Source organism: Neoroseomonas eburnea (assembly GCF_018129005.1).
Taxonomy (GTDB): Bacteria; Pseudomonadota; Alphaproteobacteria; order Acetobacterales; family Acetobacteraceae; genus Neoroseomonas; species Neoroseomonas eburnea.
The window spans coordinates 1-111,240 of sequence record NZ_JAAEDL010000009.1; the positions used below are offsets into that span (position 1 = coordinate 1).

The 111,240-nt window shown below is 71.5% G+C and carries 103 protein-coding genes; 51 read left to right on the top strand and 52 right to left on the bottom strand.

What is annotated here, in order from left to right:
* Positions 1 to 480: toll/interleukin-1 receptor domain-containing protein (locus tag GXW74_RS10745; RefSeq protein WP_211846505.1), on the bottom strand; the 480-nt coding region annotated here is incomplete at its 3' end.
* 121 nt (positions 481 to 601) lie between these two features.
* On the opposite strand from GXW74_RS10745, the gene GXW74_RS10750 reads away from it, so the two are divergent.
* The 3 genes from GXW74_RS10750 to GXW74_RS10760 are packed head-to-tail and all read left to right on the top strand — an operon-like array spanning position 602 to position 3,781.
* Entirely contained in the window at positions 602 to 2,329 is a 1,728-nt protein-coding gene (locus tag GXW74_RS10750; RefSeq protein WP_211846506.1) for a tetratricopeptide repeat-containing protein, read from the top strand.
* Positions 2,326 to 3,045 carry a Crp/Fnr family transcriptional regulator gene (locus GXW74_RS10755; RefSeq protein WP_211846507.1) on the top strand — a complete coding sequence of 240 codons (720 nt, stop codon included), beginning with the start codon at positions 2,326 to 2,328 and terminating at the stop codon, positions 3,043 to 3,045. Before GXW74_RS10750 ends, GXW74_RS10755 begins: the two co-directional genes overlap by 4 nt.
* 49 nt (positions 3,046 to 3,094) lie before the next feature.
* A complete protein-coding gene (locus GXW74_RS10760; protein WP_211846508.1) occupies positions 3,095 to 3,781 on the top strand; it encodes a M35 family metallopeptidase in 687 nt (228 codons plus the stop codon).
* Between the two features lie 113 nt (positions 3,782 to 3,894).
* Here the strand turns inward: GXW74_RS10760 and GXW74_RS10765 are convergent, their stop codons facing one another.
* The 4 genes from GXW74_RS10765 to GXW74_RS10780 all read right to left on the bottom strand — a co-directional run bounded on the left by GXW74_RS10765 (position 3,895) and on the right by GXW74_RS10780 (position 7,508).
* Positions 3,895 to 5,064 carry an MFS transporter gene (locus tag GXW74_RS10765; RefSeq protein ID WP_211846509.1) on the bottom strand — a complete coding sequence of 390 codons (1,170 nt, stop codon included), beginning with the start codon at positions 5,062 to 5,064 and terminating at the stop codon, positions 3,895 to 3,897.
* A gap of 53 nt (positions 5,065 to 5,117) precedes the next feature.
* A complete protein-coding gene (locus GXW74_RS10770; RefSeq protein ID WP_338148202.1) occupies positions 5,118 to 6,179 on the bottom strand; it encodes a hydroxyacid dehydrogenase in 1,062 nt (353 codons plus the stop codon).
* A gap of 203 nt (positions 6,180 to 6,382) precedes the next feature.
* Positions 6,383 to 6,700 carry a c-type cytochrome gene (locus tag GXW74_RS10775; protein WP_211846510.1) on the bottom strand — a complete coding sequence of 106 codons (318 nt, stop codon included), beginning with the start codon at positions 6,698 to 6,700 and terminating at the stop codon, positions 6,383 to 6,385.
* A gap of 64 nt (positions 6,701 to 6,764) precedes the next feature.
* A complete protein-coding gene (locus tag GXW74_RS10780) occupies positions 6,765 to 7,508 on the bottom strand; it encodes an SDR family NAD(P)-dependent oxidoreductase (protein WP_211846511.1) in 744 nt (247 codons plus the stop codon).
* A gap of 94 nt (positions 7,509 to 7,602) precedes the next feature.
* Between GXW74_RS10780 and GXW74_RS10785 the strand changes: the two genes are divergently transcribed.
* The 5 genes from GXW74_RS10785 to GXW74_RS10805 are packed head-to-tail and all read left to right on the top strand — an operon-like array spanning position 7,603 to position 12,543.
* Positions 7,603 to 8,370 carry an SDR family NAD(P)-dependent oxidoreductase gene (locus tag GXW74_RS10785; RefSeq protein WP_338148203.1) on the top strand — a complete coding sequence of 256 codons (768 nt, stop codon included), beginning with the start codon at positions 7,603 to 7,605 and terminating at the stop codon, positions 8,368 to 8,370.
* 11 nt (positions 8,371 to 8,381) lie between these two features.
* A complete protein-coding gene (locus GXW74_RS10790) occupies positions 8,382 to 9,611 on the top strand; it encodes an acyl-CoA dehydrogenase family protein (protein ID WP_211846513.1) in 1,230 nt (409 codons plus the stop codon).
* Complete coding sequence (locus tag GXW74_RS10795; RefSeq protein WP_211846514.1) at positions 9,604 to 10,590, top strand: phosphotransferase family protein; 987 nt, start codon at positions 9,604 to 9,606, stop codon at positions 10,588 to 10,590. Before GXW74_RS10790 ends, GXW74_RS10795 begins: the two co-directional genes overlap by 8 nt.
* Positions 10,580 to 10,927 (top strand): DUF6285 domain-containing protein, encoded by a 348-nt coding sequence (locus GXW74_RS10800; protein ID WP_211846515.1) that lies wholly within the window; start codon positions 10,580 to 10,582, stop codon positions 10,925 to 10,927. Before GXW74_RS10795 ends, GXW74_RS10800 begins: the two co-directional genes overlap by 11 nt.
* A 5-nt stretch (positions 10,928 to 10,932) precedes the next feature.
* On the top strand, positions 10,933 to 12,543 hold the full coding sequence (locus GXW74_RS10805; RefSeq protein ID WP_211846516.1) for a long-chain-fatty-acid--CoA ligase: 1,611 nt from the start codon (positions 10,933 to 10,935) through the stop codon (positions 12,541 to 12,543).
* A gap of 4 nt (positions 12,544 to 12,547) precedes the next feature.
* On the opposite strand, the gene GXW74_RS10810 is transcribed toward GXW74_RS10805, so the two are convergent.
* Both GXW74_RS10810 and GXW74_RS10815 read right to left on the bottom strand, forming a co-directional pair.
* Positions 12,548 to 13,279 carry a lysozyme inhibitor LprI family protein gene (locus GXW74_RS10810; protein WP_211846517.1) on the bottom strand — a complete coding sequence of 244 codons (732 nt, stop codon included), beginning with the start codon at positions 13,277 to 13,279 and terminating at the stop codon, positions 12,548 to 12,550.
* A gap of 46 nt (positions 13,280 to 13,325) precedes the next feature.
* A complete protein-coding gene (locus GXW74_RS10815) occupies positions 13,326 to 14,303 on the bottom strand; it encodes a Bug family tripartite tricarboxylate transporter substrate binding protein (RefSeq protein WP_211846518.1) in 978 nt (325 codons plus the stop codon).
* 117 nt (positions 14,304 to 14,420) lie between these two features.
* Here GXW74_RS10815 and GXW74_RS10820 point away from each other — a divergent pair, with 117 nt between their 5' ends.
* The 4 genes from GXW74_RS10820 (at position 14,421) to GXW74_RS10835 (ending at position 18,646) form a co-directional block, all read left to right on the top strand.
* Complete coding sequence (locus GXW74_RS10820) at positions 14,421 to 15,629, top strand: CaiB/BaiF CoA transferase family protein (RefSeq protein ID WP_211846519.1); 1,209 nt, start codon at positions 14,421 to 14,423, stop codon at positions 15,627 to 15,629.
* A 70-nt stretch (positions 15,630 to 15,699) separates the two neighbouring features.
* Positions 15,700 to 16,839, top strand: coding sequence for an acyl-CoA dehydrogenase family protein (locus GXW74_RS10825; protein ID WP_211846520.1), 1,140 nt, complete (start codon positions 15,700 to 15,702; stop codon positions 16,837 to 16,839).
* Positions 16,839 to 17,846: an acyl-CoA dehydrogenase gene (locus GXW74_RS10830; RefSeq protein WP_211846521.1), complete on the top strand. Its 1,008-nt coding sequence runs from the start codon at positions 16,839 to 16,841 to the stop codon at positions 17,844 to 17,846. The genes GXW74_RS10825 and GXW74_RS10830 overlap by 1 nt, the downstream gene beginning before the upstream one ends.
* Entirely contained in the window at positions 17,843 to 18,646 is an 804-nt protein-coding gene (locus GXW74_RS10835; protein ID WP_211846522.1) for a crotonase/enoyl-CoA hydratase family protein, read from the top strand. Before GXW74_RS10830 ends, GXW74_RS10835 begins: the two co-directional genes overlap by 4 nt.
* A 335-nt stretch (positions 18,647 to 18,981) precedes the next feature.
* On the opposite strand, the gene GXW74_RS10840 is transcribed toward GXW74_RS10835, so the two are convergent.
* Both GXW74_RS10840 and GXW74_RS10845 read right to left on the bottom strand, forming a co-directional pair.
* Entirely contained in the window at positions 18,982 to 19,842 is an 861-nt protein-coding gene (locus GXW74_RS10840) for an isocitrate lyase/PEP mutase family protein (protein ID WP_211846523.1), read from the bottom strand.
* A 219-nt stretch (positions 19,843 to 20,061) separates the two neighbouring features.
* Positions 20,062 to 21,177 carry a PQQ-dependent sugar dehydrogenase gene (locus tag GXW74_RS10845; protein ID WP_246523205.1) on the bottom strand — a complete coding sequence of 372 codons (1,116 nt, stop codon included), beginning with the start codon at positions 21,175 to 21,177 and terminating at the stop codon, positions 20,062 to 20,064.
* Positions 21,178 to 21,275: 98 nt separating this feature from the next.
* Here GXW74_RS10845 and GXW74_RS10850 point away from each other — a divergent pair, with 98 nt between their 5' ends.
* The 4 genes from GXW74_RS10850 (at position 21,276) to GXW74_RS10865 (ending at position 28,600) form a co-directional block, all read left to right on the top strand.
* A complete protein-coding gene (locus GXW74_RS10850) occupies positions 21,276 to 22,109 on the top strand; it encodes an SDR family NAD(P)-dependent oxidoreductase (protein WP_211846524.1) in 834 nt (277 codons plus the stop codon).
* A 161-nt stretch (positions 22,110 to 22,270) separates the two neighbouring features.
* Positions 22,271 to 26,605, top strand: a complete 4,335-nt coding sequence (locus tag GXW74_RS10855; RefSeq protein ID WP_211846525.1) for a choice-of-anchor I family protein — start codon at positions 22,271 to 22,273, stop codon at positions 26,603 to 26,605.
* Between the two features lie 133 nt (positions 26,606 to 26,738).
* Positions 26,739 to 27,200: an MmcB family DNA repair protein gene (locus GXW74_RS10860; protein WP_211846526.1), complete on the top strand. Its 462-nt coding sequence runs from the start codon at positions 26,739 to 26,741 to the stop codon at positions 27,198 to 27,200.
* Between the two features lie 227 nt (positions 27,201 to 27,427).
* Complete coding sequence (locus GXW74_RS10865; RefSeq protein ID WP_211846527.1) at positions 27,428 to 28,600, top strand: SAM-dependent methyltransferase; 1,173 nt, start codon at positions 27,428 to 27,430, stop codon at positions 28,598 to 28,600.
* A gap of 42 nt (positions 28,601 to 28,642) precedes the next feature.
* On the opposite strand, the gene rfaE1 is transcribed toward GXW74_RS10865, so the two are convergent.
* The 4 genes from rfaE1 to thrC all read right to left on the bottom strand — a co-directional run bounded on the left by rfaE1 (position 28,643) and on the right by thrC (position 34,584).
* Positions 28,643 to 30,103, bottom strand: coding sequence for a D-glycero-beta-D-manno-heptose-7-phosphate kinase (rfaE1, locus tag GXW74_RS10870; protein ID WP_211846528.1), 1,461 nt, complete (start codon positions 30,101 to 30,103; stop codon positions 28,643 to 28,645).
* 318 nt (positions 30,104 to 30,421) lie between these two features.
* Positions 30,422 to 31,747, bottom strand: a complete 1,326-nt coding sequence (locus GXW74_RS10875; RefSeq protein WP_211846529.1) for a TldD/PmbA family protein — start codon at positions 31,745 to 31,747, stop codon at positions 30,422 to 30,424.
* A gap of 154 nt (positions 31,748 to 31,901) precedes the next feature.
* Complete coding sequence (locus GXW74_RS10880; protein ID WP_211846530.1) at positions 31,902 to 33,167, bottom strand: M16 family metallopeptidase; 1,266 nt, start codon at positions 33,165 to 33,167, stop codon at positions 31,902 to 31,904.
* A 19-nt stretch (positions 33,168 to 33,186) separates the two neighbouring features.
* Positions 33,187 to 34,584: a threonine synthase gene (gene thrC / locus GXW74_RS10885; protein ID WP_211846531.1), complete on the bottom strand. Its 1,398-nt coding sequence runs from the start codon at positions 34,582 to 34,584 to the stop codon at positions 33,187 to 33,189.
* A gap of 130 nt (positions 34,585 to 34,714) precedes the next feature.
* Here thrC and GXW74_RS10890 point away from each other — a divergent pair, with 130 nt between their 5' ends.
* The gene (locus tag GXW74_RS10890; RefSeq protein WP_211846532.1) at positions 34,715 to 35,590 is read left to right on the top strand and encodes a WcbI family polysaccharide biosynthesis putative acetyltransferase; all 876 of its coding nucleotides are present in this window, start codon (positions 34,715 to 34,717) and stop codon (positions 35,588 to 35,590) included.
* An 18-nt stretch (positions 35,591 to 35,608) separates the two neighbouring features.
* On the opposite strand, the gene GXW74_RS10895 is transcribed toward GXW74_RS10890, so the two are convergent.
* From GXW74_RS10895 to GXW74_RS10935, 10 genes are all read right to left on the bottom strand, one after another.
* Complete coding sequence (locus tag GXW74_RS10895; protein ID WP_211846533.1) at positions 35,609 to 37,093, bottom strand: carboxypeptidase M32; 1,485 nt, start codon at positions 37,091 to 37,093, stop codon at positions 35,609 to 35,611.
* 7 nt (positions 37,094 to 37,100) lie between these two features.
* Positions 37,101 to 37,781: an SURF1 family protein gene (locus GXW74_RS10900; protein ID WP_211846534.1), complete on the bottom strand. Its 681-nt coding sequence runs from the start codon at positions 37,779 to 37,781 to the stop codon at positions 37,101 to 37,103.
* A 105-nt stretch (positions 37,782 to 37,886) separates the two neighbouring features.
* Complete coding sequence (locus GXW74_RS10905) at positions 37,887 to 38,237, bottom strand: DUF983 domain-containing protein (RefSeq protein ID WP_338148204.1); 351 nt, start codon at positions 38,235 to 38,237, stop codon at positions 37,887 to 37,889.
* A 305-nt stretch (positions 38,238 to 38,542) separates the two neighbouring features.
* Positions 38,543 to 39,394 carry a cytochrome c oxidase subunit 3 gene (locus tag GXW74_RS10910; RefSeq protein WP_211846535.1) on the bottom strand — a complete coding sequence of 284 codons (852 nt, stop codon included), beginning with the start codon at positions 39,392 to 39,394 and terminating at the stop codon, positions 38,543 to 38,545.
* Positions 39,395 to 39,540: 146 nt separating this feature from the next.
* A complete protein-coding gene (locus tag GXW74_RS10915) occupies positions 39,541 to 40,158 on the bottom strand; it encodes a cytochrome c oxidase assembly protein (protein ID WP_211846536.1) in 618 nt (205 codons plus the stop codon).
* Between the two features lie 196 nt (positions 40,159 to 40,354).
* A complete protein-coding gene (locus tag GXW74_RS28375; protein ID WP_272877266.1) occupies positions 40,355 to 40,483 on the bottom strand; it encodes a hypothetical protein in 129 nt (42 codons plus the stop codon).
* Positions 40,480 to 41,439 (bottom strand): heme o synthase, encoded by a 960-nt coding sequence (locus GXW74_RS10920; RefSeq protein WP_211846537.1) that lies wholly within the window; start codon positions 41,437 to 41,439, stop codon positions 40,480 to 40,482. Before GXW74_RS10920 ends, GXW74_RS28375 begins: the two co-directional genes overlap by 4 nt.
* 24 nt (positions 41,440 to 41,463) lie before the next feature.
* On the bottom strand, positions 41,464 to 43,059 hold the full coding sequence (ctaD, locus tag GXW74_RS10925; protein ID WP_211846538.1) for a cytochrome c oxidase subunit I: 1,596 nt from the start codon (positions 43,057 to 43,059) through the stop codon (positions 41,464 to 41,466).
* A gap of 23 nt (positions 43,060 to 43,082) precedes the next feature.
* The gene (gene coxB, locus GXW74_RS10930) at positions 43,083 to 43,976 is read right to left on the bottom strand and encodes a cytochrome c oxidase subunit II (protein WP_211846539.1); all 894 of its coding nucleotides are present in this window, start codon (positions 43,974 to 43,976) and stop codon (positions 43,083 to 43,085) included.
* A 393-nt stretch (positions 43,977 to 44,369) separates the two neighbouring features.
* Complete coding sequence (locus GXW74_RS10935) at positions 44,370 to 44,693, bottom strand: ArsR/SmtB family transcription factor (RefSeq protein WP_338148205.1); 324 nt, start codon at positions 44,691 to 44,693, stop codon at positions 44,370 to 44,372.
* A gap of 136 nt (positions 44,694 to 44,829) precedes the next feature.
* Between GXW74_RS10935 and GXW74_RS10940 the strand changes: the two genes are divergently transcribed.
* The 4 genes from GXW74_RS10940 (at position 44,830) to GXW74_RS10955 (ending at position 48,935) form a co-directional block, all read left to right on the top strand.
* The gene (locus GXW74_RS10940) at positions 44,830 to 45,798 is read left to right on the top strand and encodes a metal ABC transporter solute-binding protein, Zn/Mn family (RefSeq protein ID WP_211846541.1); all 969 of its coding nucleotides are present in this window, start codon (positions 44,830 to 44,832) and stop codon (positions 45,796 to 45,798) included.
* Complete coding sequence (locus tag GXW74_RS10945) at positions 45,795 to 46,553, top strand: metal ABC transporter ATP-binding protein (protein WP_211846542.1); 759 nt, start codon at positions 45,795 to 45,797, stop codon at positions 46,551 to 46,553. Before GXW74_RS10940 ends, GXW74_RS10945 begins: the two co-directional genes overlap by 4 nt.
* Before the next feature lie 145 nt (positions 46,554 to 46,698).
* Entirely contained in the window at positions 46,699 to 48,003 is a 1,305-nt protein-coding gene (locus GXW74_RS28630; protein ID WP_211846543.1) for a metal ABC transporter permease, read from the top strand.
* On the top strand, positions 48,000 to 48,935 hold the full coding sequence (locus GXW74_RS10955; protein ID WP_211846544.1) for a metal ABC transporter permease: 936 nt from the start codon (positions 48,000 to 48,002) through the stop codon (positions 48,933 to 48,935). The genes GXW74_RS28630 and GXW74_RS10955 overlap by 4 nt, the downstream gene beginning before the upstream one ends.
* 314 nt (positions 48,936 to 49,249) lie before the next feature.
* Here the strand turns inward: GXW74_RS10955 and GXW74_RS10960 are convergent, their stop codons facing one another.
* The gene (locus GXW74_RS10960; protein WP_211846545.1) at positions 49,250 to 50,449 is read right to left on the bottom strand and encodes a hypothetical protein; all 1,200 of its coding nucleotides are present in this window, start codon (positions 50,447 to 50,449) and stop codon (positions 49,250 to 49,252) included.
* A 259-nt stretch (positions 50,450 to 50,708) separates the two neighbouring features.
* On the opposite strand from GXW74_RS10960, the gene GXW74_RS10965 reads away from it, so the two are divergent.
* Positions 50,709 to 51,008 carry a hypothetical protein gene (locus GXW74_RS10965; protein WP_211846546.1) on the top strand — a complete coding sequence of 100 codons (300 nt, stop codon included), beginning with the start codon at positions 50,709 to 50,711 and terminating at the stop codon, positions 51,006 to 51,008.
* Between the two features lie 119 nt (positions 51,009 to 51,127).
* Here the strand turns inward: GXW74_RS10965 and GXW74_RS10970 are convergent, their stop codons facing one another.
* Positions 51,128 to 51,727, bottom strand: a complete 600-nt coding sequence (locus GXW74_RS10970; protein ID WP_211846547.1) for a M91 family zinc metallopeptidase — start codon at positions 51,725 to 51,727, stop codon at positions 51,128 to 51,130.
* 182 nt (positions 51,728 to 51,909) lie between these two features.
* Here GXW74_RS10970 and GXW74_RS10975 point away from each other — a divergent pair, with 182 nt between their 5' ends.
* From GXW74_RS10975 to GXW74_RS10990, 4 genes are all read left to right on the top strand, one after another.
* Positions 51,910 to 52,158 carry a DUF6111 family protein gene (locus GXW74_RS10975; protein ID WP_211846548.1) on the top strand — a complete coding sequence of 83 codons (249 nt, stop codon included), beginning with the start codon at positions 51,910 to 51,912 and terminating at the stop codon, positions 52,156 to 52,158.
* Entirely contained in the window at positions 52,155 to 53,426 is a 1,272-nt protein-coding gene (locus GXW74_RS10980) for a CCA tRNA nucleotidyltransferase (RefSeq protein ID WP_211846549.1), read from the top strand. Before GXW74_RS10975 ends, GXW74_RS10980 begins: the two co-directional genes overlap by 4 nt.
* Before the next feature lie 138 nt (positions 53,427 to 53,564).
* On the top strand, positions 53,565 to 55,322 hold the full coding sequence (locus GXW74_RS10985; protein WP_211846550.1) for an ABC transporter ATP-binding protein: 1,758 nt from the start codon (positions 53,565 to 53,567) through the stop codon (positions 55,320 to 55,322).
* A 366-nt stretch (positions 55,323 to 55,688) separates the two neighbouring features.
* Positions 55,689 to 55,907, top strand: a complete 219-nt coding sequence (locus GXW74_RS10990) for a DUF4170 domain-containing protein (RefSeq protein ID WP_211846551.1) — start codon at positions 55,689 to 55,691, stop codon at positions 55,905 to 55,907.
* Positions 55,908 to 55,967: 60 nt separating this feature from the next.
* Here the strand turns inward: GXW74_RS10990 and rpsO are convergent, their stop codons facing one another.
* Positions 55,968 to 56,237 carry a 30S ribosomal protein S15 gene (gene rpsO, locus GXW74_RS10995; RefSeq protein WP_211846552.1) on the bottom strand — a complete coding sequence of 90 codons (270 nt, stop codon included), beginning with the start codon at positions 56,235 to 56,237 and terminating at the stop codon, positions 55,968 to 55,970.
* A 100-nt stretch (positions 56,238 to 56,337) separates the two neighbouring features.
* Positions 56,338 to 57,288, bottom strand: coding sequence for a tRNA pseudouridine(55) synthase TruB (truB, locus tag GXW74_RS11000; RefSeq protein WP_211846553.1), 951 nt, complete (start codon positions 57,286 to 57,288; stop codon positions 56,338 to 56,340).
* A 64-nt stretch (positions 57,289 to 57,352) separates the two neighbouring features.
* Between truB and GXW74_RS11005 the strand changes: the two genes are divergently transcribed.
* Positions 57,353 to 57,589 (top strand): hypothetical protein, encoded by a 237-nt coding sequence (locus GXW74_RS11005; RefSeq protein ID WP_211846554.1) that lies wholly within the window; start codon positions 57,353 to 57,355, stop codon positions 57,587 to 57,589.
* On the opposite strand, the gene GXW74_RS11010 is transcribed toward GXW74_RS11005, so the two are convergent.
* The 6 genes from GXW74_RS11010 to rimP form a co-directional block, all read right to left on the bottom strand.
* Positions 57,590 to 57,979, bottom strand: coding sequence for an acyl-CoA thioesterase (locus GXW74_RS11010; RefSeq protein WP_211846555.1), 390 nt, complete (start codon positions 57,977 to 57,979; stop codon positions 57,590 to 57,592).
* On the bottom strand, positions 57,976 to 58,386 hold the full coding sequence (gene rbfA, locus GXW74_RS11015; protein ID WP_211846556.1) for a 30S ribosome-binding factor RbfA: 411 nt from the start codon (positions 58,384 to 58,386) through the stop codon (positions 57,976 to 57,978). The genes GXW74_RS11010 and rbfA overlap by 4 nt, the downstream gene beginning before the upstream one ends.
* 206 nt (positions 58,387 to 58,592) lie before the next feature.
* Entirely contained in the window at positions 58,593 to 61,313 is a 2,721-nt protein-coding gene (gene infB / locus GXW74_RS11020) for a translation initiation factor IF-2 (protein ID WP_211846557.1), read from the bottom strand.
* A 61-nt stretch (positions 61,314 to 61,374) separates the two neighbouring features.
* Positions 61,375 to 61,998, bottom strand: a complete 624-nt coding sequence (locus GXW74_RS11025) for an RNA-binding protein (RefSeq protein WP_211846558.1) — start codon at positions 61,996 to 61,998, stop codon at positions 61,375 to 61,377.
* Positions 61,982 to 63,535, bottom strand: coding sequence for a transcription termination factor NusA (gene nusA / locus GXW74_RS11030; protein WP_211846559.1), 1,554 nt, complete (start codon positions 63,533 to 63,535; stop codon positions 61,982 to 61,984). Before nusA ends, GXW74_RS11025 begins: the two co-directional genes overlap by 17 nt.
* A gap of 11 nt (positions 63,536 to 63,546) precedes the next feature.
* A complete protein-coding gene (rimP, locus tag GXW74_RS11035; protein WP_211846560.1) occupies positions 63,547 to 64,074 on the bottom strand; it encodes a ribosome maturation factor RimP in 528 nt (175 codons plus the stop codon).
* Positions 64,075 to 64,227: 153 nt separating this feature from the next.
* Here rimP and GXW74_RS11040 point away from each other — a divergent pair, with 153 nt between their 5' ends.
* Complete coding sequence (locus tag GXW74_RS11040) at positions 64,228 to 64,821, top strand: YceI family protein (RefSeq protein WP_211846561.1); 594 nt, start codon at positions 64,228 to 64,230, stop codon at positions 64,819 to 64,821.
* On the top strand, positions 64,802 to 65,350 hold the full coding sequence (locus GXW74_RS11045) for a cytochrome b (RefSeq protein ID WP_211846562.1): 549 nt from the start codon (positions 64,802 to 64,804) through the stop codon (positions 65,348 to 65,350). Before GXW74_RS11040 ends, GXW74_RS11045 begins: the two co-directional genes overlap by 20 nt.
* 249 nt (positions 65,351 to 65,599) lie before the next feature.
* On the opposite strand, the gene GXW74_RS11050 is transcribed toward GXW74_RS11045, so the two are convergent.
* From GXW74_RS11050 to dnaK, 7 genes are all read right to left on the bottom strand, one after another.
* The gene (locus tag GXW74_RS11050) at positions 65,600 to 66,358 is read right to left on the bottom strand and encodes an SDR family NAD(P)-dependent oxidoreductase (RefSeq protein ID WP_211846563.1); all 759 of its coding nucleotides are present in this window, start codon (positions 66,356 to 66,358) and stop codon (positions 65,600 to 65,602) included.
* Positions 66,349 to 67,083, bottom strand: coding sequence for a tRNA (guanine(46)-N(7))-methyltransferase TrmB (trmB, locus tag GXW74_RS11055; RefSeq protein ID WP_338148206.1), 735 nt, complete (start codon positions 67,081 to 67,083; stop codon positions 66,349 to 66,351). Before trmB ends, GXW74_RS11050 begins: the two co-directional genes overlap by 10 nt.
* A gap of 125 nt (positions 67,084 to 67,208) precedes the next feature.
* Positions 67,209 to 68,396, bottom strand: coding sequence for a methionine adenosyltransferase (gene metK / locus GXW74_RS11060; protein ID WP_211846565.1), 1,188 nt, complete (start codon positions 68,394 to 68,396; stop codon positions 67,209 to 67,211).
* A gap of 372 nt (positions 68,397 to 68,768) precedes the next feature.
* A complete protein-coding gene (locus GXW74_RS11065) occupies positions 68,769 to 69,404 on the bottom strand; it encodes a hypothetical protein (protein WP_211846566.1) in 636 nt (211 codons plus the stop codon).
* Between the two features lie 133 nt (positions 69,405 to 69,537).
* Complete coding sequence (gene dapB / locus GXW74_RS11070) at positions 69,538 to 70,326, bottom strand: 4-hydroxy-tetrahydrodipicolinate reductase (protein WP_211846567.1); 789 nt, start codon at positions 70,324 to 70,326, stop codon at positions 69,538 to 69,540.
* A 581-nt stretch (positions 70,327 to 70,907) separates the two neighbouring features.
* Positions 70,908 to 72,059 carry a molecular chaperone DnaJ gene (gene dnaJ / locus GXW74_RS11075; protein ID WP_211846568.1) on the bottom strand — a complete coding sequence of 384 codons (1,152 nt, stop codon included), beginning with the start codon at positions 72,057 to 72,059 and terminating at the stop codon, positions 70,908 to 70,910.
* Positions 72,060 to 72,312: 253 nt separating this feature from the next.
* A complete protein-coding gene (gene dnaK, locus GXW74_RS11080; protein WP_211846569.1) occupies positions 72,313 to 74,232 on the bottom strand; it encodes a molecular chaperone DnaK in 1,920 nt (639 codons plus the stop codon).
* A 317-nt stretch (positions 74,233 to 74,549) separates the two neighbouring features.
* Between dnaK and GXW74_RS11085 the strand changes: the two genes are divergently transcribed.
* The gene (locus tag GXW74_RS11085) at positions 74,550 to 75,935 is read left to right on the top strand and encodes a flavin monoamine oxidase family protein (RefSeq protein WP_211846570.1); all 1,386 of its coding nucleotides are present in this window, start codon (positions 74,550 to 74,552) and stop codon (positions 75,933 to 75,935) included.
* A gap of 504 nt (positions 75,936 to 76,439) precedes the next feature.
* Here GXW74_RS11085 and GXW74_RS11090 read toward each other — a convergent pair.
* Positions 76,440 to 77,333: a PfkB family carbohydrate kinase gene (locus GXW74_RS11090; protein ID WP_211846571.1), complete on the bottom strand. Its 894-nt coding sequence runs from the start codon at positions 77,331 to 77,333 to the stop codon at positions 76,440 to 76,442.
* Between the two features lie 98 nt (positions 77,334 to 77,431).
* On the opposite strand from GXW74_RS11090, the gene GXW74_RS11095 reads away from it, so the two are divergent.
* On the top strand, positions 77,432 to 78,187 hold the full coding sequence (locus GXW74_RS11095) for an RluA family pseudouridine synthase (RefSeq protein WP_211846572.1): 756 nt from the start codon (positions 77,432 to 77,434) through the stop codon (positions 78,185 to 78,187).
* A 438-nt stretch (positions 78,188 to 78,625) separates the two neighbouring features.
* Here GXW74_RS11095 and GXW74_RS11100 read toward each other — a convergent pair whose 3' ends face one another.
* Both GXW74_RS11100 and GXW74_RS11105 read right to left on the bottom strand, forming a co-directional pair.
* Positions 78,626 to 79,195, bottom strand: coding sequence for a nucleotide exchange factor GrpE (locus GXW74_RS11100; protein ID WP_408903866.1), 570 nt, complete (start codon positions 79,193 to 79,195; stop codon positions 78,626 to 78,628).
* A 94-nt stretch (positions 79,196 to 79,289) separates the two neighbouring features.
* On the bottom strand, positions 79,290 to 80,039 hold the full coding sequence (locus GXW74_RS11105) for an aspartate/glutamate racemase family protein (RefSeq protein WP_211846574.1): 750 nt from the start codon (positions 80,037 to 80,039) through the stop codon (positions 79,290 to 79,292).
* Positions 80,040 to 80,216: 177 nt separating this feature from the next.
* Between GXW74_RS11105 and GXW74_RS11110 the strand changes: the two genes are divergently transcribed.
* Together GXW74_RS11110 and GXW74_RS11115 are read left to right on the top strand one after the other, a co-directional pair.
* The gene (locus GXW74_RS11110; protein WP_211846575.1) at positions 80,217 to 81,170 is read left to right on the top strand and encodes an ABC transporter permease; all 954 of its coding nucleotides are present in this window, start codon (positions 80,217 to 80,219) and stop codon (positions 81,168 to 81,170) included.
* 13 nt (positions 81,171 to 81,183) lie between these two features.
* A complete protein-coding gene (locus GXW74_RS11115; RefSeq protein WP_211846576.1) occupies positions 81,184 to 82,095 on the top strand; it encodes an ABC transporter permease in 912 nt (303 codons plus the stop codon).
* A gap of 78 nt (positions 82,096 to 82,173) precedes the next feature.
* On the opposite strand, the gene GXW74_RS11120 is transcribed toward GXW74_RS11115, so the two are convergent.
* Positions 82,174 to 83,055 (bottom strand): diacylglycerol/lipid kinase family protein, encoded by an 882-nt coding sequence (locus GXW74_RS11120; protein ID WP_211846577.1) that lies wholly within the window; start codon positions 83,053 to 83,055, stop codon positions 82,174 to 82,176.
* Between the two features lie 203 nt (positions 83,056 to 83,258).
* Here GXW74_RS11120 and GXW74_RS11125 point away from each other — a divergent pair, with 203 nt between their 5' ends.
* Both GXW74_RS11125 and GXW74_RS11130 read left to right on the top strand, forming a co-directional pair.
* Positions 83,259 to 84,068, top strand: a complete 810-nt coding sequence (locus GXW74_RS11125; protein WP_211846578.1) for a UDP-2,3-diacylglucosamine diphosphatase — start codon at positions 83,259 to 83,261, stop codon at positions 84,066 to 84,068.
* Positions 84,069 to 84,073: 5 nt separating this feature from the next.
* Entirely contained in the window at positions 84,074 to 85,132 is a 1,059-nt protein-coding gene (locus tag GXW74_RS11130) for a glycosyltransferase family 4 protein (RefSeq protein WP_211846579.1), read from the top strand.
* 144 nt (positions 85,133 to 85,276) lie between these two features.
* Here the strand turns inward: GXW74_RS11130 and trxA are convergent, their stop codons facing one another.
* From trxA to GXW74_RS11145, 3 genes are all read right to left on the bottom strand, one after another.
* Positions 85,277 to 85,609 carry a thioredoxin TrxA gene (gene trxA / locus GXW74_RS11135; protein WP_211846580.1) on the bottom strand — a complete coding sequence of 111 codons (333 nt, stop codon included), beginning with the start codon at positions 85,607 to 85,609 and terminating at the stop codon, positions 85,277 to 85,279.
* Positions 85,610 to 85,687: 78 nt separating this feature from the next.
* Positions 85,688 to 88,840, bottom strand: a complete 3,153-nt coding sequence (locus GXW74_RS11140) for an efflux RND transporter permease subunit (protein ID WP_211846581.1) — start codon at positions 88,838 to 88,840, stop codon at positions 85,688 to 85,690.
* Between the two features lie 6 nt (positions 88,841 to 88,846).
* Positions 88,847 to 90,025, bottom strand: coding sequence for an efflux RND transporter periplasmic adaptor subunit (locus GXW74_RS11145; protein ID WP_211846582.1), 1,179 nt, complete (start codon positions 90,023 to 90,025; stop codon positions 88,847 to 88,849).
* Between the two features lie 172 nt (positions 90,026 to 90,197).
* Here GXW74_RS11145 and GXW74_RS11150 point away from each other — a divergent pair, with 172 nt between their 5' ends.
* The 13 genes from GXW74_RS11150 (at position 90,198) to GXW74_RS11210 (ending at position 102,918) form a co-directional block, all read left to right on the top strand.
* A complete protein-coding gene (locus GXW74_RS11150; protein ID WP_211846583.1) occupies positions 90,198 to 90,875 on the top strand; it encodes a lysophospholipid acyltransferase family protein in 678 nt (225 codons plus the stop codon).
* 154 nt (positions 90,876 to 91,029) lie between these two features.
* The gene (locus GXW74_RS11155) at positions 91,030 to 92,403 is read left to right on the top strand and encodes a 3-deoxy-D-manno-octulosonic acid transferase (protein WP_211846584.1); all 1,374 of its coding nucleotides are present in this window, start codon (positions 91,030 to 91,032) and stop codon (positions 92,401 to 92,403) included.
* Positions 92,403 to 93,389 (top strand): tetraacyldisaccharide 4'-kinase, encoded by a 987-nt coding sequence (gene lpxK / locus GXW74_RS11160; protein WP_211846585.1) that lies wholly within the window; start codon positions 92,403 to 92,405, stop codon positions 93,387 to 93,389. The genes GXW74_RS11155 and lpxK overlap by 1 nt, the downstream gene beginning before the upstream one ends.
* 174 nt (positions 93,390 to 93,563) lie before the next feature.
* Positions 93,564 to 94,220, top strand: a complete 657-nt coding sequence (locus GXW74_RS11165; protein ID WP_338148207.1) for an EI24 domain-containing protein — start codon at positions 93,564 to 93,566, stop codon at positions 94,218 to 94,220.
* 106 nt (positions 94,221 to 94,326) lie between these two features.
* Positions 94,327 to 94,983, top strand: a complete 657-nt coding sequence (locus GXW74_RS11170) for a bactofilin family protein (RefSeq protein ID WP_211846586.1) — start codon at positions 94,327 to 94,329, stop codon at positions 94,981 to 94,983.
* A gap of 59 nt (positions 94,984 to 95,042) precedes the next feature.
* Positions 95,043 to 95,543 (top strand): hypothetical protein, encoded by a 501-nt coding sequence (locus GXW74_RS11175; RefSeq protein WP_211846587.1) that lies wholly within the window; start codon positions 95,043 to 95,045, stop codon positions 95,541 to 95,543.
* Positions 95,544 to 95,631: 88 nt separating this feature from the next.
* Positions 95,632 to 96,546, top strand: coding sequence for an AEC family transporter (locus GXW74_RS11180; RefSeq protein ID WP_211846588.1), 915 nt, complete (start codon positions 95,632 to 95,634; stop codon positions 96,544 to 96,546).
* 177 nt (positions 96,547 to 96,723) lie between these two features.
* The gene (locus GXW74_RS11185; protein ID WP_246523206.1) at positions 96,724 to 97,728 is read left to right on the top strand and encodes an adenosine kinase; all 1,005 of its coding nucleotides are present in this window, start codon (positions 96,724 to 96,726) and stop codon (positions 97,726 to 97,728) included.
* Positions 97,729 to 98,240: 512 nt separating this feature from the next.
* Positions 98,241 to 98,639: a hypothetical protein gene (locus tag GXW74_RS11190; RefSeq protein ID WP_211846590.1), complete on the top strand. Its 399-nt coding sequence runs from the start codon at positions 98,241 to 98,243 to the stop codon at positions 98,637 to 98,639.
* A gap of 274 nt (positions 98,640 to 98,913) precedes the next feature.
* Complete coding sequence (gene typA / locus GXW74_RS11195; protein WP_211846591.1) at positions 98,914 to 100,752, top strand: translational GTPase TypA; 1,839 nt, start codon at positions 98,914 to 98,916, stop codon at positions 100,750 to 100,752.
* A 424-nt stretch (positions 100,753 to 101,176) separates the two neighbouring features.
* Positions 101,177 to 101,566, top strand: coding sequence for a type II RES/Xre toxin-antitoxin system antitoxin (gene parS / locus GXW74_RS11200; protein WP_211846592.1), 390 nt, complete (start codon positions 101,177 to 101,179; stop codon positions 101,564 to 101,566).
* 11 nt (positions 101,567 to 101,577) lie between these two features.
* On the top strand, positions 101,578 to 101,994 hold the full coding sequence (locus GXW74_RS11205) for an RES family NAD+ phosphorylase (protein ID WP_272877274.1): 417 nt from the start codon (positions 101,578 to 101,580) through the stop codon (positions 101,992 to 101,994).
* Between the two features lie 72 nt (positions 101,995 to 102,066).
* Positions 102,067 to 102,918 (top strand): IS5 family transposase, encoded by an 852-nt coding sequence (locus GXW74_RS11210; protein ID WP_211846593.1) that lies wholly within the window; start codon positions 102,067 to 102,069, stop codon positions 102,916 to 102,918.
* 42 nt (positions 102,919 to 102,960) lie between these two features.
* Here GXW74_RS11210 and GXW74_RS11215 read toward each other — a convergent pair whose 3' ends face one another.
* The gene (locus tag GXW74_RS11215) at positions 102,961 to 104,460 is read right to left on the bottom strand and encodes a flavin-containing monooxygenase (RefSeq protein WP_211846594.1); all 1,500 of its coding nucleotides are present in this window, start codon (positions 104,458 to 104,460) and stop codon (positions 102,961 to 102,963) included.
* A gap of 109 nt (positions 104,461 to 104,569) precedes the next feature.
* On the opposite strand from GXW74_RS11215, the gene GXW74_RS11220 reads away from it, so the two are divergent.
* The gene (locus GXW74_RS11220) at positions 104,570 to 105,763 is read left to right on the top strand and encodes an MFS transporter (protein WP_211846595.1); all 1,194 of its coding nucleotides are present in this window, start codon (positions 104,570 to 104,572) and stop codon (positions 105,761 to 105,763) included.
* 348 nt (positions 105,764 to 106,111) lie between these two features.
* On the opposite strand, the gene GXW74_RS11225 is transcribed toward GXW74_RS11220, so the two are convergent.
* The gene (locus GXW74_RS11225; RefSeq protein WP_408903867.1) at positions 106,112 to 106,306 is read right to left on the bottom strand and encodes a succinate dehydrogenase assembly factor 4; all 195 of its coding nucleotides are present in this window, start codon (positions 106,304 to 106,306) and stop codon (positions 106,112 to 106,114) included.
* Here GXW74_RS11225 and htpX point away from each other — a divergent pair.
* Both htpX and GXW74_RS11235 read left to right on the top strand, forming a co-directional pair.
* A complete protein-coding gene (htpX, locus tag GXW74_RS11230) occupies positions 106,305 to 107,234 on the top strand; it encodes a zinc metalloprotease HtpX (protein WP_211846596.1) in 930 nt (309 codons plus the stop codon). The two genes, GXW74_RS11225 and htpX, sit on opposite strands and share 2 nt — an antisense overlap.
* A gap of 323 nt (positions 107,235 to 107,557) precedes the next feature.
* Entirely contained in the window at positions 107,558 to 108,100 is a 543-nt protein-coding gene (locus GXW74_RS11235) for a transposase (protein WP_211846597.1), read from the top strand.
* A 275-nt stretch (positions 108,101 to 108,375) separates the two neighbouring features.
* On the opposite strand, the gene GXW74_RS11240 is transcribed toward GXW74_RS11235, so the two are convergent.
* The 3 genes from GXW74_RS11240 to GXW74_RS11250 form a co-directional block, all read right to left on the bottom strand.
* A complete protein-coding gene (locus GXW74_RS11240) occupies positions 108,376 to 108,735 on the bottom strand; it encodes a hypothetical protein (RefSeq protein WP_211846598.1) in 360 nt (119 codons plus the stop codon).
* Positions 108,736 to 108,745: 10 nt separating this feature from the next.
* Positions 108,746 to 110,677: an acetate--CoA ligase gene (gene acs / locus GXW74_RS11245; protein WP_211846599.1), complete on the bottom strand. Its 1,932-nt coding sequence runs from the start codon at positions 110,675 to 110,677 to the stop codon at positions 108,746 to 108,748.
* A gap of 138 nt (positions 110,678 to 110,815) precedes the next feature.
* Positions 110,816 to 111,214, bottom strand: a complete 399-nt coding sequence (locus tag GXW74_RS11250) for a hypothetical protein (protein WP_211846600.1) — start codon at positions 111,212 to 111,214, stop codon at positions 110,816 to 110,818.
* Positions 111,215 to 111,240: the final 26 nt, after the last annotated feature.

Genomic DNA, 111,240 nt, shown 5'->3' on the forward strand with positions numbered 1-111,240 from the left:
CACCCGCCCGGCCGAGGCCGCCCGCGCCGCCGCCACCAGGGCTGCCGCCTGCGCGCGCGGCAGCTCGATGGTCGCGTCGGCCGCCAGCGCCAGCCGCACGCCGGCCGCCAGCGCGTCCGCGTGCTGCTCGATCGGCGGAGGGAAGACGTTCAGCCAGTGGGAACCCGCGAGATGCAGCCGCAGCGCGCCGCCCGGCTGGCAGTCCTCGATCCGCACCGGGACCAGCGCGAGGGACTGGGACACGGCGGTGACGACCTCGTTCCTGACATGGACGGAACCCGCCGTGTTGCGCGACAGGATCAGGACCATGGCGTGGGCGCGGCCGATCGCGGTCAGGATCGCCTCGCCCCAATCGGCGCCGGCGGGCACGTTGCGCGGCGCCATCCAGCAGCGGATGCCGCGCGCCTCCAGCGCCACGCACACGGCATCGGCCGCGGCGCGGTCGGCAGACGCGTAGCTCAGGAAGACATCGTGCGGCATCGGCGGCGTCCGGGGTGATCGTTTCTGGCACAGCGCGCGCCGCGACGCCATTGCATCACCGCCACGTTGCCCGCCCTTCGCCGGACACCTAGACTTGTATCTTTCCCGTGGCCGAGGGCCGATGTCCGAACCGCTCGCGGAGGTCCTGGCACTGGAGGCCGAGGGCCTTCTCTTTTCCGCCCATGACCGCGCCATGTCGGCGCTGGCCGAACGGCCCGACGACGTCGCGCTGCGCTACCGCGCCACGCTGACCATCGCGCGGGCCGGGGCCACGGGCATGGCGCTCGACCTCTTCCACCGCCTCCGCCTCGATGCCGAATCGGACCCGGAGGTCGCGGCCCTCGGCGCCCGCCTGATCAAGGACCGCGCCTTCGAGCAGCCGGCCGCCGTGCGCGGCCCCCTGCTGGCCGAAGCGGCGCGGCGTTACGACGTGCTCTGGCGCCGCGGCGGCGCCGGCTGGCACGGGGTGAACGCGGCCGCGCTCGGCCTGCTGGGCGGCGACCGCCAGACCGCCGCCGCGATCGCCGAGCAGGTGCTGCAAGGCCACCGCGACGCCGGCGACTACTGGTCCGCCGCCACCGAGGCCGAGGCCCTGCTGCTCGCCGGCCGCACCATGGAGGCCCGGCGCGCGCTCGAGGAGGCGGAGGCGCGCGCCGGCAACGACCTGTCCGCGCGCGCCACCACGAGGCGGCAGATGCGGCGGGAAGCGGCGGCGCTCGGCCTGGCGCCGGGCTTCGTCGACGCGCTGCGCGTCCCCGCCGTGCTGCACTACACCGGCCACATGCCGAAGCCAGGGCAGGACGACGCCGCGACCGAGGCCGGGCTCGCCGCCGCGCTCGATGCGGTCATCGCCGCGGAACATGTCGGCGCCGCCTTCGGTGGCCTTGCCGCCGGGCTCGACATCCTGGCCGTCGAGGCGCTGCTGCGCGCCGGCATCGTGCCGACCGCCGTGCTGCCCTGCGACCCCGTCACCTACGAGACCGATTCCGTCGCCCCCGCCGGCGAGCGCTGGGTGCCGCGCTTCCGCGCCCTGCTGCCGCGGGTGCGCATCATCCAGCTCGACGAACGGCCCTATGCCGGGGACGACCTGCATCTCGCCATGGCCGCGCGCCGGGCCATGGGCCTCGCACGGCTGCATGCCCGCCATCGCGACGGGCTCGCGGTGCAGGTCACCGCCTGGGACGGCCAGGCGTCGCGCGGCGCCGCCGGGACGGGGGCGGACGTGCAGTCCTGGACGGCCGCGGGCGGCCGGTCGATCCACCTCGGCTGGCCGTGGCCGCGCAACGGATCGGCCAACGGCAATGGCCCGCCGGAGGTGCAGCGCCGCCCCATGGCCGTGCTGTTCGGCGACCTGCCGCGCTTCAGCGCACTCGACGATGCCGGCCTCGCGCGCTTCTACGAAGGACCGCTGATCGCCATGGGCGCGGCCCTCGACCGCCACCCGTCGGTTTACCGCAATGCCTGGGGCGATGCGGTGCAGGTCGCCTTCGAGCAGGTCACCACCGCCGCCGCCTGCGCCTTCGACATGCGCGCCGCGCTGGAATCGCAGACCCCGCCGATCCACCCGCGCTTCGCGATCGATTTCGGTCCGCTGCTGCCGGTCTACGACGCCGTGCAGCGGGCGGGAAAATTCTCCGGCCGGGCCATGACGCGCGCCGCGCGCATCGAGCCGGTCACGCCGCCCGGCCGCATCTTCGCCACCGAGGCCTTCGCCTGCGAGGTGGCGCTGCTGCCGCGCGGCGCGGGCCTCGCCTGCGACTATGCCGGCCGCATTCCGACGGCGAAGGGCTTCGGGTCACTGCCGCTCTACGCGCTGCGGCGCGCGGGCGCCGAGGAGGAGATGGCATGAGCGACACGCGCCTCGCCGAGGATCTCGGGCGCATCGCCCTGTTTCGCGACCTGTCGCCGGCGGGCCTTGCCCGCCTAGCCGAGGGCGCACGCAGGGTCGCACCCGCGGACGGCGCGCCGCTCTTCACCCAGGGCGACCCGCCGGACGCCGTCTATGCGGTGATCGAAGGCCGTGGCCGCGTGCGCGTCGGCGCGCCCGATTCCGCCGCCAAGCGCCTGATGGTCGAGGTCTTCCGCACCGGCGACGTCTTCGGCGAGATCGGCGTGCTCGACGGCGCCGCCCGCAGCGCGGACGCGGTGGTGATCGGGGAAGTGAAGCTCGTGCGCATCCCCGCCGCCGCCTTCCTGGAGGCCGCGCAGACCGAGCCCAGCCTCGGCCTTGCGCTGGCGCGGCTGCTCTCCGGCCGGCTGCGCCGCACCTTCGGCCTGCTGCAGGATGCGACCTTCGCGCCGCTCGAAGTACGCTTGGCGCGCCAGGTGCTCTACCTGCTCAAGGCCGACAGCGTGAAGACCGAGAAGGGCGTGCGGCTCGCCGCCCGGTTCCGCCAGGGGGATCTCGCGGACCTGCTGGGCGCGACCACGCGCAGCATCATCTCGATCCTGAACGCCTGGCGCGCGGCCAACCTCGTCGCCTACGACACCGAGAAGGCGTACCTGTTCGTGCTCGACGAAGCGGGGCTCGGCGCCGTGGCCGCCGGCCCGCGGGACGGCGGGTGAAGCGATTCATGGCGCACCGGCCGGCGATCGGCTGCTCTGCGGAATGACGATGCGCCGCAAGCCCACCGCCCCGCCGACGCCGCGCTGGCCGATCACGGCCGCGCTGCTGCTGCTGCTCGCGGCCCCCGCCCTGGCCGACCTGCCCACCGACAAGCCGCCGCCGCTCGAACGCAACGAGCGCGTGCTGCAGGTGGAACTGCCCACCAGCAAGCCGCCCCCGCTCGAACGCGGCCCGGCCGATATTCCCGGCCCCCTCTGCACGGTCGAGCACCGGCCGGTGCTCGACGAGGCCCTCGCGGAAGCGCGCCTCCGCATCGCCGAGGCCGTCCGCCTGGTGCGCGAGGAGCCGGAGCACCCGCATATCCGCCGCTGGTTCGGCGACGCGCCGCGCAAGGGCATCCGCATCACGCTGGAACTGACGGCGCAGCGGCTGGCGAGCACCGAGGGGCTCGATATCCGCTGCAACGACCCTGCCTCCTGCCCGGGTGGACGCTTCGCCTATGCGCGCGAACGGGACCTGGTGCTGGGCGTCTGCCCGCCCTTCTTCCGGGCACGGATGGACGGCACCGATTCGCGCTGGGGAATCCTGATCCACGAGGCGACGCACATCGCGGCCAATACGCGCGACCACGTCTACCGGCCGAACGGGGCACTGGCGCTCGCGAAGGAGGACGGGATGCGGGCGGCGGAGAACGCGGACAATTTCGAGTACTTCGTGGAGACGCTGCCGCGGTGAAGGCCGGGGGAGGGTGAACCTCCCCCGAACCCCCTCCCTTCTTTGGGACCCGGGAACTGACTGCGGCGGTCAGTTCCCAAGGAATCAAGGAAGGAGGGGGGATCGGGGGGAGTTCACTCCCCCCGACCTTTCATCCGCAGCAGAAACAGCGCCGCCACCGCCATCATCCCCAGCCCCGCCGTCAGCCACAGCGCCTGCGCCCCATGGGCATCGACCAGCAGCCCGAAGCCGAAGGGCGCGAGTGCCTGCGCCGCCCGCGCCGGGGCGGTGATCAGGCCCTGCCGCCGCCCGTAGCCGACCGGCCCGAACAGCGCGAGCGGCAGCGTGCCGCGCGTGATGGTGAGCATCCCGTTGCCCGCCCCGTGGATCAGCACGAAGACCGCCGCCATGGGCGCACCGCCCGCAAGCAGCACGGCGACGGCGACAGGATGCGCCGCCGCCGCGATGCGGGCGGAGACCAGCGGGCTGATCCGGCGCAGGAAGCCGAATTCCAGAATGCGCGCGCCGACCTGGGCGGGACCGAGCAGCGCGCCGGCCGCCACCGCCGCCGCCGCCGTCGCCCCCGTCGCCTGGAGCACGCCCGGCAGATGCGCCCCGAGTGCCGAGGCGCTGAACCCCGCCGTGGCGAGCACGAAGGCCAGCAGCGCCATGTCGGCGAGGCGGGGCGCCGGCCCGTTTCCGTTCGCGGCCGACGCGGCGGCCTTCGCCGGCGGCGGCACGCGCGGGATCAGCAGCCGGTTGAGCGGCAGGCCGAGCAGGAGCTGCAGCGCCGCCCAGCCGAAGCAGGCGCCGCGCCAGCCCCATTCGGCCTCCATCAGCGCCGTCATCGGCCAGCCCACCGTGCTGGCGAAGCCGGCGATCAGGGTGATGCCGGTGATGCTGTTGCGCGCCTCCTTGCCGTAGAGCGCGGCGAGGGCCGCGAAGGCGGCGTCGTAGAGGCCCATCGCCATGGCCACGCCCATCACCGCCCAGGCCAGGCCGAAGACCAGCGGCCCGGGCGCCAGCCCCATCAGCGCCAGCCCGGCGGCGAAGACCAGGTTGGAGACGGCGAGCACGTCCCGCCCGCCGCGCGTGTCGATCGCCCGGCCCGCCGCCGGCCCGAGCACCGCCGTCAGCAGCAGCGCCGACGAGAAGATGCCGAAGACCATGGCGCGGGAGATGCCGAACTCCGCCGCGATCGGCGCGGCGAGGATGGCCGGCAGGTAGTAGGAGGATCCCCAGGAGAGGGTCTGCGTCGTGCCCAGCACGGCAACGGTCAGGGCGCGGCTCGGAGTGGCGGTCATCGCCGCCATCCTCCCGCCGTCGCGCCCGGCCGCCAAGCCGGATCAGCGCGAGGTTAGTCCGTGATGGGGCGCCCGAGCGCGGCCTGATACCGTTCCGCCACACGCGCCTTGACCGCCGGGTTGATGATGCGCGGCGGGAAGCGGCCGGCGGCGAAGGCGGAGAAGGCCTCGGCCGCAATGCGGGTGATCATCGCGCGGCTTTCATGCGTGACGCCGGCCGTGTGCTGCGTGCAGATCACCGCCGGGTGCGACAGCAGCGGGTGGTCGGCCGGCGGCGGCTCCTGCTCCCACACGTCGAGGCCGGCGCCGGCGATGTGCCCGGAGTTCAGCGCGGCGAGCAGCGCGCCCTCGTCGTGGATCGAGCCGCGCGCGGTGGTGACGAGCACCGAGCCGGGCTTCATCACCGCGAAGGCGTCGGCCGCCATCATGGCGCGGCTTTCCGGCGTCAGCGGGCAGTGCAGGGAGACGACGTCGCATTCGGCGAGCATCTTCCGCAAGTCGTCCACCTTCTCCGCGCCGCGGTCGGCGACCGTCGCGGCATCCACATAGGGATCGTAGGCCAGCACGCGGCAATGGAAGGCGGCGTTGAGGATGCCGGCCGTGCGGGTGCCGACATTGCCGATGCCGACGAGGCCGACCGTCTTGCCGTAGAGGTTGCGGCCCATGAACTCCTCGCGCCGCTGCGCCCGGCCCTCGCGCATGGCCGCGTGGCATTCCGGGAAGCGCTTGAGCAGCGCGAGCATCATGCCGACGGCGTGTTCCGCCACCGCTTCCGCATTGCCGCCGGCCTGGTTGACCAGCAGCACACCGGCGCGGGTGCAGGCGGCGGGATCGATGGTGTCGTACCCCGCGCCCTGGGAGGCCGCCATCAGCAGATTCGGCAGCCGCGCCAGCAACGTGTCGTTGACATGGAAGGGCTTCGGCAGCTCATCCCGCGACGCCTTCACGTAGTAGCCCTGGCAGGTGGAGAGCAGCTTCAGCGCCGCCTCCTCGCCCTCGTCGAGCGTCATGCGCACCACCTCGAGCCGCGGATCCTGCGCCGCGGTATCGAGGAAGGACTGGTGCGGCACCCGGATCAGGTAGGCGATGCGGAAGCGGTCAGCGGCAGCGGACACCTGGCGTTTTCCCCCAATGATCTGCGCTTTGCGTAGCGCGGACCGCGGGATCCCGCCAGACCGGGTGCTCAGAGCCCGTCCGGAAACGCACCTCGCGGCGCGTTTCCGGGTCCGGCAGCGGCCCGGGCCCCACCCATGTCAGTATGCTGGAATGGGTGGCCGGGTGGGGGTGCGGGCCGGTGCCGGACTTTCCAAACGGTCTCTCAGCGCTTCAGGGAGATCAGGTAGGCGACCACGTCGTCCAGTTCCTCCCGCGTCAGCCGGTAGTCCGGCATGCTCGGGTGGGGAGTCTGGAGAAAGGCGCGCAGCGACATGGAGGTGGTGGAGGTCATCCGCGCGATGGAGCGGAAGGTCGGCGCCGCATCCGTGGAGGGTCCCGGCCCGCCCGGCGCGACCTGGTGGCAGTTCGCGCACCAGGTGGCAGCAAGGCGCAGGCCGGCGCGCGCGTCGCCGGGCTCGGGCTGGGCGGCGGCCGGCATCGCCGCCACCGCGAGAAGCACGGCAAGCGTCAGGGCGCGCATGGGGATCTCCGTCGTGGGGCAATGAATCCTGCCGCGCGGCGGCGGCGCGGTCCAGCCCGCTCCTTCAGGCGAGGTAGACGCCGCCATTGATGTGGTAGACCTGCCCGGTGATCCACTCGGCGGCGTCCGAGGCGAGATAGGCCATCAACCCCGCGATCTCCTCCGGCCGCCCCATCCGCCCGAGCGGCATGGCCTTCGCCATCTCGGCCAGTTCCGCCTCCGTGTTGCCGTGGCGCGGCTGTGCCGTGTCGGTCAGGCCCGGGGCGATCGCGTTCACGCGGATGCCATGCGGCGCCAGCGCCAGCGCCATCGACCGGGTGATGCCGATGACGCCCGTCTTGGTGGCGGAATAGTGCACGCCGAGCACGGCGCCGCGCACCGAGGAGGAGGAGAGGTTCAGGATCACCCCCTTCGTGCCGGTCGCGACCATGTGGCGCGCCGCCGCCTGGGCGCAGAAGGCGCTGCCCTTCAGGTTCACGTCCAGCACGCGGTCCCATTCCGCTTCGGTCATGTCGAGGAAGGGCACGCGCGGAAAGATGCCGGCATTGTTGACCAGCACGTCGAGCCGGCCGAGCCCTTCGATCGCAGCCTGCACCAGCGCGGCGCAGGACGCCGCGGTGCCGACATCGCCCTGGACCATCACGGCGCGGCGGCCGGCGGCGCGGATGTCGGCGGCGACCGCCTCGGCCGCGGCGAGGTCGTCCAGCCAGTTCACCGCCACGTCGTAGCCGGCGACGGCGAAGGCCCGCGCCGCGGCGGCGCCGATGCCCTGCTGCGCGCCCGTCACCAGCGCCGTCCTTGCCGTCATCGGGTGTCTCCTGCGGTGCCGGGCAGCATCGCGGGGCTTGCCGGCGGGCGCAACGGGTGGCACCCCTCGGGGCAAGCAAGGGAAGGAGACGGGCGTGGACATCGCCGGGCTGTTTTCGCTGCAAGGGCGGCGGGCCTTCGTGACCGGGGCCTCGGGCGTGCTCGGTTCGCATTTCGCCCGGGTGCTGCACGGGGCGGGGGCGCGGGTGGCGCTCGCGGCCCGGCGCATGGAGGCCGTCACGGCGCTGGCGGCGAAGCTCGGCGAAGGTGCGGCGGCGGTGCCGCTGGACGTGACCGACCCCGCCACCATCCCCGCCGCCTTCGACGCCGCCGAAGCCGCCCTCGGCGGGCCGTGCGACATCATCGTCAACAATGCCGGCATCGCGGTGACCAGGCCGCTGCTGCAGCAGGGCATCGAGGACTGGGACGGCGTCATGGCCGTGAACCTGCGCGGCTGCTTCCTGGTCGGCCAGGAAGCGGCGAAGCGCCTGGCCGCGGCGAAGCTGCCGGGGTCGATCATCAACATCGCCTCGGTGCTGGGGAAGCGCGTGATCCCGGGCGTCGCGGGCTATACGGCCGCCAAGGCCGGGCTGCTGCACCTGACGCGGCAGATGGCGGTTGAGCTCGCACGGCATTCGATCCGCGTGAACGCGCTGGCGCCGGGCTACCTCGCCACCGACCTCAATCGCGAGTTCTTCGCCTCCGAACCCGGCCAGGCGATGATCCGGCGCGTGCCGCAGCGCCGGCTGGGCAACCCGGACGACCTCACCGGTCCGCTTCTGCTGCTCGCCTCCGCCGCGGGTGCCCACATGACGGGGGCGACGCTGACGGTGGATGGCGGCCACTCGGTCAACCCGCTCTAGGATCCCGCCCCATGGATTTCGTGCTCCCCCCCGAGATCGAGGACGTCCGCGTCAGGGTGCGACGCTTCGTCGACGAGCGGCTGATCCCGCTGGAATCCGACCGCGCCAACTACGACGAGCACGACAACATCGCGCCGCACGTCCTGACGGACATGCGCCGGCAGGCGAAGGCCGAAGGTCTCTGGGCCTTGCAGATGCCGAAGCGCCTGGGCGGGATGGAACTGCCGCGCATCGGCATGGCCGCCTGCTACGAGGAGATGAACCGATCCATCTTCGGCCCCGTCGTGTTCAACAGCGCCGCACCCGACGACGGCAACATGATGATCCTCGACAAGGTGTTGCCGGAAGCGATGAAGGAACGCTGGCTGCGGCCCATCGTGGACGGCGCCGTGCAGTCGGCCTTCGCGATGACCGAGCCGGACGGCTGCGGCTCCGACCCCAACCTGACCTACACGAAGGCCGAGCGCGTCGGCAACGACCGCTGGCGCATCACCGGCCGCAAGCACTTCATCACCGGCGCGGGCAACGCCAAGGTCTTCATCATCATCGCGCGCACCTCCGACGATGACCGCAAGGGCCTGTCCGCCTTCCTGTTCGATGCCGACACGCCGGGCTGGAAGATCCTCCGCCGCATCCCGATCATGGGGCCTGAGGAGCATGGCGGGCATTGCGAGCTGGAGTTCGACGGGCTGGAAGTGCCGGATTCCCAGCGGCTGCTCGGCGTCGGCGACGGGCTGAAGCTGACGCAGATGCGCCTCGGCGTGGCGCGGCTGACGCATTGCATGCGCTGGCTCGGCCTGGCGCGGCGTTCGCTCGAGATCGCCATGGCGCGCATCAAGCAGCGCGAATCATTCGGGGCGAAGCTGATCGACCGCGAAAGCGTGCAGGGCCTGGTGGGCCAGGCGGCGATGGAGATCGAGATCGGCCGCCTGCTGACCATGAAGGCCGCCTGGGCGCTCGACCAGGGCTCCTTCGCGCGCAAGGAGGTGTCGATGGCCAAGATCGTCGTCGCCGACGCGCTGCAGAAATCCGTGGACACGGCGCTGCAGCTTCTCGGCGCACGCGGCTATTCGAAGGACACCGTGATCGAGTGGATCTACCGCTACGCCCGCCAGGCGCGGCTGGTCGACGGTGCCTCCGAAGTGCACCGCATGGTGCTGGCGAATGTGCTGCGCACCGAAGGCGACGGCTTCTTCGCCTGGGGCCAGCCAGATGTCGCGGGCAAGGCCCGGCATGGATGACGCCCGCCGCGCCCGGCTGACGGAATGGCTGCGCGCCGCCTCCGGCGATGCGGCGCTGGCGATCGGGGGGATGACGCTGCTTTCGGGCGGCGCCATCCAGCAGAACTGGGCGCTCGATGTCTCCGGCGAGCGGTCCTGGGTGCTGCGGACGGACAATGCGGCGACGCTCGCCGTCTCGCATGGCCGCGCGCAGGAATACGCGCTGCTGCGCGCCGCGCACGCGGCCGGCGTGACGGTGCCGGAGCCGCTGTTCCTGTGCGAGGATCCTTCGATCGTCGGCGCGCCCTTCTTCGTCATGCGGCGCGTGGCCGGCACCGCCGCGGCGCATCGCGTGGTGAAGGGCGAAACCTTCGGCGGCGGGCGGGAAGCCTGCGTGCGCGCCCTCGGGCGGGAACTCGCGCGCATCCACACCATCCGGCCGCCGCGCGAGGATCTGCGGTTCCTCGGCGAACCGCCCGCCGACCCCTGCCTCGCCTTCGTGGCCGACCAGCGTTCAGCGCTCGACCGCCAGCGCCATGCGCGGCCCGTGCTGGAATGGGGCCTGCGGCATCTCGAGCGCACCGCGCCCCCGCCGGTCCCCGCCGTGCTGGTCCACAACGACTTCCGCACCGGCAACATCATGCTGGACGAGCGCGGCGTGACCGCGGTGCTCGACTGGGAATTCGCCCTGTGGTCGGACCCGCATGCCGATCTCGGCTGGCTCTGCGCGAAGTGCTGGCGCTTCGGCAATGACGCGCAGGAGGCCGGCGGCATCGGCCCGCGCGCGGCGCTGTATGAAGGCCATGGCGGCGTCGACGATGCGCGCGTGCGCTGGTGGGAACTCGCCGCCCATATCCGCTGGGCCTCGATCGCGGTGGACCAGGCGGAACGGCACATCTCCGGCGTCGAGCGCAACCTGGAACTGGCGCTGACCGGCCACATCGTGCCCGGGCTGGAATGGGAGATCCTGCGCATGGTGGAAGCCCGCAATGCTGCGTGAACCGCCGGAAGGCCCCGACCTGCTCGCGACCGCGCGGGCGGTGCTGCTGGACGAGCTGCTGCCGGCGCTCCCCGCGGAGAAGGCCTTCGCGGCGCGCATGGTCGCGAACGCCATCGCGATCGCCTCGCGCGAGGCCGCGCAGGATTCCGCCTGGGAAGCCGAAGCGGTCGCGCGCATGGCCGCGCTCGCCGGCGACCCGCGCGCCTTCGCCGCCGCCATTCGCGCCGGCCGCTTCGACCCCGGCGCGGCCGGCCATGCCGAGGCCGCAGCGCTGCTGGACGACATCACGCGCGCGCGCTGCGCCGTCAGCGCGCCGCGCGCCCTCGGCAAGGGATGAACCGGATGGAAGACGACCTGCCGAAATCGGCGGCCAACCACGTCCCGCTCTCGCCGGTCTCCTTCCTCCCCCGGGCTGCGCGCATCTGGCCGGACCGCACCGCGATCATCCACGGCGCGCGGCGCCTGACCTATGCGCAGTATCTCGAGCGCTGCCGGCGGCTTGCCTCCGCGCTGCGCCGGGCGGGCGTCGCGCCGGGCGATGTCGTCGCCGCCCTGCTGCCGAACATCCCGGAGATGCTGGAAGCGCACATGGCGGTGCCGATGGCGCATGCCGTGCTGTGCCCGATCAACACGCGGCTGGATGCGCCGACGGTGCGCTTCATCCTCGGCCATTCCGGCGCGAAGGTGCTGCTGCTGGACCGGGAATTCGCCGCATTGGCCGCGGCGGCGCTGGACGGCGCCGAGAAACCGCCGCACGTCGTCATCGTGGACGATCCGGAAGGCCCCGGCGGCGCCGCGATCGACGCCACCCCCTACGAGGAGTTCATCGCCAGCGGCGACGCAGGCTTCCCGGTGGCGCCGCCGCCCGATGAATGGCAGGCGATCTCGCTCTCCTACACCTCCGGCACCACGGGCGATCCCAAGGGCGTGGTGGTGCATCACCGCGGCGCCTACCTGAATGCCTGCGGCAATGCGCTGGCCTTCGCGCTGACGCCACGCAGCGTCTATCTCTGGACGCTGCCGATGTTCCACTGCAATGGCTGGACCTACACTTGGGCGGTCACACTGCAGGGCGGCACGCATGTCTGCCTGCGCCGCGTCGAACCGGTGCGCATCTTCGCGCTGATCGCGGAACACGGTGTCACGCATCTCTGCGCCGCGCCCGTCGTGCTGACGATGCTGATCCACGCGCCGGCGGACCAGCGCCGAGCCTTTCCGCACCGGGTCGGCATCGCCACCGGCGGGGCCGCGCCGCCCTCCCCTGTCATCGCCGCGATGGAGGGACTCGGCTTCGACGTCACCCATCTCTATGGCCTGACGGAATGCTACGGCCCGTCGCTGCTGTGCGCCTGGCAGCCGGAACTGGCGAACCTCGCCTTGCCGGAGAAGGCCGCCTTCATGGCGCGCCAGGGCGTGCCGCTGCCCACGCTGGAAGACGCGACGGTGCTCGACCAGGCGACCGGCGCGCGCGTGCCGGCGGACGGCGCGACGCTCGGGGAAATCGCCCTGCGCGGCAACACGGTGATGAAGGGCTACCTGCGCAATCCGCGTGCGAATGCGGCCGCCTTCGTCGATGGCTGGTTCCGCACCGGGGACCTCGGTGTGCTGCACCCCGACGGCTACATCGAGGTGAAGGACCGCGCCAAGGACATCGTCATCTCCGGCGGCGAGAACATCAGCAGCCTGGAGGTGGAAGAAGCGCTCTACCGCCACCCGGATGTGATGGAAGCCGCCGTCGTCGCCCACCCCGACCCGACATGGGGCGAGGTGCCGCACGCCTTCGTCACGCTGAAGCCCGGCGCTCGCGTGACGGAAGCGGACATCATCGCGCATTGCCGCGCGAACCTCGCGCATTTCAAGGCGCCGCGGCACGTCACCTTCGGCGAGCTGCCCAAGACCGCCACCGGCAAGATCCAGAAGTTCGAGCTGCGCCGAGCCCTGCGGGAGGACTGACCGCTCAGCCTCCGCGCGTCGTCGCGGAGGCGACCGCGAGGCGGCGCCGCAGCGCCGTCCGCATGTCCTCCATCGTCTCCTGCAGGCAGTCCACCGGGATGCGGCCGAGGGCGCGCGCGCAGGCCTCGCGCTGCGTGACGTAGCGCGCGAGCGCTGCCTCGATCTCCGCCAGCACCGCCGGCTGCGCCGCGAAGCGCGCCCGCGCCGTCTGCGCTTCCTGCACCACCGCGGCGTCGAGTTCCCGCATCCCCTGCACGGTGCAGATGCGCTGCGCCGCCCATCCGGCGGGCGATGCGCAATCCGCCGCGCGCAGCACGGTCTGCGGCGGTGTCGGCGCCGCCGCCGGCTTGGCCGTCGGCACGGCGGAGGAACTCGCCGAGGACCCGCCCCCCGGCGCCGCCTGGGCCATCGCCTCCAGGTCCCGCGCCCGTGCCCGCATCGTCCGTCGCAGGCAGGACACGGCCTCGCGCTCCACCGGCCCCTGGCAGGCGCGCCGCTCGCCGAGCCAGGCGCGCTGTTCGGCCTGGAGCCGCGCGCGGTCCTGTTCCGGGGCGCGCTCGTTCACCGCGCGCCAGGCCGCGGCGATCTGGCGGTCCAGCGCGGCGAGATCGCCGAAGGCGCAGATGTTGCGTTCGTCCCAGGCGCGGGCGCGGGCGCAGTCGAAGGAAGGCCCGGTCTGCGCCAGGGCGGGCAGCGGCAGGGCGAGCAGGGCGGTCAGGAGCGCGCGGCGGATCATGGCGCGCACCGCAGCACGGCTTGGCCCGCCGCGTCCACCACGCAGGTCACTCGATCGAAACGCCCGCCGCCTGCACCACAGCGCGCCACTTCGTCACCTCCCCGGACAGGAAGCGCAGGGTCTGCTCCGGCCCGCTGTCGGCCACCGGCTCGATGCCGATCGACAGCAGCTCGGCCTGGAACTCGCCGTCCGCCATGACGCGCCGCGTGGCGTCCGAGAGCACCGCCAGCACCTCCCGCGGCGTTCCGGCCGGGGCGGCGAGGATGTTGAAGGTGCTGGCCTCCGCCCCGGCAATGCCCTGTTCGGCGAGCGTCGGGATGTCGCGGTCCACGGCGCTGCGCGCCGGATGCATCACGGCGGTGATGCGGATGCGCCCGTCCCTGTGCAGCCCGTGCAGCGTGCCGAAGGTATCCACCTGGAAGGCCGTGGTGCCGGCGACAAGGTCCTGGATCGCCGGCCCGCTGCCGCGATAGGGGATGTGCTCGGCCCGCAGGTCCCCCGCACGCGCCAGGAACAGCGCGCCCGCCAGGTGGTTCGACGTCCCGACGCCCGAGGAGCCGTAGGACAGCCGGCCGGGCTGCTCCCGCAGCTTCGCCACCAGCTCCGCGGTCGTGCGCGCCCCCGTCTGCGGTCCCACGCCGAGCACGAAGGGCACCACGCCCAGCAGCGCGATCTGCTCGAAGTCCTTCACCGGGTCGTAGAGCGGCCGCCGGTACACCAGCGGGCTGGTCACCGCCGAGGACGAGGCATGGAAGATCAGCGAATACCCGTCCGGCCGCGACCGCGCGACATCCTGCGCCCCGATCATCCCGCCGGCGCCGGCCTTGTTCTCGATCACCACCGTCTGGCCAAGCGCGCGCTGCAGCCGGTCCACGAAGCGCCGCGCGAAGACATCGGTCGGCCCGCCCGGCGCGAAGGGCACCACCACGCGCACGGCCCGTGCCGGGAACCGTTCCTGCCCCCACACGACCGGCGCTGCCAGCAGCATGCCGGCCCCGCCACCCAGGAAAACCCTGCGGTCCATGACGTTCCCTCCCTGTCGTTGCCGCCATCCTGCCGTGCGACCCCGCCTTGCGCCAGCCGGGCTTTTCGCGTCGCCCGTCCTGGGCCACCCTGCACGGCGAAATCCACAGGAGGAAACATGGCCGGGGCACTCGATGGCCTGCGCGTGGTGGACCTGACGCGGGTGGTGGCAGGCCCGCTCTGCGCGCAGATGCTCGGCGACCTCGGCGCCGACGTCGCCAAGGTGGAACGCCGCGGCGACGGCGACGACCTGCGCGCCCTCGGCCCGCCCTTCGTCAAGGACAGCGAGGACAGCACCTATTTCGTCTCGCTGAATCGCAACAAGCGCTCCGTCTCGGTGAATTTCGCCAAGCCCGAGGGCGCGGCGATCCTCAAGCGCATGGCTGCGAAGGCCGACGTGCTGATCGAGAATTTCCGCGCCGGCACGCTGGCCCGCTACGGCCTCGGCTACGAGGATCTGCGCGCCGTCAACCCGCGGCTGATCTACTGCTCGATCACCGGATTCGGCCAGTCCGGCCCCTATGCCGGCCGCTCCGGCTACGACTTCGTCGCCCAGGCGATGGCGGGGCTGATGGAAGTCACCGGCGAGGCCGACGACATCCCCGGCGGCGGCCCGCAGCGCGTCGGCGTGCCGGTCGCCGACATGTTCACCGGCTTCGCCGCGACCGTCGCCATCCTCGCCGCCCTTCGCCACCGCGACGCGACGGGCGAAGGCCAGTGCATCGACGTCAACCTGTTCGAGACCATGTCGTCGCTGATGCAGGCGCCGATGTCGTCCTGGCTGAACGCCGGAAGGCTGTTTCCGCGCAGCGGCAACGACAGCCCGGTCGCCGTGCCCTACGGGGTCTTCGAGGGCTCGGACGCGAAATTCGTCATCGGCGTGCTGAACGACCGCGAATTCGTCCGCCTGGCCGAAGCCCTCGGCCATCCCGAATGGTCGGACGACCCGCGCTTCAAGCGCGCGCGAGACCGCTCGGAACATCGCGCCGCGCTGCTCGACCGCATGCGCACGTTGCTGAAGACGCGGCCACGCGCCGAATGGCTCGCGAAGCTGGAGGTGGCGAAGATCACCTCCGGGCCGATCAACACCGCGGCGGATGTCGAAGCCGACCCGCATATCAGGGCACGCGGGTTGATCGTCGAGATCCCGCACCACAAGGGCGGCACCGTGCGCGTGCCGGGCTCCCCGCTGCATCTTTCAGCAACGCCGGTCGAGTACCGGCACGGCATCCCGGCACCGGGGGGCGATACCGACGACGTGCTTGCGGATTTCGCGGGGATGACAGCGGAGGAGATCGGCACCGCCAGGGCGAAGGGGATCGTCTGATGAACACGCGCGACAAGGTCGGGGGGAGGGAACTCCCCCCGAATCCCCCCTCCTTCTTCGGAGACCGGCCATGACAGGATTGCGCTTCGACCTTCGCGACCCGCCACCCGGGGCAACGGCACTGCGCGGGGAGGTGCGTGCCTTCATCGCGGAACATGGGCACCGCTGGACGCCGGAAGTGCGTGCCAGGTCCTGGATGGGCTTCGATCGCGACTTCACCCGCGCGGTCGGCGCCCGCGGCTGGATCGGGATGTGCTGGCCCAAGCGATACGGCGGCGGGGAACGCAGCTTCCTCGACCGCAACATCGTGCTGGAGGAAATGCTCGCCGCCGGCGCGCCGGTCGGCGCGCACTGGATCGGCGACCGGCAATCCGGGCCGCTGATCCTGCGTCTCGGCACGGAAGCGCAGCGGGCAAAGTTCCTGCCGAAGATCGTGACGGGCGAATACGCCTTCTGCATCGGGCTGTCCGAACCCGATTCCGGCTCCGACCTCGCCTCCCTGCGCACGCGCGCCGACAAGGTCGATGGCGGCTGGAAGCTCAGCGGCCGCAAGATCTGGACCACCTTCGGCCATCTCTGCGATTGGATGATCGCGCTGGTGCGGACCTCGCCCGCGCCTGAAGGGGGATCCAGGCACCAGGGCCTGTCGCAGGTGCTGGTCGATCTGCGCGCCCCGGGCGTGACCATCCGCCCGATCCGCGACCTGGTGGGCGAGCAGGGCTTCAACGAGATCACCTTCGACGACGTGATGCTGCCGGACGACGCGCTGGTCGGAAAGGAAGGTGCCGGCTGGGCGCAGTCGACCAGTGAGCTCGCCTTCGAGCGCAGCGGGCCGGATCGCTACCTGTCCTCGCATCCGCTGCTGGAGGCCTCGCTCGGCGCAATGAAGGACGACGCCACGGCGGCACCGGCGCTCGGCAGGCAGGTGGCGCGGCTCTGGACGCTGCGTGCCATGTCCACGGCCGTCGCCGGCATGCTGCAGGACGGCACCGACCCGGTGCGCCAGGCAGCATTGGTGAAGGACCTCGGCAATGATTTCGAACAGGCGCTGCCGCACCGGATGCGAGAGCTGATGGACGTCGAGGCCATGCCGCAGGAGATGCGACGCATGCACGACTACCTGACGCAGATCACGCCGACCTTCTCCCTGCGTGGCGGCACGCGGGAGATCATGCGCGGCATCATCGCCCGCGAACTGGGGCTCCGCTGATGGATACCGGGATCGCCGCGGAACTCGCGGAACAGGTTTCGCGCGCGCTGGCCGACGCAACCGGTGTGGAAACGCTGCGCGCGCTGGAATCCGGCGCCTTCCCGGAAGGCGCCTGGACGGCGCTGGACGGACTCGGCCTCGCCACCGCGCTGGTGCCGGAAGACCAGGGCGGCGCCGGCCTCGGCTTCCAGGACGCGATGCCGCTGCTGGAAGCCCTCGGCCGCGCAGGCGCACCCGTGCCGCTGGCCGAAGGCATCGCCGCCGCCGCGCTGCTCTCCGCCGCCGGCATCACGCCGCCGGACGGCACGCTGACCTTTGCCTCCGCCGGCGCGCCGGTCCCCTGGGGCCGCCACGCCGCACATATGGTTCTGGTCGATGGCGCCCGTGTGGCCCTCTACCCCGCCGCTTCGCTGCGCTGGGCGGAAGGCACCAACATCGGGCGCGAGCCTCGCGACACCGCGACCGTCACCGGCACACCGCTCGCCGAGGGCACGCTGCCGAACGGCTGGGGCGCAGAAGCGGCGCTGCTGCTGACGGCGCTGCTGCGCTCGGCGCAGATCGCAGGCGCCATGTCGGCGGCACTGGCGCTGGCCGTGGAGCACGCCAACACGCGCAAGCAGTTCGGCCGCCCGATCGGACGCTTCCAGGCCGTGCAGCAGCAGCTCGCGGTCTTCGCCGCGGAAACGTCGGCGGCCTCGGTCGCCGCCGCCGCCGCCGCGCGCGCCGCCGACCGCCGCGGCCTGGCCGGCGCCGCCTTCGAGATCGGCTGCGCCAAGGTCACGGCAGGGGAGGCCGCGGCCAAGGGCGCCGCCATCGCCCACCAGGTGCTCGCCGCCATGGGCATCACCGAGGAGCATGCGCTCCATCACCTCACGCGCCGCCTGTGGTCCTGGCGCGACGAGGGCGGTTCCGAACGCCTCTGGTCCGCGCGCATCGGCGCGACCGCCCAGGCCGGCGGCCACCTCTGGACCTTCCTGACATCCCGCGACGAGGACACCACCGCATGACCGGCTTCCTGAACATCTCGCGCGACGGCCATGTCGTCACCCTCACGCTGAACCGGCCGGACAAGCGCAATGCCATCTCCTCCGCCGAGGAATGCGCCGAGGTCGCCGACACCTGCCGCGCCCTGAACCGCGACGACGCCGTGCGCGTGGTGATCGTGACCGGCGCCGGCTCCGCCTTCTGCGCCGGCGGCGACCTCAAGGGCATGCGCGACAAGACCGGCATCACCGGCGGCAACAGCGGCGCCGAGATCCGCGAATCCTACCGGCGTGGCATCCAGATGATCCCGCTCGCCCTCTACGAGATGGACGTGCCGACCATCGCGGCGATCAACGGGCCGGCGATCGGCGCGGGGCTCGACCTCGCCTGCATGTGCGACATCCGCATCGCCTCCGAGAGCGCGCGCTTCGCCGAATCCTTCGTGAAGGTCGGCATCGTGCCGGGCGACGGCGGCGCCTACCTGCTGCCGAAGGTCGTCGGCATGTCGAAGGCGCTGGAGATGTCGCTCACCGGCGATGCCATCAACCCGGCCGAGGCGCTGGCCTGCGGCCTCGTCTCCAGGGTGGTGGCGCCGGACGACCTGCTGCCGGCGGCCCGCGACATGGCGGCACGCATCGCGGTCAATCCGCCCCAGGCGGTGCGCCTGACCAAGCGCCTGCTGCGCGAGAGCCAGCACATGCGGCTGTCCACGCTGCTCGAGATGTCGGCGGCCTACCAGGCGCTGGCGCACGGGACGCGCGATCATCGCGAAGCGGTGGACTCGATGCTGGAGAAGCGCGCGCCGCAGTTCGAGGGACGCTGACGCGGCTGGAGAGGCGCCGCGCCATGCGCGCGAGCATGGGGCGATGAGGGAAGCGGAGAGGGGCGTCGCCCCTCTCCGGACCTCTCCCCACCAAAGGCCGAAGGGCCTTTGGAAACCGTCACCTGGTGTCGGGCACAGCAGGAATTCCGCGGCGACGCAGGATGCGCCGCGCCCTTCTTGTTGCCGGCGGGGCAATCATGCCCGGTCCCCGGTATCGGCCGGTCCAGGGTGCACTGCACCCTGGCGGGGTGAGGTCTGGAGAGGGGCAGAGCCCCTCTCCAATCAACAGCGCAAATGTTCGCGCGTATGGGGCGCCGCCCCTCCGGTTCCCCTCTTCAGCCGAACGCCTTATCCAGCCGTTGGAAGCGCGGCAGTTCCACGAGTTCGCTGAATTCCGCATACCCCATCATGGCCCCTGCCGCCGCGGCGGGCGTGCCGTCCCGCTTGAGCACCGCGAGCGCATCGGCCATCGCCTTCGCCGCGGTGAACAGCGCGGTGACGGCGTAGAGCACGACCGAGAATCCCATCTGCTCCAGTGCCTGCGCCGTCAGTGCGGTGGTCTCGTTGCCGTCCACGATGCTGACCACCTTCGGGCCGGGCACGTGGCGCGCCACGTGCTCGACCTCGGCGATGCGCTTGATGCCGTCGACGAACACCAGGTCCACCCCGGCGTCGCGGTAGATCAGCGCGCGGCGCACCGCTTCCTCCGGGCCCATCGCCGGCATCGCATCGGTGCGGCCGATCACCAGCGGGCCGTCCGGCGCGCGTGACGCGTTCGCGCAGCGCAGCCGGCGCGCCGCCTCCTCCGCCGGGATCAGCCGGATGCCGGCGAGCTGCCCGCAGCGCTTCGGCGCCACCTGGTCCTCCAGATGCACGGCGGCGACGCCGGCCTGCGCGTATTCCTCCATCGTGCGGGCGATGTTCGCCGGCCCGCCATAGCCGGTGTCGGCATCGGCGATGATCGGGATGGAGACGGCGCGCGCCATGTCGCGCGCATGCGTCGTCATCTCGGTCTGGGTCAGCAGGCCGATGTCCGGCCGCCCGAGCCGCGAGGCCGTGGCGCCGAAACCCGTCATGTAGATCGCCTCGAAACCTGCCCGTTCGATCAGCCGCGCGGCCAGCGTGTCGGGCGCACCTGGCGCGGAGAGGATGCCGCCCGCGGCGAGGCGGGCGCGAAGGCGATCGGCGGCAGTCATGGCGGGCGTTTCCGTGATGTCCGGCGTTGCCGCCAGCATGGCGCGCCCCCGTCGCCGCGCCAATGCGCCCGCGGCTCAGAGACCGTTTGGAAAGTCCGGCACCGGCCCGCACCCCCACCCGGCCACCCATTCCAGGATACTGACGTGGGTGGCCGGGTGGGGGTGCGGGCCGGTGCCGGACATGGAAAAGCGCCGCACGGCGCTCTTCCAAACAGACTCTCACGCCGGGTCGAGCCGCAGGATCCGCCCTTCCTCCCCGAAGGTCAGCAGGTAGATCAGCCCGTCCGGCCCCACCACGACCTGGCGCAGGGCGACCCTGTCCCAGAGCAGCCGCTCCTCCCCCGTCACCCGGTCACCGTCGACGGTCAGCCGCACCAGCCCCGGCGTCGCCTGCGCCGCGACGAAAAGGCTGCCGCGCCAGCCCGGAAACGCCGCGCCGTCATAGAAGGCGATGCCGGAAGGGCTGACCGAGGGCACCCAGACATGGATCGGGTCCTCGATCCCGGGCGCCGATGTTTCACGGGAAATGCGCGGCCCCCAGTATTCCCGCCCGTGGCTGACCACCGGCCAGCCGTAGTTCGCGCCGCGGCGGACGACATTGATCTCGTCCCCGCCGCGCGGCCCGAACTCAGCTTCCCACAGGCTGCCGGTCCAGGGGTTCACGGCGAGGCCCTGCGGGTGGCGATGGCCATAGGACCAGATCTCGGGCCGCGCGCCGGCGCGGCCGACGAAGGGGTTGTCCGCCGGCACCTGGCCCTCGCGCGTCAGGCGGATCACCTTGCCGGCCAGGTCGTCGAGTCGCTGGGCGCGGGCGCGCTCGTTCCGCTCCCCGGTCGAGAGGTAGAGATGCCCGTCCCGCCCGAAGGCGATGCGGCAGCCGAAATGCAGCCGGCCGCTCGCCTGCGCCGGCGTCGCGTCGAGCAACCGGCGCAGGCCTGTGAGTCCGTCATTGGCCGGCGACAGCCGCGCGGCGACGAGCCGCGTCAGCGCGCCGCCCTGCACCGCCGCCGCCTGGCAGAGAAAGACCTCCCGCGTGCGGGAAAAATCCGGCGCCAGCGCGATGTCGAGCAGCCCGCCCTGGCCGCCCTGCTCCACCTGCGGCACGCCGCCGAGCGGCACGGAGAGTCGGCCATCCGGCGTCACCCGCCGCAGCCTTCCCGGCCGCTCCGTCACCAGCATCGACCCGTCGGGCAGGAAGACGGCGCCCCAGGGGTGCTCCAGCCCGGAGGCGAAGACCGAGACGCGGAAGGTCGCGCGTTCGGAGGCGATGGGGCCCTCCTGCGCCGCGGCCGGCGCGGCGAGGAGCATCAGGGCGAGAAGGGCGCGGCGCATCATGCGGCCGAGGTGGCCCCGCCCCGCGCGCCGCGCAAGCACCCTGCCCTTTGCGGCACCGCGCGGCGGGTGCAGGCTCGGCGTACAGGAGGAAGCCAACCATGCAGGACAACACCCGCTTCGACGGGCGCGTCGCCATCGTCACCGGCGCCGGATCGCGCGACCCGGGCACCGGCACCACCACCATCGGCAATGGAAGGGCGATCTCCGTGCTGCTCGCCCGCCGCGGCGCGCGCGTGCTGCTGCTCGATGTCGAGCGCGGCTGGCTGCACGGCACCGAGGAGATGATCCGCGCCGAGGGCGGCACCTGCGCCGGCGCCGTCTGCGACGTGTCGAAGCCGGCCGATTGCGCGCGCGCGGTGGCGGAGGCGGTGCGCCTCTGGGGCCGCGTCGATGTGCTGGTGAACAATGTCGGCATCAGTGGCCCGCCCGGCGACGCCACCGCAGTGGATGAGGTCGCCTGGGACCACGCCATGCAGGTCAACGTGAAGTCGGTGATGCTGATGGCGAAGTACGCGGTGCCGGAGATGCGGCGCCAGGGGGCCGGCGCGATCGTGAACCTCTCCTCCGTCGCCGGGTTGCAGGGCGGGCATCCGGGACTTGCCTACGCCACCACCAAGGGCGCCATCGTGCAGATGACGCGCGCCATGGCCGCGCATCACGGCGGCGACCTGATCCGCGTGAACGCGGTGGCGCCGGGCTACGTCTACACGCCGATGGTCGCCTCCCGCGGCATGCCGGAGGAGCTGCGCCAGCAGCGCGCGACGGCGGGCCTGCTGAAGGTCGAGGGCAGCGCCTGGGATGTGGCGGAGGCCGCCTGCTTCCTTGCTTCCCCCGCCGCGCGCTGGATCACCGGGGTGACGCTGCCGGTCGATGCCGGGCGGTCCGCCGGCAATGTCGGCGCCACCCCGAAGCCGAGCGGACTGGCGCGCTGAAGGGGGCTTGTCCCGCGCGCGGGCGGGCCGGATCGGCCGCGCCCGCAAGCGGGTGAACCGAATTTCAACAATTCATTAACACGCCTGTCACCGGCACATGCGAGCGGACCTTCGGATCTCCCTTCTATCGGGCTCGTGACGTTTCACAGCCGGAGCTCCCCATGTCAGGCACCCAACTCAGCGCCACCGCCACGTCCACCGTGGCCCATACGGGGGCGAACGGTTCCGCCGCGCTGAACGCGGAAGTCGCGGCCTTCGATGCGGCGACCGGCCTCCTCTTCGTGGTGGCGCCGGACGGCCTCGACGTGATCGATCCGGCAACCGGCGCCATCCTCACGAGCCTCGACACCGGGGCCTTCGGCAACATCAACAGCGTCGCCGCGCATGACGGCGTCATCGCCCTGGCCCTCGAAGCCGTGCCGAAGACCGAGCCGGGCACGGTGCTGGTCTTCGACGTGGCGCGCAGCGGCGACGAGGTGACGCTGACCGAGCGTGGCTATGGCGCGATCACGGTCGGCGCGCAGCCCGACCAGATCACCTTCTCCCCGGACGGCACGAAGCTGCTGACGGCCAACGAGGGCGAGCCGAATTCCTACGGCCAGGTTGACAGCGTCGATCCCGTGGGGTCGGTCAGCATCATCGACGTCGCCACCGGCAGCGTCGCCACGGCCGACTTCACGGCCTTCAACGCGGCCAGGGACGCACTCATCGCCGACGGCGTGCGCATTTTCGGACCCGATGCGACGGTCGCGCAGGACCTCGAGCCCGAATACATCACGATCGACCCGAACGATCCCGGCACGGCCTATGTGACGCTGCAGGAGGCCAACGCGATCGGCGTGCTCGACATCGAGACGGCGACCTTCACCGGCATCCTGCCGCTCGGCTTCAAGGACCATTCGCTGCCCGGCAACGAGATCTCGCTGAACGACCAGGACAATGTCTTCGCCCCGGTCAGCGCGCCGGTCTTCGGCATGTACCTGCCGGATGCGATCAAGGCGGTGGACATCGGCGGCACCACCTACCTGATCACCGCGAACGAGGGCGATGCCCGCGCCGACTGGCCCGGCTTCAACGAGGAGGCGCGCGTCTCCTCCCTGACGCTCGACCCGGTTGCCTTCCCCGATGCCGAGGTGAACGCCGCGCTCGGCCGGCTCACCGTCACCACCACCATGGGCGACACCGACAGCGACGGCGACTACGACCAGCTCTACGCCTTCGGCGGGCGTTCCTTCAGCGTCTGGACCACGGACGGCACGCTGGTCTTCGACAGCGGCAACATGCTGGACGAGATCATCGCCACGGAGTTCCCGGCCAACTACGACGAGAACCGCGACGACAACAAGGGCGTCGAGCCGGAAGGCCTGACCATCGGCCAGATCGACGGCGAAACCTACCTCTTCGTCGGGCTGGAGCGCGCCAACGGCGTCGCCTCCTTCCGCATCGACGGGGCGGACGAGTTCACCTTCACCGGCTTCATCACCACCCCGGACGACGAGGCGCCGGAGGTGATCACCTTCATCCCCGCCGAGGAGTCGCCGGACGGGACCCCGCTGCTGGTCGTGCCGAACGAGGGCAGCGCCACCACCTCCCTCTACGAGCTCTCCGGGACCTTCACCCTCCAGCTCCTGCACTTCTCCGACGGCGAGGCCGGGCTGCTCGCCTCCGACACGGCGCCGAACCTCGCCGCGCTGGTCGACGCCTTCGACGACGACTACGCCAATACGCTGATCCTCTCGGGCGGCGACAACTACATCCCGGGGCCCTTCCTGGCGGCGGGCACGGATGCCTCGGTCGCCGCGACGCACAGCCGCGGCAACAATCCCGGCGCGGCGGATATCGAGATCCACAACCGGATCGGCGTCGAGGCCTCCACCGTCGGCAACCATGAATTCGACCTCGGCACCAATGCCTTCGCCGATGCCGTGGCCGACGCGGCCTTCCCCTACCTGACCTCGAACCTGGACTTCTCCGGCGACGGTGCGCTGTCGGGCCGTTACACCGACACCACGGCGACGGCGGGCCTCGAGAACGCCGCCGGCCTCGCCGGCCGCATCGTGCCCTCCGCCGTGGTGGAAAAGGGCGATGAGCTGATCGGCCTGGTCGGCGTCACGACGCAGATCCTCGAGGCGATCTCCTCGACGGGCGGCGTCGAGGTCGAAGGCTTCGCCGGCGACGGCAGCGAGACCAACGACATGGCGCTGCTCGCGGCCCAGCTCCAGCCGGTCATCGACGACCTGATCGCGCAGGGCGTCAACAAGATTGTGCTGATGGCGCACCTGCAGCAGATCGACTTCGAGCAACAGCTCGCGCCGCTGCTGTCGGGCGTGGACATCATCCTCGCCGCCGGCTCCAACACCCGCCTCGGCGATGCCGACGACGAGGCGGTGGAGTTCCCCGGCCACGCGGCGGACTTCGCCGACACCTACCCGATCCTCACCAACGGCGCGGACGGCGGCACCACGCTGATCGTCAACACCGACAACGAGTACACCTATCTCGGCCGCCTGGTCGTCGAGTTCGACGCCGAAGGCCGCATCATCACCGACAGCCTCGACCCGGCGATCAACGGCGCCTACGCCGCGACGACGGAGAACGTGGCCGAAGCCTGGGGCGTGACCGAGGCGGAACTCGACACCACCGCCTTCGCCGAAGGCACCAAGGGCGACCAGGTCGCCGAGATCACCGAGGCCGTGCAGGCGGTGATCAGCGCAAAGGATGGCGAAATCTGGGGCTACACCGACGTCTATCTCGAAGGTGAGCGCAACCAGGTCCGCAACCAGGAGACCAACCTCGGCAACATCACCGCCGATGCCAACCTGCTGGCGGCGCAGGATGCCCTCGGCGGCGGGCTGCTGGTCGGCTCGCTGAAGAACGGCGGCGGCATCCGCAGCCAGATCGGCGCCATCGACGTGGTGACCGGGGACAAGGAGCCGCCGCTCGCCAACCCGGATGCCGGCAAGGCGGAAGGCGGCGTCTCGACCCTCGACATCGAGAACGCGCTGCGCTTCGACAACAAGCTGATGGTGTTCGACACCACGGCGGCCGGGCTCAAGGCCATCCTGGAGCACGGCGTCGCCTCGCTGGGCAACCAGGGGCGCTATCCGCAGATCGGCGGCCTCAGTGTCTCCTACGACCCGGATGCGCCGGCGGGCTCGCGCGTCGTCAACCTCGCGGTGATCGACGCGGACGGCAATGTCATCGCCCGCCTGATCGAGAATGGCGAGGTCAGCGCCGATGCGCCGGACAGCATCTCCGTCGTGACCCTGAACTTCATCGCCAATGGCGGCGACGGCTACCCGGTGAAGGCGAACGGCGAGAACTTCCGCTACCTGCTCGCCGACGGCACGCTCGGGCCGGCGCTCGACGAGAGCGTGGACTTCGTCTCCGTCACCCCGGCCGACGCGCTGGGCGAACAGCAGGCGATGAAGGAGTACATGGCGGCGAAGCATGCCACGCCGGAGACCGCCTACGACGAGGCGGACACCTCGGCGACGGGCGACGAGCGACTGCAGGACCTCAACGTCCGGGCCACGGACACGGTGTTCGAAGGCATCACCCTGGCCGGCACGGGTGTGCTCGACGGCACGGCGGGCGACGATGCGCTGACCGGCGGCCACGGTGCCGATACCCTGCTCGGCGGCCTCGGCGACGACAGCCTCACGGGTCGCACCGGTGCCGACAGCATCGATGCGGGCGGCGGCGCCGACAGCATCGACGCGGGGAGCAATCACGACGTGGTGCTGGCCGGCGGCGGCAACGACACGGTGGATGGCGGCTACCAGCACGATCTCCTGGACGGCGGCGACGGCGACGATGTCCTGCTCACGGGCCACGGCAACGACACCGCCCTCGGCGGCGCCGGCCACGACCTGCTGATCGGCGATGCCGGCGAGGACAGCCTGCTCGGCGGCGAGGGCAACGACACGCTCGACGGCGGCTTCTATCGCGACATCCTGGACGGCGGCGAGGGCGACGACATTCTCGACGGCGGCATCGGCGACGACACGCTGATCGGCGGGGAGGGCAACGACACGCTCGACGGCGGCGTATTCCACGATACGCTCGACGGCGGCAGCGGCGACGACCTGCTGATGGGCGGCCTCGGCAACGATATCCTGGACGGCGGCGCAGGCAACGACTCCATGCTCGGCGGAATCGGCCACGACATCCTGCTCGGGGGCGAGGGCAACGACACCATCCTCGGCGAGATGGGCGGCGACATCATCACGGGCGGTGCCGGCGACGACGTGCTGACCGGCGGCATGGGGTTCGACATCTTCGTCTTCGGATCCGGCACCGGCGACGACGTCATCACCGACTTCCATCCGGCGGACAGGATCGCGCTGGAAGACGGCGTCGGCGTGCTCGGCTACCGCACCGACCATGTCGGCGGGACGGCGAAGGTGGACTTCGTCATCGACCTCGACGATGGCGGGTCGATCACCCTGCTCGACTTCTGGACCAATCACCCGGAAGTCATGTTCGTGGTGTGACGCGAGCGGGGCGGGGGTGGGCCGCGTGCCCTCCCCCCGTTCCGCCTGCGGCGATCCGGGCAGGCCGCCGCCTCCGAGGTGGGGGCAAGCCGCGCCCCTTGCCTCATCTCGAACGAAGCGCGAACATCGCCGCATGGACGCGCCCGCCCGCACCCTCGCCGTCACCCGCGCCGCTGCCCGCTTCTGCGCGCTGCGCGGCTGGGCGCCGGTCGAGCAGGTGCCGCTGCCGGATGGCCGCCGCGCCGACATCCTCGCCCTGCAGCCGAGCGGCGACTTCGTCATCCTCGAAGTGAAGTCCTGCGCGCGGGATTTCCTCTCGGACGCCAAATGGCCCGACTACCGCGCCTGGTGCGACCGGCTCTATTTCGCCGTGGACCTCGACTTCCCCCAGGAACTGCTGCCGCAGGACACCGGCCTGGTGATCGCGGAGGACCGCGACGCCGCCCTGCTGCGGGACGCGCCGGACCATCGGCTCGCGCCGGCGCGCCGGCGGGCGCTGCTGCATCGCTATGCGATGCTCGCCGGCGGCCGCCTCGCCGCGCTGGCGGATCCGGCCGGTGCCGCCGAACTGCGTGCGGCGCTTCGGCTGGAATAGGGCAGGCGCCGATCGCGCGGAATCAGTCGACCGGGCGAGGCTGCACGCGAATCCGGACGGCAGCAGCCATGCCGTGAGCCGCTGCGAACGGAAGCGACTCCGACGGCGTCGCTTGACCTCTGCACGGCGCGCCACGAATCGTGCGACCGGCTCGATGGGCGAGCATCTCCACGCAGACGGTCGGTGCCGGGCGCCTGCGACATATTCCGGTCGGCGGGGCTGGGGGCATGGGACGTCTTCCTTGGTGGTTCTCGCCGGCAGGCCGGCGACAGCGGCGGGAGGCCGCCCGCCGCAGGGAGGCGCAGGACCTTCTCGACCTTCTCGCCGGCGATGCCGAATTCGCGCCGCGCCTCCACGCGCTGGTGGTCGAGGCGATCGGCCATCGCCTCGCCTCGCCCAACGACGCGGAGGGCCGGCCGCATCTCGACCCGCTCTCGCTCGCCCTGCGCGAGCTGCCGAACACCGTCCTGAACGTGAAGACGCTCGCCGCGGACCTGGCGCGCCGGCAGGCCGAGCGCCTGCCGGCCGTGCCGCCGCCTGCGGCGCCGCGCCGCATCCGCCTGACCAGCCGCGTCTGCCGCCAGGCGGACATGGAACAGCCCTGGATGGCGCATTGGCGGGAGGCGCTGGGCGCACGGCTCTCCTATCACCGCAAGGCCTGGGAATACGGCTTCATCCTGCAGGCGCTGTGGGAAGCCGGCATGCTGGCGCCCGGGAAACGCGGCGTCGGCTTCGCGGTCGGGCAGGAGCCCCTGCCCTCGTTCCTCGCCGCGCGCGGCGTGGAAGTGCTGGCGACCGACCTCGATTCCGCCGATGGCCGCGCCGCCGCCTGGGCCGCCACGCGGCAGAACGCCGCGCGGCTCGACGACCTGCACCACGCGCGCCTGGTCGACCGCGAGACCTTCCTCGCCCGCTGCAGCTTCCGCCCGGTGGACATGAACCACGTGCCGGCGGACCTTGCCGGCGGCTTCGACTTCGTCTGGTCCTCCTGCTCCTTCGAGCATCTCGGCTCGATCGAGCAGGGGCTCGCCTTCGTCGAGGCGACGATGGCGTGCCTGAAGCCCGGCGGCATCGCGGTGCACACGACCGAGTACCGCTTCTCGGAGGACGGGCCGAAGCTCGACAACTGGCCCTGCGTGGCCTTCTCCTGGCAGGACATGAAGATGCTCGCCGGGCGGCTCGCCGTGCGCGGCCACCGCATGCTGCCGATCGAGGAAGCCGCGGGGCGGCTGCCGCTCGACGGCTACATCGATACGCCGCCCTATGCGCCGATGTCGGGCAAGGGGCTGGCCCTGCCGGCGCCGCCGCATCTGCGTGTCAGCGTGGAAGGGATACCGGCGACCTCGCTCGGGATCATCGTGCAGGCTGGGCCGGCCGGGCCTTCGGTTGCCTCGCCATGAAGGCCGTTGCTGCGCGCGCGGCCGCCACGCCAATGCTGCGCATCAGCCCCTGATCCGCGCCACCGTCGCCGTGGTGGAATTGCCCGGCAGGAGTTCGGCCAGCTTCACCTGGCCGCCGTAGTCGAGCACGATGTTGCCGCCGACCACCTGCTCCACCGTGTAGTCCGCGCCCTTCACCAGCACCTCGGGGCGCAGCGCGCGGATCAGCTCGATCGGCGTGTCCTCGTCGAACAGCGTCACGCAATCGACCGTGGCGAGCGAGGCCAGCACCGCCGCGCGCGCGGCCTCCGACTGGATCGGCCGCGCGGCGCCCTTCAGGCGCTTCACGGAGGCATCCGTGTTCAGCCCCACCACCAGCCGGTCGCACCAGGATCGCGCCTGCTCCAGCAGATGGACATGGCCGGGATGCAGCAGGTCGAAGCAGCCATTGGTGAAGCCGATGCGCCAGCCACGGCGGCGCCAGCGTTCCACCTGCTCGATCGCGGCCGAACGCGACATCACCTTTCGCAGGGCGCCGCGCTCGGGCGTCAGCGCCTCGAGCAGTTCCTCCTCGCGCGCCACCGCGGTGCCGACCTTGCCGACCACGATGCCGGCGGCGATGTTCGCCAGGCGCGCCGCGACCGGCAGCCCCAGCCCGGCCGCCAGCCCCGCCGAGAGCGCCGCCACCACCGTATCCCCGGCGCCGGAGACGTCGTGGACCTCCTCGGCCTCGGCCGGGAAGTGATGGACGCGGTCGCCGTCGAGCAGCGTCATGCCGTCCTCGCTGCGCGTCACCAGCACGGCACCGAAGCCATGCGCCGCCTTGAGAGCGCGCATGGCAGCGAGGATCCCCTCCTCGCTGTCCACCTTCATGCCGGTGGCTTCGGCGAGCTCGGCCCGGTTGGGCGTGACGATGTCAGCGCCGGCGTAGCGGGCATAGTCCCGGCCCTTGGGGTCCACCACCACCGGGCGGCCGGCGGCATGCGCGGATTCGATCAGCCGCTTCGCCGTATCGCCGTCGAGCACGCCCTTGCCGTAGTCGGACAGCACCAGCACGGTCGTCGCGGCCACCGCATCGCCGGCGATCTTCACCATGCGGTCGGCAAGGCGCGGATGGATGCCCTGCACCACCTCCTGGTCCGCGCGCAGCATGTGCTGGCCGTTGGCGATGAAGCGGGTCTTGGTGGTTGTGTGCCGGCCGCCCTGCACCAGCAGCCAGGGTTCGACGCCAGGCTGGCCGCCGATCAGGCCGGTCAGGTCGCTGCCCGCCTGGTCGTCGCCGACCACGGAGACGAAGGCGACCGCAGCGCCGAGCGCCGTGAGGTTGCGTACCACGTTGCCGGCGCCGCCGGGCATGGCGACCTCGCGCTCCACCGCCAGCACGGGCACGGGGGCCTCCGGACTGATGCGGCGGACCACGCCATAGACGTAGCGGTCGAGCATGGCGTCGCCCACCACCAGTACCGAGGCGCGGCGCAAGGCACGCACGGCGGCGACGAGGTCGGCGACGGGGAGTTCCGGCATCGGCCGGTCTGCGTCGGAGGCGGGGCCTTCCATGGGCAAGCCCTAACCCAGGCCCGTGTTGCGACGCAAGGTAACGAAAGAGTCTTTGTGTGCCCTCAGACGCCGGGCGGCGGCCCTCCGGCCGCCTTGGCTTCGCGCGGGCATGGCGTACCGGCGGCGGCGATCGGTCGCGCGCGGTCGCGCATGCGCGCTCCCGGCCCGACGCCAAGGGCCTCGGGCCGCGGGGTCTGGCCGCAACTCGCCCGCCAGGCGGCGGCCCTCCGGCCGCCTTGGCTTCGCGCGGGCATGGCGTACCGGCGGCGGCCCGGCGACCGGAGCCTAAGCGCCGGCCAGGGTCAGCCCGTCCACCCGGACCGTCGGACTGTCCGTGCCCCGGCGGAAGACGAGGTCGTCAGCCGGCGCCATGTTCAGGAACATCTCCCTGAGGTTGCCGGCGATGGTCACCTCGCTGACCGGTTCGGCCAATTGGCCGTTGCGGATCATGAAGCCGGCGGCCCCGCGGCTGTAGTCGCCGGTCAGGCCGTTCACACCCATCCCGATCAGGTCCGTGACGTAGAGGCCTTCCGCGATGTCGGCCATCAGCGCCGCCGGGGTCAGCCCGCCAGGTTCCAGCCAGAGGTTGGTCGGCGCCGGCCCCGGCGGGCCGCCGGCCCCGCGGCTGGCATGGCCTGTGGACGCAAGGCCGAGCTGCCGTGCCGACCGCCAGTCGAGCAGCCAGGTGGTGAGCACCCCGTCGGCGACGATCGCACGCCCTTCCCCGGGCATGCCCTCCCCGTCGAACGGCCGCGACCGCAGGCCGCGCCGGCGCAGCGGGTCGTCGCGCACGGTCAGCCCGGCGGCCAGCACCTGCTGCCCCATCCGGTCCTTCAGGAACGACGTCCCGCGCGCCACCGCCGCGCCGTTGATCGCGCCCGCCAGATGGCCGAGCAGGCTGCCCGCCACGCGCGGATCGAACACCACCGGAAGGCGTGTGGTCTTCGGCCGCGTCGGGTTCAGCCGGCGCACCGCCTGCTCTCCCGCCCGCCGGCCGATCGCGACGGGGTCATCCAGATCCGCGAGATGGACGGTCGAGGACCAGTCGTAGTCCCGCTCCATCGCCGTGCCGCTGCCGGCGAGCGCGGTGGCGGAAATGGCATGCGAGGTCCGGGCGTAGCCCCCGGCAAAGCCGTTGGAGGCCGCGAGGGCGATATCGTAGCGCCCCCAGCTCGCATCCGCCCCGTCGCTGTTGGTCACGCCGGGGACAGCGAGTGCCGCCTCCTCCGCCGCCGCCGCGCGGGCGAGCAGGTCCTGCGCGGAGGGTTCGACGGCATCCGTCAGATCGAGGTCGCGCGGCGGGGTCGCCACGGCCGTCGGCAGGCCGCCAAAGGGATCCTCCGGCACCACGCGGGCCATCGCCACGGCGCGCTCCGCCAGCGCCGCGAAGCCCTTCGGATCAGGATCGGTGGAGGAGACGATCGCCTGGCGCTGGCCGAGGAAGACACGCAGACCGAGATCGCACCCCTCGGAGCGTTCCAGCTGCTCGATCTGACCGAGGCGGCGACGGACGGAGAGCGAGGCGGACGCCACCAGCAAGGCGTCGGCAGCATCGGCGCCGGCACGCTTCGCGGCGGCGATCAGGTCCTGAAGGGCGGCGAGACGGTCCATCTGAAAAATCCCCCGGGCGGGCAGAAGGCCGGGGGGAAGGGAACTTCCCCCCGGACCCCCCAACCTTCTTTGGCACCTGGAGACTGACCTCCGAGATCAGTTCCCAAAGGACAAAGAAGGGAGGGGGATCGGGGGAGGTTCTCCTCCCCCGACCTTACGCCGCCAGCTTCTCCATGATCGCATCCACCGACGGCACGTGTTCCGCCGGCCCCATCGCCGCCAGCGTCGGCCGTGCGCGAAAGGCCATCGCGGCCGCCTGCTGCACCTGTTCGACGGTGACGGCCGCGATCTTCGCCTTGGTCTCCTCGACCGGGATCACCCGGCCGAAGACCTGGAGCTGCCGCGCGAGCTGTTCGCAGCGGCTGCCGGTGGACTCCAGCGACATCAGCAGCGAGGCCCGAAGCTGCGCCTTGGCGCGCGCGAGTTCTTCTTCCGTCACGTCGCGCTGCACGGCGCGCAGCGCCTCGATCGTCACGGGCATCAGCTCGGCCGCTTCCTTCTCGCCGGTGCCGGCGTAGATCTGGAACAGCCCGCCGTCCCGGAAGGGCGAGGCGAAGGAGTAGATGGAATAGACCAGCCCGCGCTTCTCGCGGATCTCCTGGAACAGCCGCGACGACATGCCGCCGCCGAGCAGGGTGGACAGAAGCTGCGTCGGATAGTGCATCGGGTCGCCATGCTTCACCGAGGGGAAGCCGAGCACGATGTGCACCTGGTCGAGGTCGCGCGCCTCGCGGAACTCGCCGCCGGCATAGCGCGCGGCTTCCGCCGTCGCGGTGGAGGTCGCCGGCAGGTCGGCGAAATGGGTGCGCACCAGGTCGAGCAGCGCCTCGTGCTCCAGCGCGCCAGCGGCGGCGACGACCATCGCCTCCGGCCCGTAATGCGTGCGCATGTAGCCGATCAGCGCCTCGCGGCTCATCGCCTTGATGGTGTCCTCGGTGCCGAGCACCGGGCGGCCCATCGCCTGGGCGGGGAAGGCGGTCTCCTGGAAGTGGTCGAAGACGATGTCGTCCGGCGTGTCGTTGGCCTGGCCGATTTCCTGCAGGATCACGCCGCGCTCGCGCTCGATCTCGTCCGGCGCGAAGGTGGAGTGGGTCAGGATGTCGCCGATGATGTCGACGGCGAGGCCCGTGTCCTCCTTCAGCACCTTGGCGTAGAAGGCGGTCTGCTCGCGCGCTGTGTAGGCGTTGAGATGCCCGCCGACATTCTCGATCTCGCGGGAGATGGCGGCGGCATCGCGCCGCGCCGTGCCCTTGAAGGCCATGTGCTCGAGGAAGTGGGAGACGCCGTTGACCTCCGGCGCCTCATGCCGCGTGCCGACGCCGACATAGGCGCCGACCGAGACGGTCTCGACGCGCGGCATGGTCTCGGAGACGACGGTGAGCCCGTTCTGCAGGCGCGTGACGCGGACGGCATCGTTCATGGTGCGGGGGGTGTTTCCTTCAGGCGGCGTTGCGGAGGGCATGGGCGCGGACCGCCGCCTCGATGGCGGCGAGGTCGTTCGGCAGGACGCCGAAGCGCTCCTCCCGCTCATATAGGTCGGAAAGCCGCGCCGGCAGGGGGGGGCGGATGCCGGTCGCGCGTTCCACGGCATCGGGGAACTTCGCCGGATGCGCGGTGGCGGCGACGACGACCGGGACAGCCGGGTCGGCCGGCGCCAGGGCGCGTGCCGCGGCGGTGCCGACCGCGGTGTGCGGGTCCGCGAGGTAGCCCGCCGCCGACCATTGATGCCGGATCTCCGCCAGCGTGCCGGCATCGTCCAGGGTGAAGCCGCGAAAGATCTCGGTCGCGCGGCGCCAGGCGGCGTCGGGCACCGGCATGCGGCCCTCGGTGCGGAAGCGCGTCATGGTCTCGGCCGTCGCAGTGCCGTCGCGGCCGAGCAGCTCGAAGAGCAGCCGCTCGAAATTGGACGAGACCTGGATATCCATCGACGGCGAGAGCGAAGGTTCGACCGGCTTCGCGCTCATGTCGTTGCTGGCGAGGAAGCGCGCCAGGATGTCGTTGCGGTTGGACCCGATGATCAGGTTGCTGATGGGCAGCCCCATGCGCCGCGCCGCCCAGGCCGCCAGGACATTGCCGAAATTGCCCGTCGGCACGCTGAAGGCCACTTCGCGATCCGGCGCGCCGAGAGCCAGGGCGGCCGCGACGTAGTAGGGGATCTGCGCCGCGATGCGCGCCCAGTTGATGGAATTGACGGCGGACAGCCGCATCTCGGCGCGGAAGGGGGCGTCGTTGAACATCGCCTTCACCAGGTCCTGGCAGGCGTCGAAATCGCCCTGCACCGCGATGTTCTTCACGTTCGGCGCCAGCACCGTGGTCATCTGCCGGCGCTGCACCTCGGAGGTGCGATTCTCGGGGTGCAGGATGACGATGTCGACCGCGCGACGGTCGCGGCAGGCCTCGATGGCGGCGGAGCCGGTGTCTCCGGAGGTCGCGCCCACGATAGTCACCCGTTCGCCGCGCTTCTCCAGCACGTGGTCGAACATCCGCCCGAGCAGTTGCAGCGCCATGTCCTTGAAGGCGAGCGTCGGCCCGTGGAAGAGCTCGAGGGCGAAGGTCCGGTGGTCGAGCTGTACAAGCGGCACCACGGCCGGATGACCGAAGCCGGCATAGGCCTCGGCGCAGATCGTTTCCAAAGGCAGGCCGGTGGCGCCGAACAGGCCGATGATTCGTGCCGCCAGCGCCGGATAGGGCAGGCCCCGCAGCGCCCGCCATTGCGCGGCTGTGAGCACCGGCCATTCCTCCGGCACGAAGAGCCCGCCATCCTCGGCGAGCCCCGCCAGCAGGACGGCTTCGAAGTCGCGCGGGGCGGCCTGCCCGCGGGTGGAGACGTAGCGCATGGGGCGGAGTGATACAGACCCGGCCGGCACGGGGCGAGAGGGCATCCGCCGGATTGCGCCTCCGGGCCGTCTTTCCTAGGGTCCCTCGGCGTCCGGGCCCGAACAGGCAGGCCCCGCAGGAACCCGACCGATGCACGTCGCCCTGCTGGGCAATTGCCAGGTGCCGCTGCTCGCCGAGGCACTGCGGCGGGCCAGCCCACGGCTCAGGGTGGAAGCGATACGGGAGATCCACCTGCTCGGCCCGGCCGACGAAGCGGGGGCCCTGGCACGGCTCGCCGAGGCGGAAGTGATCCTGTGCCAGCGGGTCACCCACCAGTTCACCGATGCCCGCGGCATCCCCGGCCTCAGCACCACCGCCCTCGCGAGGCGCTTCCCAGGGCGGGTGATCACCTTCCCGAATGTCTATTTCGGCGGCTACACGCCGGATGTCCGCCACCTGCTGACAGACGGTCTCCAGCCGATCGGCGGGCCGCTCGGGGACTACCATGTCGGCCAGGTGCTGGAGGCGTACCGCCGCGGCGAGCCGGCCGCCGCCGCATCGGCACGGCTGGATGGCGAGGAACTCCTCGCCGCCGCCCCCGACCCCTTCGCCACGGCGCTCGACCAGATCCGCGCGAGGGAGAAGGACACCGACATCGTCATCAGCGACGTCATCGGGCGCGTCATGAGGAATGGCCGCCACTTCCACACGCCGAACCACCCGTCGAACCTGCTGCTGCTCTGGCTGGCGATGCGCCTCGCCCAGGCGGCCAGGCTCGAATTCGACCCGGCCGCGGCCGGGCCGCTGCCCATGGCGCTGGACCAGATCGACCTGCCGGCCTATCCGGCGATCCTCCGCCGCTATGGCATGGCGCCGGAAACGGAGCGCGCCTATCGCGGCGTCAGCGTCATCCAGGCGGCGGCGGGCAGGGTGCGCTACGGCGGCGCGCAGACCTACACCCCGGCCGGGCTCACCGAGGCGTTCTACCGCGTCTACGACGCGCTCGATGCTCTCCCGCCGGGCTGACGGGCGTCGGCACGCCCGTCAGGCGAGGTACCTCGCCCGCAGGTGATCGATGAAGTCCTGCGGGTCAAGCGGCTTGCCGGTCGCCGCGCGCAGCAGGTCCTGGAAGCCGAGCAGCGAGCCCTTGCCGTGGACATTCCTCCGCAGCCAGGCGAGCAGCGGCGCCATGTCCCCCTCCGCCAGCGCGGCATCGAGACCGGGCTCGGCAGCGCGCGCCGCCTTCATGAGCTGCGCCGCCGCCATGGCGCCGAGGGTATAGGAGGGGAAGTAGCCGAAGGCGCCGTCGTGCCAATGGATGTCCTGCAGGCAGCCCCTGGCGTCGTCCGGCGGGGTGATGCCGAGCATGCGGTGCAGCGCCTCGTTCCAGGCGCCGGGCAGGTCGGCGACCTCGAGGTCGCCGGCGATCATCGCGCGCTCCAGCCGGAAGCGCAGGATGACATGGGCGGGGTAGGTGATCTCGTCGGCGTCGACGCGGATGAAGCCGCGTTCGACGTGCCGCCACAGGCCGGCGAGGTTTTCCGCGGCATAGGGCGCCGCCGGCCCGCCGAAAACGCTGCGCAGCTCCCGCCCGAGGAAGCCGAGGAAGGCATCGGACCGGCAGGCCTGCATCTCGACGATCAGCGACTGCGATTCATGCACCGCCATGCCGGCGGCGTCGCCCACCGGCTGGCGCGCGAAGGCTTCCGGCAGGCCGCGCTCGTAGAGGGCGTGGCCGGTCTCGTGCAGCACGCCGAGCAGCGCCTTGGAGGCATCCTTCTCGTCGTAGAAGGTGGTCAGCCGCACGTCGGCCGGCGTGCCGCCGCAGAAGGGATGCAGCGATTCATCGAGGCGCGCATGCTCGTAGTCGAGGCCGACCCGCTCGGAGAGACGCCGGCAGAGCGCACGCTGCAGTTCGGTCGGGAAGGGCCCCGGCAGCGGCACCGGGGCGGGCTTCGCGGCCTGGATCGCTTCGGCACGCGGCAGGGCCTCGGCGAGAAAGGCTTCGTAGGCGGCGAAGACCGGCTCGACATCGGCGGCGGTGATGCCGCGCTGGTAGCCGTCCATCAGCGCGTCATAGGGGCCCATGGACAGCGCCGCGGCGAGCGCCTGCGCCGTCTCCCGCTGCAGGCGCACCACCTCGGTCAGGGCCGGGCGGACGAGCGCGAAATCGGCGCGCGCCTTCGCCTCCCGCCAGAGCTTCTCGCAGGCGGAATTGGCCCGCGCGGTCGCCTCGACGAGGTCCGTCGGCAGGGCGGTGCCGCGGGCATGGGCGTGCTCCATCAGCGCGAGGTTCGCCTCTTCCCACTCGCCTTCGGCGCGGGCGATCTCGAGATCCTCCTCGACCACCGGGGCGATCAGCAGCTCATGCGCCAGGCCGGCGAGGGCGGCGAGCTGCTCCCCGCGCGATTCGCCGCCGCCGGGCGGCATCATGGTCGAGGCGTCCCAGTGCAGCATGGCGGCCGCCTCCCCTAGCGCGGCGATGCGCGCGAAGCGGGCCTTCAGGCGGTCATAGGCGGCGTTGTGCATGTCGCTTTCAATCCTTCAGCCGCCGCCGCGCCCAGACGAGGAAGACCCCGACGAGGGCGGCCGCGAGGCCGTACCAGGTGATGGCATAGCCCAGGTGATTGTTCCTGGGACGGGGCAGGAGGCGGTCCGGCTCGGGCAGGCCCCGCGGCTCGCCGAGGGCCACCAGGCCGAAGGGCGCGACCTCCGGCAGGCCGAGCGCGGCGCCGATCGCGGCCGGGTCGAAGCTGTGGAAGTGCCGGCCCGGCACGTCGTCCCGCGCGGCGAACATGCCCGCGGTCTCGCCCGGCCTCACCCAGCCGGTGACGCGGAGCGGGCCCTCGGGCCGGTCGATCGGGGCGCTGCGCTGCAGGGGCACCCAGCCGCGATCGACCAGGACCGGCGGCGCGCCGTCCCGCAGCAGGGGGACGAGAAGCCGAGCGCCGAGGGTGGTGCCGCGCACCTCGAGGCCGAGCAGGGCTTCGCGGGTATGGTCGAAGCGGCCGGCGGCCTCGACCTTGGCGAAGGCGTCGGGGGCGGCGGGAAGCGGGGCGGCAGGGCCGGCCTCGGCCGCGGCGATGCGGTCGAGGATGCCGGTCTTCCAGGCGAGGCGTCCGACCTGCCAGGTGCCGAGGCCGAGCAGCACCGCCAGGACGGGCACTGCGACCAGGATCGGCAGGAGCAGCCGGCGCAGGCCGTGGGGGGACGCCATGGAGGGTGGCTATACGGGGTCGCGCAGGGGCCCGGAAGAGCCCGGGGCGGAAGGCGCGGCCGGGGTGGGGAACAGGTGCCGCACGGGACGCCCGGGGCCCCTCCGTCAGGCCGAGTCGCGCCGGTGGCGCCATTGCAGCGCGACCAGCGCCGCCTTCGCCACCCGCATGGTCAGGACCGAAAGGGGCAGGACCAGCGCCGGCCACAGTACCGCGTGGACCCAGAGCGGCGGCTCGAACCGGACATCGACCCAGAGGGCGAGGCCGACCGTGACGGCACCGATGAAAAAGATACCCGCGACCGCCGGCCCGTCCCCCGCATCATGCGCCCGCAGGTCGAGGCCGCAGGACTCGCAGCTTTCGCGAATGTCGAGCACGCCGCGGAACAGCTTGCCCTTGCCGCAGCGCGGACAACGGCCGAGCAGCGCCACGGTTGCGAAGGAAGCCCCTTCAGTCACCAGCACCCTCCACGGAAGCCCCGGAAAAAACACGCGGCCGGGCCCTAGAGCAGAGCCCGATCCGGTGGAATCACCCGATCGGACAAAGATGCTCGCGAAAACAAAAGGCTGGAGCGGTTGCCGTGAGCCAAGGCGAACGGAAACCGCTCTTAGGCCAGGCCGGGAGCGCGACTGCGCCACCTCGGCGGACTGTCCCCCACCCGCCAGGGCCAGACATGAAAAAGCGCCGCACGGCGCTTTTCCGAACGGGCTCCAAGGTCGGGGCGGCCGGATGGCCGCCGCCCGGCGCCCGCGGGGGCATCAGATCAGTGCTGCGCGATCTCGCCCGCGCCCCACCAGTAGATGCAGACGAAGAGGAACAGCCACACCACGTCCACGAAGTGCCAGTACCAGGCCGCGGCCTCGAAGCCGAAATGCTTCTCCGGCGTGAAGTGGCCCTTCATCGCGCGCAGCAGGCAGACCGCGAGGAAGGTGGTGCCGACGATCACGTGGAAACCGTGGAAGCCGGTGGCGAGGAAGAACACCGAGGGATAGACGCCGCCGTCCCGGAAGGGGAAGGGCGCCATCGAGTATTCCCAGGCCTGCAGCGAGGTGAAGAGGACGCCGAGCAGCACCGTCAGCGCCAGACCCTGGACCAGCGCCTTGCGGTCGTTGTTGATCAGCGCCGCATGCGCCCAGGTCACCGTGCAGCCCGAGAGCAGCAGGATCATGGTGTTGAGGAAAGGCAGGCCCCACGGGTCGAAGGTATGGATGCCGCGCGGCGGCCAGACCGCCGGCGCCGCCGCGCCGGAGACATGGTCCGGATACAGCGCGAAGTGGAAATAGGCCCAGAAGAAGGCGACGAAGAACATCACCTCGGAGGCGATGAACAGCGTCATGCCGTAACGCAGGCCGATGCGCACGATCGGCGAATGCAGGCCCGGCGTGCTGCTTTCCTTCACCACGTCCCGCCACCAGAAGAACATGGTGGAGAGCACGCCGAGCAGGCCGAGCCAGAACACCCACTGGCTGCCGTTGTGGGCCCAGAGAACGATGCCGAGCACCAGCGCGCCGCCGCTGAAGGAACCCATCAACGGCCAGGGCGAGGGATCCACCAGATGGTACGGGTGCTTGTAGGGCGATGCGCCGTTGCCGTGCGCTTCAGTGGTGGTGGCCATCGTAATTCCTGGACCTGAGGGCGCGCGCGGAAAGGCCGGCTGGGCCGCCCGCATCTCGGCGCATCAATCCCGAAATCGCCTGCCGGATCAAGTCCGGCGGGGCGAAGAATGCCGCTCGGACCGCGGCCGCAACCAGCTTCGCGGCGTCAGTTGGCCCGCGGTGCCGCGACACGCCCGACATGCGGCCCGGCGCTGGCCAGGGCGCCCGCGCGCTGCGCGTCCTCCAGCGTGCGATAGAAGGTGTAGGAGAGCGTGATGGTGGTGACCTCGCGCGTGTTCGGGTCCTCGGCGATGCGCGGGTCGACCCAGAAGGTGACCGGCATGTCCGCGCGCTGGCCCGGAGCGAGCGTCTGCTCGTCGAAGCAGAAGCAGGCCACCTTGTGGAAGTAGCGGCCCACCTTCTCCGGCGTGACGTTGTAGACCGAGATGCCGGTGACCGGCGTCTCCGCCCGGTTGTCCGCGCTGTAGAAGGCGAGACCTTCCTCGCCGAGCCGGATGGTCATGGCGGGCTGCTCGGCGCGGAAGTTCCAGGGCAGGCTGCGGTCGGTCTGGGCGGCGAAGCGGACGGTGATGGTGCGGTCCGTCGCGCCCGGCGCCAGCTCGCCGCGCTGCACCGTGCCGTTGTAGCCGGTGACGCGGCAGAAGAGGTCATAGAGCGGCACCGCGGCGAAGGAGACGCCGACCATGCCGGCGGCCACCGCGGCAATGCCATAGCCCATGCGCCTGTTGCGGCGGCGCATCGCCTCCGCGCGTGTCGTGTCCATGGGCGTCATCTGCCCCTGGTGGCGCGAGGGCGCAAGGGCATCCGCCGGCATAAGGGGTTGAGAGAGGCGCTGCCCCGCTCAAACTCCCCGCGCCAGAGGCTTAAGGCCTTCGGAAACCGGTACCTTGGGTCTCCGCGGGTCCAGGGGACCGCAGTCCCCTGGTGGGGGAGTTCGAGGGGGCAAAGCCCCCTCGATCCTAGCCTCGCAGCACCCGCGCCATGCCGATGAAATACACCAGCACGACCAGCGCGATCAGCGCCAGCAGCAGCGCGATGTTGCGCCCCCGCCGCCGCTTCTCGAAGACCGCGCGTTCTTCCGGCGTCATGGCGAGAAGACCAGGCGATCCACCGCGACCGCCGCGAAGATCGTGAACAGATAGGTCAGCGAGAAGCGGAAGCACGCCTTGGCCGGCGCATCCCCGGTCAGGCTGCGGCCGGCCTCGTCCTGCCGATCGCGCAGCACGGCGACCGCATGGCGCAGGAACAGTGCCCCCAGCAGCGCGGCGACCGCGGCGTAGGCGGGGCCGGAGAAGCCCGCCAGCCACGGCACGAGGCCGAGCGGCGCGAGCAGCACGGTGTAGATCACGATCTGCCGCCGCGTCTCCTTCGCCCCGGCCGAGACGGGCAGCATCGGCACGCCGGCGCGCGCGTAGTCGTCATGCGCCCAGAGCGCGAGCGCCCAGAAATGCGGCGGCGTCCAGAAGAAGATGATGGCGAACAGCAGGATCGGCACCAGCGTGACGTCGCCGGTGACGGCCGCCCAGCCGATCACCGGCGGGAAGGCGCCGGCCGCGCCGCCGATGACGATGTTCTGCGGCGTCCGCCGCTTCAGCCACATGGTGTAGACGAAGACGTAGAAGGCGATGGACAGGGCCAGGATCGTCGCCGCGGCGACATTCGTCGCCAGCCACATCACGGTGACGGAAGCGACCGAGAGCCACACACCGAAGGCGAGCGCCGCCCCCGGCGCGATGCGTCCGGCCGGGATCGGCCGCCTTGATGTCCGCCGCATCACCGCGTCGATGTCGCGGTCGTACCACATGTTGATGGCACCCGCGGCGCCGGAGGCGACCGCGATGCACAGGATGGCCGTCGCCGCCAGCACCGGGTGCATGGACAGCGCGCCGGGCGCCACCAGCATCCCGATCAGGCCGGTGAAGACCACGAGTGTCATCACCCGCGGCTTCAGCAGCGCGATCCAGTCCCGCACTTCCGACATGTCGTAGGAAGCAGGAAGGGGGGCAGCGCCCCCCTGTCCCCTTTCCATGGCGCTGTCGCTCATGGTCACTCCATCGGGCCACGCGCCTCAGCGCACGCGCGGCAGCTCATCGAAGGTGTGGAACGGCGGCGGGGAGGAGACCTGCCACTCGAGCGTCGTTGCGCCGGCACCCCAGGGGTTGTTCGCCACCTTCTCGGTCGAACGGAAGGTCAGCCACACCACGTAGAGGAACAGCAGCAGCGACGCGGCCGAGATGTAGGACCCCACCGAGGCGATGAAGTTCCACGCGGTCAGCGCCTCCGGATAATCCGGGTAACGGCGCGGCATGCCCTGGTTGCCCGAGAAGTGCATCGGGAAGAAGGTCAGGTTCACACCGATGAAGGTCATCCAGAAGTGCACCTTGCCCCAGAATTCGGGGTACTGCTTGCCGCTCATCTTGCCGATCCAGTAGTAGAAGCCGGCATAGATGGTGAACACCGCACCCAGGCTGAGCACGTAGTGGAAGTGCGCAACCACGTAGTAGGTGTTGTGCAGGATCTGCGTCAGCGGCGCATTGGCCAGCACCACGCCGGTCACGCCGCCCACGGTGAACAGGAAGATGAAGCCGATGGCGAAGAGCATCGGCGTCTTCAGCTCGATGGAGCCGCCCCACATGGTGGCAATCCAGGAGAAGATCTTGATGCCGGTCGGCACGGCGATGACCATCGTCGCGGCCATGAAGTAGGCGCGGGTGTCCACGTCGATGCCCGACTGGAACATGTGGTGCGCCCACACGATGAAGCCGACGAAGCCGATCGCGACCATGGCGTAGGCCATGCCGAGGTAGCCGAACACCGGCTTGCGGCTGAAGGTCGAGATCACGTGGCTGATGATGCCGAAGCCCGGCAGGATCATGATGTAGACTTCGGGGTGGCCGAAGAACCAGAACAGGTGCTGGAACAGCACCGGGTCGCCGCCGCCTTCCGGCTTGAAGAAGGCCGTGCCGAAGTTGCGGTCGGTGATCAGCATGGTGATCGCGCCCGCCAGCACCGGCACCGCGAGCAGCAGCAGGAAGGCGGTGACCAGCATCGACCACACGAACAGCGGCATCTTGTGCAGGGTCATGCCCGGCGCGCGCATGTTCAGGATGGTGGTGATGAAGTTCGCCGCACCCATGATGGAGGAGGCACCCGCCAGGTGCAGCGAGAACAGCGCGAGATCCATCGCCATGGACGGATGGAACTGGTTGCTCGACAGCGGCGGGTAGATCGTCCAGCCCGCGCCCGGCCCCTCACCGATGAAGGCGGAGGCGCCCAGCAGCAGGAAGGCCGGCACCAGAAGCCAGAAGCTGATGTTGTTCATGCGCGGGAAGGCCATGTCCGGCGCGCCGATCATCAGCGGCACGAACCAGTTGCCGAACCCGCCGATCAGCGCCGGCATGACCACGAAGAACACCATGATCAGGCCATGCGCCGACACCAGGGCGTTCCACACCTGCCCGTCGGCGAAGATCTGCATCCCCGGCTGCTGCAGCTCCATGCGCATCAGCACCGAGATGCCGACGCCGATCAGCGCCGCGAAGACGGAGAAGATGATGTAGAGCGTCCCGATGTCCTTGTGGTTCGTCGAGAACAGCCAGCGGGCGACGAAGCCCGGCTTGTGGTCGTGATGATCGTCGTGATGCGCGTCGGTTGCGGTCGCCATCGTCTGTCCCTTTCGGCCGCGTCTTACTGGCGCGCCTGAGCGATCTGAAGGGTGCCCTGGGCGGCGGCCACGATCGGCGCCGCCGGCTCCTCGGCCCGGGCGAAGCGCGTGCGCGCCTCGGCCACCCACTTGTCGAAGTCCTCGCGGCTCACCGCGCGCACCGCGATCGGCATGAACCAATGGTTGGTCCCGCAGATCTGGTTGCACTGGCCGTAGAACACGCCCTCGCGGTCGGCCCGCATCCAGGTCTCGAGCGTGCGACCCGGGATGCTGTAGCGCTGGATGCCGAGGGCGGGCACGAAGAAGGAATGGATCACGTCGTAGCCCGTGGTCAGCACGCGGACATTGGCGCCCACCGGGATCACCAGCTCATTGTCCACCGCGAGGCGGTACAGGTTGCGGCGTTCCGGCGGAAGCTGGTCCTCGGCGACCGGGTAGCTGTCGAAGCTGAAGTTGCCGTGGTCCGGATAGGTGTAGTTCCAGTACCACTGGCGGCCCTGCACGCTGATCGTGATGTCCGCGTTCGGCGTGCGGTCCTGGTAGTAGATCAGCCGGAAGGACGGGATCGCGATGACCACCAGGATCAGCACCGGCACCACCGTCCAGGCCACTTCCAGCAGCGTGTGGTGGCTGGTTGTGGACGGGTTCGGATTGGCCGAGGCGCGATAGCGCCACACGCACCAGGCCAGCAGCAGCATCACGAAGATCGTGATGCCGACGATGATGCTGAAGACCAGCGTGTTGAAGTGGTGGATGGCGTCCTTGATCGGACCGCCCGATTCCTGCAGCCCCATGCCCCAGGCATGCGGCGCGCCGACCGCGCCTTCCGCCAAGGCCGGAGCCGCCGCCATCATCGTGGCCATGCCGGCCAGACCGGCGATCGCCGCCAAGATGCGCTTCCCGTCGCTCACCCGCATCACCATTCCCCGTGCGCGTCGGCCGCGCAGCCCCTAGAAAACCGATTCATCGCAGCCTGCCGCCACGCCGGGCGCAGCGCACGCCGCACCCCTCCCGGATGATGCGCCGCGCGCGGACCATAATCGCGCCAGCCCGCACCGCACAAGTGAGCACTCTCTGATGAAAGGCATTCCCGTGCCCGCGCTGATCCGGCCAGGAAATGCCGGCGGGCCTTCGGGAATGCCGGCGCCGGGCCCGGCCCCGCGCCGATGGCGCCAGGATCCCCGGCCGCGCGGCGCCGCCCCGCCGAACGGGCGCGCCAGCACGCATCGCGGATCGGCCGCTCGGAGCCCGTTCGGAAACGCGCCTCATGGCGCGTTTGCGGGCCGGCGCCGGACTTTCCAGACGGTTTCTCAGGTCTCGGTCTCCGTCTGGTCCTCCTCGCTGACGTGGTCGACCATGTCCGTCAGCATCGACCGGATGTGCTCATCCCCCACCACGTAGAAGACCTGCCGCCCGCGCCGGTCCGCCTGCAGCAGCCGCGCCGCGCGCAACAGCCGCAGATGGTGCGACACGAGCGAGGCCGAGATGCCGAGCCGCTCGGCCATCTCCCCCACCGCCGCCGGCGCATCCAGGCAGGCCAGGATGATCTTCAGCCGCGTCGGATCGCTCATCAGGCGGAAGGTCTCCGCCAGTTCCACCACCAGGTCCTCGCCGATCCTCGTCCGCGCGCGCACCCGCCACTCCTTCACGATCCCGCAGCCTCGCCCGCGGCAGCCCACCACCGCAAGACCCGCCCTTGACATGCCGCGCCAACAGGGCAACTTCCGCCATACCGTCTAACTTATTGAAAAACAAAGGATAATTGAAGACATGAATACGTGTTCATCCGTTCGCCGCCGGACACTGCTCGGCGCCGCCGTCCTCGGCCTGCCCGCCCGGGCCCAGGCGCAGGCGCGGCGGCCGCCCCTGGCGCTCGCCACCGTCGGCATGGTCGGCGACATGGTGCGCAGCCTCGCCGGGCCCCATCTGCACACCGAGACGCTGATCGGCGAGGGCGTCGACCCGCACCTTTTCCGCCCGACGCGCAACGACATCTCCCGCCTGCTCGCCGCCGACCTGGTTTTCGGCAATGGCCACCGCCTGGAAGGGCGGATGGGCGACGTGCTGGAACGCGCCCGCGGCGCCGGCAAGCCGGTGGTGCTGGTGGCCGAGACGCTGCCCCGCGCCCGGCTGCGCGCGAGCCCCGACTACCCCGATGCCGCCGACCCACATGTCTGGATGGACCCGACCCTCTGGGCGGAGGCCGCCGGCGGCGCGGCGGAGGCACTCGCCCGCTACATGCCCGCCCAGCAGGCAACCTTCGCGGAAGGCTTGGCGGCATTCCGGACCCGCCTCGCCCGCCTCGACGCCTATGGGCGGGAGGCGCTGGGCTCCATCCCCGCCCCGCAACGCCTGCTGGTCACCGCCCATGATGCCTTCGCCTATTTCGGCGCCCGCTACGGCCTCGAGGTGGACAGCATCCAGGGTCTCTCGACCGAAGCCGAGGCGAACCTTGCCCGCATCGAGGCGCTGGTCCGCACCCTGGTCGATCGCCAGGTGCCCGCCGTCTTTGCCGAATCCTCTGTGCCCGACCGCGCGGTGCGGGCGCTGATCGAAGGGGCCGGCGCGCGCGGCCAGCGAGTCGCGCTCGGCGGCAACCTCTTCTCCGATTCGATGGGCCGGCCAGGGACCTACGAGGGCACCTATGAAGGGATGCTCGACCACAACATCACCACCATCGCCCGCGCCCTGGGCGGCCGCGTCCCCGCCCGTGGCCTGAACGGGAGGCTGGCGGCGTGACCACGGCCCCGCCGCTCGAGATCCGCAGCCTGACGGTCGCCTACGGGGACCATCCGGTGCTGTGGGACGTCACCTGGGTGGCGCCGGAGGGGCTGACCGCCATCGTCGGCCCGAATGGCGCCGGCAAGTCCACGCTGATCAAGGCGGCGCTCGGGCTCATCCCCGCGCTGTCCGGCAGCGCGGCCTTCTTCGGCCGGCCGCTGGACGAGGTGCGCAACCGGGTCGGCTACCTCCCGCAGCGCGCAAGCGTGGACTGGGACTTCCCGGCAACCGCGCTCGATGTCGTCTGCATGGCGCGCTATCCGCGCATGGCCTGGTGGGGCCGCGTGCCGCGCGCCGAGCGCGAGGCCGCCCGTGCCGCGCTCGCCGAGGTGGGTCTCGAGGAATTCGCCGAACGCCAGATCGGCCGCCTGTCCGGCGGCCAGCAGCAGCGCGTCTTCCTCGCCCGGGCGCTGGCGCAGGATTCCGACCTCTACCTGATGGACGAGCCCTTCGCCGCGGTGGACGCGGCGACGGAACAGGCGATCGTCGCCGTGCTGCGCCGCCTGACCGAGGCCGGGCGCAGCGTCGTCGCGGTGCATCACGACCTCTCGACCGTGCCGGACTACTTTTCCAACGTGTTGCTGCTGAACGGGCGGGCGGTTGCGGCCGGCACGGTCCAGCAGGCCTTCACGCCGGAGACGATCGCGGCGGCCTATGGCGGCAGGCTGAACCTGCTGGAAGGAGCTTCGGTGGCGGCGGGGGCGCGGGCATGAGGCGTTCGAACAGGGCGGAGGGAAGGGAACTTCCCCCCGCGCGCCCCGACCTTCCTTGGCAGCCGGGAACCGACTTCGGAGGGCAGTCTCCAGGTGACAAGGAAGGGCGGGGGTTCGGAGGAGCTTCCCCTCCCCCGACCTTTGGGTGGGCACGTCCGTGACGCTCGGCTACAACACCCTTGTCGTCCTTGCCGGCTGTGCCCTTCTCGGCCTCGCTGCCGGCACGGTCGGCGCCTTCGCCCTGCTGCGCGGCCGTGCGCTCGTTGCCGACGCGGTGGGCCATGCCGCCCTGCCCGGCGTGGTGCTGGCCGCGCTCATCGTCGCCACGCTCGGCCATGATCCGCGCGACCTGCCGCCGCTGCTCGCGGGCGCGGCGATCGCCGGCATCGCCGGCGTGCTCTCCGTGCAGGCGCTCGCACGCACGCGCCGCATCCGGGAGGACGCGGCCATCGCCATCGTGCTCTCCGCCTTCTACGCCGCCGGCGTCGCGCTGCTTTCCTATGTGCAGACGCTGCCTGACGCGGCACAGGCGGGGCTGACGAAGTTCATCCTCGGACAGGCGGCGGCGATGCGGGCGGAGGACGCCTTCTGGGCCGCTGCCGTCGCGATGCTGGCACTGCTGCTTTGCCTGCTGCTGTTCCAGCGCCTGCGCGCTGCCTGCTTCGACCCCGACTTCGCGCGGGTGTTGGGTCTTCGCACGGCGCGCACCGACCTGGCGCTGCTCGGGCTGATCGTGACGGTGACGGTGGCCGGCCTGCAGGCGGTGGGGCTGGTGCTGATCGTGGCGCTGCTGGTGCTGCCGGCGGCGACAGCGCGGCTGCTGACCTTCCGCCTGCCGCGCCTGCTGCTGCTCTCGGCGATGGTGGGTGCGGTGTGCGGTGCGGCAGGCGCCGCGGCCTCGGCGATCGATCCCGACCTGCCGACCGGTGCCGCGGTGGTGCTGGTCGGCGCGGCCTGCTTCACCCTGGCGCTGCTCTTCTCCCCCGACCGCGGGCTGGTGGCGGAGGCATTGCGCAGCGCGAACCGGCGCCTTGCCATGGCGCAGGACCATTTCCTGCGCGCCGCCTGGGAAGCGCAGGAGGCCGCCGGCGCCGGCCCGGGCACGGCGGGCGACCGCTGGACGCCGATCGCGGCAATCGCCGCCGCGCGCGGCTGGGGGGAAGGCCGCGCCTGGCGGCTGGCGCGCTGGCTTGCCTTGCGTGATCTGGTGGCACTGTCGGAACGCCAGGTCCATCTGACGCCGAGGGGTGCGGCCGCCGCGCGGCGGGCGGTGCGCGCGCATCGCGCGGTGGAACATCACCTGCTGGCCCTCGGCGCCGCCGATACCGCCGGAGCGGACCGGTTGGCGGACCTGGTGGAGCACGGGCTGACGCCCGAGGTCGCCACCCGGCTGCTGCCGGAACCTTCGGCGCTGCCCGCCTCACCCCATGCGCTCGGAGGCAGGCCATGAGCGCCCCCGACTTCCTCCGCCTCGACCTGCCGGCGCTGGTCGCGGCGATGCTCGCCTGCGGCACCTGCGGGCTGCTCGGCTCCTTCCTGCTCCTGCGGCGGGACAGCCTGCTCGGCGATGCGCTGTCGCATGCGGTCCTGCCGGGCATCATCGCCGGCTTCGCGCTGACCGGGGCGCGGAGCGGGCTGCCGATGCTGGCGGGTGCGCTCGCGGCCGCCCTGGCGGCGACCGTGCTGATCACGGTGGTCCGCCGCGCCGCGCGGATCGAATCCGGCGCGGCGACCGGCGCGGTCTTCACTACCTTCTTCGCCGGCGGGCTGGTGCTGATGGAGGTTTCCGGCGCGCGCAGCGTGGACCTCGACCTCGACTGCGTATTGTTCGGGCAGCTCGAGACGGTGGTGTGGCTCGAAGCCCAGGGCTGGTCATCGCTGCTCGACCCGGCGGCGCTGGCGCACCTGCCCCGGCAGCTGCACCTGCTGGCAGGCGTGGCGGCGGCGGTGGTGCTGATCGTCGCGTTGCTGTGGCGGCCGCTGCATCTGCTCTGCTTCGATCCGGACTATGCGGCGGCGCTCGGCCTGCCCGCGCGACGGCTCGAAATGGCGCTGAACCTGATGGTGGCCGCCGCAGCGGTCGCCGCCTTCGAGGCTGTGGGCAGCATCCTGGTCGTCGCCATGCTGGTCTGCCCGGCGGCAGCGCTGCGCCTGCTGACCGACGACTACCGCGTGCAGGTGCTGGGCGGAGCCGCGCTCGGGGCGGGCCTCGGCGTCGCCGGCTATGCGCTGGCGGGGCCGCTGCCGGCGGCGGCGGGGCTGACGCTCTCGCTCAACGCGGCGGGGGCGATCGGGACATTGGGCGGCATCGTGGTTGCGGCCGCCGCCCTGCTCCGCCCCCGCGCGGCGGCCGGACGGCGGGAAGAACCCGCCATCGCATGACCCGCGGCGGGCGGACCCGGCCTTCCGCCGGGGTCCAGGGCTTGCAGTACGGCAGGGTCCGGCCGGCGAAGACGACGAACCGCCGCGCTCCGGCCGGACGGCCGGCAGCGACCTCCGCGCCCGCCGCTTGCCTCGCCTAATCGACGCCGGGGCACCGTTCCGGGCGGCTCGCAGCAGGCGGGAGCAGGCACGGCGCCTGGTATCCCGCCCGCGAAGCGCGCTTGATCTCCAGAGTACGGAGCGGACGATCGGGCCAGCGGAGACACGGGCTGGTGGCCCAAGCACGAAGTCCGCAGGACTTCGGAACCAGGACGCTAGTTGGTCGACGTCACCGCCGGCGCCAGAGCTGCCAGCCGGCCCGCCGGATGCGAAGGGTTGCGGAAGCGCAGCTCGCCCTCCGGCGCGGCGTCCGGCGGCGCCATGCCGAACATCTCCATGCGCGAGGAACAGGCCGCGGCGACCACGCGCCGCGACCCCGGCTCTGTCAGGAAGCGCCGCGCGGCACCCTCCAGTTCCAGCGTCTCCCGCAGGGATCGCCATTCGGCGCGGTCGATGTCCTCGACGAACATGGCGAGGATGCCGGGCGCCGCGCCGGTCAGGCGCGATCCGGCCGCCTGCCGCATGCGCGAGACGACGGCGCCCGCCACCGCATTCTCGCGCCCCGCCCGCGCCGCCATGACGAAGACAGACCCGCCCGACGGGTCCGCGGTGACGGCGAGATGCGCCTCCGGCCCGAACTGCTCGCGCAGGCGCTTCGGCAGCGCCGATCCCGCCAGCGCGCCGGCCAGCACCAGCGGGTCGAGCTTCAGCACCGCGTCCGCGCTCGCATCCTGCCGCTTCTCGGCGGCGAGCAGGGCCATGATCCGCGCATGCAGCTCGGCCGTCTTGTCGGGGCCGGCGAAGCCCTCGGGCAGCGTCATCTTCAGCAGGTAGCGGCCCGGATGGGCGGCGAGCCAGGTCTGCAGCCCGGGATGCACGCGATCGACCAGCGCGCACCAGTCGCCGCGATGCACCGGGCGGCCCTCCTCGGCCGAGACCGTTTCACAGGCCACCTCGGCCGTCGCTCCGTCGCGCGTGACGCGCAGGTCGTAGGGCGTCTCCTCGGCCAGGCCGGCGAAGTCCACCGCGAAGCCGCGGTTGCGCAACAGCGCGGCGGTGCGCAACAGGTGGAACAGGGGGATCAGCGTCGCCTCCCCGGTCAGCCCTTCCTGGACCAGCGCCCGCAGGCGGTCGCGCGGCCCCTTGGGCAGGCTGCGCGCCAGGCGCACCGCCTCCTGCGCGAAGGCCAGCACGCGGCGTTCGGCGTGGCCGAGCTTGCCCGCCGCGCCCGGATCCGCGGCGCGGGCAAGCACGAATTCCAGCGCATGCCGCTGCTGCACCGCGCGGCCGGACAGCGGGCCGGCCTGCGCCCGCCGAGCGAGGTCGGCGAGGCGCGACGACCATGCCCGGCCGCCGCACAGCCGCGCAAAGGCGGCGGGGATGGAAGGATCGGGGCACGGATCGGCATATGGCATGGTGCGGCCTTCGTCTCGCGGCGGCTCCGGCGGGGGCCGCAGAAGCCCGGAAGCGCGAGCGCCGCCGGTCCACAGTGGAGGGTGCCTTGCCTTCCTCGCGCAGCGGGTCTGCCCGGTGCGGAGGCGCTTCCGGTCTTGATGCCGGTCAGCTTCCCTACCCCGATCGATGGGGGGTGCGTCAAGCCGGTGGCCATGACGCGCGGCAGCCACGCGGTCCCGCGTCCACGGAGCCGCAATCTTTGCCGTCCAGGATGGCGCCATGCACCGCCTGGCCGCGCTCCTGCTCCTGCTCGCCTTGCCCGCCGCCGCCCAGGCGCCGCCCGCCTGCACCCGCGCGCGGGAAGGGCAGGTCGCCTGCATGGCGGGGAAGCTCTGCGAATGCCGCTTCGAGCGCGGCGGGCAGTTGACCGGGCGGCCGGACCACTTCGCCTGGGATTGCGGCGCCCTGCGGCCGATGTGCCCGCCGGATCCGACCATCACGCAGCAGCAGCCCTGGGTGCCGCCGGTCGGGGTCGGGGTCTGGGTCGGGCCGGGACGCAGGGGGGCGCCGCCCCCCTGACCCCCCGCCAAAGGCCGAAAGGCCTTTGCAAACCAGTACTTCGAGTCACCGCGGGTCCAGGGGACCGTGTCCCCTGGTGGGGGAGCTCGAGGGGGTAAAGCCCCCTCGATCCGCCTCAGCTAGATGTCGTACCCGGTCCCCTTCAGGAACTGCTTCGCCTCCGACCCGGTGAAGGTCCGCCGCGGGCGCAAGCCCCATTCGTCGCGCAGGCCGTTCTCGGTGAGCGGCTCGCCCTCCCACGGCCCGAGGCCGATGGTCCGCGCTTCCTCCACGGCCTTGTCGTCCCAGCGGTTCCTGGTGCGCGTGACCATGCCGGTCAGGCTGTGCATGGCGTGGATCAGCTCATGGCCGAGGATGATGAAGGCCGGGATGCCGTCGAGCTGGTCGAAGTCATCGCCCGAGACCGGCATCGGCTCCGGGTTCCACCGCACCAGAAGAAGTTCATCCGACCAGCCGGAGCCGGCCTGCCCGTCGAAATCCGTGGCAGGCTCGATGGTGATGGCATGGCCCCGGCTGCCGAGCGCCGCGCTGACCCCGTCGATGATCATCCGCCCGCGCCCCATCGGCCCGGAGGCGAGTTCCAGCAGCGCCGCGCGCGCCTTTTCGACGAAGGTCCCACCCCAGTCGGTGATGTCGTCGAAGACCTCGCCCTCGATCACCGAGCTGCTGTTCCGGATCCGGATGCCCGGAATGGACATGTAGGCCAGCACCTCGCTCATGGAACGCCCTCCCGCCTGTCTGCGCGCCTCGGCGATGCGACGCTCGCCGGCAGGCGGGCGGGACATCGCCGGGTGTTCGTTTCGGCAACCGAGAGCTGAGGCCCCGCACTCCCTCGCTTCAAGTCACGCTTGCCGGAGCGGCGCCGCTTTCACTTCCGGTACCAGCCGGGCCATCCTGCGTCGTGCCCTACCTGCTCGAACTGCTGCTCTTCCTCGCGCCCTTCGCGGCCTACGGCCTGTGGCGGAAGCTCAACCCGAACACCGAACCGAGCACCGTCCTGCTGGTCCTCGCCGGGATCGGCGTGGCGCTGATGCTGGCCGGCGCGGTGTGGTTCGGCCTGTCGCGCAGCGGGCCGCCGGGCACCACCTACGTCCCCGCCCACCTGGAAGGCGACCGCGTCGAGCCGGGGCATGCGGAGCCGCGCAGATGAGCGACACACCGGCCGCGACCATCCAGCGGCCTGCCTTCCTCGACGCGCCGGCGGTCGCCGCCGTGCTCGCTTCCCTGCCAGGCGCGCGGGCGGTCGGCGGCTGCGTTCGGGATGCTCTGGCCGGGCGCGACTCGGCCGATGTCGACATCGCCGCCCCCTTCCCGCCGGGGGAGATTGCCGCCCGCCTGCTCGCGGCGGGGCTGAAGGTGTTCGAAACCGGCCTTGCCCACGGCACCGTCACGGCGGTGAAGGACCGGCAGCCGGTCGAGGTCACCTCCCTGCGGCGCGACGTGCTGACCGATGGCCGCCACGCGGTGGTCGAATGGACCACCGACTGGCGGGAGGACGCGGCCCGGCGGGACTTCACCATCAACGCCATGTCCCTCGCCCCGGATGGTGCGCTGTTCGACTATTTCTCGGGCCTTGCGGACCTCGCGGCGGGCAAGGTGCGCTTCGTCGGGAACCCCGACACGCGGCTCGCCGAGGACTACCTGCGGGCGTTGCGCTTCTTCCGCTTCCAGGCGCGCTACGGGACCGGCGAGCCCGATGCCGCGGCGGTCGCGGCGATCCGCCGCGCCGTGCCGGGGCTGGCGCGGCTTTCGGCCGAACGGGTGTGGATGGAGCTCAAGCGCATCCTCGCCGTGCCGGATCCGGTCGCGACGCTGGGGCTGATGGCGGAGACGGGGGTGCTCGGCGCGGTGCTGCCGGAAGCCGGCGCGCCGGATGTGCTGCTGAGGCTCGTCGCGGCCGGCGCGCCGGCGGAGCCGCTGCTGCGGCTCGCTGCCCTGCTGCCCGAAGGGGTCGCGACTGCCGCGGTGGCGCAGCGGCTGAAGGTTTCGGCGGAGGAGCGGAGCTGGCTGGAGGCCCTGCGCGACGTCAGCGCGGCGCTCATCCCGGGCGCCGACGATGCCGCGATTCGCCGCGCCCTCGCACGGGCCGATGCGACGCGGCTCGGCGCGCCGGCGCGGCTCGTCCTGCTGCGCACGTGGCTCGCCGAGGCGCGCGAGGTGGCGCCGGAGGCGGACTGGCCCGACCTGCGCAAGCGCATCGAAGCGATCGTCGCCGAAGAGGGCATTCCCGTCTTCCCGCTGCTCGGCCGCGACCTGATCGAGGAAGGCATCCCTCCAGGCCCCGAGATGGGCCGGATCCTGACGGAGCTGCGGGGCTGGTGGCTGTCCGACGGCTGCGCCGCGACCCGCGAAGACTGCCTCGCGGAACTGCGCCGGCGCCTCGCCCAGGGCGGCGGCGGGACCGCACTCGGGGGCTGAGTGGGGGATCCGGTCCCGCCGCCTTCACCGGAACGAAACAAGAACTAGCACAGGCCGCAGCAGCGCCGCAAGGGCATTCCCGTGACAAGCCCGCGGCGCCGGATACCGCCCGGCGCCGGTCCGGGCTATCCCGCCCGCATGGCCGCCTCCCTCGACACCACCACCCGCTCCCTGCTCGCCCGCCTCTGGCGCCTCTATGTCCGCGGGCACCGGCGCGGGATCGCCCTGGCCCTGGTCTGCACCCTGGGGGTGGCGGGGCTGACCGCGCTCTACCCGGTGGTGATCCAGCAATCCTTCGACCTCTTCACCGCAGGGCGGCAGGACCTGCTCTGGGCCATCCCCCTCGTCATCATCCTCGTCACCGCGTTCAAGGCGCTGGCGCAGTACGGCCAGGCGGTCGCCATCCAATCCGTCGTGCTGCGGGTGATCGAGGCGATCCAGAACGACCTGTTCCGCGCCCTGACGCGCGCCGACCTCGCCGTGGTGGCGCGCGAGGCGCCGGCCCGCCACGCCGCCCGCTTCACCACCGACGCCGCGCTGATCCGCGAGGCCCTGACCAAATCCATCAACGCCATCGCCGACGCGCTGACCGTGGTCGGCCTGGTCGCGTCCATGGTCTGGCTCGACTGGCAGATGTCGCTGGTCGCGGCGCTGCTCTACCCGATCGCCATCGTGCCGATCCTGAAACTCGGCAAGCGCATCCGCCGCGCCTCGGGCGGCATGCAGGAACGGGTCGGCGAGGCCGCGGCGACACTGACGGAATCCTTCGGCGCCGCCCGCGTGGTGCGCGCCTATCGCCTGGAAGCGGCCGAGGAAGCGCGCGCCGCCGGCCTCTTCGCCAGGCTGCGGGAAAGCCTCTACGGCATCGCCCGCACCCGCGCCTCGCTCGACCCGATGCTCGAGGCGCTCGGCGGGCTCGCCGTCGCCGCCGTGCTGGTCGTGGTCGGCTGGCGGGTCGCCTCCGGCGGCGGGACGATCGGCGAGTTCACCGGCTTCGTCGCCGCGCTGCTCATCGCCTCCCGCCCCGCGCGCGCGCTCGGTTCGCTGAACGCGGCACTGCAGGAAGGGCTGGCGGGGCTGTCGCGCGTCTTCGGCGTGATGGACGAGCGGCGGCGCATCCTCGATGCCCCCGACGCCGCGCCACTGCCCGCCGGCCGCGGGCGCATCGCCTTCGAGCATGTCGGCTTCACCTATGAGGGCGTGCCGGATGCCGCGCTCGCCGGGCTGAGCTTCACGGCGGAGCCGGGGCAGACCGTGGCGCTCGTCGGCCCGTCCGGCGCCGGCAAATCCACCGCCATCGCGCTGGTGCCGCGGCTCTACGACGTCACGGAAGGCCGCGTGGTGATCGATGGCGCCGACATCCGCGGCGTGACGCTCGCCTCGCTGCGCGACGCCATCGCCTATGTCGGGCAGGACGCGGTGATCTTCGACGACACGGCGCGGGCCAATATCGCCGCCGGGCACGAGGGCGCGACGCAGGCCGAGGTCGAGGCGGCTGCCCGCGCCGCCGCCGCGCACGACTTCATCGCCGCGCTGCCGCAGGGCTACGATACGCGACTCGGTTCCGGCGGGTCGCGGCTGTCGGGCGGGCAGCGGCAGCGCATCGCCCTCGCCCGCGCCCTGCTGCGCAACCCGCGCATCCTGCTGCTGGACGAGGCGACCTCCGCCCTCGACGCCGAGAACGAGGCGCTGGTGCAGCAGGCCCTGGCCCGGCTGCGCAGCGGGCGGACCACGCTGGTGATCGCCCACCGGCTCGCCACCGTGCGCGATGCCGACCGCATCGTGGTGATGGAAGGCGGGCGCGCGGTCGAGCAGGGGCGGCACGGCGAACTGATGGTGGCGGATGGGCTCTATGCGCGGCTGGTGAAGACCCAGGCCTTCGGGACGGAGGGCTGACGCTCGCAAGAGGGCGCCGGCCTGTCGGGGCGAGGGGCTGGAGGGGCGCTGCCCCCCCAAGCCGCCCGGCCGGCACGCGGACCTCGGCGAGTCGGTGCCCGGCACGGGCGGGTCGGCCACCATCGACTGCTGACCACGGGGACCCGGCGCCCGCATCGTTCGGGCCCAGCCCTATCGCCCTGCGCGAGGTGCCGCTGTCCAAAGGCCCTGCGGGCGTTGGCGGGGAGAGGTCCGGAGAGGGGCAAAGCCTCTCTCCGGCTCCCATCTTCCCCCTATCGGGCGGCGCCCCTTCCAGGCGCCTCGGCGCGATCTCGCCACGCCGCGTGCAGTGCAGCATAATGGGCGTGCACGGCTACGGAGAGCATGATGGCGGCGCGCAAACTCTGGTTCGTCTGGGGCGGGGTCTTCACGGATTCCGAATGGCAGGATCTCGAGCCCGGCACGGAGGAATGTTTCGGCCCCTACCATGACGCCACGACGGCCGAACGCGTCTGGCGCGACGAGATGCGCCGCCGCGTCGACACGGCGCAGCACCGGCTTTTCGTGATCGAAGTCCCCCGTCCCGGCGGCAAGGTCGCCGCCTGAACAGCAGAACGGCCGGCTTTCGCCGGCCGTCGCTTCTTCGGTCCGAAACCCGGCGTCGGCTCAGCGGCGCAGGTTGAGTCGCCCGATCAGCGTCTCGTAGCGCTTCTGGTCCTTGCGCTTCAGGTAGTCCAGCAGCCCCCGGCGCTGGCCGACCAGCACCAGCAGGCCACGGCGCGAATGGAAGTCCTTCGCGTGGGTCTTGAGGTGCTCGGTCAGGTTCGAGATGCGCTCCGACAGGATCGCGACCTGCACTTCCGGGCTGCCCGTGTCGTTCGGGCCGGTCGCATAGTCCTTGATCAGCGCCTGGCGGCGCTCCGCAGTGATCGACATCGGGTTATCCTTCATGTTGGCCGGGGGTCGTGCCCCTGCGGCATCGGTTTTGGCTGGCCGGAAGCCCTGGCGCCGCGCGGCGCCATGGTCATCGGGCAGCCTAGGAACCGCCCTGGCCCAGCCACCGCTCCGGCTTCAGCAAGCCGTCCTCGAAGCGGGCGAGGCCCATCAGGCGCCCCCCCGCCATCGCCCTGGCCAAGCCCCCATCGGGGTTGGCCTCGCGCGGAACCCGGCCCATCAGTTCGACCAGCGGAATCGGCTGGCCGAACGACATGCGGGCGGCCTCGGCCTCGGTGAGGGCCAGCGCCGGGATGTCGGCCAGCGCGGTCGTCACCGGAAGCAGCAGGTCCGGAGAAGGGGGCGGGGTATCGCCGGAAACCGCGATCCTGTCCAGCGGAACCGAGTCCTTTTCCAGGAACGGCCCCACCCGCAGCCGGCGCAGGGCAGCGATATGCCCCACCGTGCCGCAGGCGCGGGCGATGTCCCGCGCCAGGGAACGCATGTACACGCCCTTGCCGGATTCCACGAAGAACACCGCGGTATCGGCATCCGGCCGCTCGATCAGCTCGAAGCGGTCCACGCGCGCGGGGCGGGCGGCCAGTTCCACGGTTTCGCCGGCCCGCGCCAGGTCATAGGCGCGCTCCCCGGCCACCTTGATGGCGGAATAGATCGGCGGGACCTGCATGATGTCGCCGATGAAGGCCGGCAGGGCGGCGCGGATCTGGTCGTCGGTCGGGCGGGCATCGCTGGTGGCGGTGACGTTGCCGTCCGCGTCGTCGGAATCCCGCGCTTCGCCCAGGCGCAGCGTGAAGCGGTACTGCTTCGTGCCGTCCATCACATAGGGCACGGTCTTGGTCGCCGCGCCGAAGGCGATCGGCAGCACGCCGGTCGCCAGCGGATCGAGCGTCCCGCCATGCCCACATTTCTGCGCCTGGAAGGCGCGCTTGCAGATGGCGACGACGTCCGTGCTGCCGATCGCGGTCGGCTTGTCGATGATCAGCCAGCCGTCGATCGGCCGGCCTTTCGGCTTGCGGTGGCGGTGATGGGCCATGAGATGATCCGAAGAAGGTGTCAGGGGCGCCCGGCGGGCGCCGTTTCAGAGGGTCTGGCCGTCCATGCCGGAGGACGAGAAGGAAGGCACCGGCCGTGGCCACCCGCTGTGGGCCCGCATCCTGATCGCCGCGATGATGCTGGCGACCGGCGCGGGGATCGGCGGGATTGCCGGCGAAAGCTGGACCGCCGCATTCTTCGGGGCGCTGGTCGCGGCACCTTTCGCGGCGCTCGGCTTCATGGTGCCGGGCCTCGTCATCGGCGTCCTGTACGTGCTGCAGGTCTTCAGCTGCGCCTCCTGATCAGGCGCCGTCGGGCGGCACGGTCCGCGGCCGGCCGGTCGCGTCGAGCGCGACGAAGGTGAAGGTGGCCTCGGTGACGCGCGCCGCCTCCTCGCTGGTGCGGTCGCGGCGCCAGGCCTCGACATGCACACGGATGGAGCTTCGCCCAACACCGAGCAGCCTGCCGTAGAGGCTGACCTCATCGCCCACCGCGACGGGCAGGTGGAAGGACATCGCCTCCACCGCCACGGTGGCGACGCGCCCGCGCGCGCGGCGCAGCGCCACCGATGCGCCCGCCTGGTCCATATGCGCCATCAGCCAGCCGCCGAAGATGTCGCCGGCCGGGTTGGCATCCGCCGGCATGGCGATGACACGGATCTGCGGCGCCTCGTCGGGCGGGGTGGCGGTCATTCCTCGCCTTCCGCTTTCGGCGAGAGATCACGCTGCACTTCCGGCCGGTGCAGCACCTCGTTGATGTGCATGGCATAGTTCAGCGCGGTGTCGGGCTGGAAATGGAGGTCCGGCGCGAATTTCAGCCGCACGGCATGCGCCACCTCCCGCCGCAGGAAGGGGGAGACACGCTTCAGCGCGGCAAGCTGCGCATCGGTCAGGTCGCGGCCCAGGGCGGAGACGAAGGCCGTCATGTGCTTGAGATCGGGCGAGGCACGGACCTCGGTGACCGTGACATGCACGCCGTGCAGTTCGGGGTCACGGAACTCCTCGCGCGCGAAGACGGCGGAGAGGGCGTGACGGATCTCCTCGGCGACGCGGAGCATGCGCTGCGAGGGGGCGCCAGGGCGGGAATGCTTTGCTGTCATGGTCTTCATCCTCCGCGGATGGAACCGGAGGGGCGCCGCCCCTCCGGACCGCCCCGCCAAAGGCCGAAAGGCCTTTGGAAACCGGAAACTGGCACCGGGCAGGAAGGGCCGCCCTTGCTCTCCCCGCACCAAGGGACGGTCTCCAGAGGCCTTTCGGCCGATGGGAATCCGTGGCGGAGAGGCTTGGAGGGGCAGAGCCCCTCCGGTCAGGCCGCCGCGACGGTTTCCACCTCGTAACACTCGATCTGGTCGCCGACGCGGATGTCGTCGTAGTTGGCGAAGGACATGCCGCATTCGAGGCCGTTGCCGACCTCGCGCACATCGTCCTTGAAGCGCCGCAGGGTGGACAGCTCGCCCTGGTGGATCACCACGCCGTCGCGCAGCAGGCGCACGCCGGCGCCGCGCTTCACCACGCCTTCCGTCACGCGGCAGCCCGCGACCTTGCCGATCTTCTTGACCTCGAAGACCTGCAGGATCTGCGCGTAGCCGAGGAACTTCTCGCGCTGCACGGGGGCGAGCTTGCCCTTGTAGAGCTTCTCGATGTCGTCCGCGACTTCGTAGATGATCGAGTAGTAGCGGATATCGACGCCTTCCTTGGCCGCCAGGTCGCGCGCCTGCGACGTGGCGCGCACGTTGAAGGCGACGATCACGGCGTCGGACGCCTTGGCGAGCTGGATGTCGGATTCGGTGATCTGGCCCACCGCGCTGTGCAGCACGCGGACCTTCACCTCCTCGTTGCCGAGCTTGCCGAGCGTCACGCCAATCGCCTCGGCCGAGCCCTGCACGTCGGCCTTCACGACGACGGCCACTTCCTTCTGCTCGCCCGCCTGGATGCGCGCCAGCATGTCGGTCAGGTTGCCGCGCGCGCCGAGCGCCGCGGTCGCCTTGTCGCGCGCCTTGCGCTGGCGGAACTCGGAGACTTCGCGCGCCCGGGCCTCGTTCTCGACGGCGATGAAGTTGTCGCCGGCGGCCGGCACGCCCGACAGGCCGAGGATCTCGACCGGCAGCGACGGCGGCGCCTCCTTGAGCTGGCGCCCCTTGTCGTCGAGCATCGCGCGCACGCGGCCCCATTCGGCGCCCGCCACCACGATGTCGCCCTGCTTCAGCGTGCCCTTCTGCACCAGCACCGTCGCGACGGGGCCGCGACCGCGGTCGAGCTTGGACTCGATCACGGTGCCTTCCGCCGCGCGATTCGGGTTGGCCTTCAGGTCCAGCACCTCGGCCTGCAGCGAGATCGCCTCGAGCAGCTTGTCGAGGTTGATCTTCTGCGTCGCCGAGACCTCGATCTCCTGCGTGTCGCCGCCCAGGCTTTCCACCACGATCTCGTGCTGCAGCAGCTCCTGCTTCACGCGCTCGGGCTTCACGCCGGGCTTGTCGATCTTGTTCACCGCGACGATCAGCGGCACGGCCGCCGCCTTGGCGTGGCGGATGGCCTCGATCGTCTGCGGCATGACGCCGTCGTCGGCGGCCACCACCAGCACCACCATGTCGGTCACGGAGGCGCCGCGCGCACGCATGGCGGTGAAGGCCTCGTGGCCCGGCGTGTCGATGAAGGTGACCTTCGACCCGTCCGGCACGGTGATCTGGTAGGCGCCGATGTGCTGCGTGATGCCGCCGGCCTCGTGCGCCACCACGTCCGTCTTGCGCAGCGCGTCGAGCAGCGAGGTCTTGCCGTGGTCGACATGGCCCATGATGGTCACGACGGGCGGGCGCGGCGCCAGGTCGGTGTCGGTATCCTCCGCACCCTCCAGGCCGATCTCGACGTCGGATTCGCTCACGCGCTTCACGCGGTGGCCGAATTCCTGGACCACGAGTTCCGCGGTATCGGCATCGATCGACTGCGTCAGCGTCGCCATGACGCCCATGCGGAACAGCGCCTTCACCACCTCGCCGCCACGGGCGGCCATGCGGTTGGCGAGTTCCTGCACGGTGATGCTCTCCGGCACCACGACGTCGCGCACCACGCGCTCCGTGCCGGAGCGCAGGCGCTGGAGTTCCTGCTGCCGCCGCTCGCGGTCGCGGGCGCGGCGCAGCGAGGCGATGGAGCGCGTGCGCTCGTCCTCGCCCTCGATCGCGGCCTGCACGTCGATGCGGCCTTCGCGGCGGCGGTCGGTGGTCGGCGCGGCCTTCTTGACCGGCACCGGCATGGGCCGGCGGCCGGGGGCGCCCGGCGGGCCGCCCGCACGGCGCACGGCCGGACGGCGGCCGCCATCCTCCTCCTCCTCGGCGGGGGAGCGGGCCTTGAGCGTCAGCCGCGCAGCCGGGCCTTCGCCTTCCGGCTTGCGGGCGGCGGGCGCGGCGGGCCGCGCGACAGGGGCTCCGGCCGGCCTGGCAGCAGCGGCGACCGCGGGGGCCGGAGCGGTCGCGGCGACCTTACGCGCTTCCTCCTCGGCCTTGGCGCGGCTCGCGGCCTCGGCGGCGGCGCGGGCTTCCTCCTCGGCGCGGCGGGCGGCCTCCTCGGCGGCGCGGCGCTCCTCTTCCGCCTTGCGGGCGGCTTCCTCGGCGGCGGAGCGCACCATCAGCGCCTGGCGCTCGCGCTCCTCGCGCTGGCGCTGCGCCTCGAGGCGGCGGTTTTCTTCCAGCACGCGCTGCCGGACGGCGATCTCGGCCTGGGTCAGCGGCCGGCCGGCGGCTGGCGCGCGCACGCCTGCGGGCTGCGTCTGTCCCGGCTGGCGGGACTGGCCGCCGGCGGGCGCCGCCCCGCCGGCAGGGGCCGGGCGGGCAGCGGCGGGGGCACTCACCCCAGGCTTTGCGGGCGGCGTCACCACGCGCTTCTTCACCACCTCGACCTGCACGGTCTTGGTGCGCCCATGGCTGAAGGACTGCCGCACGCTGCCGGCATCCACCGTCTTGCCGAGTTCGAGGCGTCCGCCGGGCCGAAGGCTCAGCCTGCTCTTGCCCGCGTCCTGCTCGTTCTGGTCGCTCATCCGCCGATCCGAACCCGATCCCAAAAAACAACGTCCGAGAGGCGCGCCGACGACGTGCCCCTCACGAATTCACCTCCGGCTCGGCACGGGCGAACCCCGCCAGCCGCTCCGCCTCCAACCGGATGGCATCCGCCAACCGGCCGGGCGCCACCACCACGTGCACGGCGTGGTCGCGCCCGAACACCACGCCAAGTTCCGCCGCGGTCAACGGCGTCACCACCGGCAGGCCGCGCCCGCCGAACCGCGCACGTTCCGCCGGGCTGCCGTCGGAGGCCTGAACCAGCAGCCCCGCGCGCCCGGCCTGAAGCCATTCCCGCCCGGCCTGCCAGCCCGAAACCGCCTGGCCCGCCCGCCGGGCAAAGCCCAGAAGGTCGCGGACACGGGCGCGAAGACCGTCCTCGATCCGCGCGCGAAGGTCGGAGGGAAGCGTCACGGGCCCGCGCGCGGCTCTCGTGAAGGCCCCGCGGTTCAGCGCGCGTTCTAGCACATCGCCCCGCGCGCTCAACCACATTCCCCGGCCGGGCAGCTTCCCGGCGAGATCCGGCACCACTTCCCGCCCGGGGCCCAGCACGAAGCGGATCATCCGCTCCTTCGGCAGGCTCTCGCGCTCGACAATGCAGCGTCGCAGGGGGCCGGTTTCGTCCGGCTCCTCCTCCGGCGCCCCGGGGTCAGTCGTTCCCGTCACCCGGTTCCGCGCCCTCTTCTTCCGCGCCGAGCCAGCCGGCGCGGCGGCGCGCCTCCATGACGATGGCGTTGGCCGCCTCCTCGTCCACCACCTCGGCGCCGAGGATCTCGATCAGCTCGTCGCCGGCCAGGTCTGCCAGGTCCTCGAGGGTCTTCACCCCCTTCTCGCCCAGCGTCACCATCATGGCCGGAGAGAAGCCGCCGATCTCGGCCAGCACGTCGTCCACGCCCAGGCCACGGCGCTTCTCGTCGAGCTCGACGTCGCGCTTCTCGAGGAACGTCGCGGCGCGGCGCTTCAGCTCCGCGGCCACGCTCTCGTCGAAGCCCTCGATGCCGGCGAGCTCCTCGTCCTCGACCGTCACGATGTCCTCGATGGTGCCGAAGCCCTCCTGCACGAGCAGGCCGGCGATGACGTCATCGACGTCCAGCGCCTCGACGAACAGGCCGGTGCGCTTGCGGAATTCCTCCTGCCGACGCTCGGATTCCTCGGCCTCGGTCAGAATGTCGATATCGTAGCGTGTGAGCTGCGATGCAAGGCGCACATTCTGGCCGCGGCGGCCGATCGCCAGCGAGAGCTGGTCGTCGGGCACCACCACCTCGCAGCGCTTGCCGTCCTCGTCGAGCACGACCTTGCTGACTTCCGCCGGCGCCAGGGCATTCACGATGAAGGTCGCGAAATCCGGCGACCAGGGGATGATGTCGATCTTCTCGCCCTGGAGTTCGGCGACCACGGCCTGCACGCGCGACCCGCGCATGCCGACGCAGGCGCCGACCGGATCGATGCTGGAGTCTCGCGAGATCACCGCCATCTTGGCGCGGCTGCCGGGGTCGCGGGCGACCGCCTTGATCTCGATGATGCCGTCGTAGATCTCCGGCACTTCCTGGGCGAAGAGCTTCGCGAGGAAGCCGGGATGGGTGCGGGAGAGGAAGATCTGCGGCCCGCGCGGTTCCTCGCGCACGTCATAGATGTAGGCGCGCACGCGGTCACCGTTGCGGAAGGCCTCGCGCGGGATGCACTCGTCGCGGCGCAGCAGGGCCTCGGCGCGGCCGAGGTCCACCATAAGGTTGCCGTACTCGGTCCGCTTGACGATGCCGTTGATGATCTCGCCGACGCGGTCCTTGTACTCGTGGTACTGCTTGCCGCGCTCGACCTCTCGCACGCGCTGCACGATCACCTGCTTGGCGGTCTGCGCGGCGATGCGGCCGAAATCGATCGGCGGCAGCGGGTCGATGATGAATTCCCCGAGCTGGATGCCCGGCTTGATCTTCTGGGCGATGCGCAGCGGGATCTGCGTCGCCTCGTTCTCCACCGGCTCCTGCTCGACCACCTCGGTCCAGCGCTCAAGCTTCACGCGGCCGTCCTTGCGGTCGATGAAGGCGCGGATGTCCTTCTCGTGGCCGTACTTGGCGCGGCCGGCCTTCTGGATGGCCTGCTCCATCGCCTCCAGCACCTCGTCGCGCTCGATCATCTTCTCGCGGGCGACGGCGTCGGCGACCTGCAGCAGTTCCGGGCGGGCGATGGCGATATCGACGGCCATGGACCTCTCTCCTAGTTCTTCGTCTGGGGCGCCGCGGTGGCGGCGATGAGTTCGTCGGTCAGCACCAGCTTGGCCTTGCGGATGTTGCTCCGCGGGAAGGCGATCTCGGTCCCGTCATCGAGGCGCAGCCGGGCCGTCTCGGCATCCGCGCCGAGGGCGATGCCGCGGTAGCGCTTGCGCCCGTCCTGCGGGATGCCGAGCTCGACCGTCGCGACATGGCCGGCGAAGCGGTTCCAATCCTTGGCACGGGTCAGCGGCCGGTCGATCCCGGCCGAGGAGACCTCCAGCATCCACTCGCCCTTGATCGGGTCCGCCACGTCCAGCACGGCGCCGACGGCGTGGCTGATCGCCTCGCAGTCATCGACCGTGAAGACGGCGCCATCTGCGCGGTCGGCCATGATCTGCACCGTCGGCCGTTCCTTGCCCGAAACCTGGACGCGCACGAGCTCATAGCCCAGATGGCCGAGCGTCGGCAGGATGGCGTCGGCGATGCGGGCTTCGAGCCCTTCATGCTTCGGCAGATCGTCGTTCTCGTTCAAGCAACAAAAAAGGCGGCCTCTTGCAAGGCCACCCCCCGTCGGTCCGGATGGTGTTGTTGGAACGGCTTATGACGCTTCGGCGTACGGGATGCAAGCGGACTTGCGCCCGGCCGCCCGGAAGACGAAATGTTCCGGCGGGCGGGAGGCGGCGCCATGACGCGCATGACAGGCGGGCGGATCGGACGACGGGCGCTGGCGGGCGGGCTCGGCGGGCTTGTGCTCGCCCGGCGGGCGGCGGCGCGCACCCGCTACGTCTTCGACCAGGATCTCGGCCGGCTGGAATTCGTCGCGCGGCACCTGGGCGTGCTGTCCTCCACCGGCCGGTTCGAGGATTTTTCCGCCGAGCTGCTGATCGACCCCGAACGCCCCCTGACCACCTCGGTGGAGGTCACGGTCCGCACCGCCGCCGTGGCGCTGGCCTATCCCGGTGCGGTGGAACTGCTGCGCTCCCCAGCCTTCTTCGACGTCGAGCGCTTCCCCGAAGCCACCTTCCGCGGCGCCGCGACGGGCGAGGGCAGCCTTTCCCGCTTCGCCGTCGCCGGCGAACTGACGATCCGCGGCATCACCCGGCCGCACCGGATGGAGGCGCGGCTGGTCGACCGCCGCCGCGACCCGGCGCTCGGCCGGGACGTGGCCGAGTTCAGCGCCGGCGGGGAGATGAAGCGTTCCGAATTCGGCATGACGGCGGACCAGGCGGCCATTTCCGACACCATCCGGCTCGTCGTGCGTGTCCGCCTCATCGTCTGACGGCTGGAGCGCGACGCAGCGTCGGCTGCACTGGGCCGTGGCCGCCCTGGTGCTGGCGGGCTTCGCGATCGGCCTGGTGATGGTCGCGCTGCCGCTGACGCTGCTGCTGGAAAAGATCCTCGCCTACCAGGCGCACAAGACCATCGGGCTGCTGGTGCCGCCGCTGGTGACTTGGCGGCTGTGGCTGCGGGCACGGCGCGGGCGGCCGGCGGAGGAGGAGGGCATTCCCCTGTGGCAGCGGCGCGCCGCGGCGCTTGGGCATGTGGCGCTCTATGCGCTGCTGCTGGTGGTGCCGGCGCTCGGCTACCTGAGTGCCAGCACGGCACCGGGGCAGATCGAGACAGTGATCTTCCTGCTCATCCCCGTGCCGCACCTGCTGGAGCCGGATGAGGCGCTGTATGAGCGTCTGCGGGGGCTGCATCAGGCGCTGGCCTGGGCGCTGGTGCTGCTCGCGGCCGGGCATGGCGCCATGGCGCTGCATCATCACAGGCGGGGGCGCAGGGTCCTGGCTCGGATGCTCGGACGGTGAAGAGGCACCGGGAGGGCTCTGCCCTCCCGGACCCACCCGCCAGAGGCCGAAAGGCCTCTGGACACTGGGACTCGATCGGGGAATCCAGGGCGGGGCATGGCACGTCCGTTGCGCCCGGTGCATCGGCGATGCCTCTCCCCGACGTCCCCGGTGAATCTCACGGTTTCCAGAGGCCTTGCGGCCTTTGGCGGGCTTGGCGGCACTGCAGCCACGGTTCAGAGAGGGGCGGCGCCCCTCTCCGGCGCGCCGTCACGGCGGCAGTCGCAGCGCGGAATCGAGCCGCAGCGTCGTCCCGTTCAGCAGCGGGTTGGCACAGATCGCCAGCACCATCCGCGCGAATTCCTCCGGCTTGCCGAGCCGCGCCGGGAAGGGCGGCAGGGCGCGGATCGCCGCCTGCGCGGCCTCCGGCAGGCCGGCCAGCATCGGCGTCTCGAACAGGCCAGGCGCGATGGTGACAACGCGGATGCCACTCTTCGCCAGTTCGCGTGCCGCCGGCAGCGTCAGGCCCATCACCCCGGCCTTGGAAGCCGCATAGGCGCATTGCCCGACCTGCCCATCCTCGGCGGCGATGGAGGCGGTGTTGACGATCACGCCGCGTTCCCCGTCCGGCGCGGTGACGGGCAGCGCCAGCATGCGCTGCGCCGCCAGCCGCAGCACGTTGAAGGTGCCGAGCAGGTTCACGCGCAGCGTCTTCTCGAACAGCGCGAGGTCATGGGCGCCGCCGCGGCCGACCACGCGCGCGGCCGGGGCGATGCCGGCGCAGTTCACCGCAAGGCGCAGCGGCCCGAGCCCTGCAGCCGCTTCGAGGGCGGTCGCGACATCGGCCTCGCTGGCGACATCGCCGGCGACCGGCGTCGCGCCGCAGCGGGCGGACAGCGCGGCGAGGCCCTCCGCATTCACGTCCATCGCCACCACGCGCACGCCCGCCGCCGCCAGCAACTCCGCCGTCGCGGCACCGAGGCCCGAGCCCGCGCCGGTGACCAGCGCCGAGGTTCCGCTCAGCTCCATGGCGCGTCGCTCCTGACGAAGGTCCAGTAGCGCGGCGTGCGGCCCTCGCGGATCGCCTTCGCCTCGTAACGGGTCGGGTGCCAGTCGGCGGGGCGATCCCCCACCGCGAGGTCGCGCAGCGCGAAGAAGGGCTGGTCGGCGAACACCTCCTCCACCCAGGCCTGGTAGGTTGGATCGTCGCTCGCGATGCGCCATTCCGCGCCTTCGCGCAGGACGCGCGCGACCAGCGGCAGCATCGCCGCGTGGACGAAGCGCCGCTTGGCGTGCCGCGCCTTCGGCCAGGGGTCGGGGAACATCAGATACAGGCGCCCCAGCGCGCCATCGGGCAGCAGCGCGACCAGGTGGCGCGCATCCTCGGGCCAAAGGCGCAGGCGGGCGGGGACGGCGGCGGTGCCCTCCTCGCCCTCCGGCACCAGGCGCGTGAGCAGGGAGCAGAGCCCGTTCTCGAACACCTCGGAGGCGATCAGCGCCACCTGCGGGTTCGCGCCGAGCAGCGCGAGGGTGTGTTCGCCGCCGCCGAAGCCGATCTCGAGCCAGAGATCGGCAGTGCCGGGAAACACCGCCTTCGCATGGGCGGCCTCGGCCGCGGTCAGGCGGAAGCGCGGCAGGGCAAGGTCGAGCAGCCTCTCCTGCCGCGACCGCAGGGGATGGCCGCGGCGACGGCCGTAGAGCCGATCGGGGATGCCCTCCGGGGTCAGCGACGGCGCACGGTGGGGGGAATTCACCGCGCCCTCGGGTGCCGGAGGCCCGGCATCCGCGGCGCCGGGCACCGCCGAACCCCCGGACGGGTCCGTCCGGGGTTGCGGCGCACCGGATGGCGCGCCGCCCGCCTGTCCGGCGCCGCCGTCCATCACCTGCCGAAGGCCCGCTTCAGCTCGGGGACCAGGTCGGTCTTCTCCCAGGTGAAGGTGCCCTTCTCCTCCTCCGGCGTGCGGCCGAAATGGCCGTAGGCGGAGGTCGGCACGTAGATCGGGCGGTTCAGGTGCAGATGCTCCCGGATGCCGCGCGGGGAGAGGTTCACGAGGCCATCCACGACCTTCGCGAGCTTCACCTCATCCACGTCGCGCCCGGTGCCGTGCAGGTCGAAATAGACCGACAGCGGCTTGGACACGCCGATCGCGTAGGACACCTGGATGGTGCACTTGTCGGCGAGGCCCGCGGCGACGACGTTCTTCGCGACGTAGCGCGCCGCATAGGCGGCCGAACGGTCGACCTTCGTCGGATCCTTGCCGCTGAACGCGCCGCCGCCATGCGGGGCCGCGCCGCCGTAGGTGTCGACGATGATCTTGCGCCCCGTCAGGCCGCAATCGCCGTCCGGACCGCCGATGACGAACTGGCCCGTCGGGTTCACGTAGAGCTCGTTGTCCGGGCACATCCAGCCCTGCGGCAGCGTGGACTCGATGATCGGGCGCAGCAGGCGCTTGATCTCGGCCTGCTCCATCCCGTCCTCGTGCTGCGTCGAGACGACGACCGAGGTGGCACCCACCGGCTTGCCGTCCACGTAGCGCAGCGTGACCTGGGACTTCGCGTCCGGCAGCAGGCCCCTCACCGCGACGTCGCCGTTGCGGCGCATCTCGCTGATGCGGCGCAGGATCAGGTGCGCGTAGTACAGCGGCGCGGGCATCAGCTCCGGCGTTTCCGTGCAGGCATAGCCGAACATGATGCCCTGGTCGCCGGCGCCCTCATCCTTGTTGCCGGCGGCATCGACGCCCTGCGCGATATGCGCGGACTGCGCATGCAGGTGGCAGGCGATGTCGGCGGTCTGCCAGTGGAAGCCGTCCTGCTCGTAGCCGATGTCGTGGATCGCCATGCGGGCGAGATGCATCAGGTACTCGGGCGTCACCGTGCCGGGGCCACGCACCTCGCCGGCCAGCACGACGCGGTTGGTCGTCACCAGCGTCTCGCAGGCCACGCGCGAATAGGGGTCAGCGGTCAGGAAGGCGTCGAGCACGGTGTCCGAGATCCGGTCGGCCACCTTGTCCGGATGGCCCTCGGAAACCGATTCGGACGTGAAGAGATACTCGCCGGTATCGCGCATGGCTTGGTTCGGCCTCTTGTCGCGGAGAATGCCGGCGGGAAGCCCCGGCAGGCTGGGCCCGGAGAATCCGGGATGGGGGCGTATCGCAAGGGGGTGTGGCGGGGTCAAGGCAGGGGAAGGCACCAGGGGGCGCCGCCCCCTGGACCCCCGCCAAAGGCCGACAGGCCTTTGGAAACCGCCATTTTCCGCAGCGCCGTGGGAGCTGGGCATCGATCGCTCCGGACGAGCACCGCGGACATGATTCGTCCCGGCATGGAAAGTTTTCCGGGAATATGTCCGCAGCCTCGGCGGCGCTGGCGGCTCACGGTTTCCAAAGGCCTTTCGGCCTTTGGCGGGTGGGTCCGGGAGGGCGGCGCCCTCCCGGGGGCGCGCTCACCACCCTTGCCGCATCGGATACCACTGCCCGTCCCGCCCCAGCGCGTACTGCCTCCCTGCGGCGTCGCGCCCGAAGAGCTGCCCGGTCGTCGGATCCTGGCTGATAGGCCCGCCGAGATAGGGCAGCGCGTAGGTCTGTCCGGTGCGCGGATCGGTCCAGCTCTGCTGGCCCTGCATCAGGCGGCCGGCTTCGGCCTGGCCGCGGCCGTAGCTGTCGGCGTGCTGTCCCTGGGCCAGGCCGCGGGCGCGTTCGGCCTCCCGCAGGGCAGCGAGGCGCTCGGCCTCGGCGCGCTGGTTCTGCAGTTCGTTCTGGCGGAAGGCGCGGACGCTCTCCGGGTCGAAGCGGTTGGTGGCCACGCATTGGAAGGCGAAGCTGGGCCACGGAACCTGCCCGCCCTGGGCAAGGTGCTGGCGGTAATGCGCCTGGCAGACCGGGTCCTGCATGCCCTGCGCCGTGAACTGCGCCTCGGCCTGCTGCATCTGCATGATCTGCTGGCGGCGCTGGGCTTCGACGGCGTCTGCCATGCGCCCGTAGTCCGGGCCGAGGTTCCAGCCGTTGTACATCACCTGCGCGCCGGCCGGCGCCGCGGCAAGGCCCATGAGACACGCGACGAGAACGGAATACCCGCGCATCGGTCCGGCTCCACTGTCCGACGCCCGCAGGATGCCACCGGCGCCTGGCTGCGTCACCGAACCAATTCACGGGTTCCGAGGGCCTTTCGGCCCTCGGCGGGGTGGCCCTGAGGAGCGGTGCCCCTCCGGCGCCCTACATCCCCAGCACGTCCTTCATCGAATACAGCCCCGGCGCCTTCCCCACGGCCCAGAGCGCCGCCCGCACCGCCCCGGTCGCATAGACCCGCCGGTCGAAGGACCGGTGCGTGAGGCTGATATGTTCCGACGCCGCCGCGAAGATCAGCGTGTGTTCGCCCACCACCTGGCCGCCTCGCAGCGCCGCGAAGCCGATGGTCCCTGTCCCCCGCGCGCCGGTATGGCCATCCCGCCCGCTTTCCCGCCCCGCGGCTTCCAGCGTGGTGCCGCGGCCGGCGGCGACCGCGCGGCCGAGGGCGACGGCGGTGCCGGAGGGCGCATCGACCTTCTGGCGGTGGTGCATCTCGACGATCTCGGCGTCGTACTGCGCGGGCGGCAGGGCGGCCGCCATGCGCTCGGCGATGGCGAGGAAGAGGTTCACGCCCGGCGCGAAATTGGCGGCGTAGACGATCGGCGTCTTCGCCGCCGCCTCCGCGACCGCCGCCTCATCCGCCGCGGACAGGCCGGAGGTGCCGAGGACCAGCGGCGTGCCGGTCACGGCCGCGGCATGGGCATGGGCGCGCGCGGCATGGGCGTGGGTGAAGTCGATGACGACGTCGCTCGCCTCGCAGAGCGCGACGATGTCCGGCAGCACCGGCAGGCCGGGCGGCAGTGTTGCGAGTTTCGCACCGGGCCTGAGCGTGCCGCCGGCCAGGGTGGCACCGGCGGCCGGGGTCTCCTCGGCCAACAGCCGGCCCATGCGGCCGGCGATGCCAAGGATGCCGATCCGGGGTGGGGTGCCGCTCATGGCGTGTCCTGTCCTGTAGCTAAGGGGCGGCAGGCTCCTTGGCGCACGGGACGCGGTCAAGGGGGCTGCGGCGGGGGCGCATCCTCCAGGGTGATACCGGGCATGGCGACATTCGATGGCCGCCTGGCGCTGCAGCACGGATGGTGGAGCGCGACGACAGAGGGCACAGGACGGTCAGCTCGCGGGAGAGGCGGCGGTTGCCGACATGCCAGGAGGTGACCGGGGCGAGCTCCGCTCTCCCCAAGCCCCTCCGGCCAGGGCTCCGCCCTGGACCCGCCAAAGGCCGAAAGGCCTTTGGAAACCATCACCTGGCACCGGGCGGGGAGGTCAGGCCGACATCAATGCCGACGCTCTTGCGCGCGACAGGACGGGGATGCGCGGGGCGAAACCTTCGCTGTCACGATGGCAGGAAGGGGAAGCTCCGCACCTCTGCCGACCAGCCGCAGGGCGCGATGCGATCGGCAGGGGACGGTGCCGCTAGAGCAGATCCCGATCAGGTGGAATCACCTGATCGGCTAAAGATGCTCGCGAAAACAAGAGGCCGGAGCGGTTGCCGTGAGCGAAGGCGAACGGAAACCGCTCTACCGCCCCAGCCCGTCCCAGAACTCCTTCACCTTGGCGAAGAAGCCCTCGCTCTCCGGGCTGGTCTTTCCGCCCTTCGACCCTTCGGCCTCGAACTGCTCAAGCAGGTCGCGCTGCTTCGGCGAGAGGTTCTGCGGCGTCTCGACACTGACCTGGACATACATGTCCCCGCGCGCGGCGGAGCGCAGCACCGAGAAGCCCTTGCCCCGCAGGCGGAACTGGTCACCGGTCTGGGTGCCCGCCGGGATGGTCACGCGGGCACGGCCGCCGTCGATGCTCGGCACCTCCACATGGCCGCCGAGCGCCGCCTGGGTCATGCGCAGCGGCACGCGGATGAAGATGTTCGACCCTTCCCGCTGGAAGATCGGATGCGGCCGGACGGCGATGTCGACATAGAGGTCGCCCGAGGGCGCGCCGCGCAGCCCGGCCTCCCCTTCCCCGGCGAGGCGGATGCGCGTGCCATCCTCCACCCCCGGCGGGATGGTGACGTTGAGGTTGCGTTCCCGCTGCACCCGGCCGGCGCCCTGGCAGATCTTGCAGGGGTTCTTGATGATGCGCCCGGCGCCGCCGCAGGTCGGGCAGGTGCGCTCGATCAGGAAGAAGCCCTGCTGCGCCCGGATCTTGCCCGCGCCGTTGCAGCCCGGGCAGGTCTGCGCGCCGGAGGCGGAGCCGCCCTCCGCCCCCGTGCCCTTGCACGCCTCGCAGGAGACGGAAGTGGGGATGCGGATGCTGGTCTTGGTGCCGGCGAAGGCTTCCTCGAGGCTGATCTCGACCTGGGTGCGCAGGTCCGCGCCACGGCCGGTGGCAGCGCCGCGCCCGCCGCGCCCGCCGCCGAAGCGGCCGAACATCTCCTCGAAGATGTCCTCGAAGGCGCCGCCGAAGGGGCTGCCGCCGCCGCCGAACCCGCCGCCGCCGGGCCCGCCCTGCTCGAAGGCGGCATGGCCGTAGCGGTCGTAGGCGGCGCGCTTCTCGGCGTCCTTGAGGACGTCGTAGGCCTCGTTCAGCTCCTTGAACTTCGCCTCGGCATCCGCGTTCCCCTGGTTGCGGTCGGGGTGCCACTTCATGGCGAGCTTGCGGTAGGCCTTCTTCAGGGCCTCATCATCGGCTTCGCGGGCGACGCCGAGGACTTCGTAGTAGTCACGCTTTGACATTGTGTCCCTCAGACGCCGGGCGGCCGGCATTCGCCGGCCTTGGCTTCGCGCAACGCACTGACGCGCCGGCGGCAATGGCTGGCCCGGGCGCGGTCGCGCTTAGCGCTCCCGGATCGCGGCATGCCCGGTTTCCTGCGCAGGCTTGCCTCTGGCCGCTGGCGGAGGCGCGTCACGACGACAGTCCCGACAGATGCGCCGCCCGGTCCTGGGGGGAACCGGGCGGCGCGGCTCATGATCGGCGCGATCCGCCCGCTCAGGACGGCTTGCGCTTGTTCGGGTCCACTTCCTCGAACTCGGCGTCCACGACCTTGTCGTTGCCGCCTGCGCCCGAGGCGCCGCCGCCCTGCTGGCCTTCCGCCGGCTTCTCGGCCTGGGCCTTGTAGAGCGACTCGCCCATCTTCATCGCCGCCTGGCCGAGCCGCTCACTCGCGCGCGTCACGGCCTCCGCGTCCTGCTTCTCGATCGCGGCACGCGCATCGGCGATGGCGGACTCGACCTCCGACTTCTCGGCCGGGGAGAGCTTGTCGCCGTTCTCCTTCAGCGTGCGCTCGGTCGAGTGCACCAGAGCATCGAGCTGGTTGCGCGCCTCGACGTTCTCGCGGCGCTTCTTGTCCGCCTCGGCATTCGCCTCGGCGTCCTTGACCATCCGCTCGATGTCGGCGTCCGACAGGCCCGACTTGGCCTGGATGCGGATCTGCTGCTCCTTGCCCGTCGCCTTGTCCTTCGCGCTGACGGAGACGATGCCGTTCGCGTCGATGTCGAAGGTGACCTCCACCTGCGGCACGCCGCGCGGCGCCGGCGGGATGCCCGTCAGGTCGAAGGTGCCGAGCATCTTGTTGTCGGCCGCCATCTCCCGCTCGCCCTGGTAGACCTTGATGGTCACCGCGGTCTGGTTGTCATCCGCCGTGCTGAACACCTGCGACTTCTTGGTCGGGATGGTGGTGTTGCGGTCGATCAGGCGCGTGAACACGCCGCCCAGGGTCTCGATGCCGAGGCTCAGAGGCGTCACGTCCAGCAGCAGCACGTCCTTGACGTCGCCCTTGAGCACGCCGCCCTGGATCGCCGCGCCGATGGCCACGACCTCGTCCGGGTTGACGTTGCGCGCGGGCTCCTTGCCGAAGAAGGACTTCACCACCTCGATGACCTTGGGCATGCGGGTCATGCCGCCGACCAGGATCACCTCGTCGATCTCGCCCGCCGAGAGGCCGGCATCCTTGAGCGCCTGCTTGCAGGGCTCGAGCGTGCGCTGGATCAGGTCGTCCACCAGGGCTTCGAGCTTCGCCCGCGTCAGCTTCATCACCAGGTGCTTCGGCCCGGAGGCGTCGGCGGTGATGAAGGGCAGGTTGAGCTCGGTCTCCTTGGCGGACGACAGTTCGATCTTCGCCTTCTCGGCCGCTTCCTTCAGGCGCTGCAGCGCGAGCTTGTCACCGCGCAGGTCGATGCCCTGCTCCTTGCGGAACTCGTCGGCCAGGTAGTCGATGATGCGCTGGTCGAAGTCCTCGCCGCCGAGGAAGGTGTCGCCGTTGGTGGACTTCACCTCGAAGACGCCGTCGCCGATTTCCAGGATGGACACGTCGAAGGTGCCGCCGCCGAGGTCATAGACCGCGATGGTGCCGCCCTTCTTCTGATCCATGCCGTAGGCGAGCGCGGCCGCGGTCGGCTCGTTGATGATGCGCAGCACCTCGAGGCCGGCGATCGCGCCGGCTTCCTTCGTCGCCTGGCGCTGGGCGTCGTTGAAGTAGGCGGGGACGGTGATGACGGCCTGGGAGACGGTCTCGCCGAGATAGGCCTCGGCCGTCTCCTTCATCTTCGTCAGAACCATGGCGCTGATCTGCTGCGGCGCGTACTGCTTGCCGTCCACCTCGACCCAGGCGTCGCCATTGGCGGCCTTGACGATCTTGAAGGGCGCGAGGCCGATGTCCTTCTGCACCATCGGGTCGTCGAAGCGGCGGCCGATCAGGCGCTTCACCGCAAACAGCGTGCCGGTCGGGTTGGTGACCGCCTGGCGCTTCGCGGACTGGCCGACGAGCCGTTCGCCGTTCTTGGCGAAGGCGACCATGGAGGGGGTGGTGCGGGCACCCTCGGCGTTCTCGATGACCCGGACGTCCTTGCCTTCCATGATGGCGACGCACGAGTTGGTGGTGCCGAGGTCGATGCCGATGACCTTGCTCATCCGAAACTCTCCTCTGCGGCAGGCGGGGACGGCCCGAGTGAGGCGCCGTGCCCGCCCCCTGTGCTGAACCGGCGGCGAGGGCCGCCGCGGATGGGTGGCTGGGGATCCCCCGCACGGGGCGGGGGTTTCGTGACGGACCGGATGTATTGATCCGCGAGGCGGCGGACAAGTCCCGGCGCACCGGGGGAATCGCGGGAGGCGCCCCGCACCCGGCGCATGGGCGGTTTGCGCCGGCGCAAGGACAGCATGGATCCGTTGCGGGCCAGGGCCGATCCTCCCTACCCTCACGCCCACCACCTGCCGGAGGAACGCACGGAATGGCCGAGATTCCTGGCCTTGGCCGCCGGGCCCTGCTGCGCCTGCTCGCCGCCGCCGCGACGGCGCCCCTACTGCCCGGTGCGGCCCGCGGCCAGGGACCGGCCCGCGCGCTCAGTGTCCTCGTCATCGGCGCCGGCCTCTCCGGCCTCGGCGCCGCCCGGGCGCTGGCCGATGCCGGGCATCGCGTGACGGTGCTGGAAGCCCGGCCGCGCACCGGCGGCCGGCTGCACACCATCGCCTTCCGCGGCCACCGGCTCGACATGGGCGGGGCCTGGATCCACGGGCCGGAGGGCAATCCCCTCAGCCCCCTCGCCGACCAGGCGGGCATCCGTCGCATGCCGACCTATGATGCGCGCTCGGTCATGTTCGACGCCGACGGGCGCCGGCTGACCGAGGCCGAGACCGCCGCCATCTTCGATACGGTCGGGCAGTTGATCGCCCATGACAGCCCCTTCGCCTGGCGCGGCGCGCGGGACGTGTCGCTGGCCGAGGCCGTGCCGGTCCTCGACCCCACCACCCGCGCGACGCCCTATGACAAGCGCGTCGCCGCCTGGCTGTCCGCCTATGTCGCGGGCTATGCCGGGGGCGATGCGGCCGAGGTCTCGGCCCAGGGCTGGTTCGGCGGGGAGGGCGAGATCCCGGAGGAGAACCACCTCCTCGCCCAGGGCTACAACGCCGTCACCGACCTGCTGGCGCGCGGGCTCGACATCCGGCTGCGCCAGGTGGTGCGGTCGGTGCGCCTCGCCGGGGACGGGGTCGTGGTGGCGACCGCCGACCAGGCCTGGTTCGCCGACCGGGTGGTGGTGACGCTGCCGCTCGGCGTGCTCAAGCGCGGCGATGTCGCCTTCGACCCGCCCTTGCCGGCGGCCCACCAGGGCGCCATCGCGCGCATCGGCAACGGGCTGCTCAACAAGATCGTGCTCGCCTTCCCGCGCGGCTTCTGGCCGGCGGAGGCGCACTACCTCCGCAGCCTGTCGGACACGCGCGACAACGTGGCGCCGGAGATCGTCAGCCTGCAGCCGCATCTCGGCGCGCCGGTGCTGGTCGCGCTGGTCGGCGGGTCCGCCGCGCAACGGATCGAGATGCTGCCCGACGCCGCCCAGGCCGACCTGCTGATGGAGGCGCTGCGGCGGATGTTCGGCAACGCCATCCCCCGCCCGGTGGAAACCCGCGTCACCCGCTGGTCGCGCGATGTCTTCGCGCGCGGCGCCTATTCCTTCCTGCCGGTGGGGGCCTCGATCGACGACCACGCGGCACTGTCGCGGCCGGTGGCGGGGCGGATCTTCTTCGCCGGCGAGGCCGCGACGACCGAGGCGCCGTCCTACGCGCACGGGGCGCTGCTCGGCGGGCGGCGGGCGGCGGCGGAGGTGGCGGCAAGCGCCTGAGAGTCTTGTTTGGAAAAGCGCCGTGCGGCGCTTTTCCATGTCCGGCACCGGCCCGCGCCCCCACCCGGCCGCCCATTCCAGCATACTGACGTGGGTGGCCGGGTGGGGGCGGGCCGGCGCCGGACTCTTCAAACGGTCTCTGAAACCAAACGGCCCTTCGGAATGACCGGTGAGGGCGGAATTGGAGGGGCTCCGCCCCTCCAAGCCACCCCGCCAAAGGCCCGAGGCCTTTGGAAACCATCATGTGGTGCCGCGCGGTCCAGACAGCCCAATCGCTTCGGGCGGGATTCGGCACTGATCCTGACAATGGCGCACGGCGCCAGGTATCGGTTTCCAAAGGCCCTGGGCCTTTGGTGGGGAGAGCCCGAGAGGGGCAAAGCCCCTCTCGGTTCCACAGGTCAGGCAAACGGGCCATTGGTATGAGAAGTCCGCGGGGGGAAGGGAGCTTCCCCGCGCACCCCCCAACCTTCCTTGGCACCTGGGGATGGGCTCCTGGAGCGGTTCCTACAGCAGGGCGTCGACCATCGACCGCGTCGGAGTCGCGCCGTCGCGCGCCCGCAGCGCGCCGGCGGCCGAGGCGAACCGCATCGCCCTCGGGACGTCCATCCCCTCCGCCATCGCCAGCGCATAGGCGCCGTGGAAGACGTCGCCGGCCCCGGTGGTGTTGGTGGCCTCCACCGGAAAGGCCGGGGTGCGCGTCGGCTTCTCGTCGCCGGCCGCCATCCACAGCGTGCCCTTCTCCCCCTGCGTGACCGCGGCGACGCGCAGCGGGCCGGAGGCGAGCGCGCGGCGCAGCCCTTCCTCCGGCATGCAACCCGGCGCGTAATTGGCCAGTCCGGGGACGGAAAAGACCGCGTGATCCACGCGCGGCACCAGATCCACCAGGATGCGTGTCTCGCTGCGCTCGCCGTCCAGCACCACCGGCACGCCCGCCGCCCGCGCGACGGCGGCCGCGGCGGCCACACCCTCCGGCCAGCGCGGGTCGCAACACAGTGCCCCGGCCCGGCGCAGCACATCGAGCGGCAGCCAGGCCGCATCGGTGCCGAGGCCCGAGCCACGGAACGAGATGATGGTGCGCTCCCCATGCGGATCGACCAGCACGGCGCCGACCGGGGTCCGCCCGCCGGGCACCCGGCGCAGGCCCGAGACGTCCACGCCCTCGGCCGCCAGCGCCTCTGCGAGCGGGTCGCCGTTCAGATCCTCGCCCACGCGCCCCCAGAAGGCGGCGCGGCCGCCGAGGCGGACCACCGCGATCGCCGCATTGGCCGCCATCCCGCCCGGCCCGATGCTGTAGGACCGTGCCGTGATCTTGGCGGGCGGCTGGGGGATGTCCTCGACGCGGAAGGTGTGGTCCGCGACGACATTGCCGAGGCAGACGACGAGAGGTGAGTCCGGCATCCGGGCAGACTCCCACGTCCCGCACCCCGTCGCCAAGCTCACCGCCCTGGCGGGGGCCTTCCGGCGGCCCTATCGTCCGCCGCCCCGCCCGGCGAGCCATGCAGCACAAGCGAACCCTCGAACGACGCACCCGACCATCGCCGCAGGCAGCCCGCGGCGCCGGCGGTGGCTCCGCCGCGCCGCGCGCGGCACCGCCGCCGGAGATCGCCGGGCGCATCCTGCTGTTGCGCGACGACCTGCTGGTGCTGGACAAGCCCGCCGGCCTGCCGGTGCACCGCGGCCCGCGCGGCGGCGTCTCGCTGGAGGAATGGCTGGAACCGCTGCGCATGGGCAAGCGGCACCTGCCGCAGCCGGCCCATCGGCTCGACACCGACACGGCGGGCTGCCTGGTGCTGGGGCGGACCAAGCCGGCCTTGGCGGCACTTGGCGCGATCTTTGCGGGCGGCCGGGCGGCAAAGACCTACTGGGCGGTCGTGCGCGGCGGTCCGCTGGAGCAGGCCGGCACGATCGACGCGCCGCTGCGCAAGGTCAGCAGCGCAGCGCGCGGCTGGCGGATGGAGGTGCACACCGAGGGCCAGCGCGCCGTCACCCACTGGCGCGTGCTCGGGCGGGGCGAAGGGCTGGCCTGGCTGGAACTGCGCCCGGACACCGGCCGCACGCACCAGCTCCGCGTCCATTGCGCGGCCTCCGGCTGGCCGATCCTGGGGGATCCGCTCTATGGCGGCGGGGCGGGGGACGGGCTGCACCTGCTCGCCCGCGCCATCATGTTGCCGACGGAGCCGCCGGTCGCCGCCGAGGCACCGCCGCCGCCGCATATGCGCGCGGCGCTGGCGGCGTGCGGCTGGCGGGGCTGAAAGGTGGACCGAGGGGGCTTTGCCCCCTCGTGCTCCCCCAGCAGGGGACACGGTCCCCTGCACCCGCGATGCCTTGTACGGGCCAGTCTTTCGGCTGACTCGGTATCAGCGTCCTGGTTTCGCGCACGGCCGCCCCGCCAGCCCCACGCGCCATACCGCTGGACCTCGCCAATGAGGTCTTCGGCAAGGCTCGGCGGCAATAAGTGTTGGTTTCCAAAGGCCCTCGGCCTTTGGCGGGGTGAGCCCGAGAGGGGCAGCGCCCCTCTCGGAAGCGCCAGGCGAAACCTTATGCCAACGGCCGCTATTCGCGACCGCTGGTATCGGGCTTTTCCTGCCCTCAGGCGCCCGGCGCAAACCTCCGGTTTGCTTGGCTTCGCCGGACCACCGGCGGGCCGCCTTCGCGGCCTCGGCACGAGGCAAGAACTCGTGCCGCTGGTATCAGCCCGCCGCCCTGGCCGCGACCACCACCATGGCCGGCTTCAGCAGCCGGCCGTTCAGCGTCCAGGCCGGAGTCCAGCAGGCGGTGACTGTGCCGGGGGCGACGCCCGCCGGCGCCGGCTGCTCGGCCATCGCCTGGTGCAGCTCGGGGTCGAAGGGCTTGCCGGTCGGGTCCTCCCTGCGCACGCCGTTGCGCTCCAGGATGCCGAGGAAGGAGCGCTCCACCCCCTCGAACCCGTCGCGGATCTTGGCGATGGCCTCGGCCTCGCCCTCTGCCTTCGGGGGCAGGGCGTCGAGGCCACGGCGGAGGTTCTCCGCCGCCTCGACCGCGTCGCGGGCGAATTTCTGGGTGGCGTAGGCGCGCGCCTCCTGCACTTCCCGCTGGGTCCGGGTGCGGAGGTTCTGCATCTCCGCCTCGGCGCGCAGCCACTTGTCCTTGAGCGCCGCCGCCTCGGCCTCGAGGGCGGCGATGCGCTCCTCCGGCGTGGGCTCGGCCGGCGGAGCCTCGGCACCGGGGGTCGTCGCCTCCTGGGCGCGCATGTCGGTCGGGATGTCCTGCTTCTCGCTCATCTCGGGATCGCGTCTCATATCGCGGGGGGCGGCCGGGAGGCCGCCTGGGTTGGGCATCACCTAGGCGCCTCGCGCGGCCCGGACAAGTCGTTGCTCATGCATGGGCGCCCGCCAGCAGCCTGGCGAGGTCCCCGGAAAGCCCGATCTGCGGCGCCTGGACGACGCGCGGCGGGACGCCGGGCGCGGAGCCGAGCGCGGCCGCCAGCGCGCAATCCAGGCTGTCCAGCACGGGCACGGGCACGCTCGGCGCGACCTTGCCGGCAAGCCCCGCCAGGCCCGCGCCGCCCAGCACCACCGCGCCGGCGCCGTCCCGCGCGGCCTCGGCGGCGGCATCGGCCAGCAGCGCCACGGCGCCGTCCGGGTCGCGCGCGATCATGTCGCCGGTCGGCGCCACGCCGCGCACCAGCACGCGGTCGCGGCCATGGCCGCGGAGCAGGGCGAATTCCTCCAGCATCGGCACCCACAACGCCCCGCCGGTCAGCAGCGCGATCCGCGGAGCGATCGCCAGCGCGGCGGCAAGCGACGCCTCCGCCATGCCGAAGACCGGGATCGGCAGGACCTCCCGCGCCGCCTCGATGCCCGGTTCGCCGAAGCAGGCGATGAGCGCGGCATCGAAGCGCCTTGGGTTGTCGCGGCCGACATGCTCGGCGAGCGCGGCGAGCACAGCGTGGCCGGCGACGGCAACGGCGGCGCGCGTCGAGATGTAGTGCGCGCCGAAGGGCGCGGTGACGGGCACGATCTCGGCCGGCGCCAGGCCGAGGCGCGGGATCGCCTCCGCCGCGCGCGTCGCGAGCAGTCCGGTGATGGCGGGGTCGGTATTGCCGTTCAGCAGCAGCAGGCGCATGCGCCAGGATCGGCACGCCCGGCGGGCGGGCGCAAGGGTCGCCCGAGGTGCGGGCAGGTTGCCGTTCTTCTGGGCACGCCAGGCGGGCCGAGGGCCGGATCGGGGCGCGCCGGCCATGGCATGAGCCTTGCTGCGCCAAGCTTCGGGGCTTCGCTGCGCGGCGCCTGAGGAGATTGCATGTTCTTCTACCTGATCCGCCGCATCCTCTATGCCGTGCCGATCGCCCTCGCGGTCGGCTTCGTCTGCTTCATGCTGGTGCAGATCGCTCCGGGCGATCCCATCAACGCCATCGTCCCGCCGGACGCGCCCGGCGACGTGGTGGAACAGGTCCGGCGCGAATACGGCCTCGACAAGCCGCTGCCGGTGCAGTTCGGCCTCTGGCTGATGAAGGTGGTGCAGGGGGATCTCGGGCGGTCGCTGGCGACGGGGCGCAGCGTCTGGTCCGATCTTTCGGGCGCGATCGTCAACACGCTGCGGCTCGCCATCATCGCCTCCCTGATCGGCTTCACGCTGGGCTGCGTGCTCGGCGGCCTGGCGGGGACCTTCCGCGGGTCCTTCATCGACCGCGCGGCGGTGGGCATCGCGGTCGCCGGCGTGTCGGTGCCGCATTACTGGCTCGGCATGGTGCTGGTGGTGCTGTTCTCGGTGCAGCTCAACTGGCTGCCGGCCATGGGGGCGGGGCCGGGCGGGTCCTCCGAATGGGACTGGAACTGGGAGCATGTGCAGCACCTGGTCCTGCCCGCCGTGACGCTGGCGGTGATCCCGATGGGCATCGTCACGCGCACGGTGCGCGGCATCATCGCCGAGATCATGAGCCAGGAGTTCGTCACCGCGCTGCGCGGCAAGGGGCTCACGCGCGGCGGTATATTCCTGCATGTGGTGAAGAACGCGGCGCCGAATGCGCTGGCCGTAATGGGGCTGCAGCTCGGCTACCTCATGGGCGGTTCGATCCTGGTCGAGACCGTGTTCTCCTGGCCCGGCACCGGCCTGCTGCTGAACAACGCGATCTTCCAGCGCGACCTGCCGGTGCTGCAGGGCACGATCCTTGTGCTGGCGATGTTCTTCGTGGCGCTGAACCTGGCCGTGGACCTGGTGCAGACGGCGCTGGACCCCCGGATCAAGCGGGCGTGAGAGGAGAAGGCCGATGAGCAGCGCCACCACGCCGACCGCCGCCGAGGCCGAGCTTGCCGTCCAGGCGAAGCAGGCGGCCGCAAGGAGTCACGGCTACTGGGCCGGCGTCTGGAAGCGGCTGCGCCGCGATCCGGTGACCATCGCCTGCGCCTGCGTCCTGCTGCTGATGTTCCTGACGATCGTCTTCGCGCCGATGCTGGCGCCGCACGACCCGTACCAGGGCTCGATGATCCGCCGCCTGCGCGCGATCGGCACGCCGAACTACCTGCTCGGCACCGACGAGCTCGGGCGGGACATGCTGACGCGGCTGCTGTTCGGCGGCCGGCTCTCCTGGTTCATGGGCATCACGCCCGTGGCGCTGGCCTTCGTCGTCGGCACCACGCTCGGCGTGCTGGCGGGCTTCGCCGGCGGGCGGATCAACATGGCCATCATGCGCACGACGGACATCTTCTACGCCTTCCCGTCGGTACTGCTGGCGGTCGCCATCTCCGGCGCGCTGGGCGCGGGCATCGTCAACGCCATCCTGGCGCTGACGCTGGTCTTCATCCCGCCGATCATCCGGGTGGCTGAGAGCGTCACGACGGGCGTGCGCAACCTCGACTTCGTCGATGCCGCGCGTGCTTCGGGCGCTTCGGCCTTCACCATCGTGCGGGTGCATGTGCTGGGCAATGTGCTCGGCCCGATCTTCGTCTATGCGACGTCGCTGATCAGCGTCTGCATGATCCTGGCGTCGGGCCTGTCCTTCCTTGGCCTCGGCACCAAGCCGCCGGAGCCGGAATGGGGCCTGATGCTGAACACGCTGCGCACGGCGATCTACGTCCAGCCCTGGGTCGCGGTGCTCCCCGGCGCCTGCATCTTCGTCACCTCGATCTGCTTCAACCTGCTGTCGGACGGCCTGCGCCAGGCGATGGACGTCAAGGGCTGACGTCTTTTCCCGAAGGCCCAGGAAACTGAGTTTACTGGCGGGGGAGGGCGCAGGGGGCGCCGCCCCCTGCCCGATCCACTACGGCACGACGATCCGCATCGGCTTCGGCGCCGGCCCGATGGCGACCGGCAGGACACCCGCCGCATCGCCGTCTGCCTGGGCGGGAACCTCCTCCCCTTCCAGCCGCAACTCCGCCGCGCGCCGGATCTCGACCCCCCGCATCCGCGGCAGCAGGCCGAGCGGCAGCGCCGCGCCGTAGCGCATCGCCGCCAGGGTGCCGGCCTCGCGGAACAGCACGACATGGAAGCCTTGCTCGTGCGGGTCGGCGCCCGGAGCGAGCAGGAAGCGCCCGGCATAGAGCCGCCCCTTGGTGACGATCACGCTTGCGGCTTCCTCCACGCCCCCGTCGAGCACCGCGCGGATCGGTGCGAAAGGGTAGCGCGGCAGTTCCCTGAGCGTCTGCCAGACATAGGCGCCCTTGCCGATGCCGCGCTTCAGCGGTGCGGAAAGGTTGTGCACCACCGCCGCGTCGAAGCCGGCACCGAGCATCTGCACGAAGAGCAGCTCCCGCCCGTCGGCGTAGCGCGCCAGGCCCGGGTGCAGCAGCGCGGTGCGGCCCATGGCCAGCACCTCCGCCGCGCGGACGGGGGAGCGCGGCAGACCGAGTTCGAGCGCCAGCACGTTCGCCGTGCCGAGCGGCAGCACGCCGAGCGCGCTGTCGGAGCCCGCGAGTCCCGCCGCGACCTCGGCGATCGTGCCGTCCCCGCCGGCGGCGACGACCACGCGCACGCCGGCCGCCGCGGCCTCGTGCGCAAGATCCGTCGCATGGCCCCGCCGTGCCGTATCCGCGACCTCCGGCCGCATGCCGAGGCCCCGCAACAGGTCGAGCGCCGCCAGCAGACGGCGGCGCCGGCGCGCCCCGGCGGCGGGGTTGAAGACGATCAGCATCCGCGTCGGCATCGGACAGGGCTTCTGGCAGCGGGATCGTTACATTTCCGCGTCGCATCGGCGGCATTGGCATGACATGGCGATGCAGAAAGCACTTGCAGGGCATGCTTCATCCAAGATTCACGCGCGGCCGGCCATGCGCAGGCTATCCGCCGCCACACCTGCAGCATGGCGCTGGCCCAACGCAGAGGCGGCGCCGCTCCGGAGAGTGACGGATGCACGAGTCCCCGCCGCGTCGCCGTTATCGCAGCATCTTCATCTCGGATGTCCACCTCGGCACGCGTGGCTGCCGCAGCGACTTCCTGGTGGACTTCCTGAAGCGCGTCGAATGCGAACGGCTCTACCTGGTAGGTGACATCGTGGACGGGTGGCGATTGCGCAAGTCCTGGTACTGGGATTCCGACCATGACGAGGTCATCCGCCTGGTGCTGCGCATGGCGCGCCACGACACGGAGGTGGTCTACATCCCCGGCAACCACGACGAGCTGTTCCGCGACTGGCTGGGCCTCGAGGTCGCCGGCGTGCGCCTGGTGCGCGAAGCGGTGCACGAAGCCGCCGACGGCCGCCGCTTCCTGGTGATCCACGGCGACGAGTTCGACGGGGTGATCCGCTACGCCAAGGTGCTCGCCCATCTGGGCGACTGGGCCTACGACTGGGCGCTGGTGCTGAACCGCTGGTTCAATGCGGCGCGGCGGCGCTTCGGCTATCCCTACTGGTCGCTCTCCCAATGGCTGAAGCGCCAGGTGAAGGAAGCGGTGAAGGCGATCGACCGCTTCGAGACGGCGCTGGCGACCGAAGCGAAGCGCCGCGGCATGGACGGCGTGATCTGCGGCCACATCCATCACGCGGAAATGCGCGACGTCCATGGCGTGCGTTACATGAACGACGGCGACTGGGTGGAATCCTGCACCGCGCTGGTCGAGCACGCCGACGGGCGATTCGAACTGGTGGACTGGGTGCAGGAGAACCGGCTCTCCTTCGCGCGCACGCCGCGCCGCGCACCGGCCCCGGCGACGGCTGCCTGAGCCCGATGGACGATGCCGACGTGGCGCTCGCCGCCGACTGCATCGGCGCGCGCCCCGCGCCGCTGCGCATCCTGATCGTCTCCGACGCCTGGTTCCCACAGGTGAACGGTGTGGTGCGGACGTTGTCCATCGTGGTGGACCACCTGCGTGCCGCCGGCGACACGGTGGAGGTGATCGGGCCGGACCGTTTCGTGAACCTGCCCATGCCGGGCTATGCGGAGATCCGTCTCGCCATGGCGCCCGGGCGGAAGCTGCGCCGGCTGGTGGAAGCCTTCGCGCCGGACGTGGTGCACATCGCGACCGAAGGCCCGCTCGGCTGGGCGATGCGCGCGCTCTGCCGGCGGCGCGGCTGGCCCTTCACCACCGCCTTCCACACCCGCTTCCCCGAATACCTGCACGCGCGCACGCGCATCCCGGTCGCCTGGTCCTGGGCGGTGATGCGCCGCTTCCACGAGGCCGGGGCGGGCACCTTCGCCGCCACGCGATCGCTGCGGGAGGAACTGACGGCCCGCGGCTTCACGAAGGTACGCGCCTGGACGCGCGGGGTCGATCTCGCACGGTTCCGCCCGGAGCCGCGCGACCCCTGGGAAGGGCTCGAGAGGCCGGTCTTCCTCTACGCCGGACGCGTCGCGGTGGAGAAGAACATCGAAGCCTTCCTCGCCCTCGATCTGCCGGGGTCCAAGGTGGTGGTGGGGGACGGGCCGGCACGCGAAGGGCTGCAGAAGCGCTTCCCGGGGGCGCATTTCACCGGCTACCGCGACAACGGGGCGCTGGCGCGGTCCTATGCGGGGGCGGACGTCTTCGTCTTTCCGTCCCGCACCGACACCTTCGGGCTGGTGCTGCTGGAAGCACTCGCCTCCGGTACGCCGGTGGCGGCCTTCCCGGTCACGGGGCCGCGCGACGTCATCACCGATCCGCGCGTAGGTGCACTTGACGAGGATCTGCGCGCCGCCTGCCTGCGCGCGCTGGATTGTGATCGAGACGCCTGCCGGACGCATGCGGAGGCATGGTCATGGGAGGCCTGCGCGGCGCAATTCAGGGCGACGCTGGTGCCGATCACGTGAAGGCCGGGGGAGGGGAACCTCCCCCGAACCCCCTCCCTTCCTTGTCTTTTGGGAACTGACAGCGAAAGTCAGTTCCCAGGTGCCAAGGAAGGTTGAGGGGGGTTCGGGGGGGGAGAAGGTCCCTTCTCCCCCCGCCTCATCAGTTCACTCGCCGATCGCCCCTGAGATCCACGCCTTCAGCGCGCCCTTCGGCATGGCGCCGACCTTGGTGTCGAGCGGCTTGCCGTCCTTGAACAGGATCATCGTCGGGATGCCGCGCACCGCGTATTCGTTCGGCGTCATCGGGTTGTCGTCGATGTTCACCTTCGCGACGGTCAGCTTGCCGGCGTATTCGGTCGCGATCTCGTCCAGGATCGGCCCGACCATGCGGCAGGGCCCGCACCATTCGGCCCAGAAGTCCACGAGCACCGGCCCCGGCGCTTCCAGCACGTCCTGCTTGAACGTGTCGTCGGAGACCGGCTTGGTCATGTCACCCATCGGGGGGATCTCCATAGGGGATCGGGGGGCGGAAGGCCCCCTCGCTTGGCACAGAGATCGGATGCCGGGCCCCTCCGGTCAAGCATGAGGGGCCTCGGCAGGCGCGGAACGCCGGCCGAACAGCACGGCCTTGATCCGCTCACGCACTGACTGGAAGACGACGTAGAGCATCGGGATCATGAAGATGCCGATCGTCGACGCAGCCAGCATGCCCCAGAAGACCGGCGTGCCGACGGCGCGGCGGCTGATCTCGGAAGCGCCCTCGGCCACCACCAGCGGGTAAAGGCCGAGGATGAAGGCGAAGGAGGTCATCATCACCGCGCGGAAGCGCAGCTTGGCGCCGAGGGTTGCCGCCTCGGCGATCGACTTGCCCTGGTTCTCCCGCTGGTCCTTGGCGAATTCGATGATCAGGATGCCGTTCTTCGCCGCCAGCGCGATCAGCACCACGATGCCCACCTGGGCATAGAGGTCGAGCGCCAGTCCCGACGGTCCGATCGCCGTCATGGCGCCGAGCACGCCGACCGAGACCGAGAGCAGCACCGGCACCGGGATGGTCCAGGACTCGTAGAGGCCCACCAGGAACAGGAAGGCGAACAGCACCGCCAGCGCAAGGATGGTGCCGGTCTGGCCCGCCGCCGCCTTCTCCTGGAAGGCGGTGCCCGTCCACTCGAAGGAATAGCCGCGCGGCAGGGTCGCATTCGCCACCCGCTCCATCGCCGCGAGGGCATCGCCGGTGCTGCGCCCGGCGGCGGGCTCGCCGTTGATGGTCAGGCTGCGGACGTTGTTGTAGCGGATGATGCTTTCCGGCCCGAATTCGATCCGCGCCTCGGCGAGCGCGCGCAGCGGGATCATCTCGCCGTCCCGGTTGCGGACATGGACGCGGTAGATGTCCGGGATGCCGGCGCGGTCCGCCTGCTCCGCCTGCAGGCTCACCTTCCAGGTGCGGCCGAAGAGGTTGAAGTCGTTGACATAGGCGCCGCCCATCGCCGAGGACAGCGCCTGGAAGATGTCGTTGAGCGAGACGCCGAGCACCTGGGCCCGGTCGCGGTCGATCTCGAGGAAGACCGAAGGCGTGTTCGCCGCGAAGGTCGAGAAGACGCGCTGCAGCATCGGCTCCTGGTTGGCGGCGAGCACCAGCGCCCGCATCGCCGCGGCCATCTCCTCGACCGGCCGCCCTTCGAGGTTCTGCAGCTGGAACTCGAAGCCGCCCGAGGTGCCGAGGCCGATGATCGGCGGCAGGTTGAACGGAATGACCTGCGCCGGGATGCCCGAGGTCAGCCGCACCAACTGCGCGATCAGGCCGTTGACGCCGGTCTCGGGCGTGGTGCGTTCGGCGAAATCCTTCAGCGTGAGGATGAAGAAGGCGGTATTGGACTGCGCGAGGCCGTTCAGCATCGAATAGCCGCTGATGGTCTGCACGTCCCGCACGCCGTGCAGGTCGCGCAGGATGGCTTCGACCTGCAGCGCCACGCTGGTGGTGCGGTTGAGCGAGGCGCCCTCCGGCAGGCGCACCTCGACGAAGAAGGCGCCCTGGTCCTCCTGCGGCAGGAAGCCCGTGGGCGTGCGGCTGCCGACGCCGATGACGCCGGCCATGATGCCGCCGAGCAGCACGATCGAGATCGCGGCCATGCGCACCAGCCGCGCGACGATCCCCGCATAGCCGTCCCGCACCCAGTCGATGCCGCGCGAGATGCGGCCCATGATGCCCTTCTTCGGGCCGTGGTGCGCCGAGAGCAGCACGCCGCAAAGCGCCGGCGAGAGCGTCAGCGCGTTGATCGCCGAGAAGAACATGCCGACCGAGACGGTGACCGCGAACTGGCGGAACAGCTCGCCCGAGATGCCCGGGATGAAGGCCAGCGGCACGAAGACCGACAGCAGCACCAGGGTGATGGCGATGATGGGCGCGGTGATCGTCTCCATCGCCTTCTTGGTGGCGTCGGCGACGGAGAGCGAATGGTCCTCCTCCATCGTCGCCTCCACCGCCTCGACCACCACGATGGCGTCGTCCACCACGATGCCGATGGCGAGCACCATGGCCAGCAGCGAGACGGTGTTGGCGGAATACCCCATCGCGTTCAGCACCGCGAAGGTCGCGATCAGGCTGACCGGCACGGCCACCAGCGGGATCAGGGTGGCGCGCACCGAGCCGAGGAAGAGGAAGACCACCAGCACGACGAGGATGAAGGCCTCCTCGAGCGTCTTGATCACCTCGTGGATGGTCAGCTTCACGAAGGTCGTGGTGTCGTAGGTGACGGCGTAGCCGAGCCCCTCGGGGAAGCGGGACGCCAGGCCGCGCATGGTCTGCGCCACCGAATCGGCGACCCCCACCGCATTGGCGCCGGGGGCGAGGTAGATCTGGATCAGGATCGCGTCCTGCCCGTTCAGCCGCGTGCCGACATCCTGGTTCCAGGCGCCGAGCTCGATGCGCGCCACGTCGCGCACCCGCAGCACGGATCCGTCGGGGTTGGCGCGCACCACGATGTTGCCGAACTCCTCCGCCTCCACCAGCCGGCCGGTGGTGCGGATGTTGAGCTGGTAGGAGGTGTCGTCGCTCGCCGGCTGGGCGCCGACGCGCCCGAGCGGCGCGACCTGGTTCTGCGCCTGGATGGCACCGACGATGTCGGTCGGCGTGAGGTTCAGCGCCGTCAGCCGGTCGGTCTCGAACCAGATGCGCATGGCGTAGTCGCGGGCGCCGAACATGATGGCGTCGCCCACGCCGGGCACGCGCTTCAGCGCATCCATGATGTTGATGGTCGCGTAGTTCGAGATGAACAGCGGGTCCTGCTGCCCGCCTTCCGAGCGCAGCGTGATCACCTGCAGCAGGGCCGAGGACTTCTTGCGCACCGTCAGGCCCTGGCGCTGCACTTCCTCGGGCAGCTGTGCCGCGGCGAGCTGCACGCGGTTGTTCACGTTGGTGGTGTTCTGGTCGGGGTCCGTGCCGACCGCGAAGGAGACGGTGAGCGTGTAGGACCCGTCATTGCCGCTGGTGGACCGCATGTAGATCATGTTGTCCACGCCGTTGACCTGGCTTTCGATCGGCTGGGCGACGGTCGCCTCCACCACCTCGGCCGAGGCGCCGGGGAAGTTCGCCGTCACCGTCACCTGCGGCGGCACGATGTCGGGGAACTGCGCCACCGGGATCTGCAGCAGCGAGACGAGGCCCGCGATGGTCATGACGATGGCGATGACGATCGCGAGCCGCGGCCGGTCGACGAATACCTTGGAGATCATGGCGCGTCAGCCGGCGCGCGCTGCGTTGGCGGGCACCGCGCCTTCGGGTGGCGCCTGCAGCGGCCGCGGCGTCACCGGCTGGCCCGGGCGGGCGCGCTGGGATCCTTCGACGATGATGAGCTGCCCGACCTCGAGGCCTTCCGTCACCACCACCTGGCCGGCGGGGCCGCGCGAGGTGCGGATGCGCTTCACCTCGACCTTGTTGTCGGCGCCGACCACGAGCACGAAGACGCCCTGCTGGTCGATCTGGATGGCCGATTGGGGGATGACGATGGCCTGCTGCGGCTGCGCCTCGCGCAGCACCACCGTCACGGACTGGCCATCGGTCAGCAGGTGCTGGCCGTTCGGCACCGTCGCCGTCACCATCACCGAGTCGGTGCTGCGATTGGCGGTGACGTCGACGAAGTCGAGCCGCCCGATGGTGTCGAGCAGCGTGCCGTCCGGCAGGCGCACCAGCACCTGGATGCGGTTCGCCGCATCGGCCTCCCCGCCGGCGCTGGCGCGACGGACGCGCAGCAACTCGCGCTGCGTCACCGGGAAGACGACGCGGATCGGGTCATCGCGCACCACTGTCACCAGCACGCCGGAATCCGGCCCCACCACGTTGCCGGGGCTGAGCGGGGAGCGCCCCGCCCGCCCGTCGAACACGGTGCGGATGGAGGTGTAGCCATACTGGATGCGGGCCTGGTCGAGCTCGGCCCGCGCTGCGGCCAGGTTGGCCTGGTTGCGGCTCTGCTCCGTCACGCGGTCATCGAAGCGCGCCTGGGAAAGGTCGTTGGTGCGCAGCAGCTCCCGCCCGCGCTCGACCTGGGTGGTGGCGTTCTGCAGTTCGGCCTCGGCGCGTTCCACCTGCGCCTGGCGCAGCGCCACCTCGGCGGCGAAGGGCGCCTGCTCGATGGTGAAGAGCGGGTCTCCCGCCTTGACCATGTCGCCCTCGTTGAAGTGGCGGGCGGTGAGGTAGCCGGTGACGCGGGCGCGCACCTCCACCTTGTCGATCGCCTCGACGCGGCCGATGAACTCGGCACTGGACGCGATGGGCTGGCGTTCCACCGTGATCACGGCGACGGCGGGCGGCGCGGCGGATTGCTGCTGCGGCGGCGCAGCTTCATCGCAGGCCGCGATGGCGGCGAGCGGAACCAAAGCCATCACCATGCGCCTCGCGCCGCGCAGACCGGCCTTCGACACCCAACGCATCACGTACCACCTTCGCATCGTCTCGCCGACGATCCTGCCACGCCGACAGGCCAGTGCGAAACCATCCTGCGCGGCGTGCGGGCTGCCGGGAGGCTGCGCGGCTTCGCCGCCGCCGCCGACCGTGCTAGGGCCGCGGCGTGACCCTACGCTGCTGCGAATGCCCATGGCGAAGCGCCTGATCCGCCACCCTGTCGTGCAGGGGCTGCTGGCGCGGCTGGTCGCGCTCTACCTCCGCCTCGTCTGGGCCACGACGCGCTGGACGCTGGTGGGGCAGGAACATGCGATTCCCTTCGCCGGCCGCCCGATGATCCTCGCCTTCTGGCATGAGCGGCTGCCCTTGGCGGCGCTCGGCTGGCGCCTGCTGGCCAAGCGCGTGCCGCAGGCCGATGGGCGACGGGCGCAGGTGCTGATCTCCCGCCATCGCGACGGGCGGCTGATCGCCACGGCGGTGCGGCCCTTCGGCATCGACGTGGTGCATGCCTCCTCGTCCAAAGGCGCGGTCGCGGGGCTGCGCGGGCTGGCGCGCATCCTTTCGCGGGGCGGCGTCGCGGTGATCACGCCGGACGGGCCGCGCGGGCCGGCGCGCGTGGCGGCGCCGGGCGTCGCGCAGCTCGCGGCGCTGACCGGCGTGCCGGTGCTGCCCTGCGGCGTATCCTCCTCCCGGATGCGGCTCGCGGGGTCCTGGGACCGGATGCGTTTCCCGCTGCCCTTTGCGCGCGGCGTGGCGGTGATGGGGGCGCCCATCGTCGTGGCCCGCGACGGCGCGGAATCCGCGCTGCCGGCGATCGCGGCGGCGCTGACCGAGGCATGCGAGCGCGCCGATGCGATGGTGGCGGCATGAGCGCGCGGCGCATGAAGGCCGGGGGAGGAGAACCTCCCCCGAACCCCATCCCTTCCTCGTTTTCCTGGCGCTGTCGCCGGCTGCCGGCCCCCAAGGGCGAAAGAAGGAGGGGGGATCGGGGGGAGTTCACCTCCCCCCGACCTTCCTGCCGCAGATGACGCTCGCGGCCACCCTCTGGCGCTGGGCCACCACCGCCTTCGCCCCGGTGCTGAAAGCCCATCTCCGCCGCCGCGCCGCCCGCGGCAAGGAGGCTCCGGACCGCATCCCGGAGCGCTTCGGCGAGGCCGCGGCCCGCCCGCCCGGCCGGCTGCTCTGGCTGCATGCCGCGAGCGTGGGGGAATCCCTCTCCGTGCTGCCGCTGATCGAGGCGCTGGCCGCGCGGGACGCCGCGCTGTCCATCCTGGTCACCACCGGCACCGTGACCTCGGCGACGCTGCTGGCCCGACGCCTGCCGCCCGGCCTGACGGGGCGGGTGGTGCACCGCTTCGTGCCGCTCGACGTACCGCGCTGGGCGGCGCGGTTCCTCGACGGCTGGCGGCCGGATGCCGTGGTTTTCGTCGAGTCGGAGCTCTGGCCGAACCTGATCGCGGCCACGGCTGCACGCGGCATTCCGCTCGCGCTGGTGAACGGCCGCATGTCGGACCGCTCGGCGCGCTGGTGGGGCCGCGCGCCGGGCCTGGCGCGGGAGGTGCTCGCCCCCTTCAGCCTGGTGCTGGCGCAGACCGGGGAGGACGCGGCGCGCTTCCGTGCCATGGGCGCCCCGGCGCAATGCTGGGGCAATCTGAAGCTCGCCGCCCCGCCGCTGCCGGTGGACAGCGCGGAGCTGGCGCGGCTCGCCGCGCTGCTCGCCGGCCGCCCCGTCTGGCTGGCCGCCAGCACGCATCCGGGGGAGGAAGCGATCGCGATCGCCGCGCACCGGCGCGTCGCCGCGGCGCATCCGGGGCTGCTGACCATCATCGTGCCGCGCCATCCGGAACGCGGGGCGGAGGTCGCGGCCCTGGCCGGGGACCTGCCCGTCGCCCGCCGGTCGACGGGCGAGGACCCGGGCGCGGGAACCGCCATCCTGGTGGCCGACACGCTGGGCGAGCTCGGACTCTTCTACCGGCTGGCGCGGGTTGCCTTCGTCGGCGGCTCGCTGGTGCCTCATGGCGGGCAGAACCCGCTGGAGCCGGCGCGGCTCGGCTGCCCCGTGCTGACCGGCCCGCACACCTGGAACTTCGCAGAGATCCTGGCGCGGATGGAAGCCGTCCAGGGGCTTTGCCGGATCGACCCCGGAACGGAACCGGCTGCGGCGCTGGCGCAGCGGCTGGGCGACATGCTAACGAACCCTGACCGGGCGCGGGCTCAAGCCGAGGCTGCCGCCCTGGTAGCGGCCGATCAGGCCGGACTGCCGGAGCGGATCGCCGCGGCGCTGCTGCCGCTGCTGGCCGCGCCGAGGGGTGCGCCGGGCGCGTCGGGCGGCCGGGGGGCGGCGGAACCGGAGGACTCCGGACCGCCGGCAACAAGGATTGTAGGCGAAAGGATCTGATGCGGGCTCCCGAGTTCTGGAGCGGCGGCGGGGGGCTCGTGCCCATCCTGCTCTCGCCCGTCTCCGCCATCTATGCGGCCGCCACGGCGCGGCGCATGGCGCGGCCAGGCTGGCAGGCGTCGGTGCCGGTCATCTGCTGCGGCAATGCCACCGCCGGAGGTGCGGGCAAGACCACGGCGGCGCTCGATATCGCCCGGCGCCTCGGCAACCGCGGCATCGCGGCGCATTTCCTGCTGCGCGGCTATGGCGGGCGGCTCAAGGGGCCGATCCGCGTGGACCCCGCCCAGCATGACAGCACCGCCGTCGGGGACGAGGCGCTGCTGCTCGCCGCCGAGCGCCCGACCTGGGTGGCAGCCGACCGCGCCGCCGGCGCCCAGGCGGCGATCGCCGCCGGCGCCCAGGCAATCGTGATGGATGACGGGCTGCAGAACCCGACGCTGGAGAAGGACCTGTCGCTGCTGGTGATCGACGGCACCTACGGCTTCGGCAATGGCCGGGTCATCCCTGCCGGGCCGCTGCGGGAGCCGGTGGCCGCCGCCGCCGCGCGCTGCCGCGCCGCTGTGCTGGTGGGCGAGGACGAGGCCGGCGCGCTCGCCGCCCTGCCGCCCGGCATGCCCGTGCTGCGGGCACGCCTGGTGCCGGGGCCGGAGGCGGAGCTGCTCGCCGGCCAGCCGGTCTTCGCCTTCTGCGGCATCGCCAATCCGCGCAAGTTCTTCACCACTCTGCAGGAAGCCGGCGCCTTCCTGGCGGGGCGCCAAGCCTATGCCGACCACTACCCCTTCGACGAAGGGGATCTGCGCGACCTGCTGGCCGAGGCGGAAAGCCTGCGCGCCACGCCGGTCACCACGCGCAAGGACTTCGTGCGCATCCCGCCGGCCTTCCGCAACCGCGTGACGGTGGTGACGGTGCGGCTGGAATGGGAGGAGCCGGTGGCGATCGAGACGCTGCTCGAACCACTGGCAGCCAGGGTGCCGATGCCGGCGTAACGAGGGGCCTTGCCCCATGCGCGCGAACATGGGGCGATGAGGGAAGCGGAGAGGGGCGTCGCCCCTCTCCAATCAACAGCGCAAATGTTCGCGCGTATGGGGCGCCGCCCCCCTCGTCACCCCGCCCCGCAGACGATATCCACGCGCGCCATCCAACCGTAGGGCTCCTCGCTCGTGATCACCGCCCTGATGCTTGCCCTCGGCCAGATGGGAGATCCTGCCTTCCGCCGCCCGCTGCTGTTCGGCGTGCTCGGCGCGGCCGTCGCGCTGGGCCTGCTGACCTGGGGCGCGATCGAGGCCGCGGCCTGGGCGGCCGGCGGGACGGGCTGGCTGTCCTGGCTTGCCCAGCTTGGCGGTGGCGCGGCGGCGCTGGTGATGGCCTGGTGGCTGTTCCTGCCGGTGGCCGCGGCCATCGCATCGCAACTTGTGGAACCCGTCGCCGCGGCGGTGGAACGGCGCCACTACCCGGGACTGCCGCCGCCGCAGGGCGCCTCGATCGTCGCGCAGGTCGCCTTCGGCCTCCGCTTCGGACTGAAGCTCCTCGCCCTGCAGCTGGTGATGCTGCCGTTGCTCTTCGTGCCGGTTCTGGGGTTCGTGCTGGCCCTGACCGTCTCGGCCTATGCGCTGGGAGCGGGGATGGTGCAGCAGACGGCGCTTTTGCGCATGGACGGCGCCGGGGCGCGCGCCGCCTGGCGGCGGCTGCGGGTTGCGGGATGGCTGCTTGGCATGGCCCTGGCCGCGATGGCTCTGGTGCCTTTGCTCAACCTGCTGGTGCCGATCCTCGGCACGGCGGCGGCGGTGCACCTGCTGCAACGCTCCACACGGAGCTGAAAGCGCGAATCCTGGGGATAAGCCGGGCAGTGGCGTTGTGGCGGCCTCCGGACGCGTGCTAGCCCCGAGCCTTCACGTCAACACCGGGACTCGAAGGGGCACCAGGATGTCGATCTTTCGTCGCAAGGATGAACCGGGGGTTGCCGCCACGGGTGCCGAGGCTGCGCCGACGACCGTGCCTGCAGCGCGCGACCCCGATCTCGCCGTGCCGCCGTTCCGCCCTTCGGGCGTGACGCTGCCGGCCGCTTCGACCGGCCCGACTGCGCCGAAGCCCTCCGCGCCGCCGGCGGGCGCCACGATGGCCCGCGTCGCCCCGCCGCCGGCCGCCGGCGCGGCACCGGCCCGTGGTCCCGCCCGCACCGAGGCCGTCGAGCGCCGCACCCTGGTGGTCGGCAAGGGCATCAGCCTGCAGGGCACGGTGACCGAGGCCGAGCGCCTGGTGATCGAAGGCACAATGGAAAGCCAGCTGCTGCAGGCGCAGGAGCTGATCATCAGCCATTCCGGCGTCTTCAAGGGCGAGGTCGAGGTCGAGGATGCCGAGATCGCCGGCACCTTCGACGGCACCCTCACCGCCAAGGGCAGCCTGACCATCCGCGCCACCGGCCGGGTGCTCGGCACGGCGCGGTCCCGCCGGCTCTCGGTGGAGGATGGCGGCCAGCTCTCCGGCAAGATGGAGATGATCACCGACGCGCCGGCCGCGGGCACGTCGCCGCGCCTCGCGCCGGTGCCCACGCCGCGCAGCGCCGAGCCCGCTGACGCCTGAGAGGGCGGCCCCGACCCAGCGGCGGGCCCGGGCATGGGGCCGCCGCCGAGGATCGCCCGATGGCCCTGCGTCCCGCCGCCATCCTGCTGCCCCTGCTGGTCCTCGGCTGCGCCGCGGACCGAGGGGAGGAAGCCGCTGCGTTGATGCAGGACGCGCTGCGCTCGGCGCAGGCGAGCCTTGCGGTGGCGGGCGGCGGGGTACCGCGGGCGGTGGCGGAAGCGCCCGCCGCGCCCGCCCCTGCCGTGGTGTCCGTGGCGGCCGCGACGCCGCGCGCGCGCGGCACCGAACCGCCGGCCGCCGCGGCCTTGCTGCTGGGCGCGCGGGCGGAGCAGATGCGACGCATGCTCGGCGACCCGACCCTGCGCCGGCCCGAAGGCGAGGCGGAGATCTGGTTGTATGAGGCCCCGAATTGCCGGCTCGACGTGATCCTGTACCCGGAGGGCGGCGCGCTGGTCGTCGGCCATGCCTCTGCCCGTGCCCATGGCGCCGCCGAGGGAGTGACCGAGGCCGCCTGCCTCTCCGCGATCGCGACCACCCCGGGCACGACGCGCCGCGCATGATCGTCGCCGTCGCGCCGGCGCAGACGGCGCGACCCTTCCAGAGAAGGAGGGGGGCGCCGGGGGGAGTTCCCTCCCCCCGGCCTGTCGCATGACCGCCTGGTTCGACGCCTTCGTCCCCGCCTTCGCCCTGCTGGCCCTCGGCGCCCTGCTGAAGCGCCGCCTGCTGAAGGACGACGCCGTCTGGGCCGGCATGGAGCGCCTGATCTACTGGGTGCTGCTGCCCTCCCTGATCGTCGCGGCCCTCGCGCCGCTCGACCTGTCACAGATCCCGCTCGGCCGGATCGCGGGCGCGATCTGGGCCTCGCTGGCCTTCGGCACGCTGGTTTCCGTGGCGCTGGCACGCGTGCTCGGCCACGGGCATGCGGCGATGACCTCGGTGCTGCAGGGCGGCATCCGCTTCAACAACCTGATGGGCTTCGCCATCGTCGGCGCGCTGTTCGGCGCGCCCGGTACCGGCTTCGGCGCGGTGGCGACCGGCATGATCGTCCCTTTCGTGCAGGTGGTGACGACGCTCGCCTTCGCCTTCGACGGCAAGCGCGGTCCGCCGCGCCCGTCGGCGGTGGTCCGGCAATTGGCGCTCAACCCGTTGCTGCTGGCGGTGGTGATCGGCTTCGCCATCGCGGCGCTGGGCGGCCTGCCGGCGGGCGTCGCGCCGACGGTGCGGGCACTCGGGCAGGCTTCCGTGGCGCTCGGTCTGCTCTGCGTCGGCGCGGCGCTGTCGCTGCAATCCTTCTCCGACCGGGTGGGAACGCAGGCGCTGACCGGCGTGGTCAAGCTGATCGGCATGCCGGCGGCGACCTGGGCCTTGTGCACGCTGTTCGGCGTGCCGCCGATGGCGACCGCCGTCGCGGTGGTGTTCATGGCGCTGCCGACGGCGGCGACGTCCTACGTCATGGCCCGTGCGATGGGGGGCGACGCGCCGCTGATGGCGGCGATCACGACGACGGAGCACATCGCCTCGGTCGTCACGCTGCCGGTGTGGGTGATGCTGGTGGCGCCGTGACGGGAAAGGTCGGGGGGAAGGGAACTTCCCCCCGAACCCCCCAACCTTCCCTGGCACCTGGAGACTGACTTCCAACGTCAGTTCCCAAGAGACAAAGAAGGGAGGGGGGATCGGGGGAGGTTCCCCTCCCCCGACCTCCACGCTATGGGCGGCGATCCCTCAGGAAGGCCCGCCTCCATGACCACCCTCGACATCCTCGGCATCGGCAACGCCATCGTGGACGTGCTGGCACGGTCCGAGGACGCCTTCCTCGCCCGTCACGGCATGGCCAAGGGCGGCATGGCGCTGATCGGGCCCGAGGACGCCGAGCGCATCTACGCCGACATGGGCCCGGGGGTGGAAAGCAGCGGCGGCTCGGCGGCCAATACCTGCGCGGCGGCGGCCGCACTCGGCGCCAGGGTCGGCTATCTCGGCAAGGTGGCGGACGACGCGCTGGGCCAGGTCTTCCGCCATGACATCACCGCCGCCGGCGTGCGGTTCCCGACCGCGCCGCTGAAGGGCGGCGCCCCGACCGCGCGCTGCCTGATCCTGGTGACGCCGGACGGGCAGCGGACGATGAACACCTTCCTCGGCGCCTGCGTCACCTTCGGGGAACACGACGTCGATCCGGTGGCGGTGGCCGGCGCGCAGGTCACCTATCTCGAAGGCTACCTGTTCGACCCGCCGGCGGCGCAGGCCGCCTTCCGCGCCGCGGCGCGCATCGCGCACGCCGCCGGGCGCAAGGTGGCGATCACCCTGTCCGACCCCTTCTGCGTCGAGCGCCATCGCGACGCCTTCCGCGCCTTCGTCCGCGACGAGGCCGACATTCTCTTCGCCAACGAGGCGGAGATCCGCGCCCTCTACCACGCCTCCTCGTTCGAGGAAGCCGCGGCTGCGGCGCGCCAGGACGTCGCGCTCGCCGCGCTGACGCGCAGCGAGCAGGGCAGTCTCATCATCGCTGGCGAGACGACCCACGCCATCGCCGCCGCACCGACCACGGTGGTCGACACCACCGGCGCGGGCGATGCCTACGCCGCCGGCTTCCTGGCGGCGCTGACGGCCGGCCAGGCATTGCCGGAATGCGGCCGCTGGGCCTCCGTCGCGGCGGCCGAGGCGATCTCCCATTTCGGTGCGCGGCCGCAGGCGGACCTCAAGGCGTTGGTCGCCGGCGGGCCGAAGGGCGTGGCCTCCGCGCTCGGCTGATTTCGGCCAGCCGTTCGGCTGGCGCTGTATCACGGTCCGGGTTCCGTGCGCGGCCGCCTCATCTGCCCCGCGCACCATGTCGTCGAGCCTGGCGGGCGACCTCTTTGCCATGGCTCTGCGGCAGGTGAGCGCGGCCGGGATGGCGCCGAAAGGGGGATTCCCTTCGGCCGCACCGGTTCGCGTCCCGACATGGCCACCCAGGGGGCGCCGCCGCGCGCGGAGCGGCGCGCGGGCGCGTGGGCGCGTGCACGGGTGTTCGAGCCGTCCCGGACGCCGCCATACCATCCGACATCCGTCAAGAAATTCATTTTGAACACATCGATTCTTTGTAGTCACCGCACAGCAAGATGGCATTGCGAGATGCATATCCCGTGAATTCGAGATGCCAGGGAGTCCATCATCAGGAATATTCTTCGATCACGAAAATGTAATAACTGTGATGGATGCCGGGCATGAAACCGCCACACTTCTCCTGCTGTTTGGGACATCCAAAAGAGAGAGAGGAGAACATCATGCGCAAACATGCAATTCGCCTCGCCATACTTGGTGTGGGACTGGCGGCGATGCCGGCGCTGGCGCAAGGCGTCCCCGGAAATTCGCCGCTGAACGGCGGTGATCGCGTCGCGGCGCAGGCCGACCGCGTCGGGGCTCAGCAGGTCGATGCCCTGCTGGTCCAGGCCGAACAGGCTGCGCGGCAGGGTCGCCTGCCGCTGGCGAACGAACTGCTGGAACGGGCTGAGACACTCGCCCTGACCCGCTCCACCATCGCGGGCACCGAAACGACGCCGATGCGCGACGGGCCGGTCGCCCGCATGGCTGAGGCGCGCGCCGCGATCGCGCGTCGCGACAGGGCAGCCGCCGCGACGCTGATCGCCGAGGCGGCGAGCCTGTCCCGCGCCCAGGGCCTGTGACGGCGGCCGCGCGGGGCGCCTGGCCTCCCCCCCCCCCCCCTGCCCCGCGCGGCGCCGTCATGGGGCGGCCCGCGGCGACATTCCCCCCGTTCCTCGCCGCGGGCCGCCATGCGCGAAGGGCAAGGCTTTTTTCCTAGCCTTCCCAGCCCTGACGCTTTAAGTGTGCGCCGCAACAATCCGCCCGACCAAAAGGCCGCGCCGCCCGCCCACGACCGGGGCAGGGGTGCGGCTTGCCGCGTACCCGATGCGCGGCGCACAGACCGAGGAGAGCGCGATGAGCGCCGCAGACATCCGCAACGTCGCGATCATCGCGCACGTTGACCACGGCAAGACCACGCTGGTGGACCAGCTTCTCAAGCAGGCCGGCGCCTTCCGCGCCAACCAGCAGGTCGCCGAGCGCGCGCTCGACCGCAACGACCTGGAGCGCGAGCGCGGCATCACCATCCTCGCCAAGTCCACCGCGGTGGAATGGAAGGGCGTGAAGATCAACATCGTGGACACCCCCGGCCACGCCGATTTCGGCGGCGAGGTCGAGCGCATCCTGTCCATGGTGGACGGCGCCATCGTGCTGTGCGACGCCGCCGAGGGCCCGCTGCCGCAGACCAAGTTCGTGCTGACCAAGGCGCTGGCGCGCGGACTCAAGCCGATCGTCGTCATCAACAAGGTGGACCGCCAGGACGCCCGCGCGCACGAGGTGCATGACGAGGTTTTCGACCTCTTCGCCGCGCTCGGCGCGACGGACGAGCAGCTCGACTTCCACACCCTGTTCGCCTCGGGCCGCCAGGGTTGGGCCGATACCTCGATGGAGGGGCCGCGCAAGGACCTCTCGGCGATGTTCGACCTGATCCTGAGCCACGTGCCGGCACCGCAGGTCGATTTCGACGCCCCCTTCGCGATGAATGCGTCGATCCTCGAATCCGACAACTTCCTCGGCCGCATCCTGACCGGGCGCGTCGCGCAGGGCGTCGCCAGGCTGAACATGCCGGTCCGCGTGCTGCGCCAGGACGGCTCGGTGGTCGAGACGGGCCGCCTGACCAAGCTGATGACCTTCTCCGGCCTTGAGCGCGTGCCGGTGGACGAGGTCCGGGCGGGCGACATCATCGCCATCGCCGGCCTGTCCGACGCGACCATCCCGGACACCATCGCCTCCCCCGAAGTGACGGCGCCGCTGCCCGCCATCCCGGTCGACCCGCCGACGCTGGCGATGACCTTCCGCATCAACGACGGCCCGCTCGGCGGCCGCGAGGGCAAGAAGGTCACGTCGCGCCAGATCCGCGACCGCCTGTTCAAGGAAACCGAAGGCAACGTCGCCATCCGCGTGAAGATCAGCGAGGAAGTGGACGCCTTCGAAGTCGCCGGCCGCGGCGAACTCCAGCTCGGCGTGCTCATCGAGCAGATGCGCCGCGAGGGCTTCGAGCTGACCATCGGCCGCCCCCGCGTGCTGACGCGCGACAACCCCGAGACGGGCGAGAAGGAAGAACCCTTCGAGGAATGCCTGATCGACGTCGATGAGACCTACTCGGGCGTCGTCGTCGAGAAGATGTCCCTCCGCAAGGGCCAGATGCAGGACATGCGGCCCTCCGGCGGCGGCAAGGTGCGCCTGACCTTCCACATCCCCTCGCGCGGGCTGATCGGCTACCATGGCGAATTCCTGACCGACACGCGCGGCACCGGGATGATGAACCGGCTGTTCCTCGGCTATCAGCCCTGGGCGGGCGCGATCGAGGGGCGGCGCAACGGCTCGCTGATTTCCAACGCCGATGGCGAAGCGGTGCAGTACGCGCTGTTCTACCTGCAGGAGCGCGGCACGCTCTTCGTGAACCCGGGCGACAAGGTCTATGTCGGGCTGATCCTCGGCGAGAACTCGCGCGACAACGACCTCGACGTGAATCCGATCAAGGAAAAGAAGCTCACCAACATCCGCGCCGCCGGCAAGGACGAGGCGCTGCTGCTCATTCCGCCCCGGCGCATGTCGCTCGAACAGGCGATCGCCTACATCGAGGACGACGAGCTGGTGGAGGTGACGCCCTCGGCCGTGCGGCTGCGCAAGCGCTACCTCGATCCGCACGAGCGGAAGAAGCACGCGCGGCGGGCGGAATCCGAAGCGGCGTGATCCATCCGATCGCCGAAGGGCGCAGGCCGCGCAACGGCCGAGCACCGGAGGCGGGACGAACGTGATGCGAGGGAGGCGCCGCCTCCCACGCGCTCCCACCGCCAGGAAACTCAGTTTCCTGGACCTTCGGGATTGAAGGGCCTCCCGACCATGTCGGCGGGGCGGAACCGGTCCTCGGATCAGCTTCGGGACGCCGTTCGGTATCGCCGGCATCACCACGGATCGTTCGGCGTCTCGCCTTGGCGATCGACCGAGGCTTCCTCTTCCTCCTGACCGATGCGGACGCCGGCCTCGCAGCCATCCGGCCCTGACGTACAGGGTTCCGAGGGCCTTTCGGCCCTCGGCGGGAGGGGTACGGGGAGGGCGGCGGCCTCCCCGCTTGTCCTTGCCCGGCGATATCCCCACATGCTACGGGCATATCGCCATGTCCGCCTTCGCCCTCGACGCCCCCACCCCCGACCTGATCGCCGCCGTCCGTGCCGGCCTGCCGGTCTCCGCGGTGGATGACGCGCTGGCCTCCGGCCGCGTCACGGCGGCTGAGCTCGACCGCCTCGCCATTCCGCGCAAGACGCTGGCGCATCGCCGCGCCAAGGGGCGGCTGACGCCGGACCAATCCGACCGTCTGCTGCGCGTGCTGCGTGTCGTCGAGGAAGCCGAGGCGACCTTCGCCGACCGCGCCAAGGCCGGCATCTGGCTGCGGCGCCCGACCACGGCCCTGGGCGGGGAGGCGCCGCTCGACCGGCTCGACACCGAGATCGGCGCCCGGCAGGTGGAGACCCTTCTGGGCCGCATCGCGCACGGGATCGCTGCCTGACCGGCTGGCGCCTGGTTCGCCGCCCCTTCGCGGACCTGTCCGGGGAGGGCGCGCGCCGCTTCGGCGGCCGCTGGAACAGTCCTGGCCGGCGTGTCGTGTATTTCGCCGATCATCCCGCGTTGGCGGTGCTGGAGGTCCGCGTCCACCTCGACCTGCCGCCGGACCTGCTGCCCGCGGACTATGTGCTGCTGCGCGTCGCGCTGCCCGGCCCGGTGGAGGTGCTGGAAACGCTGCCGGAAGATCCGCGCACCGTGGGCGATGCCTGGCTGGCCGAGGCTCGCAGCCCGGTCCTGAGCGTGCCCTCGGTGATCGTCCCCGCCGCGCGAAACCTGCTGCTGAACCCGACCCATCCGGCGGCGGATCGGGCTCGTATCGAGAGCATCGACCCTTTCGCCTTCGATCCTCGCCTCTGGCTGGGAATCTCATGAGACCTGTGCGCGGATGTGCTTGCTGCGACGCGGCGCGCTCCGATGCCCTGCTGTCCTTGGGGGGATGCGGCGATGGCACGGCGGCGGATTGGGCAGGAGGAGCTCGTCGCGCGGCCGGAGGCGCGCTCGGCATCGTCGCTGTCCGAACTCGCGGCCATGCTCGGCTGGAGGGAGATCGACCGCCACCTGGCCGGCATCTCGGCCGCCGCGAAGGGCGAGGCCGGCTGGCCGCCGCTGGCGCTGTTCCGGGGCTTGCTGCTGGCCACGTGGCACGACCTCTCCGACGTGCGGCTGGCCGAGGCGCTGGACGACCGCGCCAGCTTCCGCCGGTTCTGCGGCTTCGCGGCCCGCGAGCCGACGCCGGAGCGCACCGCCTTCGTCCGCTTCCGGCGCGAACCGGTCCGGCACGGCCTGGACCGCGCGCCGTTCGAGGCGGTGAGGCGCCAATTCGAAGCCAAGGGCGTCGCGGTGCGCAGCGGCACGCTGGTGGACGCGACATTGATCCCGTCCGCCGGCAGCCGCCGCGACCACCAGGCGCGATGGGCCGGGCACCGCCGCCGCAAGCACACCCACGGCTACAAGGCGCACCTCGCCGCCGACGAGGGCGCCGGGCTGGTCCGCGGCGTCGAGGTCACGACGGCGAACGTCCATGACGCAGCCGAACTCGCGGCGGTGCTGCCCGACGATCCGGGCGAGGTGTACGGCGACACTGCCTTCGGCGGCACGCGCTCTGCCAATGCGATCATGCGCGACGCGACGACATGCGACGGGACGCGTCTGCCCGCGCGCGATCGACAGGCCATCCTCGGGAGGGGACGCCCGACCGCATTCTCGCCTGCGCGCCCCCGGAGCCTCAGATCGCCTTCAGCCGCACATCCGCGCACAGGTCTCGTCATGCCGCCAGCCTTTCGGCTGACACCGTAGCAATGCCCTGGTTTCGCGCGCGGCCGCCGAGCCAGCCCCGGCTCAGCGGTAGACGAAAGCCGGATCCGCCAGGTCGATCGCCGGGATCGCGTCCTTCTCCGCCCAGTAGTCGTGGGCGTGCTGCCACTCGGGCTTGTCGCCGCGCTTCGGCAGCAGGTGGTTGCCGCGCGCCACGTAGCCCGAACTGAACTCCTCCGGGTCGATCCAGGGGCCGAGCGGCATGTTGTGGTCCTCCGGCCGCAGCGCGACCTCGACGCGTTTCGCGCCGGTCGCTTCCATGCGGTCCAGCAGCCGGCAGACGAAATCCGCCACCATGTCGGCGCGCAATGTCCAGGCGGCGCGGATGTAGCCGAACACCCAGGCCATGTTCGGCACGCCGGTGAACATCATGCCTCGGTAGGTCACGGTGTCGCCGAACACCAGCGGCCTGCCGTCGATGGCGACGTCGATGTCGCCGAGCACGTTCAGATGGAAGCCAGTGGCGGTGACGATGATGTCCGCCTCCAGCGTCTTGCCCGACTTCAGCAGCAGGCCGGTCTCGGTGAAGGTCTCGATCTCGTCGGTGACGACGGAGGCGCGGCCGGCGGCAATGCCGCGGAACAGGTCGGCATCCGGGATGAAGGCGAGCCGCTGCTGCCAGGGCCGGTAGCGCGGGGTGAAATGCGTCGCGACGTCGTAATCCTGCCCGAGATGTGCGCGGACCTGGTCGAGCAGTTCCTGCTTCACCTTCTCCGGCTCGCTGTGGGTGCGGTCGATGAAGCGCGCCTGCTCGAACAGGATCTTCCGCCGCACGATTTCGTGAATCCATTCCTCGTTGATGCCGAGCATCCGCAATTCGTCGGCGATCTCGATGGCGTTGCGCCCGGTGCGGAAGAAGGTGGGCGAGCGCTGCAGCATCGTCACATGCGCGGCATCATTCGCCATGGCGGGCACGATCGTCGCCGCCGTGGCGCCGGAGCCGATCACCACCACGCGCCTGCCGCGGTAGTCCAGCTCCTCCGGCCAGGTCTGCGGATGCGCGATGCGCCCGCGGAAGCGGTCCATCCCCGGCCATTCGGGCGTGTAGCCCTCCTCATGGCGATAGTAGCCCTGGCACATCCAGAGGAAGTTCGCGGTGAAGCGTGCCGTGGTGCCATCCTTCCGCACGGCCTCGATGGTCCAGAGATTCGTCGCCGAATCCCAGCGCGCGGACCGGATGCGGTGGCCGTAGCGGATGAAGCGGCCGAGGCCGTTCTCGTCGATCACCTCGCCCATGTACTTCAGGATTTCCTCGGCCGTCGCGATGGGCGGGCCGACCCAGGGCTTGAAGCGATAGCCGAAGGTGTAGAGGTCGCTGTCGGACCGGATGCCCGGGTAGCGGTGCGTGCGCCAGGTGCCGCCGAAGCCGTCCTGCGCCTCGAGCACCACGAAGCTGCGCCCGGGGCACTGGTCCTGGAGGTGATAGGCGCCGCCGATGCCGGAAATGCCGGCGCCGACGATCAGCACGTCCACATGCTCGGCGGGCGGCGCCGCGCCCTCCGCGAGGGTCATCGTCTCGGCCATACTTCCGTCCCCTGCTTTGGGCGGCAGCGTATCGGGCTGCGCGCGGCGCGGCAAAGCATTGCGGGCGGCGCGGCTTGTGGCCGGTTTCGCTGCGGCGCAGCATGTCCGCATGACACCTACCACCCCGGACGAGGATGCCGCTTCGAGCCGCGCGCGCATGCGCCGCGTCCTTGCCATGTACGGGCCGGCGGTCTTTGCCGGCGCACTGGCCACCCGCGCCACCGACCCGGTCGTCGCCGAGATCGCCGTGGATTTCGGCACCACCGCGGCCCATGCGGCGCTGCTCGGCACCGCCTACACGCTGCCCTTCGCCTTCGTGCAGCCCGTCCTCGGTCCGGTCGCCGACGCCGTCGGCAAGCGCCGGGTGGTGACGGTCTGCGTCTGCCTGCTCGCGCTGATGCTGGCGGCGTCCGCCGTCGCCGCCTCGCTCGGCTGGCTGATGGCCTTCCGCGCGCTGTCGGGTGCCGCGGCCGGCGGCATGATGCCGCTGACGCTCGCCATCATGGCCGATGCGGTGCCGCTGAGGGACCGCCAGGTGGCGTTGTCCCGCATGCTGGTCTTCGGCATCAGCGGGCAGATCGCCGGCGGGGCGATCGCCGGGCCGGTCGCCGCAGTCGCCGGCTGGCGGGGGATGCTGGTGCTCTGCGCCATCGCCGCCGTGGTTGGCGCGGCGGCGCTGATTTCCGCCAGCCGCGGCGCGACGCCCGAACCGCGCACGCGCTACGACCCGGTGGTGGCCGCCAAGCGCTACCGCGCCATCCTGGCGAATCCCTCGGCCATCCCTCTCTACGCCACGGTCGCGATGGAAGGGGGCCTGGTCTTTGGGTCCTTCCCCTTCCTCGCGCCGCTGATGATCGGACGCGGCATCGGCGGCACGACGGAGGCCGGCCTCGCGATCGGCGCCTTCGGCGCAGGGGGCCTGGCCTATGCCGCCATGGCGCGGCCGCTGCTGACGCGTTTCGGGCCGGCCAACGTGGTGCGGCTCGGTGGGCTGCTCGGCTTCGCGGCGCTCATGGGCTTCGCGGTGGCGCCGGCCTTGTGGGTCGCGGTCGCGGCCGGGTTCCTGCTCGGCACCGCCTTCTACATGATCCACAACGCCATCCAGACTCGCGCGACCGAGCTCTCGCCGCAGTTCCGCGGCAGCGCCGTCTCGCTGCACGCCTTCTCCTTCTTCACCGGGCAGTCGCTCGGGCCGGTGGCCTTCGGGCTCGGGGAGGCGACGGTCGGGCTCGGCGTGGCGCTCGCAATGGGCGCGGTGCTGCTGCTGGCGCTCGCCTGGTTGCTGGCGCGACGGCCAGCGTAACGAGATCGGGACCTTTCGGAACAGAAGGTGATTCAATGGCAGGATTCGGGGAGTTCGCCCCACGGTGAATCAGACACTTGGTCCGAGTCGCGCGAACGAATCGCTGACTCCGTGGAGCCGAGTCGCGTGATCGGCGGATATCAAGGGTTTGTGGCGGCTCAGGGCTGATGGGCACCAGCACGTTCGCGGTCTGTGCGCGGGAGCCGCCCGAGTCGCGAAGGCGGGGGGAAGGGAACTTCCCCCCGCACCCCCCAACCTTCTCTGTCATTTGGGAAGTGACTTCGGGAGTCAGTTCCCAAATGACAGAAAAGGGAGGGGGTTCGGGGGAGGTTCACCCTCCCCCGACCTTCAGAAATCGCTCACCCGCCCCTTGCGTTCCCAATCCCCGAACCTGGTCGGCTCGGGCCCGCTCGGCCCGCCGATCTCCTTCGGTTTCAGCGGTGCCTCGGGCTTCGTGTCCGGCTTCGGAGCGGGCGGGGGGTCGTTGTTTGTCGTCTCGGTCATGGCCATGGTGATGTAGGTGTTCTGCGGAGGCTTGGACATGGGCGGCTACCTGCGGACAGTTGTTCTGCTGGCGGCGCTGACGGCGCTGTTCGGCGCGCTCGGCTTCGCCATCGCCGGGCAGCAGGGGATGGTGCTGGCGCTGCTCTTCGCCGGCGGCATGAACCTGTTCGCCTGGTGGAACAGCGACCGGATGGTCCTGCGCATGCACAATGCGCAGCCGATCGGCCCGCAGGATGCGCCGAGGCTCTACGAGATGACGGCGCAGCTCGCGCACCACGCCGGACTGCCCATGCCGGCGCTCTACGTCATCCACGAGGACCAGCCCAACGCCTTCGCCACCGGCCGCAGCCCTTCCAATGCCGCCGTCGCCGTGAACACCGGCCTGCTCGACCTGATGCCGGAAGAGGAGGTGGCGGGCGTCATCGCTCATGAGCTCGCGCACATCCGCAACCGCGATACGCTGATCATGACGGTCACGGCGACAGTCGCCGGCGCGATCTCGATGCTGGCGAATTTCGGCATGATCTTCGGCGGCAACCGCGACCGGAACCAGAGCCCCTTCGGCCCGATCGCGATGATCCTGATGCTGATCCTCGCACCGCTCGCCGCCGCGGTGGTGCAGATGGCCATCAGCCGGTCCCGCGAATACGAGGCCGACCGCCTGGGCGCGGAGATCTGCGGCAATCCGCTCGCCCTCGCATCGGCTCTGCAGCGCCTCGAGAACTACGCCCACCAGATCCAGAACTACGGCGCCGAGGCGAACCCGGCCTCGGCACACATGTTCATCATCAACCCGCTGAGCGGAGCACGGATGGACAACCTGTTCTCGACGCATCCGCGCACCGAGAACCGGGTGGCGGCATTGCAGCAGATCGCGGCGCGGATGGGACAGGGCGGCGGATGGTCGGCGCCGGCGCCGCAGTCGGCGGGGCCCTGGGGGGCGCGCAGGCGCAATCCCTGGGGGTGATGCGGTTGAAGGGGCGCGGCCCCCTCAAGCTCCTCCGCCAAGGGCCGAAGGGCCCTTGGAACCCGTGACATCGGAAGCCTGGATGGCGCGAGGGAGCGGTTCCGTGTCTGCCCGGGAGGTGCCGCCGGCACGCAAGCGGGCCTGGTGCCGATTCCGTCCGGGTGGAATCGCCTGCGCGGGCTGAGATGTGCGCAAGGACGCCGATCCAGGGTGGTTGCGGCGAGCCGAGGCAGGCGGAAGCCGCATGATCAGGCCCGTGCGCGGATGTGCTTGCTGCGACGCGGCGCGCTCCGATGCCCTGCTGTCCTTGGGGGGATGCGGCGATGGCACGGCGGCGGATTGGGCAGGAGGAGCTCGTCGCGCGGCCGGAGGCGCGCTCGGCATCGTCGCTGTCCGAACTCGCGGCCATGCTCGGCTGGAGGGAGATCGACCGCCACCTGGCCGGCATCTCGGCCGCCGCGAAGGGCGAGGCCGGCTGGCCGCCGCTGGCGCTGTTCCGGGGCTTGCTGCTGGCCACGTGGCACGACCTCTCCGACGTGCGGCTGGCCGAGGCGCTGGACGACCGCGCCAGCTTCCGCCGGTTCTGCGGCTTCGCGGCCCGCGAGCCGACGCCGGAGCGCACCGCCTTCGTCCGCTTCCGGCGCGAACCGGTCCGGCACGGCCTGGACCGCGCGCCGTTCGAGGCGGTGAGGCGCCAATTCGAGGCCAAGGGCGTCGCGGTGCGCAGCGGCACGCTGGTGGACGCGACATTGATCCCGTCCGCCGGCAGCCGCCGCGACCACCAGGCGCGATGGGCCGGGCACCGCCGCCGCAAGCACACCCACGGCCAAAGGGCGCGGGTTTCTACCAACGGCCCTTTGGAATGACCGGTGAGGGCGGAATTGGAGGGGCCCTGCCCCTCCAAGCCACCCCGCCAAAGGCCGAAAGGCCTTTGGAAACCGATACCTGGCGCCGTGCGCCACTGTCAGGATCAGTGCCGAAACCCGCCCTTGCGCACGAAGCCCGCTCCGAAGCGATTGGACTGCCTGAACCGCGCGGCACCAGATGATGGTTTCCAAAGGCCCGAGGCCTTTGGCGGGGAGAGCCCGAGAGGGGCAAAGCTGCTCTCGGTTCCACAGGTCAGGCAACCGGGCCAAAGGTGTCAGAAGGCCAGCGCCACCAGCGAGAACTGGCAATCCCCCGGCAGCGCCGCGACGAAGCGGCGAAGCGCCGACAGGCGCGGCGAATCATCGGCCGCCGAGCCGTAGACCTCGTCGATCAGGCAGGCGATCTCGGGCGGCGAGACCAGCGCGCACCAGCAGGCGTTCGCGGTCTGCCGCCCGGTCAGGGCGCCGGCGCGGATGCGTTCCACCACCTCGGCGAAGACATCCCGCGCCGAGGGCGGGAAGAAGGGGCTGATGCGATAGGGAGCGCCGTCCACCGGAGGGACGACGCCACGCAGCACCGGGGCCACCAGGTCCGGCCCCGCGATATAGACATCCCGGTACCGCGCAGCCTCCATCCCGCCGCCGTCACCCCACCTTGTTGTCGATCAGCTCCTGCACCACGCCGGGATCGGCGAGGGTGGAGGTGTCGCCCAGCCCTTCGGTCTCGTTCGCGGCGATCTTGCGCAGGATGCGGCGCATGATCTTGCCGGAGCGCGTCTTGGGCAGGCCCGGCGCCCACTGGATGGCGTCCGGCGTGGCGATCGGGCCGATCTCCTTGCGCACCCAGGCCACCAGCTCCTTGCGCAGCACCTCGGTCGGCTCCACGCCGGTCTTCAGCGTGACGTAGCAGTAGATGCCCTGGCCCTTGAGCTCATGCGGCATGCCGACGACGGCGGCTTCCGCCACCGCCGGATGCGCGACGAGGGCGCTTTCCACCTCCGCCGTGCCCATGCGGTGGCCGGCGACGTTGATCACGTCGTCGACGCGGCCGGTGATCCAGTAGTAGCCGTCCTCATCGCGGCGGGCGCCGTCGCCGGTGAAGTACATGCCCTTGAAGGTCGAGAAATAGGTCTGACCGAAGCGCGCATGGTCGCCGTAGATGGTCCGCATCATGCCGGGCCAGGCGTCCAGCATGACCAGGTTGCCCTCGGTCGCGCCCTCGAGGATGTTGCCCTCGTTGTCCACCAGCGCGGGCTTCACGCCGGGCAGCGGCAGGGTGGCGGAGCCGGGCTTGAGCGCGACCGCGCCCGGCAGCGGGGAGATCAGGATGCCGCCGGTCTCGGTCTGCCACCAGGTGTCCACGATCGGGCAGCGTTCCTCGCCCACCACGCGGTAGTACCACAGCCAGGCTTCCGGATTGATCGGCTCGCCCACCGAACCGAGGATGCGCAGTGAGGAGCGATCGTGCTTCTTCACCGGCCCCTCGCCGTCGCGCATCAGGGCGCGGATGGCGGTCGGCGCGGTGTAGAAGATGTTGACCTTGTGCTTGGCGCAGACCTGCCAGAAGCGGCCATTGTCGGGCCAGCTCGGCACGCCCTCGAACATCAGCGTGGTCGCGCCGTTCGCGAGCGGGCCGTAGACGATGTAGGTGTGGCCGGTCACCCAGCCGACATCGGCGGTGCACCAGTAGACCTCGCCGTCGCGGTAGTCGAAGACGTTCTCGTGCGTGAAGGACGCCCAGACCAGGTAGCCGCCGGTGGTGTGCAGCACGCCCTTCGGCTTGCCGGTGGAGCCGCTGGTGTAGAGGATGAAGAGCGGATCCTCCGCGTTCATCTTCTCGGGCTCGCAGGTCTCGCCTTCGCCAGCGGTGATCGTGTCCCACCAGTGGTCGCGGCCCTTCATCATCTCGACCGCGCCGCCGGTGTTCTTGGCGACGATGACGTGGCGCACGGAGGGGCAAGTCAGCAGCGCCTCGTCGGCATTGGCCTTGAGCGGCACCTTGCGCCCGCCACGGCGGCCTTCATCGGCGGTGATCAGCAGTGTGCATTCGGAATCCTGGATACGGGACGCGAGGCTGTCGGGTGAGAAGCCGCCGAAGACGATCGAATGGATCGCGCCCACCCGCGCGCAGGCGAGCATGGCGACCGCCGCCTCGACGATCATCGGCAGGTAGATGCAGACGCGATCGCCCTTCTTCACGCCGAGCCGCCGCATGGCGTTGGCCAGCTTGCAGACGCGCGCATGCAGCTCGCGATAGGTCACCTTCGCGTCGCTGTTGGGGTCATCGCCTTCCCAGATGATCGCCACCTGGTCGCCGCGCGTGGCGAGGTGCCGGTCGAGGCAGGAGACGGAGGCGTTCAGAATGCCATCCTCGAACCACCTGATCGAGATGTCGCCATGGAAGTCGACCGACTTGATCTTCGTCGGCTCCTTCATCCAGGCGATGCGGGTCATCTCGCCGCGCCAGAACGCCTCGGCGTCCTTCGCTTCGGCTGCGACCATCGCCTCGCGCCTGGCGGCGTCGATGCGTGCCTTGGCGGCGATCGCGGGCTTCACGGCGATGATGTCGTCTGCCATGGGCTGGCCTCCCTGACCTTGCGTTTCTCTGGCCTGGGATTTGCCGCCTTGCGTTGATTCAGGTCAATCGCCGCATCGGCATGGCGGGCAGGTGCCCGCCCGGTCGGGGGAACCGGGCGGGCGGGAAGGGATGGCGCGTCAGTTGGTCCGGGTCGCGGGGGTCGCGGGCGTCGCGGCCTGGGTGCGCGGCTCCGCCGGGCTCGTGGCCGGCTTGCCGGCCTGCGGCACGGCGGGCGTCGCCCGGTGCTGCGCAGCCCCGGTGGCCGTGCCGGCCGGATTGGCGGGAGTTGCCGGGCGGTTGGCCTGCGCGGTCGGCGCGGCAGGCGTCGCGGGGGTCGCCGGGCGTGTCGCCTGCGCGGCGGGGGCAGCCGGGGTGGCCGGGCGGGCGGGCTGGGCCTGGCCCTGTGTCGCGGGGGCCGCGGGGGTGGTGGCACCGCCGCCGATCACGGTCTGCGGAGCACCGCCCTGGGCGAAGCCGGCTCCGGCAACGAGCATGAGGCCGGTGGCGAGAAGGGCGGTCCGGGAGATCTGGCGCATCTGGTCCTCCTTGTTGGTCCAAGCGC

What these genes read in the sequence shown, in the direction of transcription:
- GXW74_RS11155 (WP_211846584.1), top strand. Translation starts at nt 91,030, where the DNA reads ATGACGCTCGCGGCCACCCTCTGGCGCTGGGCCACCACCGCCTTCGCC.
- rfaE1 (WP_211846528.1), bottom strand. Translation starts at nt 30,103, where the DNA reads ATGCCGGAACTCCCCGTCGCCGACCTCGTCGCCGCCGTGCGTGCCTTG.
- GXW74_RS10760 (WP_211846508.1), top strand. Translation starts at nt 3,095, where the DNA reads ATGCGCCGCAAGCCCACCGCCCCGCCGACGCCGCGCTGGCCGATCACG.
- GXW74_RS11175 (WP_211846587.1), top strand. Translation starts at nt 95,043, where the DNA reads ATGGCCCTGCGTCCCGCCGCCATCCTGCTGCCCCTGCTGGTCCTCGGC.
- GXW74_RS10910 (WP_211846535.1), bottom strand. Translation starts at nt 39,394, where the DNA reads ATGGCCACCACCACTGAAGCGCACGGCAACGGCGCATCGCCCTACAAG.
- GXW74_RS11120 (WP_211846577.1), bottom strand. Translation starts at nt 83,055, where the DNA reads ATGCCGACGCGGATGCTGATCGTCTTCAACCCCGCCGCCGGGGCGCGC.
- GXW74_RS11185 (WP_246523206.1), top strand. Translation starts at nt 96,724, where the DNA reads ATGACCACCCTCGACATCCTCGGCATCGGCAACGCCATCGTGGACGTG.
- GXW74_RS10825 (WP_211846520.1), top strand. Translation starts at nt 15,700, where the DNA reads ATGACAGGATTGCGCTTCGACCTTCGCGACCCGCCACCCGGGGCAACG.
- GXW74_RS11095 (WP_211846572.1), top strand. Translation starts at nt 77,432, where the DNA reads ATGCAGCACAAGCGAACCCTCGAACGACGCACCCGACCATCGCCGCAG.
- dapB (WP_211846567.1), bottom strand. Translation starts at nt 70,326, where the DNA reads ATGAGCGGCACCCCACCCCGGATCGGCATCCTTGGCATCGCCGGCCGC.
- GXW74_RS11005 (WP_211846554.1), top strand. Translation starts at nt 57,353, where the DNA reads ATGCCGGAGGACGAGAAGGAAGGCACCGGCCGTGGCCACCCGCTGTGG.
- rpsO (WP_211846552.1), bottom strand. Translation starts at nt 56,237, where the DNA reads ATGTCGATCACTGCGGAGCGCCGCCAGGCGCTGATCAAGGACTATGCG.
- GXW74_RS10860 (WP_211846526.1), top strand. Translation starts at nt 26,739, where the DNA reads ATGGACGCGCCCGCCCGCACCCTCGCCGTCACCCGCGCCGCTGCCCGC.
- GXW74_RS11140 (WP_211846581.1), bottom strand. Translation starts at nt 88,840, where the DNA reads ATGATCTCCAAGGTATTCGTCGACCGGCCGCGGCTCGCGATCGTCATC.
- GXW74_RS10960 (WP_211846545.1), bottom strand. Translation starts at nt 50,449, where the DNA reads ATGCCATATGCCGATCCGTGCCCCGATCCTTCCATCCCCGCCGCCTTT.
- GXW74_RS10850 (WP_211846524.1), top strand. Translation starts at nt 21,276, where the DNA reads ATGCAGGACAACACCCGCTTCGACGGGCGCGTCGCCATCGTCACCGGC.
- GXW74_RS11220 (WP_211846595.1), top strand. Translation starts at nt 104,570, where the DNA reads ATGACACCTACCACCCCGGACGAGGATGCCGCTTCGAGCCGCGCGCGC.
- GXW74_RS11115 (WP_211846576.1), top strand. Translation starts at nt 81,184, where the DNA reads ATGAGCAGCGCCACCACGCCGACCGCCGCCGAGGCCGAGCTTGCCGTC.
- GXW74_RS11090 (WP_211846571.1), bottom strand. Translation starts at nt 77,333, where the DNA reads ATGCCGGACTCACCTCTCGTCGTCTGCCTCGGCAATGTCGTCGCGGAC.
- GXW74_RS10970 (WP_211846547.1), bottom strand. Translation starts at nt 51,727, where the DNA reads ATGAGCGAGGTGCTGGCCTACATGTCCATTCCGGGCATCCGGATCCGG.
- GXW74_RS10875 (WP_211846529.1), bottom strand. Translation starts at nt 31,747, where the DNA reads ATGGACCGTCTCGCCGCCCTTCAGGACCTGATCGCCGCCGCGAAGCGT.
- GXW74_RS10855 (WP_211846525.1), top strand. Translation starts at nt 22,271, where the DNA reads ATGTCAGGCACCCAACTCAGCGCCACCGCCACGTCCACCGTGGCCCAT.
- GXW74_RS11235 (WP_211846597.1), top strand. Translation starts at nt 107,558, where the DNA reads ATGGCACGGCGGCGGATTGGGCAGGAGGAGCTCGTCGCGCGGCCGGAG.
- GXW74_RS28375 (WP_272877266.1), bottom strand. Translation starts at nt 40,483, where the DNA reads ATGACGCCGGAAGAACGCGCGGTCTTCGAGAAGCGGCGGCGGGGGCGC.
- GXW74_RS10940 (WP_211846541.1), top strand. Translation starts at nt 44,830, where the DNA reads ATGAATACGTGTTCATCCGTTCGCCGCCGGACACTGCTCGGCGCCGCC.
- GXW74_RS10920 (WP_211846537.1), bottom strand. Translation starts at nt 41,439, where the DNA reads ATGAGCGACAGCGCCATGGAAAGGGGACAGGGGGGCGCTGCCCCCCTT.
- thrC (WP_211846531.1), bottom strand. Translation starts at nt 34,584, where the DNA reads ATGCGCTACGTCTCCACCCGCGGGCAGGCCGCCCCGCGCGACTTCGAA.
- acs (WP_211846599.1), bottom strand. Translation starts at nt 110,677, where the DNA reads ATGGCAGACGACATCATCGCCGTGAAGCCCGCGATCGCCGCCAAGGCA.
- GXW74_RS11190 (WP_211846590.1), top strand. Translation starts at nt 98,241, where the DNA reads ATGCGCAAACATGCAATTCGCCTCGCCATACTTGGTGTGGGACTGGCG.
- GXW74_RS11065 (WP_211846566.1), bottom strand. Translation starts at nt 69,404, where the DNA reads ATGCGCGGGTATTCCGTTCTCGTCGCGTGTCTCATGGGCCTTGCCGCG.
- GXW74_RS10965 (WP_211846546.1), top strand. Translation starts at nt 50,709, where the DNA reads ATGCACCGCCTGGCCGCGCTCCTGCTCCTGCTCGCCTTGCCCGCCGCC.
- GXW74_RS10845 (WP_246523205.1), bottom strand. Translation starts at nt 21,177, where the DNA reads ATGATGCGCCGCGCCCTTCTCGCCCTGATGCTCCTCGCCGCGCCGGCC.
- GXW74_RS10810 (WP_211846517.1), bottom strand. Translation starts at nt 13,279, where the DNA reads ATGATCCGCCGCGCGCTCCTGACCGCCCTGCTCGCCCTGCCGCTGCCC.
- GXW74_RS10990 (WP_211846551.1), top strand. Translation starts at nt 55,689, where the DNA reads ATGGCGGCGCGCAAACTCTGGTTCGTCTGGGGCGGGGTCTTCACGGAT.
- GXW74_RS11100 (WP_408903866.1), bottom strand. Translation starts at nt 79,195, where the DNA reads ATGAGCGAGAAGCAGGACATCCCGACCGACATGCGCGCCCAGGAGGCG.
- GXW74_RS10835 (WP_211846522.1), top strand. Translation starts at nt 17,843, where the DNA reads ATGACCGGCTTCCTGAACATCTCGCGCGACGGCCATGTCGTCACCCTC.
- GXW74_RS11110 (WP_211846575.1), top strand. Translation starts at nt 80,217, where the DNA reads ATGTTCTTCTACCTGATCCGCCGCATCCTCTATGCCGTGCCGATCGCC.
- coxB (WP_211846539.1), bottom strand. Translation starts at nt 43,976, where the DNA reads ATGCGGGTGAGCGACGGGAAGCGCATCTTGGCGGCGATCGCCGGTCTG.
- GXW74_RS10755 (WP_211846507.1), top strand. Translation starts at nt 2,326, where the DNA reads ATGAGCGACACGCGCCTCGCCGAGGATCTCGGGCGCATCGCCCTGTTT.
- GXW74_RS10895 (WP_211846533.1), bottom strand. Translation starts at nt 37,093, where the DNA reads ATGCACAACGCCGCCTATGACCGCCTGAAGGCCCGCTTCGCGCGCATC.
- GXW74_RS11250 (WP_211846600.1), bottom strand. Translation starts at nt 111,214, where the DNA reads ATGCGCCAGATCTCCCGGACCGCCCTTCTCGCCACCGGCCTCATGCTC.
- GXW74_RS11215 (WP_211846594.1), bottom strand. Translation starts at nt 104,460, where the DNA reads ATGGCCGAGACGATGACCCTCGCGGAGGGCGCGGCGCCGCCCGCCGAG.
- GXW74_RS11210 (WP_211846593.1), top strand. Translation starts at nt 102,067, where the DNA reads ATGGCACGGCGGCGGATTGGGCAGGAGGAGCTCGTCGCGCGGCCGGAG.
- GXW74_RS10800 (WP_211846515.1), top strand. Translation starts at nt 10,580, where the DNA reads ATGCTGCGTGAACCGCCGGAAGGCCCCGACCTGCTCGCGACCGCGCGG.
- GXW74_RS10775 (WP_211846510.1), bottom strand. Translation starts at nt 6,700, where the DNA reads ATGCGCGCCCTGACGCTTGCCGTGCTTCTCGCGGTGGCGGCGATGCCG.
- GXW74_RS11240 (WP_211846598.1), bottom strand. Translation starts at nt 108,735, where the DNA reads ATGGAGGCTGCGCGGTACCGGGATGTCTATATCGCGGGGCCGGACCTG.
- GXW74_RS11105 (WP_211846574.1), bottom strand. Translation starts at nt 80,039, where the DNA reads ATGCGCCTGCTGCTGCTGAACGGCAATACCGACCCCGCCATCACCGGA.
- GXW74_RS10890 (WP_211846532.1), top strand. Translation starts at nt 34,715, where the DNA reads ATGCACGTCGCCCTGCTGGGCAATTGCCAGGTGCCGCTGCTCGCCGAG.
- GXW74_RS11130 (WP_211846579.1), top strand. Translation starts at nt 84,074, where the DNA reads ATGGACGATGCCGACGTGGCGCTCGCCGCCGACTGCATCGGCGCGCGC.
- GXW74_RS10840 (WP_211846523.1), bottom strand. Translation starts at nt 19,842, where the DNA reads ATGACTGCCGCCGATCGCCTTCGCGCCCGCCTCGCCGCGGGCGGCATC.
- GXW74_RS10865 (WP_211846527.1), top strand. Translation starts at nt 27,428, where the DNA reads ATGGGACGTCTTCCTTGGTGGTTCTCGCCGGCAGGCCGGCGACAGCGG.
- truB (WP_211846553.1), bottom strand. Translation starts at nt 57,288, where the DNA reads ATGGCCCATCACCGCCACCGCAAGCCGAAAGGCCGGCCGATCGACGGC.
- dnaK (WP_211846569.1), bottom strand. Translation starts at nt 74,232, where the DNA reads ATGAGCAAGGTCATCGGCATCGACCTCGGCACCACCAACTCGTGCGTC.
- htpX (WP_211846596.1), top strand. Translation starts at nt 106,305, where the DNA reads ATGGGCGGCTACCTGCGGACAGTTGTTCTGCTGGCGGCGCTGACGGCG.
- GXW74_RS11050 (WP_211846563.1), bottom strand. Translation starts at nt 66,358, where the DNA reads ATGGAGCTGAGCGGAACCTCGGCGCTGGTCACCGGCGCGGGCTCGGGC.
- metK (WP_211846565.1), bottom strand. Translation starts at nt 68,396, where the DNA reads ATGCGCGATACCGGCGAGTATCTCTTCACGTCCGAATCGGTTTCCGAG.
- trxA (WP_211846580.1), bottom strand. Translation starts at nt 85,609, where the DNA reads ATGGGTGACATGACCAAGCCGGTCTCCGACGACACGTTCAAGCAGGAC.
- GXW74_RS10765 (WP_211846509.1), bottom strand. Translation starts at nt 5,064, where the DNA reads ATGACCGCCACTCCGAGCCGCGCCCTGACCGTTGCCGTGCTGGGCACG.
- GXW74_RS11170 (WP_211846586.1), top strand. Translation starts at nt 94,327, where the DNA reads ATGTCGATCTTTCGTCGCAAGGATGAACCGGGGGTTGCCGCCACGGGT.
- GXW74_RS10805 (WP_211846516.1), top strand. Translation starts at nt 10,933, where the DNA reads ATGGAAGACGACCTGCCGAAATCGGCGGCCAACCACGTCCCGCTCTCG.
- GXW74_RS11150 (WP_211846583.1), top strand. Translation starts at nt 90,198, where the DNA reads ATGGCGAAGCGCCTGATCCGCCACCCTGTCGTGCAGGGGCTGCTGGCG.
- nusA (WP_211846559.1), bottom strand. Translation starts at nt 63,535, where the DNA reads ATGGCCGTCGATATCGCCATCGCCCGCCCGGAACTGCTGCAGGTCGCC.
- GXW74_RS10750 (WP_211846506.1), top strand. Translation starts at nt 602, where the DNA reads ATGTCCGAACCGCTCGCGGAGGTCCTGGCACTGGAGGCCGAGGGCCTT.
- GXW74_RS11085 (WP_211846570.1), top strand. Translation starts at nt 74,550, where the DNA reads ATGGCCGAGATTCCTGGCCTTGGCCGCCGGGCCCTGCTGCGCCTGCTC.
- parS (WP_211846592.1), top strand. Translation starts at nt 101,177, where the DNA reads ATGTCCGCCTTCGCCCTCGACGCCCCCACCCCCGACCTGATCGCCGCC.
- GXW74_RS10955 (WP_211846544.1), top strand. Translation starts at nt 48,000, where the DNA reads ATGAGCGCCCCCGACTTCCTCCGCCTCGACCTGCCGGCGCTGGTCGCG.
- GXW74_RS11040 (WP_211846561.1), top strand. Translation starts at nt 64,228, where the DNA reads ATGACGCGCATGACAGGCGGGCGGATCGGACGACGGGCGCTGGCGGGC.
- lpxK (WP_211846585.1), top strand. Translation starts at nt 92,403, where the DNA reads ATGCGGGCTCCCGAGTTCTGGAGCGGCGGCGGGGGGCTCGTGCCCATC.
- GXW74_RS10915 (WP_211846536.1), bottom strand. Translation starts at nt 40,158, where the DNA reads ATGGACACGACACGCGCGGAGGCGATGCGCCGCCGCAACAGGCGCATG.
- GXW74_RS10820 (WP_211846519.1), top strand. Translation starts at nt 14,421, where the DNA reads ATGGCCGGGGCACTCGATGGCCTGCGCGTGGTGGACCTGACGCGGGTG.
- GXW74_RS10980 (WP_211846549.1), top strand. Translation starts at nt 52,155, where the DNA reads ATGAGCGACACACCGGCCGCGACCATCCAGCGGCCTGCCTTCCTCGAC.
- rbfA (WP_211846556.1), bottom strand. Translation starts at nt 58,386, where the DNA reads ATGACAGCAAAGCATTCCCGCCCTGGCGCCCCCTCGCAGCGCATGCTC.
- GXW74_RS10880 (WP_211846530.1), bottom strand. Translation starts at nt 33,167, where the DNA reads ATGAACGATGCCGTCCGCGTCACGCGCCTGCAGAACGGGCTCACCGTC.
- typA (WP_211846591.1), top strand. Translation starts at nt 98,914, where the DNA reads ATGAGCGCCGCAGACATCCGCAACGTCGCGATCATCGCGCACGTTGAC.
- GXW74_RS11180 (WP_211846588.1), top strand. Translation starts at nt 95,632, where the DNA reads ATGACCGCCTGGTTCGACGCCTTCGTCCCCGCCTTCGCCCTGCTGGCC.
- GXW74_RS10790 (WP_211846513.1), top strand. Translation starts at nt 8,382, where the DNA reads ATGGATTTCGTGCTCCCCCCCGAGATCGAGGACGTCCGCGTCAGGGTG.
- GXW74_RS11125 (WP_211846578.1), top strand. Translation starts at nt 83,259, where the DNA reads ATGCACGAGTCCCCGCCGCGTCGCCGTTATCGCAGCATCTTCATCTCG.
- GXW74_RS10830 (WP_211846521.1), top strand. Translation starts at nt 16,839, where the DNA reads ATGGATACCGGGATCGCCGCGGAACTCGCGGAACAGGTTTCGCGCGCG.
- GXW74_RS10780 (WP_211846511.1), bottom strand. Translation starts at nt 7,508, where the DNA reads ATGACGGCAAGGACGGCGCTGGTGACGGGCGCGCAGCAGGGCATCGGC.
- infB (WP_211846557.1), bottom strand. Translation starts at nt 61,313, where the DNA reads ATGAGCGACCAGAACGAGCAGGACGCGGGCAAGAGCAGGCTGAGCCTT.
- GXW74_RS11225 (WP_408903867.1), bottom strand. Translation starts at nt 106,306, where the DNA reads ATGTCCAAGCCTCCGCAGAACACCTACATCACCATGGCCATGACCGAG.
- GXW74_RS10815 (WP_211846518.1), bottom strand. Translation starts at nt 14,303, where the DNA reads ATGGACCGCAGGGTTTTCCTGGGTGGCGGGGCCGGCATGCTGCTGGCA.
- dnaJ (WP_211846568.1), bottom strand. Translation starts at nt 72,059, where the DNA reads ATGTCAAAGCGTGACTACTACGAAGTCCTCGGCGTCGCCCGCGAAGCC.
- GXW74_RS10900 (WP_211846534.1), bottom strand. Translation starts at nt 37,781, where the DNA reads ATGGCGTCCCCCCACGGCCTGCGCCGGCTGCTCCTGCCGATCCTGGTC.
- GXW74_RS11010 (WP_211846555.1), bottom strand. Translation starts at nt 57,979, where the DNA reads ATGACCGCCACCCCGCCCGACGAGGCGCCGCAGATCCGTGTCATCGCC.
- GXW74_RS10795 (WP_211846514.1), top strand. Translation starts at nt 9,604, where the DNA reads ATGGATGACGCCCGCCGCGCCCGGCTGACGGAATGGCTGCGCGCCGCC.
- GXW74_RS10985 (WP_211846550.1), top strand. Translation starts at nt 53,565, where the DNA reads ATGGCCGCCTCCCTCGACACCACCACCCGCTCCCTGCTCGCCCGCCTC.
- ctaD (WP_211846538.1), bottom strand. Translation starts at nt 43,059, where the DNA reads ATGGCGACCGCAACCGACGCGCATCACGACGATCATCACGACCACAAG.